We start from the raw sequence: 115,343 nt of genomic DNA on the forward strand, positions 1-115,343 counted from the left end.
GCGCTCTATAAAGCTGGCCCGATAATCATTCGCCCCAACCGTCAGTCCTGCGGCTTGCCCGAGCTGGCGGTCATCACGAAGGAGAGCATTCCGTGGCAGAAGCAAAGCGTTATGACAACTACATCGACGGCCAATGGGTAGCGGCCAAAAACTACCAGGCCAACATCAACCCGTCCGATCTGTCGGATGTTATCGGCGAATACGCACAGGCGGACGCCTCGCAAGTTGAAGCAGCTATCGCAGCCGCTCGCAAGGCATTCCCGACGTGGTCGACATCCGGTATCCAGGCGCGTGCCGACGCCTTGGAAAAAGTCGGATTGGAAATCCTGGCCCGTCGCGAAGAGCTGGGTAATCTGCTCGCTCGGGAAGAAGGCAAGACCCTGCCGGAAGCCATCGGTGAAGTGTCCCGTGCCGGCAACATCTTCAAGTATTTCGCGGGTGAATGCCTGCGCCAGGCGGGTGAAACCCTGCAGTCGGTCCGCCCGGGCGTCAGCGTTGAAGTCACTCGGGAACCGCTGGGCGTGATCGGTCTGATTACCCCCTGGAACTTCCCGATCGCCATTCCGGCGTGGAAGATTGCCCCGGCGCTGGCCTACGGCAACTGCGTGGTGATCAAACCGGCGGATCTGGTTCCCGGCTGCGCCTGGGCCATCGCCGAGATCATTTCACGTGCTGGCTTCCCGGCGGGTGTGTTCAACTTGGTGATGGGCAAGGGCCGCGAAGTGGGCGAAGCCATCGTTAACGACAAGCGCGTCGATGGCGTTAGCTTCACCGGTTCGGTGGGTGTTGGTCGTGGTATCGCGGCGACTTGCGTGGGACGTCAGGCCAAGGTTCAGCTGGAAATGGGTGGCAAGAACCCGCAGATCATTCTGGACGATGCCGATCTCAATACCGCCGTCGAACTGGCCGCGCAAAGTGCGTTCTATTCGACCGGCCAGCGTTGCACCGCTTCCAGCCGCATCATCGTGACCGAAGGCATCTACGATCGTTTCGTCGAAGCCATGATCGAGCGCATCAAGAAGATCAAGGTCGGTTCTGCTCTGGAGCAGGGCGTGGATGTCGGCCCGGTGGTTTCTCAGGCCCAGCTGGAACAGGACCTGAAATACATCGAAATCGGCAAGCAAGAGGGTGCACGCCTGGCCTGCGGTGGCGAGCGTGTCAGCTGCGGGACAGAAGGTTACTTCCTGGCGCCGACGTTGTTCGTCGACAGCACCGCCGACATGCGCATCAGCCGTGAAGAGATCTTCGGGCCAGTGGCCAACGTGGTGAAGGTCAAGGACTACGACGAAGCGCTGGCCATGGCCAACGACACCGAGTTCGGCCTGTCGGCGGGCATCTGCACTACCTCGCTGAAGTACGCCAACCATTTCAAGCGTCATTCTCAGGCGGGAATGGTGATGGTCAACCTGCCGACCGCCGGCGTGGATTACCACGTGCCATTCGGCGGGCGCAAAGGCTCGTCCTATGGCCCGCGCGAGCAGGGACGCTACGCCCAGGAGTTCTACACCACGGTGAAGACCACCTATATCGGCTGATCAGCCGTGCCGCTTGACACGGCGCACCCTGTCCGAGCCGCCTAGCGTCTCGGCGGGTCGCGCCCATGGCGAACAGATCGCTGTACCCGCAACGCGGACCATAAGAACAAAAGAGAGACGCATATGAACAATTCTGTGAATCATGGTGCTCCGGTCATCACCGAACTTCGGGTGGTTCCGGTCGCAGGTCAAGACAGCATGCTGCTCAACCTGAGCGGCGCCCATGGTCCGTATTTCACCCGCAACATCCTCATTCTCAAGGACAGCGCCGGCAATACAGGTGTCGGCGAGGTCCCCGGTGGCGAGGCGATCCGCAAAACGCTGGACGACGCTCGCGCCATTCTGATCGGCCAATCGGTTGGTAATTTCAACGGTTTGCTGAACCAGGCGCGCAAGGCCTTCGCCGACCGCGACGTCGCGGGCCGTGGCTTGCAGACCTTCGACCTGCGCATCGCCATTCACGCCATCACGGCTATCGAGTCGGCGCTGTTCGATCTGCTCGGCCAGCACCTCAACGTGCCGGTTGCCGCACTGCTCGGTGACGGGCAGCAGCGCGACGAAGTCGAGATGCTCGGTTATCTGTTCTTCATCGCCGATCGCAACAAGACCGATCTTGGCTACCGCGATGAAACCCATGCCAGCGATGCCTGGTTCCGCGTGCGCAACGAAGAAGCATTGACCCCCGAAACCGTTGTGCGCCAGGCCGAAGCGGCCTACGAGCGGTACGGTTTCAAGGATTTCAAACTCAAGGGCGGCGTGCTGCCGGGCCGCGAAGAGGTCAAGGCGATCCGTGCGCTGGCCGAGCGCTTCCCCGATGCTCGCATCACGCTGGACCCCAACGGAGCCTGGTCACTGGCCGAAGCCATCGATCTGTGCAAGGACCTGCACGGTGTGCTGGCCTATGCCGAAGACCCCTGTGGTGCTGAGAATGGCTATTCCGGCCGCGAAGTGATGGCCGAGTTCCGTCGTGCCACCGGGTTGCCGACCGCGACCAACATGATCGCCACCGATTGGCGCCAGATGGGCCACACCATTCAGCTGAATTCTGTCGATATCCCGCTGGCCGACCCACATTTCTGGACCATGAGCGGCTCGGTGCGCGTTGCGCAGATGTGCCACGACTGGGGGTTGACCTGGGGATCGCACTCCAACAACCACTTCGACATCTCGCTGGCCATGTTCACCCACGTGGCGGCTGCCGCACCGGGCAAGATCACTGCGATCGATACCCACTGGATCTGGCAGGACGGCCAGTACCTGACCCGCGAACCGCTACAGATCGTTGGCGGCAAGGTGGCCGTCCCGGCCAAGGCGGGCCTGGGTGTCGAGTTGGATGAAGATGCACTGCAAAAGGCTCATGAGCTGTACCTGGAAAAAGGTCTTGGCGCGCGGGACGATGCCGTTGCCATGCAGTACCTGATCCCGGAATGGACCTTCAACAACAAGAAGCCTTGTCTGGTGCGTTGAGACCGACGCGAGAACGCGCTAGAGCGAAGCAGACAGCCCAAGGGAAATAGCGCGGCTGCGGAGGCGAGTAGGGTGGGCTTCAGCCCACCGCTTGCGGTCTGAACATCTACCTTGGTGGGCTGAAGCCACCTTGCCGCGCTGCGCAACCAAACCAGAACAACAACCGGCCTGACCGGAGACCGAGATGAACGACACCGTGCAACTGATTCAGCACCAGGATTCGCCACGTTACATTCGCCTCAACGAGGCGGACAACGTGGCCGTAGTGGTCAACGATGGCGGTGTACCGTCCGGTGCCCGGTTCGAGGACGGCCTGGTGACGGTCGAAAATGTGCCCCAGAGCCATAAGGTCGCGCTGGTCGATATACCGGAAGGCGAGCCGGTACGCCGTTATGGCCAGATCATTGGCTACGCGCTCGAGCCACTGCGCCAGGGTTCCTGGGTCAAAGAAACCCAGTTGAAGATGCCCAGCGCACCGCCGCTCGACAGCCTGCCGCGCGCAAACGCCGTACCGGACAAACTCGATCCGCTGGAAGGCTACACCTTCGAGGGTTATCGCAACGCCGATGGCACGGTGGGCACGCGTAATATCCTCGGCATCAGCACCACCGTGCAGTGCGTAACCGGCGTGCTGGAACACGCGGTCAAGCGCATTCGCGATGAGCTGCTGCCCAAATACCCCAACGTCGATGATGTGGTGGCGCTGACCCACAGCTACGGCTGCGGCGTGGCCATCAATGCGCGCGACGCCTACATACCGATCCGCACCGTGCGCAACCTGGCGCGCAACCCGAACCTGGGTGGCGAGGCGCTGGTCATCAGCCTCGGCTGTGAAAAGCTCCAGGCCGAGCAGGTGATGCACGAGGGCGATCCTTCGGTGGATCTGCGTGACCCCTGGCTCTATCGCCTGCAGGAGTCGAATACCGGCTTCGGCGAAATGATTGAGCAGATCATGGCTCTGGCCGAGACGCGGCTGAAAAAGCTCGACCTGCGCCGCCGTGAGACGGTGCCAGCATCGGAACTGGTGCTGGGCATGCAGTGCGGCGGCAGCGATGCCTTCTCGGGCATCACCGCCAATCCGGCGCTGGGCTACGCCTCGGACTTGCTGGTTCGCGCCGGCGCGACGGTGATGTTCTCCGAGAACACCGAGGTGCGCGACGCGGTATACATGCTCACCGCCCGTGCCGAGTCGACTGAAGTCGCCGACGCGCTGATCGCCGAAATGGACTGGTACGACCAATACCTGGAGCGAGGCGCCGCCGACCGCAGCGCCAACACCACGCCGGGCAACAAGAAAGGTGGGCTCTCGAATATCGTCGAGAAGTCACTGGGCTCGATCGTCAAATCAGGCAGCGGCGCCATCAATGGCGTGGTCGGTCCGGGCGAGCGGGTTGATCGCAAGGGGCTGATCTTCTGCGCGACGCCGGCCAGCGATTTTGTCTGCGGTACGCTCCAGTTGGCAGCTGGTATGAACCTGCATGTGTTCACCACCGGCCGCGGCACGCCATACGGCCTGGCCATGGCGCCGGTAGTCAAGGTGGCGACCCGTACCGAGCTGGCCGAACGCTGGCCGGATCTGATCGACATCGACGCCGGGCGCATCGCCAGCGGCCGCGCCACTCTCGAAGAGCTCGGCTGGGAGCTGTTTCACTACTACCTGGATGTCGCCAGCGGTCGCAAGAAGACCTGGGCTGAACAACACCGGTTGCACAACGACATCGTGCTGTTCAATCCAGCGCCCATCACCTGACCACAGCGCAAAAGCGCATCCGCGTGATGCGCTGCATCGAGTGATCAACTGCGGAGATTGAGATGAGCAAGCTGCCGGAAGAATTTATCCGCGGCGTTGAAAGCGTCGTCGGTGCGCTCGGCATCATTGGTGATGCCGAGCGTATGCACAGCTATCTGAGCGACTGGCGCAACGCTTACCGTGGTGAAGCTGCCCTGATAGTTCGCCCGGCCAGCACCGAAGAGGTCGCCTCCATGGTACGGCTTTGCAACCAATACCAAGTTGCAGTGGTACCACAGGGCGGCAACACCGGCTTGTGCGGAGGCTCGATCCCGGACGCCAGCGGCACACAGGTTGTGCTGTCGCTAACGCGCATGAACCGTATCTGCGAAGTCGATGCAACGAACGAGACCATGACGGTCGAGGCAGGGGTAATACTGCAGAAGGTTCAAGAAGCCGCTGCCGACGCTGGGCGGCTATTCCCGCTGTCCCTCGGCGCGGAGGGCAGCTGCACGATTGGTGGCAACCTCGCCACCAATGCCGGCGGGACTGCCGTGCTGCGCTACGGCAACATGCGTGACCTCACGCTAGGACTGGAAGTGGTACTGCCTGACGGGCAGATCTGGAATGGCTTGCGCGGGCTGCGCAAGGACAACACAGGCTACGACCTCAAGCACCTGTTCATCGGATCTGAAGGCACCCTTGGCGTCATCACCGCAGCGGTACTGAAGCTGTATCCGGCCGTGCGCAGTGTGACCACCGCCTGGGTCGCGCTGCCTAGCGCCGACGCGGCGGTTCAATTGATCGGCATCATCCGAGGCCTCTGTGGAGATCGGCTGACGGGGTTCGAGCTGATGTCGCGGCAGAGTGTCGAGTTCGTGCTCAGTCACGTAGTCGGCTGCAGCGACCCCTTCGCCGAGTCTCACCCCTGGTATGTGCTGATCGAGCTGAGCGATACCCAACCTGACGCGCCCCTCAATGACCTTCTTGAGCTCGGGATAGGCGAAGCCCTGGAGCGCGGGCTGGTCAGCAACGCGGTCGTCGCCGGCAGCGAAGCGCAGGTCGCGGCGCTATGGGCACTGCGTGAAGGTATTTCCGAAGCCCAGAACCATGAAGGCCCCAGCCTCAAGCACGACATCAGCGTGCCGGTGAGCTGTATTCCAGCGTTCATCCAGTCGACCGACCAGCGCTTGCGCGAGCAGTTTCCCGGCGTGCGCATCGTTGCCTACGGGCATGTTGGCGATGGAAATCTGCACTACAACATCAGCAAGCCGGTCGGGTCTGACGATGCGAGCTTCAAGGCACAACAAGAGGCGATCATGCACGTCATCTACGACGCCACCGCCGGATTTCAGGGCAGCATCAGCGCGGAGCATGGATTGGGTCAGGCCAAGCGCGCCGCCGCGCGTTTGTACAAGGACCCACTGGAACTCGAACTGATGCGCACCATAAAGTTAACGCTTGATCCCAACAGCCTGATGAACCCGGGCAAGGTGCTCTGAGCACCTTCATCACCCAATTCATCCACCCATTCGAGGTAACCCGTGACCTGCATACTCCAGATCGGTCCGCTGACTGAACGTTTCAACCGTTGCCTGGCCGCGGAGCATGAGGTGCTGCGTTTCTGGGAGGAGGGTGGCGATGTGTTGGTTGCCCAGCATGCCCAACGCATCGATGTCGTGGTGACCTCAGGTAGGTTCGGCTGCACAGCAGCGCTGATCGAGCAATTACCTAACCTGCGGGCGATCATCAGTTTCGGCGTCGGCTATGACGCCATCGACGTGGCGGCCGCGCGGGCGCGGAACATTCCGGTGAGTAACACTCCGGCCGTGCTCAATGATTGCGTGGCGGATCTGGCTTTCGGCCTGGTTATCGACACCGCAAGACAGATGTCGCGCGCGGACCGTTTCGTACGCGCGGGCAGCTGGCCTTCGGGTGGTTTGCCGTTGGCGAAGCAGGTGAGCGGTAAGCGGCTCGGCATTGTCGGTCTCGGGCGTATCGGTGAAACGGTTGCCAAGCGCTCCATCGGCTTTGACATGCAGGTGCGCTACCACAATCGCCGGCCGGTAGAGGGCAGCGGTTATGGCTACGAATCGAACCTGGTCGAGCTGGCGAAGTGGAGCGATTTTCTCGTTCTGACCTGTCCTGGCGGTGAAGGCACCCGCCACCTGATCAATCGAAATGTGCTCGATGCGCTTGGCTCTAAAGGCATTTTGATCAACGTTTCGCGCGGCTCGGTGGTCGACGAGCCGGCGTTGATCGAGGCGCTTATGGAAGGGCGGCTGGGCGGCGCGGGTCTCGACGTGTACGCCCACGAGCCAGAGGTGCCGCAAGCGCTGATTGATCTGCCCAATGTGGTCCTGCTGCCGCACATCGGCAGCGCTACCGAGGAAACCCGGCTGGCCATGGAAGAATTGCTGTTGGCTAATCTGCGTGCGTTTCTCGAGCGCGGCGAAGTGTTGACGGCTGTCTGAGCACACGCACCCGTGCGCTTCAGATGAATAGGCGACCTCGGTCGCCGGAGGCCCTGGCCACAAGCCTCGGTCAAATAACTATAGAGTGGCACCCCCTGGGCGCCTAGCGCCGCGAGCCACAAGCCCGCAGGTGCTAGGCGCCGTTCAATTCAAAATCAGCGAGCGATACGGCTTTCATAGGAGACGGCGAATGCCTGACCTTCACCCCCTGACCGAGGTCGAACTTCAGCACGAATCGCTGCGACTGTCGGTTTGCCCAGCATTGGGCGGAGCAATTACCCGATTGAGCGTCGACGGCATCGATTTGCTACGACCTTGGGACGGCTCCGACAGCGTGCGACGTACCGGCTGCTTTGTCCTCGCGCCGTTTTCCAATCGCGTCGGCGATGGCGGGTTCATGCATGAGGGAACACGTTATCCGTTGCGCAACCTGTCTGTCGAACACCCGTTGCCGATTCATGGTGTCGCCTGGAAACGCGCCTGGAGCCTGACCGAGCAGACCTCGACCCGCCTTCGCCTGACGTTTATGCATCAGCCGGAGGGGGATGGCGTGCTTGACTGGCCGTTCGCCTTCGAGGTGGAACACGAGATCAAGCTCGACGATGCCGGCGTTGCACTCCAACTGCGGTTGCGCAACATCGACAGCCGCTCGATGCCCGCCGGGCTTGGCTGGCACCCGTATTTCCTGCGCCATGCGGCGTGCCGGCTGCAGTTCGAAGCGCAATGCGTCTGGCAGAACGACGCCCAGAACCTGCCTTCCAGGAAGGCGCCAATCCCTGCTGAATGGGATTTTTCAGCGGAAAAGTCGCTTCAGCAACCCGACCTGGATAACTGTTTCGTGGGACGCACCAAGCCCATAACCATCCGCTGGCCGAACGAAGGGGTTGAGCTGACCATGCACGCCAGCGAGTCACTCGATCATCTGGTCGTGTTCACGCCTCCGGCAGACATGGGATTTTTTGCCGTCGAGCCGGTTTCTCATGCCAACAATGCCCTTTGCATGGACGATCCGATCGCCAACGGAATGCGGGTTTTACGGCCTGCCGAAACAATGCAGGTCAGCTGCAAACTGCAGATTCGGCGTATCACTCGTACCGGCCAGTAGCGTCTCACTCAGGTGGCGATGACGTGCCGTCAAAGAGCGGAAAGGGGGGTGCGAGCGCCCCTTCAAGAGCGCCCGCGGGCAGTCACGCCGGGCTGATGTTTTGGTTGATGCGGAAGAGATTCGTCGGGTCGAATTTCCTTTTCAGATCCACCAATCGCTGGTAGCTCGTGCCATAAGCGAAGGCGGTGCGCTCAGCTTCATCACTGGTCAGGAAGTTCACGTAAGCGCCACCACTGGCGAAAGACTGCGTACGGTCAAAAAACTCCCGCGCCCAGGCAATACAACGAGCATCTTCATCAGGCGTTTCCCAGCGGACATGCACATTCATCACATAGTTGGCGTCACGACTCGAGTAAGCCATGGCGTCAGGGTTGGTTCGTCCTGTCTCGCCACCTATCGTAGCGACGAATATCTCGCATTGCGGTGAAGGCAGTGCACTGGCGTATTCGATGACTGTATCGATCAACCCATCATCGAGCGTCGAGAAATTGTGCGATTTCCAGTAGTTTCGGGAGCTCGGAGTCAATAGCGGATCGAAGACCTGCTGCCAGTCGACATAGGGCTGCACCCCGATGTGCTCGCCATAGGCAGAACCGAACTGCCTCAGTGCCTCGATATGTTTCATGCCCTCATCCGGGTCGCCTGCGTAACAGATCGCCAGCACAACGATTTCTTTCCCGTGGACCTCTTCGGCCAGGAACGGCAACGGCGGCGCCTTGCGGGCAACCATCCAGACGTTGAGCTCATCCGGCATCGTTTCGGTGAAACGAGCGAACTGGGTGATAACGGATTTCGCCTGTTCAAACGGAAAGACGATGAGGCCACACAACACGTCCGGCCCCACCGGGTGCAGCCGAAATTCGAAACGGGTGACGATGCCGAAATTCCCGCCGCCGCCGCGAAGCCCCCAGAACAGATCAGGGTTTTCCGAATCACTGGCGTGCAACTGACGTCCGTCGGCGACTATCACATCCGCCCCCAGCAGGCTGTCTACGGTCATGCCGTACTTTCTACTGAGCCAACCAAAGCCACCCCCAAGGGTCAGCCCGGCTCGACATAGCCTCGACGTAGTTCCGGATCGATGCTGATGTCCTTCATAAGCGAGAGGTCGATCATCAGGCCGCCGTCACAGACCGCATTCCCTGCAATATTGTGTCCGCCACCACGTATGGAGAAAGGCAGGTCATGTTGGCGAACGAAGTCCAAAGACCGAACCACGTCGTCAGCTGAACCGCAGCGAGCGATCAGCGAAGGCCGGCGATCGATCATGCCGTTCCAGATCTGGCGCACTTCGTTGTATTGAGGATCTTCGGGAAAAACGAGCGTGCCCGCAAAAGCCGAGTGAAATGCATCCGTCGCGGTGTGGGAAAGCTGATTCATAACGACCACCGTTGGGTATGCCGGAAGGCACGCACAAGGCCTGCCCGCGGCTGTGAAGGAGAGACTACGACCTGTCTGGCGATAGTCGATGCCTCACAGCACCCCACAACTCGGCATTCGTCAGCGGATATGCACAGTATAGAGGCTCATGTCAATAGGCTGAGACTGTTTCTGGTATTTCGGTGAATCTACTGCTCTCCGGGTGAGCGCAGATAAAAAAAGCCCGTCATGAAGACGGGCGAAAGTTTCCGCAACAGGAGCGAGGAGTGTTGCGTCCAGCGTGGTGGATGCCGCTTACAGAATGGAGATCGGGTAGTTGAAGATCAGGCGATTCTCATCGAACTCGTTACGGCTGAAGGAGCTGTCACGACGCATGCTGGAGTTACGCCACTTGATGTTGAGATTCTTGAACGTACCGTTCTGCACGGTGTAAGCCAGTTCGGATTCGCGCCCCCACTCCTTGCCTTCATCACCACTTGCGGTGGTGATGTTGTCACCGCTGATGTAACGGTTCATCAGGACCAGGCCAGGGATGCCGACACTTGCGAAGTTGTAGTCGTGGCGTAGCTGCCAGGACCGCTCGTCCGCTGCGTCGTAGGCGGAGTTGAAGCTGTCGTTGGCCAGGGAGCCGCCGCTGGTACCGTTGACGCGCATCCACTGATCGCCGCTGACTTTCTGCAGACCGACATAAAAGGTGTTGGCGCCGGCTTGCAGGCCAAACAGGCCGGAATAAGTCTTGTTGTCCAGGTCGCCAGCCAGCGCGCTGCCTTCATCCTTACCGGTGAAGTAGCCGAGGTTTGCAGTTAGAGCGAAATCCTCTCCGAGCGGCTGCACGTGCAATAGCTGGACGTAGCTCTGCTGGTAGATGTCCTCAAGACGAGCATGCCACAAGCCGACCTTGGTCTTCTCGGTGAACGAATATTCGCCGCCAGCGAAGTTAAAGCGATCCGAGCTTGCGCCACCGAAGAGCATGTCTTCCATGCTTGCGTCGTCACGAGTGCTGTTCTGACGCATCTGGCCGCCGTACAGCGTCAGGTTACTTATTTCCTTCGACGTGATCATGCCGCCTTGAAAGGTCTGCGGCAGCGAGCGGCCGTCATCGGCTCGCAGCACTGGCACCACGACCTGCCACTCACCGACACGCAGCTCGGTTTCCGACACCTTTGCCTTGGCGGCAACGGCGAGCCGACCAAAGTCATCCGCAGGGTGACGATCAGCACCTTTGCCGTGGGTCGGCAGCAGGCCGGTTCCATAGGTGCCGCTACCACCGTCGAGCTTGACTGCCAGACCGGCCAACACGTCGACACCAAAGCCTATCGGGCCTGGGGTGTAGCCCGACTGAACGTTGAGAATGAAGCTTTGCGTCCACTCCTCGGCCTTGTTCTGGCCGCCGTTATACGCCGGATCTACAAAGTTGCGGTTGATGTAGAAGTTGCGCGCATTCAGCGTGACTTTTGTGCCATCAACGAAACCATCCGCAGCGTGAGCGACGGCAGGGATGCCGAGCGCCAGCGACAGAGTGCCTGCGAAGACGGCGGCAGACAAAGAGTTGCGTGGGGTCATTGTTGTTGTGCTCCCTTTTTTAAGTAGTCCGCCCAGTGCGACCAGTGTTAAAGACGAGGCGGGATGAAGCGCGACCGCTATTTAAAGCGACGCTGTCGGCGCAAAAGACCTGATATCAGTTGTCGTACGACATGTCGAATTATGGCTACCGAACATCACTTGTCAATTCAATTTGTAAAGAATTGTGAGGGCTCAGACTTTCGTCTAACGCACTACCCGAGCGGGGATATAGGCCTTAAGAGGCACACAGTTAACGCTGGCCTATCAATGGGTAGAGATAGGATGACCTCGAGCTGACTTCTGCCTATTTTGCAGAGCCCCACCAAACAGGCAGCAGTCGTCTGATGTCTTGGCGGGCGAAGCGGTCATCGATCAAGTGGACAACGCCGATATCTTCTGTGGTGCGAATGACCCGGCCGGCGGCCTGCACAACCTTTTGCAGCCCAGGGTAGAGGTAAGTGTAGTCGTAGCCCGTGCCGAACAATTGATCCATTCGCGCTTTCATTTGCTCGTTGACGGGGTTGACCTGTGGCAGTCCCAACGTAGCGACAAAAGCGCCGATCAGGCGCCGACCTGGCAGGTCGATACCCTCGGAAAAAGCACCACCCAGTACGGCAAAGCCAATACCGCAGCTTTTGTCCGTGAAACGTGCAAGGAACGCATTGCGCGCCTCTTCATGCATGCTCCGTGTCTGCTCCCAAAAGGGCAGCTGCGGATGCTGCGCAGCGAGCAGGTTGGTCACTTGCTGCAAGTAGTCAAAGCTACTGAAGAACGCCAGGTAGTTACCGGGACGTTCTCGGAATTGCTCGACCAGCAGATCGACGATTGGCTGAAGTGAAGCGCAACGGTCGTGATAGCGGGTGGAGATGTGCCGGGCCAGCCGCACCTGCAACTGTTCGGCCTGAAACGGCGAATCCACATCGAGCCAAACGTGGTTGAGCGGCAGGCCGAGCGTGTCGGCGTAAAAACGCTGCGGGCTGAGGGTGGCCGAAAACAGCACGCATGAGCGCGCTTCGCGTAGACGCGGCTTCAGGAACGGCGCAGGCAGCACGTTGCGCAGGCAGAGCACAGAGGCACGTGTCTTGCTCCTTGTCGGTAGCAGCGCGCAGTCGAACAGCGAGTGATCTCCGAACAGCTCAGCGAGCCGGCAGAAATGCATCGCATCGAAGTACACCGACTGCAGGGCCGGGTCGACACCTGCGGGGTTTTCCGCGAGATGTTCGGTGATCGCGCTGACTGCCTGTTGCAGCGCACCAAGAAGCTTATCTGGCAATCCTGGCTGGACCTGATAGCTGAGAGTTTGCAAACGGTGCACATCACCCCAGCAGCGCAGCACACGCTTGACTGGCTTCTTAAGTGCTGTCGGAACTATCGTCCTTAAGCCTTTGAAATTCCGAATGTCCAACTCGGCGCTGTACATCGCTCTAGCGCGTTCCAGCAGGTTGTGGGCCTCGTCCACCAGCACGCCAACGCGCCATTGGTTGAGCAAGGTCAGGCTGTAGAGCAAGGCGCTCATGTCGAAGTAATAGTTGTAATCGCCCACCACCACGTCGGCCCAGCGAGCCAACTCCTGACTGAGGTAATAAGGGCAGACCTGATGCGCCAGCGCTACGTCTCGCAGGTTCGTCTGGTCGAGAAACGGTTGTTTTACGGCCTCGGCGCGCGCAGCGGAAAGGCGGTCATAAAAGCCACGAGCGAGCGGGCAGGACTCTCCGTGACAGGCCTTGTCCGGGTGTTCGCAGGCTTTGTCACGGGCAATCAGTTCCAGCGTGCGCAAGGGCACCGATCCCCGACTCAGCGTTTTCATTGCATCCAGCGCAAGTTGTCGGCCGGAGGTTTTCGCGGTGAGAAAGAACAGTTTGTCCATCTGCTGACCAGGGAACGCCTTCAACTGCGGGAAAAGCGTAGCGAGAGTTTTGCCGATACCAGTTGGCGCCTGCGCCATGAGATGGGTGCCGGTGCAGGCGGCTTTGTACACGGCTTCGGCAAGCTGCCGTTGGCCACTGCGAAACTCACCGTAGGGGAACGTCATGCTTCTGAGCGCCTGGTCACGCTCGGCTCGATGGACCAGTTCCTGTTCCGCCCAGGCTATGAAGCGTTGGCACTGCGTTTCGAAAAACACCTTCAGGTCATCAGCCTTGAACGGCTCGACCAGCAAGGTTTCTTTCTGGCTGACCACATCGAAGTAAACCAGCGCGACGTTCAGCGACTGCAACCCGCGCGTCTCACAGAGCAACCAGCCGTAAACCTTGGCCTGCGCCCAATGCATATAGCGGTGATTTGCAGGCTGACGCGCCAGATCACCACGGTAGGTTTTGATCTCCTCCAGCTGATTCTTTACCGGATCGTAGCCATCCGCGCGGCCTCGCACGCTGAGCGAGCGGTAGCTTCCTTCGAGGGTAACCTCTCGCTCATAGCCGTCTGCGCGTCGGGCCGTAACGGTCGTGTGCCCCGCGATTCCTTCCATTGCGGTAGGCGAGGGAGTAAAGCGCAAGTCCAGATCGCCCTGTTTAGCGGTGAACTCGCACAGTGCGCGAACGGCAACCCGGTAACTCAAAGCGAAGCCTCATCCCACTGCACGTAGCAGACGGCGATTGGCACCCGATGACGCAACGCAAAATCGATCCAGCGCTTCTGATTGTCCTGCAGCCGGTCGCCAGGGCCTTTCACTTCGATCAATCGATAGCGCTGCTCATCGGGGAAGAACTGGACGAGGTCCGGCAGGCCGCTGCGATGGTTGGGTACGTCCAGCAGGATGCGTTGGAAGAACGCACGCAGATGGTCGGCTGGAATACACTCGAGGGCCAGATCCAACAAGGTCCCATCGAACAACCCCCAGCTTACGAACTGAGATTGCAGACCGAATTTCTGACGATAAACATTACGTATGCAGTCGCGGTATTCATTTGTCCCGAGCTTGCTCAAGCAGTCGTCGAACAGCTCAGCGCGGCGGCTGTGAAAATCGGGGCGGGCGAGGTCTGCCGGCCCTAGATGAAAGGGATGAAAGAATGCGCCGGGCAGCGGCGCGAAAATCGCGTCCCAGCAGAGCAGCCCTAGCAGCGAATTGATTAAGGCATTTTCGACGTAGTACGCGGGCGCATCACTACGGGTCAGGTGCTCGCGCACCGCGTGTTCGACACTCATTGCATCCGGGCGCAGGAGCCTTAGGTCGATTCGCTCCGGCTGGGCAGTGACCCTGCTGCGTGGGGCCGTTTCACCTAGACTTCGCCGCAGACGTGGAAGGATGCGCTGTAACTGCTGGGCTTCATGCTCGCTCTCAGGCGCGGCGTCCGCTGTCAGGGCCAGTTGTAATGCCGCTTCCGGTTGACCATGCCGTTCCAACACCCGAATTGCCCGCTCACGCGCACCGGGATAGCCGTTGGCCGCGTGCAGTTTCAGCGCTAGAGACCAGCTGCCGTCGCGCTCGCATTGTCTGGCTAGACTCAGCAACAGCTTGCCACGGCGGTTTTCCAGCCACTCGTTAGCGTAACCGGACGCCGGCACATCAGGCAGCACCGTTTCGACCGCTTCGCCTGCCTCGAAGCGTTCCCGGCAGCGATGCAGATGCAGATAGGCATCGACATCGGCACGCGCATGAAACGCTCGGGACGCCGGGGAGAATGCAACCTGCTCGTAGCGAAAGATGCCGAGATCGGCCAGCACAAATTCGGACCAGTCCTGGTGGATGTTGCCAAAGAACATCAGCCGCAGCCGATCGCACAGATCGCCTATGGCCAGTCTAAATGCCGCATCCGCCAGCCCCTCACACCAGCTCGCGAAAGGCTTGGGTTCGGCGTGTTCAGCCTGCATGGCCTGGAACAGATCGGTCTTGCGCTGGCCGGTGGCAGAGCTGCCGAACACTGCTAGCAGTTCATCCTTTTTCAACAACCCGAACAACTGCGTGATATCCACCATCGGATTGGTTTCAAGCCAGCCGTGTTCGACAAGCGCAGTCGATGCCTCAATGGCGCAGCCAATCTCCGTGTAGCGCAGCTTACTCGCGCGAAACAGCAGCCCCTTGCGCATCACCATACGTACTAGCAGTGCTTGGGAGGCCTGCGGGATCAATTGGAACTGATCCAGAAACCCCCGTTCCTGATCATCCAGCAGATCGCCGTGTCGTTCACCGACCCAGGCAAGCACCTGACGAAAGTTGTCGAGGTAATAGAAGGGGTTTTCCAGGGCCTGGCGCATGAACGTCCGGTTCGGTCAAACGTGGGCGCTGCGGCCCGTAGGGCTGGTTATTTATACAGTTGGCGAGGCGTTTTGCAACGGCTGGACGATCAGTGGTGCGGATCGGAGGTTTTTAGCGAAACGGACGCAAGCGCTGCGCTTAACCCACCCATAGTTGAGATAGGTTAAGCGCGTGGACTATCAAACTGTGCGGGAGAAACGACCGCGCTGTTCGCCGCCCAGATAGGCATCGAATGCCATGGCGACGTTGCGCATCATCAGATGGCCCTGTGGGAGCAAAACCACGGCGCGCTCGGTAATCTCGACCAGGCCATCAGCGACATGCTCGTCCAGTTTGGCCAGCGAGTCGGCAAAATACTCCCGGAAGTCGATACCGTAGCGCTGTTCGATCTCCGCAAAGTCGATACGGCCGTGGCACATCAGCGAAATGATCACTTCGCGCCGTAGCCTGTCGTCCTCACTGAGTTTGTAGCCACGGTGAACCGGCAGCATGCCTTCGTTCAGGCGCGCGTAGTACTGCGACAGTTCTTTCACGTTCTGGCTGTAGCTGTTGCCGATTTTTCCGATGGACGAGATGCCGAGCCCGATCAGGTCGCAATCGGCGTGGGTCGAATAGCCCTGGAAGTTGCGCTGCAGCGTGCCGTTGGCACGGGCGAGGGTCAGTTCATCCTCCGGCAGGGAGAAGTGATCCATGCCGATATAAACGTAACCCGCATCGGTCAGCCGCCGGATGGTCAATTCCAGCAGTTCCAGCTTGCGCTCGGGTGGCGGCATGTCTTCGGGGCGGATCAGCTTCTGCGCGCGCACCAGATCCGGCAGGTGCGCATAGCTGTAGGCTGCGATGCGATCCGGGCGGATGTCGATGATCTTGTCCAATGTAACGCCGAAGCTATCGACGGTTTGCAGCGGCAGGCCGTAGATCAGGTCGACGCTGATCGACTTGAAGCGAGCGTCACGTGCAGCCTGGACCAGTTCTCGGGTCTGCTCTTCGGTCTGGATGCGGTTGACCGCTATCTGCACTTGCTCATCGAAGTCCTGCACGCCAAAGCTCAAGCGGTTGAAGCCCAGCTCGCGCAGCTGGTAAATCTGCGCCGGCGTGACGGTACGCGGGTCAACTTCCAATGAGAACTCGTGATCGTCGCTGTCGTCCATGTTGAACGCGTTGCGCAGCGTAGCCATCAAGTCAGCCAGCTGTTCACTGGTGAGGTAGGTCGGTGTACCACCGCCGAGATGCAGCTGAGTCAGCTTACGCGAGCGGTCGAACAACGCAGCCTGCATCTTGATCTCGCGCTTTAGGTAGTCCAGGTATTCAACGGCGCGATCGGTCTTGTGGGTGATGATCTTGTTGCACGCGCAGTAGTAACAAAGGCTTTTGCAGAACGGGATATGGATGTACACCGACAGCGGCTTGGGCGTCGGGGCCTCGTTGGTCTCCTGCGCGGCGCTGCGGTAGTCATCCATGGCGAAGGCCTGATGAAACTGCGGGGCAGTGGGGTAGGAGGTATAGCGAGGACCGGGACGGTCATACTTCTCGACCAGGGCGCGGTTAAAGCTCGGCGTTTGGTCCATGTGGGGTTTCACCTTGATTGCATGATTGTGAGTGGCCGGGTCGGGCGGTGCCGTCCGCAGCCTGCGACATCTTGGCGCGAATTATCGCGTTTCCTCGCGTGGCGTTGGCCTGTCCGCGATCAAGAACCGGTCAGGCCCGAGAGTGCGTGCGCCAAGCGGTCAACACAAGGATTGTAGGCCAAACTGCCGGGCAGCATGTACTCGGCAGCTTTCACCTTTGATTACAACCGGAACTGGCCAACCAGGCGATTCAGCTCGGCCGCCAACTGCACCAGCTCCTCACTGATCTGCGAGGTTTGAGACGCATCGGCCAGGGTGGTGTCAGCGATCGTACTGATAGTGGTGATGTTGCGGTTGATCTCTTCAGCAACGGCGCTCTGCTCCTCGGCCGCCGTGGCAATTTGAGTGTTCATGCTGTTTATGGCGTTCACTTCGCCCGCGATCACGGTGAGGCTCTGCGCGGTCTTGGCGACGCAATCCGAACCCGAGTGAGCGCGAACCTGCGCGCCCTCCATGGCCTGTACGGCGTTACGTACACCGTTTTGCAGTTGCTCGATGGTGCGCTGGATTTCTTCGGTGGATTTCTGCGTGCGCGAGGCGAGGGTGCGCACCTCGTCGGCGACCACAGCGAAGCCTCGGCCCTGTTCCCCGGCGCGAGCGGCCTCGATGGCGGCATTCAGTGCGAGAAGATTGGTCTGCTCGGCGATGCCATTGATGACGTTCAATACCATGCCAATGCTGACACTGTCCGTTTCGACCTGTTTGATCACCTGCGCGGCTTTTTCGATGTCCCGAATCAATACCTCGATACCATCCAGCGCCTCGGTTGCGAGGGAGACGCCAACGCGCGATTCCGCATCGGCACCGCTCGAAGCCGACGCAGTCTCGTTAGCATGACGAGCCACTTCCTGAACGGTCGCGCTCATTTCATTCATGGCCGAGGCGACCATGTCGGTTTCGCTGCGCTGCTCCATGACCGCCGTCTGGGTCTTTTCCGCGACGCTCGATACTCGATTCGATACCTCACCCAGTTGGTGGGTTACGGCGGCCACCGCTTCGAGGCTGTTGCGGAACTTGAAGATCATGCGGTTGAAGGCAGTGCCCATGGCCCCGACTTCGTCCTGAGCCTGTACTGCGACTGTGCGGCTGAGGTCTTCGTCCTCGGTCATCGCCTCCATGGTATGGCGCATGTCGTTGATGCGGCTGATGATGATCCGGCGAATGATGTAGCCCATGACAATTAGGCCCGCCAGCAGCAGTAGGGCCTGGATCACGGCTGAGGTCAGAATGTTGCGATGCACCTCGCCGTCCAGTGCAGACAGGTCGTAGCTGATACGAACCGCGCCCATCACCGTGTCCTGCGGGACCTGGTGGCAGGTCAGGCAATTGGTGCCGCGGTAATCCTGTTGCGCATGGATCGGATTGATCACCGTCAGCACGCGCCCGTTCAGACCTTCGCTTACTTCGATGGTGGCATCGCCGGCAAGCGCACGTTTGTCGAGCTCGTCCTTGGGTGCCTGATGATCGAACCCAGGCCCGAAGACCTTGGTCACCGGCTCGCCGCGAACGATACGTGCGTCGATTACCCCCGGCCGGGCAAGAATCTTGTTACGCAGCACTTCACGCTGGCTCATGGTGCCGGTCAGCATCATGGTGTTGATACTGTCAAAGTAGGAGTCAGCCGTATCCTTGGTCTGTTGCTCGACGACATGGAGTATCAGCTGTTTCTCCGAACCTGCCGAATAGGACAGCGAGGCTGCGAGGACCAGGGCAAATACCACCAACAGCGCCAGGTTGATTTTAGTTTGTACCGACATTTGCCGAGCTGGGGATGTAGTGTTCATCCTGTTCCTTAGGTATTGCTATTACACGAAAACGAAAGCGTCACCGGCGTATGTGACGACCCACAGCGGGCGGTCAGGCTTTGCCGCTTTACCGGTTCAGCTTATCGGCCGAACATCCTCGCGCTTTACAAGGTTATTTGCGCTGGCAGAATAAAGGCATAGTGCTATTAGCGAGGCCGGCGACATCCTAGTCGCTGTGCAACCGCACAGAGCCATGGCTCGCGATGAAAGGAAATCAATCTCCGGCTCCGTTGATTTGGATCAACGGATGACGGGCCAGAGCAGAGTGTCAGTTGCGACGCAATCTCTTCGCCAAGCGATCATTAGAGCACCCGTTAGTGCAAACGCGTTCAGCACCCGACTACGGCTTCGAGGCGTTTGCCGACCGCAACTGCAATCTTTTCCGTCTAGCCACTTGGCAATCTCTACGCGCAGGGCCACGCTATAAAGAGGTCATGTCAATGACCATCCGTCAGATTGCTTGCCTAGCCAAATTAGCCCAGCCGCGGTCGAACCCCGAATCGTTTCGGCGGTCGTAGCCTCTAGTCAGTCGCCGTTGGCGGGACGTGCAGGGTATGGCTGCTGACCGATCCAGGCGCAGTGCATCAGTTGGACTCATCTTCTCAAGGACTCACATGATCAAGAAATGCCTTTTTCCTGCGGCCGGATATGGCACGCGCTTCCTTCCTGCGACCAAGGCCATGCCCAAGGAAATGTTGCCGGTCGTGAACAAACCCCTGATTCAATATGGGGTTGAAGAGGCACTGGCTGCCGGGCTGAGCCAGATTGCGATTGTTACCGGACGCGGCAAGCGTTCCCTGGAAGACCACTTCGACATCAGCTACGAGCTCGAACATCAGATCCGCAACACTGACAAGGAAAAATACCTGGTCGGCATCCGCAAACTGATCGATGAATGCAGCTTCTCGTATACCCGCCAGGTCGAGATGAAGGGATTGGGTCATGCAATCCTCAGCGGCCGTCCACTGATCGGCGACGAACCCTTCGCCGTGGTTCTGGCGGACGATTTGTGCATCAACCTCAATGGCGACCCGGTTCTGGCGCAGATGGTCAAGCTGTATAACCAGTTCCGCTGCTCGATCGTTGCAATACAGGAAGTGCCGCCGGAAGAGACCAGCAAATATGGCGTGATCGCTGGCGAGATGATCCGCGACGATATCTTCCGTGTCAGCCACATGGTCGAGAAGCCCAAGCCGGAAGATGCGCCGTCGAATCTGGCGATTATCGGTCGTTACATCCTGACGCCGGATATCTTCAACCTCATCGAACAGACCGAGCCGGGCAAGGGCGGTGAGATCCAGATCACCGACGCGCTGATGCGCCAGGCTCAGGACGGTTGCGTCCTGGCGTACAAGTTCAAGGGCCAGCGTTTCGACTGCGGTAGCGCCGAGGGCTATATCGCGGCGACCAACTTCTGCTACGAGAACTTCTACCTGACTGGTAAAGCCTTCTAAGCACTACTGTGCTGAATAAAAAGCCACCTTCGGGTGGCTTTTGCGTTTCAGAGTGCGGGCATTTCTTCGGCGCCTGGCCCGAGGGGCTGACCGTAGCTGAACTCGACATAGTTGCCGGCCGGGTCGCGAACGCCACAGTAATAGCCAACCGGGTAGGGCTCGTCCCTGGGCTCCCAGATCAGGCAGCCCACTTGGCGCGCGCTGTCAGCAATTGCATCGACCTCGGCGCGGCTGGCCAGGGCAAAGCCAAAATGGCTGTAGTCGTTGTCGGCCAGTGCACGGTCTTGTCCGCCGGGCATGATCACGAAGATGAACTCACGTTCCCTTCCTGGTTCGGCCATCCACACAATGCGCGAACCTTTGCCTGCACGTTCGTGGAATACCTGCATTCCGCAGAATCGCTCGTAGAACCCGATGCAGGCATCGAGATCGGGCACGTGCAGGGCAAGATGGGTGAGGGTAGGGCGCATGCGATGCTCCTCCAATGAATCCGGCCAACGGCCTGGGTTATGCTGTGCGATCTACAAGGGAGACAACAGTTCATGGCTTACGACTTCGATCTATTCGTCATCGGCGCGGGTTCCGGTGGCGTCCGTGCCGCCCGTTTTGCTGCTGGCTATGGCGCCCGTGTGGCGGTAGCCGAAAGCCGTTACCTGGGCGGCACCTGCGTAAACGTCGGCTGCGTGCCGAAGAAGTTGCTGGTCTACGGCGCCCACTATGCCGAAGACATCCATGAAGCTAAGGGCTATGGCTGGACCATCGACGGAGCCAGGTTCGATTGGGCTTCGCTCATAGCCAACAAGGATCGCGAGATCCAGCGTCTCAATGGGATCTACAAAAACCTGCTGACCGACAGCGGCGTCACGCTGTTAGAGGCGCATGCGCGCCTGGTCGACGCCCACACCGTAGAGGTCGATGGCAAGCACTACAGCGCTGAATACATTCTGATCGCCACTGGTGGCTGGCCGTTCGTGCCAGATATTCCAGGCCGTGAGCACGCCATTACCTCTAACGAGGCGTTTTACCTTGATGCGCTGCCGCGTCGCGTTCTGGTGGTGGGCGGTGGCTATATCGCCGTCGAGTTTGCCTCGATCTTCCACGGTTGTGGTGCCGACACCAAGCTGCTCTATCGCGGAGAACTGTTCCTCCGTGGTTTCGATGGTTCGCTGCGCGATCATCTCAAGGACGAGTTGATCAAGAAGGGTCTCGATCTGCAGTTCAATGCCGACATCACTCGTATCGACAAACAGGCGGACGGAACGCTGCTTGCCACGCTGGAAGAAGGTCGCACGCTGGAAGCCGATTGCATCTTCTACGCCACGGGGCGTCGGCCGATGCTTGATGGGCTGGGGCTGGAAAACGTGGACGTGGCTTTGGACAAGCGAGGTTACATCGCCATCGACGACCAGTTCCGCACTACGACGCCATCGATCCTGGCCATCGGAGACGTGATTGGCCGGATCCAGCTGACGCCCGTCGCGCTCGCTGAAGGCATGGCCGTAGCCCGACAGCTGTTCAGGCCCGAGGAGTATCGGCCGGTCGACTACCAGAATATCGCTACCGCCGTGTTCAGCCTGCCCAACATGGCGACGGTTGGGTTGACCGAAGAACAAGCGCGCGAAAAAGGGCACAAGGTGGTGCTGTTCGAAAGTCGTTTCCGGCCGATGAAGCAGACCATGACTGACAGCCTCGAGCGAAGCCTGATGAAACTGGTCGTCGACGCGGAGACCGATAAGGTGCTGGGTTGCCACATGGCCGGACCAGAGGCGGGGGAGATCATTCAGGGTTTGGCGGTTGCGCTGAAGGCCGGCGCAACCAAGCGGATCTTCGATGATACGGCGGGTATTCACCCGACTGCAGCGGAAGAGTTCGTCACGATGCGCACGCCAACGGGAATCTGACCCACAATCTCACGTAGCTGAAGCAGAAACTTGCCAAGCCGGTGAAACGCTAAACAAACGCAGCTAAATGAAGGAAGAGGGGGGCAGTTGTTGCGACGCCTCAACTGCAGGCCTCAAAACAGCGTCTGGCCTACCTTGCACCAGCCGCTGTCTAGCGCTCGTGATCAGTGCTGCATGTGTTCGTGGCCACTTGGCTCCGGCGCCTGGTCCTGGATGGACACTTCGACGGTCACTTCACCCGCGTGCTCGAATTCGAGGGTCAGCGGGAAGCGCTCACCCGCCGCTAGCGGGGCGCTCAGTTCGAAGAGCATGACGTGATGGCCGCCCGGCTTGAACTCGACCTGGCCGCCGGCAGGCAGCTCGATCGAGTCAATCTGCTTCATGCGCATCATCTCGCCTTCGTGCACATGGGTATGCAGTTCGGCCTTCTTCGCGCGCGGTGTGCGCACGCCCAACAGCCGATCCGGTGAGTCGCCTGGGTTTTGTAACGTGAAATAGACTGCACCGGTAGGTGCGGTGGGCGGCATGGCACGCGACCACGCTTGAGTGGCCTCAAGTGGTGCACCCATCATTTGATGATGAGCATGGTTCTGATCGGCTGCGGTTGCCGACAGGCATGCCATGCCGAGTGCAAAGAGGGTTACCAGGCGAGGCAACATGGAGATCTCCGAGGTGTTTGAAAGTCAGAACATTAACATGCTGCGTTCCGCTGACGTTGAACTGCGTCCTGCCAGTCATCACGGCAGATACCAACCGCGCGAAACAGCAATTGACCGACAACGCGATATATAACGGAACCTGCAGCGCCACATCGTTTCTGTTTGAATGACGCACGAGACCTTTCCAATTGGAGATGCATCAGCACAATGGAACGCAGTCGCTGGAGTCACAGGTTGCTGTCTGGCGGAACGGAGCCTGATCCGCGCTTTACCCTGGCCAACGAACGGACCTTTCTGGCCTGGATACGAACCTCGCTGGCGGTACTGGCCGGCGGCGTTGCGGTCGAGGCCTTCGCCAGTGAAATTTTCCCGCTGGAAATACGCAAGGTTCTGTCGATTTCGCTGTTGCTACTGGCGATGTTCATCAGCTCGACGGCTTGCTTCCGCTGGCTGGCCATCGAGCGTGCGATGCGTCACCAGGGGCCGTTGCCGTTTCCACTGTTGATCCCGATCCTGTCCATCGGCGGCACACTGGTGACGCTGGTACTGATCGCCTTTGTCGCATTACGCAACTGATCGATCACTGATGCATATTTCCTTCCGCCGCCGTCTGGAGCCCAAACCAGCGCCGCCACCGCTGCATGAAGATCCCGGTCTGCAACCCGAACGTACATCGCTGGCCTGGGGGCGGACCCTGCTGACGATGATTACAGTAAGCGCATTGTTTCTGCGCTGGATGCCTTACCACGGCGCCTTCGTCGCGGTGTTGGTCGCGCTATCCTTAGCCACTGCACTGGGTATCTGGACGACTCAACAGCGACGCTACACGCGCAGTGCAAGTGGGGTGAAAAGCGGGCGAATCCAAGCTGATGCCCTGTCGGTTCTGTGGCTTGGCGCGTCGGTCTTCGTGCTTGGCGTACTTGGGCTCTACACCGTTATTTCCCTGCCAATCAGCAGCTAGGCAGTACTTATTTAGAGAGGCTTTGATGAGCACCGCCAATCAACAATTTGCCAGTGACAACTACTCCGGAATCTGCCCGGAAGCCTGGGAAGCAATGGCTCGCGCCAACCAGGGCCATGATCGGGCCTACGGTGACGATCAATGGACATCGCGCGCAGCCGACCACTTCCGCCAACTGTTCGAAAGCGACTGCGAAGTGTTCTTTGCCTTCAACGGTACGGCGGCCAATTCACTGGCCTTGTCATCGCTATGCCAGAGCTACCACAGCGTGATCTGCGGAGATATCGCGCACATTGAAACCGACGAATGCGGCGCACCGGAATTCTTCTCGAACGGCTCCAAACTGCTGGTGGCGCGAACCGAACAGGGCAAGCTGACGCCGGCAGCCATCCGCGAGATAGCCCTGAAACGCAAGGACATCCATTACCCCAAACCACGCGTCGTCAGCCTGACCCAGGCCACCGAAATCGGTACCGTCTACCAGCCGGATGAGCTCCGAGCCATCAGTGACACCTGTAAGGAGTTGGGGCTGCACCTACATATGGATGGTGCACGCTTTGCCAATGCCTGTGCATTTCTCGGACTGTCACCGGCCGAGCTAAGTTGGAAAACCGGCGTTGACGTGCTCTGTTTTGGTGGCACCAAAAATGGCATGGCAGTCGGCGAGGCCATCCTGTTTTTCAATCGCGATCTGGCCGAGGATTTCGAATACCGATGCAAGCAGGCTGGGCAGCTTGCATCGAAGATGCGTTTTCTGTCCGCACCCTGGGTAGGTTTGTTGGAAGCCGGCGCCTGGATGAAATACGCCAAACACGCGAACAGCTGCGCGCAGTTACTGGCCAGCCTGATCGGCGACGTGCCCGGTGTAGAACTGATGTTTCCGGTGCAGGCCAATGGCGTCTTCGTCAGCATCCCACCTTTGGCACTCGAAGCACTGAGAAGCCGCGGCTGGATGTTCTACACATTCATCGGTGTCGGCGGCGCGCGCTTCATGTGCTCATGGGACACCAGTGAAGAACGCGTCCGCCAACTGGCAGACGATATACGCAGTGTCGTCATGGACAACCTGTAGCTCCCAAATGAGAGCCGCACATGTCGTCCCAACGAGGAGACGTGTGCGGAGAAGGTGAAGCTGGATTGGAAGGCAATGTCATGACTCACATTACCTAATACTCTATTTAACATAATATACATTATGCGAAGCGCCTTATGTCACCACAGGTGGCCGGGGTTACCCACACCCGGATCGCGGTCTTATGCGTTGCGTGTTGTGTATTACTCGGGCTAGGTTCCACCCCTCGCGATGATTGAGACGCCGTGATGTATCCAACTCCGAAGATTCAAACTCGACTCGTCGCCGCTGCGGTGCTGGCGACGCTCAGCTGCGATGTCGTAGCTAGCGGCGGCATCGAGAAACTAGACAGGACTGTCGACGCCTCCGCGAAAGCCGTTATGGCTGAGCACGGGATACACGGCATGGCGGTCGCGATCACGGCTCAAGGTCAGCAGCGGTTCTTTGATTTTGGCGTGGCATCGAAGAAAACTGGCCAGCCTGTAACGCGCAACACGCTGTTTGAGGTGGGATCGATCAGCAAGACGTTTACCGTCACGCTGGCCGCTTATGCGCAGGCACAAGGCAAACTGTCGTTGAATGACAGCCCCAGCCGCTACCTGCCAGAGCTCGATTCCGACGAACTCGAACAAATCAGTCTGATCAATCTCGCTACACACACGGCTGGTGGCTTTCCTCTGCAGCTACCTGATCACATTCAAACCGAGCTGAAGCTGACGCAATTCTTCAACGACTGGCAGCCGCAACATGCTACCGGCACCTATCGTACGTACGCCAACCCCAGCATCGGGCTGCTTGGACGGGCTGCGGCAAAAACCCTGGGACTGCCTTTTGTCGATGCGCTGCAGTTCCATCTGCTGCCGAAACTTGGCATGACTGACACCTATATCGCAGTGCCGCCCGAGCAGATGACGCGCTACGCCCAGGGCTACAACAAGACCGGAGAGCCGGTTCGGCTGAACGCGGCGCTATTGGCGGACGAAGCCTATGGCGTGAAAACGACGAGCAAGGACCTGCTTCGCTTTGTTGACGCTCAGTTGGGCACCATCGCCACGGACGCCACGATCAAGAACGCCATGGCGGCGACGCAAACCGGCTACTACCGGGTGGGTGCCATGACTCAGGCTCTGGTCTGGGAGCAGTATCCGTACCCGGCGAAACTGGACGACCTGCTGGCTGGTAACGGCAGTCATATGGTCCTTGAGAGCCAGCCGGTTGAGTCATTAACCCCGCCCCAGGCACCACAGCAGTCTGCCTGGATCAACAAGACCGGGTCGACCAATGGCTTCGGCGCGTATGTGGCCTTCGTCCCGGCGAAGCAGATCGGCATCGTTATTCTGGCCAACCGGTACTACCCGACCGAAGAACGGGTGAAGCTCGCGTATCAGATCCTGCAACAGCTGGACTGACCGCGGCGGCTAAGGCTGTCCACCGAGCCGCCAGCGATGCAACCTGGCCGCCCAGGTTTGAGAGCGTTTGGCGGTATGCGCGCGGCGCCACGCTTCGGCAACGGCCAGACTGGCCTCAGCCAGCGTCGGGTTGATGTGTACGGTACGGCGCAGTTTGTTCAGCCCCAGTTTGTGCTTCATTGCCAAAACGAACACCGCGAGCGTTTCACTCGCACCATCCCCGACAAGCGTGACGCCAATGATGCGGTCGCGCCCGCGTTCGGTGAGCACCTTGAGAACACCGCTATCACCAGCGCTCATCTGCGCTGCCTCAAGCGAATCGAGGTTCAGCAAGGTCACCTCGTATTCCAGCTCAGCCAACTTCGCCTGGGCTTCAGTCAAGCCTACGCTGGCGATCTCGGGCGAGGTAAAAGCTACACGTGGGACCACTCGATCGCTGACCATGAAGCGGCGGAACCCGGAAAAAAGACCATTGGCTGCGGCGTACCACGCATGGTGTCTAGCGCTTTGGAACGAGCTGTCTGGACCTGTCACCGCGCCCACGGCGTAGATGTTCGGGTAGCGCGTGGCAAGGTACTCGTCCACTTCCAGGCCGCCGCCGTCATCGCGAGTATTCAGCTTCAGCTTCTCCAGCCCGAGATCATCCAGATGGGCCTGACGCCCCAGCACCAGCAGCACCTGATCGAATGGTAGGGAACGGTTTTGCTCACCAATCGAGAAAACCAGGCGACGCTCGTTCCCGGCCACTTCAAAACGCTGTGGTGAAACCTGTAACAGAACCTGAACCCCATCGGCACAAAGCGCGTCGGCAACAGCCTGGCGCGCCTCTGGTTCGGCTTCAGCCAACAACATGTCACCTTCGACGGCCAGCGTCACCCGAGAGCCGAGGCGCTGAAACGCCTGAGCCAGTTCACAGGCATCGGCTTCGCCACCCATCACCAACAGCCGCTCAGGTCGTTGCTGCAAATCCCAGACGCTTTCGCAGGTCAGTGGCTCGACTTTTTCAAGCCCGGGTATTGACGGGATGATGGGCTGGCTGCCTGTGGCGATGACAATGGCGCGGGCGCAGAGGGTGCGATCACCTACCTGAACCGACCAGGGTGAAATCAGTTGAGCTCTACCGCGGATTAGCTCGACGCCATTGGCTTTCCCGGACTCCGCCATGACCTGTTCCTGTGCCTCGTTCAGCGTATGGCGCACATGCTGCATGACCTCGGCAAAGTCGACCTCGGTGTGCACGCGAATGCCCAGCGCACTGCCCTGGCGCAGCGCGTGATTCATGTTCGCTGCGCGCATCAGCGCCCTCGCCGGAACGCTGCCACTGTGCAGCGCCGCGCCACCGAGTCGCTCGCTTTCGACCAACGCCACTCTTGCTTTCATCGAAGCCGCGATTCGCGCAGCCGCCAGGCCACCGCTGCCGCCACCGATAACCAACAGGTTGTGTTCAAAACTTTTCGGCTTTTGCCAGCCGCGGTAGACCTTGCGCGCTTTGTAGAGTGTCAACAGCTTGGTCGCGGCCAGCGGAAATATCGCTAGCAATGTCAGCGTTCCGATCAAACTCGGCGAGAGGATGTCGGAAATTTCCCGAATACGCGCCAGTTGGCGTCCGGCTCCCACGTAGATCGCGTGGCCCGGCAGCATGCCTGCCTGGGTCGTCCACCAGAAGGTCCAGATGCTTACGCGCGTCAGGCCGAGCGCAGGATTCAACAGGACGAAGGGAACCAGCGGGATCAACCGCAGCGAGAAGAGATAGAACGCGCCATCCCGTTCGAGCCCCCGATTGATACTGGTGATCTGTTTGGCGAATCGCCTCTGAATCCAGTCTCGCAGCAGAAACCGGCTGATGAGCATCGCGATCAACGCACCGATATTGCTGGCAATGGACACCATCAAGGTTCCGCCAACCAAGCCGAACAAGGCGCCGGCCAGCAGTGTCAGCACCACCGTTCCGGGGAATGACATGACCGTCAGTGCCACGTAAGCGGCAAAGAACACAGAGCCGGCCCACCAGGGATGCGCCTGGACCTGATCGCGCAGCGCCCCGCTCTTCGCCTGGATCATTTCCAGCGTCAGGTATTGCTCGAGGTCGAACCAGAAAAAACAGATCGTCGCGACCACAAAAAACAGCACGATTAGCCAGCGGGTGAGCTTCATGAATGCCGGTACTCCGCGGCGCAGCGCAAGCAGTCGCTTATGGCAGATGGACAGGTAAGCCAAGCCCCAGGCACAGATGGCCTCGGCTGGCAGGCGCAAGGAAAACGGCAAATCATCAGGAAAACTCTAGTTCGGGCTTTCGGTTGGAGCTGACCGAACCGAGGATGTTCCGGCGAGCCGACGATCAGCTTGAGCGAGTCATTTCATGCCCAGTTGCTCGCGCATCTCATCGGTGATTTGCTGCCCCGTCTCGTTGATACCTTCCCAGGGATCGTCATCGCCCTGCTCTTCCAATCGCGGAATGAGGTTGCGGATGCTCCAGATGTTGGCGCCCTTGAGATCAGCAAGTTCATCCCGGTGGATGGGCACCGAAACAGCAAGCCCCTCTCGCGCGCGCACCGAATAGGCCGCTACGGTGCTTGCACCCTGACTGTTGCGCAGGTAGTCGATAAAGATGCGGCCGACTCGATTCTTCGGCCCGCTGACCGCAGAAAAGTGCTGCGGCATCAATTTCGCCATGTATTGCGCAATGGCCTGGCTGAACGCTTTTACTTCTGTCCAGCTGTGTATCGGTTTCAGCGGCACCATGATGTGCAGACCCTTACCACCGCTGGTTTTCAGATAGGACTGCAGTCCGATTTCGTCGAGCAAGGTCTGGGTCAATTGCGTGGCTTCGACCATGCGTTTCCAGGGCAGCGCGGGGTCCGGGTCGAGATCAAGCACGAAGCGATCTGGATGATCGAGCACCGGCGCCACGGCATTCCAGGTGTGCAGTTCGATTGTGCCCATCTGCGCCGCACTGATCAGCGCTTCGGCGGTGTCGATAGTCATCAATGCTGCATGCTTGGGAAACAGCGCGGTGTCCAATTGGGTGATATGCGGGATGCTGAGCTTTTCAGTGTGCTTCTGAAAAAACAGCTCGCCGTCGATGCCTTCCGGCGCGCGGACCAGGGCAAGCGGCCGCTGTATCAGGTGCGGCAACGCCCAGGGCGCGACCTCGGCATAGAATCGGGCCAGCTCCATCTTGGTAGCACCGATTGACTTGTCGATGATGCGCTCAGGGTTCGAGATCTTGATCTTGCCACCTGAGGTGTTCGGCGCCGTGTTGCCTTGTTTGCGCTTCGCCGGGTTGGATGTCTCGGCCGTTTTCGCTGGCCGTTCGTGGGTGATGGCGTTGGCCGGTTTGTCCGAACGCAGGCCATGAAAAACCGAATGGCGCACCACGCCCTGGCGGGTTATCTCGGCATAAGCGACCTCGCACATCAACTCCGGCTTGAGCCAGTGCGCACCACGCACGTCGGCGGCTGGCGGTGCCTTGGCCAACGGGCTCTGGTCGACTTCCAGCGGCTTGAGCTTGGCGTACAGGCTTTCGAGCGTGGCCTGGTTGAAGCCCGTTCCCACCTTGCCGGCGTACAGCAGCTGACCTTGGTCGTCGTGTAGCCCCAGCAGCAGCGCGCCGAAGCCACTGCGTGCGCCTTTCGGGTCGGTGTAGCCGACGATGACGAATTCCTGCCGATTCTTGCATTTGATCTTGACCCAGCTGTTGCTGCGTCGGGATACGTAGGTACTGCCGGCACGTTTGCCGATCAGGCCTTCGAGCTTCATCTGGCAGGCGCTTTCGAGCATGCTTTCCGGCTGCTCAGTGAAATCGGCGGAGAAGCGCAACAGATCGCTTTCGTCCGCATCCAATACCTGATGCAGGGCAGCCCGGCGTTCCTCCAGTGGAACCTCGCGCAGGTCCATGCCATTCAGGTACGGCATGTCGAACAGGTAGTAGACGATGTTGCCACTGCGACCCGCTTCGAAAGCGTTCTGCAGGGCCTGGAAATCTGGCGTGCCGTCGTCATCCGGCACCACCACTTCGCCGTCCAGCCAGGCTGATTCCAGACCCAGTCCGGCGAGCGCTTCGGCCTGCTGCGGCATTTTCTGCGTCCAGTCATGACCGTTACGCGTAAACAGCTTCACCTTGCCCGATTCGATGCGCGCCATGATGCGGTAACCATCGAACTTGATTTCGTAACGCCAATCACCGTCAGGGACCGACTCAACCAGCGTCGCGAGTTGCGGCTTGAAGCTTTCCGGTAACGGCGCCTGCTTGGCGCCGGTCAGCGTCGTGTTCGGTTCGTCCTTGCGACTGCGCCTGCGGGCAGGGTTTTTGACGGCTTTGGTTGCCGCCTCCGGTTTGGCTTTACCACGCTTGCGGAGGATCAGCGTCCGATCGCTCAGCACGCTGTCTGGCAGCGCTTCGACGACGTCGTATTCGCTCTCCGGTCTGGCAGCGTCATCGTTGGATTTGATCAGAAACCACTGCTCTTTACCGCCATCCATGCGTGTGCGAACCAGATTCCAGGTGCCGCTCAGCTTCTCACCTTCGAGGCGGAACTTGAGTTTGCCCTTGCGATAGCCCTCTTGCGGATCACCTTCGGGAATCCACACACCGCGATCCCAGACAATCACGTCTCCCGCACCGTAGTGCCCTTTCGGGATGCTGCCCTCGAATGTTGCGTATTCGAGCGGATGGTCTTCCACATGCACGGCCAAGCGGCGGGATTTCGGATCGAGGGACGGGCCTTTCGGAACAGCCCAGCTTTTCAGGGTCCCATCGAGTTCCAGTCGGAAGTCATAGTGCAGCCGCGTCGCGTCGTGCTTCTGGATGCAGTACTGCAGTGCTTGAGTCTTTCTGCGCTTCCCAGTGCCGCTGTCGCCACCGGGCTCGGGAGTCGCGGTGAAGTCGCGCTTTCGGTTGTATTCATCCAGCGCCATGGCAGCGACCTCGTTATCGAGTGATCCGAGCTGCGAGCCTTCTGCCAAGCGGTGGCATAACGATGTTTACAACTCCGCAGGGCCTGCTAGCGTTTGTAGATGTTGAAAAACCACGGCCCCGCCGACTTGGCGCAAGCCAATTTCCACATGCGGACATCGATGGAGGAAGGATCATGGCTACTCGTCTACCTCTGCTCACCATAGAAACCATCCTTCGAGATTATCTCCACCCTTTCCGCTGTGACTGCCATGCTCAGGAAAACAGTCATCTCACCGTGCGACTCTATGAAGACACCGCTGACGGCGAAGAACTTACCGTGTTCGGCATCACCGACTACCAATGCCGGGATGCAGCCAATCTTGTCCGGCTGGCTCAGGAGCTGCGCTTTGAACTCTATGCAACGCGCAGCGGCATGCCGGTCGCTGCAGATGCCGCCAAGGTTGTCGCAGGCTAAGCAAACGGACTCGCTTCGACCGACAACCTGACGGCCACCTGGGTCAGCGCTTCGCTTCGGTGTGAGGTTCGGCTGCCCGGGTCAGATAGGCCTGGGTCAGCTCGGCCAGATGGCTGCGCATCCACTCGGCCATCGCGACTTCTTCAGCCAGGATGCGCGTGCAGACGTCAGCGGTTTCGACGTCGCCCACCGCCTTGGCTGCAGCAATCAGAATCTCGTATGAAGCGATTTCGAGATTCTCGAAGACGTAGCCCATCTGCGCGCCTTTCACGATTTCGTCGTTGACCATCATGCCGCCCATGGCTTGCCCCATCGCCATCATCTTGCCACCCAGGTCCTTGAAACCCGAGTAAGACTTGTCGTATCGATGCAAGCAGGACTCGATGAGCTTCGCCTGGCTCTGTGTTTCGGTAATGTGCTGCTCGATCCGCGCCTTCAGCTGCGGGTAGTGCTCGATGCGGCTGGCCTGCTTGTTCAGCATGGTTTCGGCCTGCGCTTCCATGGCGTGCGCGTCGCGCAGCCATTCGATCAGTCGTTCGATGCGGACGTCATTTCCCGTCTGTGCGCTTTGCATGTGTTATCTCCCACTGGTTTGGATAGCCATCAAGGCGTTATCACCGCCCTGTTGTTATGTGTGAGAGACGGCAAGCCAGCGGAGTTCCGCAGACCCGACTGGCTGCACTGCCATGAACTTTGCACAGGGTCGCCAGTCCCTCCTGCAACGGATTAGACGGAGCTGGCCTCATCGAATTTCTAGATCCCCTCCTCCAGTGGGAGAACTACATCACCGAGCCTGCATTGCGTACGTTGCTGGTCGCCGCTTTCGTCGTGGTTTTGCTCAGTGTGTTCAGCCGGGTACTGACGGCCGTGATGCTGCGGTTGGGTCGTGGGTTTCTGCTCACCAAAGCCGTTTCCGAGCAGCTGGAAAAGCCCATCCGCGTGTTGCTGCCGTTGCTCGGGCTGCAGGCTGTGCTGGCGGCGGCCAGCGATGAATTGGCGTTGATCAGCCTTGCTCGACGCATCACTGCGCTGGTCATGATCGCCTGCTTCACCTGGCTGGCCATGCGCCTGATACGCGGGCTGGAGCAGGCGGTGCAGCTGAGAAACCCCGTCGACGTCAGCGACAACTTGCGTGCGCGCCAGATCCAGACCCAATCGCGGGTGCTGTTTCGGACGCTGAGCTTCTTCATCCTGTTGATCGGTGCAGCCGGGATGCTCATGACTTTCCCAGGTGCGCGCCAATTCGGCGCCAGTCTGCTTGCATCGGCGGGTCTTGCGGGGCTGGCAGTCGGCTTCGCGGCGCGCCCGGTACTGGCCAACCTGATTGCCGGAATACAGATCGCAATCACCCAGCCGATTCGCCTGGATGACGTGGTGATCGTTGAAAACGAGTGGGGACGAATCGAGGAGATTACCGGCACCTACGTGGTGGTGCGGATCTGGGATGACCGGCGGCTGGTTGTACCGTTGCAATATTTCATCGAAAAGCCCTTCCAGAACTGGACACGGCGCAATTCCAGCATCATCGGCTCGATATTTCTTTGGGTCGATTATTCGCTGCCGTTGGAGCCCGTGCGTGAGGAACTGCGTCGGCTGTGCCAGGAGGTGCCGGAGCTGTGGGATGGTCGTGTGATCGTGCTGCAAGTCACCGATAGCAGCGAAAAGTCGATACAGGTCCGGGTACTGGTCAGCTCACCGGACTCATCGCGCAACTGGGACTTGCGCTGCCATTTGCGCGAAGCCTTGATCCACTTCATCCAGCGCGACTATCCCGGCTGCCTGCCGCAGCTGCGCGCAGACCTCAACGTGGGCCGAAAACCAAGCGTCGAGCACCCGGTTCCGGATCATGTCGAGCCCGAGCGCCAGCCGCCGGTGTGAACCAGCCGTCATGCTCCGGCTGCGCTGCAATGTCGGGCGCAGCCCAACGGCGGTCACCTGTCGGTGGGTAAAGGTCATGGGTGCCGTGTCATTCGTGCGTGCGCAATTTATCCAGCAACTGCTCGTATTTGCTCGGTAACTGCTCTAGCCCGTAGCGTGCCGCCTGCTTGCGGATTTCACCCCGGTCACCCACGAACTGCACCGTCTCGCTGACACTCACCTGGCGCTCGCCTTGCATCAGCGCATAGGCGAAACACTGCGTGCCGCCGGCATCCTCTTCACTGTCGTCGGCCACCCCGGTATTGGCAATGGCGATGTCGGCGACACTGGCGTTCAGCGCGCCGATGGCCATTTCAGTAGCGACCTCTTCGCTGGTGAGGCCAAAAGTTTCGATGGTTTCGAAACTGACGTGCAGCAGCCGGTTTTTCGCTTTCGGCGAATAGACGACGAACCCACTGTCGAGCGCTTTGCCGCAACCCGGGATGTCGCCCAACAGGGAGGCCATCAGGCCACAGGTACAGGATTCCGCGGTGGTCAGCATCATCTGTTTGTCACGAAGAAACCGCACGATTTCAGCAAGGTCTTGCATGGTATTGGCTCCGGCTTTGCGCTTGAAAAACAGCTCACTTCAGTCAGATTTCCGAGGTGATTCCAAGAGGCAAAGTTCCGACCCTCTGCATTCCGCTCGAAGGTGAGAACTAATTCACAGCAGTCGGGTCTTGTTTCAAGGTAGGGCCAACGCAGCTCTACGCCGCTCCTCGCGCGGCCTCAGTACAGAAAAATTCAGCTTTGTCGTGCTCATGGTTTGCAGCGCTTTGTGTAGTGCTGCATGGACGAAACGTGCTTGAAGCAGGCCTGGCAGAGAGCCGGCCGCTTGGGGAGAGGTAGATTATGAGTATCGCAGCTGCGGACACCCGGCCCGTCCGCTTGATCAACGCACAACGCCTGGCTCCGCCGACTGAACGTCCCGTTCTGCAGTTGCGCAGCACCCAGGACGACAAGAAAAAGATTCTTTTTGTGACGTCCGAATTGACCGGTCTGGTCAAGACGGGCGGTCTGGCCGATGTGTCTGCAGCCCTGCCCCGAGCCCTCGGCGATCGGCATGACGTGCGCGTGCTCATCCCCGGCTATACACAAGTGATGCAGTGCGGCGAGCCGATTCGGATTGTCGGCAGCGTTATCTCCCAGGCTGAACTGCCGCCGTGCAAGATCGGACGCCTGGACATGCCGGACGGTCTGATCATCTACGTGGTGGTCTGCCCGGAACTTTACGAGCGTGACGGCCTGCCCTATGGCGATGAGCATGGCCAGGACTGGCCGGATAATCCGCTGCGCTTTGCCCGCCTGTGCATGGCAGCGACCGATATCGCCGACGGCACGGCGGGCATTCGCTGGACACCCGACCTGGTCCATGCCCACGACTGGCCGACCGGGCTGACACCCGCCTACATGCACTGGCGCGGCCTCACTACGCCGAGCGTGTTCACCATTCACAACCTCGCATACCAGGGCAACATCGACATGAGCCTGCGCCGTTCGCTGGCCATTCCTCTGGAAGGCTGCGGTCCCGAGCGCATGGAGTTCTACGGCGCCTTGTCGCTGCTCAAGGCCGGCATCGCCTATGCGAATCAGGTCACGACTGTCAGCGCGACCTATGCCAAGGAAATCACCACGCCTGAGTTCGGTTGCGGCATGGAAGGTTTTCTCAGCATGAAGGCACGCCAGGGCCTGCTCACCGGCTTGCTCAATGGCATCGAAGAAAGCTGGGAGCCTCGCAGCTGCTCTCATCTGGTCAGCCCGTTCGGCCCGAATGACTGGTCGGGCAAGCAGGCTAACGCAGCGCATGTTCGCGAGCTGTTCGCGCTCGATGAAGGAAACGGCCCGCTGTTCTCCGTGGTTTCTCGCCTGGTGCATCAAAAAGGCATCGACCTGACCATCGCGGTGGCCGAAACCATCGTCGCAAACGGTGGCCAGTTGGCGATCCTGGGCCGTGGCGATCCACATATCGAAGACGAAGTGCGGCACCTTGTTGAGCGTTTCCCAGGCCGCGTCGGCGCGCATATCGGGTTCAACGAAACCGACGCCCGTCGCCTGTTTGCCGGCAGCGACTTTTTGCTTATGCCATCGCGCTATGAGCCGTGCGGCCTGAGTCAGATGTACGCCCAGCGCTTTGCATCATTGCCGATAGCCCACCGCACCGGCGGCCTGGCGGACAGCATTGATGACGGCGTCACCGGGTTCCTGTTCAGCGAAGCCACCGTCGATAGCTATCGAGGCGCCGTCGAACGCGCCCTGGCGGTGCATCAGAACGCCCAATTGCTCAATGCCATGCGCTGCCGTGCCATGAGCGGGGGATTTTTCTGGAGCCACGCGATCGAACCCTATGACCGGTTGTACCAACGCCTGCTGGGCGGACGACGCGAGGTCAGTGCCACTATCTAATGAGGTTGATCAATGCAGAATAGGCCCGCCCGCAACGGGCAATACGGACCGGTGTTACTGGATAAATCCCGTACCCGGTTCAGGCTCTGGGCACCAGACGCGCAAAGCGTCAGCCTGGTGGTAGTTGGCGGCGATACGCTGCCCATGCAGGAAGGCGCTGATGGCTGGTACAGCGTCGAGGCCGATGTCGGCGCCGGCACACAGTACAGTTTCCTGATCGACAATGAGCTCCAGGTGCCGGACCCTGCGTCCCGCGCGCAGTCGGTAGATGTGCACGACCCAAGCGTAGTCGTCGATCCTGCAGCCTATACGTGGCGCAACGCGGAGTGGCCGGGCCGCCCATGGCACGAAACCGTGCTCTACGAACTGCACGTTGGTAGCTATGGCGGCTATGCGCAGATCGAACAACGTCTTCAGGCACTGGCGGACCTTGGCGTGACTGCCATCGAGCTGATGCCGCTCGCCGAATTTCCGGGTGATCGTAACTGGGGCTACGACGGTGTTCTGCTCTACGCACCGGAAGCCTCTTATGGCACACCCGATCAGCTCAAGCACCTGATCGACACCGCTCATGGCCTGGGACTGATGGTGTTCATCGACGTGGTCTACAACCACTTCGGGCCGGACGGCAATTATCTGCACCGTTACGCCAAGCATTTCTTCCGCCACGACCAGCAGACGCCTTGGGGTGACGGCATCGATTTCCGCCGTCGCGAAGTGCGCGATTTCTTCATCGACAACGCGCTGATGTGGTTGATGGACTATCGCTTCGACGGGCTGCGCCTGGACGCTGTGCACGCCATTCCCGACCCGACATTCCTTGCTGAACTGGCTGAACGCGTGCACGCGGAAGTCGAACCAGGCCGCCATGTGCATCTGGTACTGGAGAACGAACACAACCTTGCCAGCCTGCTCAGCGATGACTTCACCGCCCAGTGGAACGATGACGGTCATAACGTGCTGCATACCCTGCTCACCGACGAGAGTCAGGGCTACTACGGTGACTACCATAAGGACTCGACCAACAAGCTGGTGCGCTTCCTGGGCGAAGGATTCATCTACCAGGGCCATGAGAATCGCCGAGGCGAGTCGCGTGGCGAGCCCAGCGGCCACCTGCCCCCCACTTCATTCGTCCTGTTTCTGCAGAACCACGACCAGACCGGCAACCGTGCCTTCGGCGACCGCCTGATCAACCTGGCGCCAGCGGATGCCTTGAAGGCGGCGACCACCGTGCTGCTGCTCTCCCCCATGGTGCCGCTGCTGTTCATGGGCGAGGAATGGGGCGCGCGGGAGCCCTTCCTGTTCTTTACCAGCCACCACGGCGAGCTGGCCGATGCCGTGCGCGAAGGGCGCCGTGGCGAGTTTGCGGAATTTGCCGAATTCGCCGACGAGCACACCCGCGAGCGCATTCCCGATCCAAACGCGGTCGAGACGTATGAGGCGTCCAAACCGGACTTCAGCAAGCGCGACGAGCCCGAGCACGCTGAATGGCTCGGCCTGTATCGCCATCTGCTCAAGCTTCGCCACGCCGAAATCGTGCCGCGCCTGGAAGGCTCGCGATTCCTCGGCGCTGAAGCTTTGGGCGAGGCCGCTGCGTTGGCCCGCTGGCAACTGGGTGACCGCAGCGAATTGCGTCTGGAACTCAACTTGAGCGGCAACGACCTTGCCGTGATGCCCCCTGCCTCGACTGCGCGTTTGCTGCACAGCAGCCGTGACGGCGATTCAGGCGGCACCGACACGTTACCTGCGCGCACCGCCAGGATGTATTTGCTCGAATCAGCAGGAGTGTCTTAATGAGCGATGAGCGACTGAACCGCCTGGCAAAGGCGGCTGGCCTGTCCATCGAATGGGTTGATGCGGACGGCAGGGACCAACGCGTCAAACCGGAAGTCCTGCGTGCCGTGCTCGGCGGGCTTGGGCTACCGGCCGACAGCGATGATCAGATTGAACGCAGCCTGGAAAAACTCGACGCTGGCGCAGGGGCGGCCAGCGTGCCACCGCTGCTTACGCTGGATCAGGGCGCACCGCTGGACCTCGGCCAGTACTTCGCGCCATCGGCTCCTTACCGACTGACCCTCGAAGACGGTAGCGAGCGGGACGGAAGTCTGGATAGCCAGTCACGTCTTGCCGCCATCGATACACCCGGCTATCACCGGCTAAGTATCGCCGACCAGCAGCTCACGCTCGCCGTTGCGCCAGTCGCCTGCCCAAGCGTCCAGGACGTCGCCGGCCCGGCTGCCTGGGGGGTCACGGTGCAGCTTTACGGATTGCGGCGCCCCGGTGATGGCGGGCTCGGCGATACCCAGGCGCTCGAAGCGGTTGCTCGCAACGCAGCGGCACATGGCGCCGACGCGCTGGGCATCAGCCCGGTACATGCGATGTTCACAGGCAACAGCCAGCAATACAGCCCGTACTCACCGTCGAGCCGGCTGTTCTACAACATTCTGCACAGTGCGCCCGGCACCATACTGGGTGAAAAGCCGCTGCGCATGGCAATCGAATCCTGCGGGCTTGCCGACGAACTGCAACGCCTCGAGGCGCTCGAGCTGATCGACTGGGACGCCGCCTCGCAAGCGCGCCAATGCCTGCTGCGCACGCTGTACGAGGATTTCGCCACGGGCGGTAACGCCCAGCAGGCGGACTTCGACAGTTTTCGCGAAGCTGGCGGTGAAGCACTGGAAAACCACTGCCGCTTCGAGGCCTTGCACGCAGCCCTTCTCAGCCCGGAAGGTTTTCCACAACACTGGCGCGAATGGCCCGAGCAGTACCGCACGCCCCAGAGCCCTGCCGTCGAACAGTTCGCGCAGGAAAACGCCGCCGAAGTGAGCTATTACGCGTTCTGCCAATGGTTGATCGCGCGTGGGCTTGAGCGGGCCCAGATTGCAGCCTGCAGCGCCGGGATGAAGATCGGCCTGATCAGCGACCTGGCTGTCGGTGCCGACGGGGGCGGCAGTCAGGCCTGGAGCCGTCAGGATGAAGTGCTGGCAGCGCTCAGCGTCGGTGCACCACCAGACATCATCAACCGTCAGGGCCAGAGCTGGGGAATCTCAGCGTTCTCTCCGTGGGGCTTGAAGGCGCACGGCTACCGCGCGTTCATCGAAATGGTGCGGGCCAACCTGGCGCATGCCGGCGGCATACGCATCGACCATGTGATGGGCTTGATGCGCCTGTGGGTGATGCCTGCCGGCGCCGGCCCCACCGAAGGCGCTTACCTCAACTACCCGTTCGATGACCTGCTGCGCCTGCTCACACTGGAGGCCTGGCGGCGAAACGCCGTGGTGCTGGGCGAAGACCTCGGCACCGTGCCCGAAGGGCTGCGCGACAAATTGGCGGCGCGCAAGCTGCTGGGCATACGCGTGCTGTTCTTCGAGCGCGACCACAACGGCACATTCAAGCCGCTCGATGAATGGCCCGACAGTGCAATCGCCACCTCCACCACCCATGACCTGCCGACCATCGAAGGTTGGTGGAAAGCCCACGACGTTGACTGGCGCATCCAGGTTGGCCAGAACCGGGAAGACGAACGCCCGGCACAGCTGGAGGAACGCGAGCGCGAGCGCGCCGGGCTGCTGCGACTGTTGCGCGAGTACGCGCCGGGTGTCGAAGGTGATCTCACCGACCCCGACGTATTGGCTGATGCCTGCGCGGTTTTCATCGGCCGTACGCCGGCACCACTGGTGTTGTTCCCGGTCGAGGACGCCCTGGGGCTGCTCGAACAACCGAACATGCCCGGCACCACCGACACCCATCCCAACTGGCGGCGCCGCTACCCCGGCGACAGCGCCACCCTGCTTGACGACCCCGCCTGTTCGCACCGCCTGGAGCTGCTCTCCAGCGCGCGCAAGCAGGTCATTGGAAGCAAACATCGATGAGAGACCTTAGCGCCATGTTGCGACTGCAGTTCCATCGTGACTTCACACTCGACGATGCCACTGCGCTGGTCGACTACTTCGCCGACCTCGGCATCAGCCACTTGTACGCGTCCCCCCTGCTGACGGCGCGCCCCGGCTCGATGCACGGTTACGACGTCATCGACCCGACCCATATCAACCCGGAGCTCGGCGGTGAGCCGGCGTTGCGGCGACTGGTCGATGCCCTGCGGGCCAAGGGCATGGGTCTGATACTGGACATCGTCTCCAACCACATGGCGGTTGGCGGCTCTGGAAATCCCTGGTGGCTCGACGTGCTTGAATGGGGGCGCCGCAGCCCCTATGCACAGTTTTTCGACATCCAGTGGAATTCGCCCGATCCACTGCTCGAAGGCCAGTTGTTGGTGCCTTTCCTGGGCAGTGATTATGGCGAAGCGCTGCAGGACGGCAAGATTCCGCTGCGCCTGGATATCGAGAACGGCGCCTTCTACGCCGAACACTACGAACACCGCTTCCCCATTTCGCCGCCCACGTACGGCGAGATCCTGCGACTGACCGATCAGCCCGAATTGCGTAGCCTGGCGCAGCATTTCGATGCGCTTAAAACCGAGCCGGCGCCCTACCAGACCGCACGTGAGTTGCGTGCAGACCTGGCCCGTCTGCTGGAGGACAGCAGCACTCGGCAGACGCTGGAAGCAGCACTACGTCACTACGACTCGACCACCGAAGAAGGCTTCAAGCGCCTGCACGGCCTGCTCGAACGGCAGAACTACCGCCTCGCCAGCTGGCGTACCGCAGGGGACGACATCAACTGGCGGCGCTTCTTCGACATCAACGAGCTGGGTGGCCTGCGGGTTGAGCGGCCCGTCGTGTTCGAGGAAACGCACGCGAAGATCTTCGAGCTGATCAGCGAAGGGCTGGTCGACGGCCTGCGCATCGATCACATCGACGGGCTAGCCAATCCGCGCGGTTACTGCCGTCGCCTGCGGCGCCGTGTCGATCGGCTCAATGCGGCACGACCGGAAGGTGCGGAGCAGGATCACGTACCAATTTACGTAGAAAAGATTCTCGCCGAGGGCGAGCGTCTGCATGACGACTGGGGCGTTGACGGCACCACTGGCTATGAATTCATGAACCAGGTGTCGTTGCTATTGCACGATCCATCCGGCAAGGACGTGCTGTGTTCGCTGTGGAGCGAGACCGCTGAGCGCCCTGCCGACTTTATGGACGAGGTTTGCCAGGCGCGGCAGTTGGTGCTCACCGGCCCGCTGGCCGGCGATTTCGAAACCGTTGCGCAGGCGCTGCTGCAGGTGGCGCGCCATGACGTGATGACCCGCGACATCACCCTCGGTGCGATTCGCCGTGGGCTGCTCGAACTGATCGTGCATTTTCCGGTGTACCGCACCTACATTGCTGCCCATGGCCGACGCGAAGCTGACGAGCCGTTCTTCCAGCAGGCGCTGGCCGGAGCGCGCACCACGCTTAGCGAAGCCGATTGGCCGCTGCTCGATCTTCTTGATCGTTGGCTGGGCGGCGAAGACCTTCGCTCGTTGCCACCGGGTCCTGCGCGGCGGATTCGCCGTTATGCCTGTACCCGTTTCCAGCAGCTGACTTCGCCCGCTGCCGCCAAGGCTGTGGAAGACACCGCCTGCTACCGCTCAGGTGCACTGCTTTCGCGCAATGATGTCGGCTTCGATCCGCAGACCTTCAGCGCGTCGGTCGAGGCCTTCCATGCGGAGTGCCTGGCGCGTGCCGAGCACTTCCCACGCAACCTGCTGACTACCGCGACCCACGATCACAAACGCGGCGAAGACACCCGCGCGCGGATGACGGTGATCAGCGAGCGCGCCGAATGGTTTGCCAGTAAGGTCAAACACTGGCGCCAGCTTGCCTACGGCCAGCGCCAGGAGTTGCCGGACGGACCCGCACCCTCGCCCGGCGATGAAATGTTGCTGTATCAGGTGCTGCTTGGCTGCTGGCCGCTGGACCTGAAGGCTGACGACAAGTCGGCCATGGAAACCTTCTGCGAGCGGATCATCCAATGGCAGGAAAAGGCCGTGCGCGAGGCCAAGTTGCGCAGCACCTGGACCGATCCGAACAGCGATTACGAAGGCGCCTGCCAGCATTACCTGCGCGCCCTGCTTCTGGGTGACGAATGCAAGACGCTGCGCGACGACATCGCCGCAGCCGCTGCCGAGCTGGCCCCTGCCGGCGCGCTGAACAGCCTTACCCAGACATTTCTGCGCATGACCACGCCGGGCGTGCCCGACCTGTATCAAGGTGCGGACTACTGGGATTTCAGCCTGGTCGACCCGGACAACCGCCGCCCCGTCGACTTTGACCGTCGTTGCGCCACATTCCGCCTGGACGCGCAGCCTGCCGAGCTCATGGAGAACTGGCAGGACGGTCGCATCAAGCAATGGCTGATCGCGAACACACTGAGGCTGCGTCGTGCTCACCCACGCCTGTTCACCGAAGGACGCTACGTTCCTTTGAAGGTCGAAGGCGAGCATGCCGAGAGCCTGATCGCCTTCGCCCGTGAGCTCGACGGCAACTGGCTGATCGTGATCGCCGCGCGCCTGGCCTATGGCTTGCTTGGCGACAGCCAGACACCCCAGATTCCGACTGAGCGCTGGGGCGACACCCAGGTTCGATTGCCCGATGCGCTGAGCGGTCAAGCAATGGAGCGACTTTTCGGCGGAATAACAGTCACACCCACACAAGAAGTTTTAAGCGTGCCCGAAGTTTTGCAGCACCTGCCCTTTGCGCTTTTACAGCTAACAACGAGTTCAACAGGAGAATCAGAACAATGACTAAACACGAGCAGCGCATCCGCGAGTTGGCCTACGACATCTGGGTTTCGGAAGGCCGCCCGCACGGGCAGGACGAACGTCATTGGGAGATGGCCCGCAAGCTGGCCGAAGCGGAAAACGATACCTCTGAATCAAAGCCTGCAGCCCGGACGCGTAAAGCAGTTACAAAACCAACGGATGCCACCCCTGCTGACAAACCCGCCAAGGTGACCAAGGCAGCCAAGCCTGCGAAGGAAGCCAAGGAGCCGAAAGACGTTAAGCCAGCCAAGCCAGCGGTCGCACCGGCCAAGGGGACTGCACGTCCCAAAGCCAAAGCAGGTACCGATGCAGCCGAGGGCACCCCGGAAGGCGTCAAGAAACCCCGCGCACCTCGCGCCAAGAAAGAAAGCTGAACGACACCGCGCCACAAGTCCAAACCAGTCCTCGAAGAGGGCTGGCGGGCTGTGGCGTCCCATCACCTTGAACAGCACCTACCAAGAGTTGCCATCGGAGATTTCATGCGTAGAAACAAACCTGCGGCGCCTCAAATTCTGGTGCCTTCGCGTATTCGCGAAGGACAGCCCTTCCCGCTTGGCGCCACCTGGGACGGATTAGGGGTTAACTTCGCGATCTTTTCCGCGAACGCCACCAAGGTTGAGCTGTGTCTGTTCGATGCCGATGGCGAAACCGAGCTCGAGCGCATCGAGCTGCCCGAATACACTGACGAAATCTGGCACGGTTACCTGCCCGATGCCCATCCAGGGCAGATCTATGGCTACCGCGTGCATGGCCCATATGCGCCGGATGCCGGACACCGCTTCAACCCGAATAAGCTGCTGATCGATCCCTATGCCAAGCAACTGGTCGGCGGGCTTAAGTGGTCCGAGGCACTGTTCGGCTACACCATCGGCCACGCCGACGCGGACCTGAGCTATGACGAGCGCGACAGTGCGCCCTTCGTGCCAAAGTCCAAGATCATCGACCCCGCTTTCACCTGGGGGCACGACCGCCCGGTACAGGTGCCCTGGGATCGCACGATCATCTACGAAACCCACGTGCGTGGGTTCACCATGCAGCACCCGGCAGTACCCGAGGACATGCGCGGCACCTTTGGCGGCTTCAAAACGCCGGAGGTGATCGATTACGTGCGCAAGCTCGGCGTGTCCTCCATCGAGTTTCTGCCGATCCACGGCTTCGTGCAGGATCAGCATCTGCTTGAAAAAGGGATGAGCAACTACTGGGGCTACAACAGCATCGCTTTCTTCGCGCCGCATCCGAAATATTTGGCGAGCGGGAAGATCAGCGAATTCAAGGAAATGGTCGCGCACCTGCACAACGCGGATCTCGAAGTCATCCTCGACGTGGTCTACAACCACACCGCCGAAGGCAACGAGCTGGGCCCAACGCTTTCCATGCGTGGCATCGATAACGCCTCCTACTACCGGCTGATGCCCGACGAGAAGCGTTACTACATCAACGATTCCGGAACCGGCAACACGTTGGACATGAGTCACCCCTGTGTCCTGCAAATGGTCACCGACTCCCTGCGCTACTGGGCCGAAGAAATGCACGTCGATGGCTTCCGCTTCGACCTGGCGACCATTCTCGGCCGCGAGCACGACGGGTATGACGAGCGCCACGGTTTCCTCGTCGCCTGCCGTCAGGACCCGGTGCTGGCCAAGACCAAACTCATCGCCGAACCCTGGGACTGTGGCCCCGGCGGTTATCAGGTCGGTGGCTTCCCGCCCGGTTGGGCCGAATGGAACGACCAGTATCGCGACACCGTGCGCGCGTTCTGGAAAGGCGATGGCGATCAGCTGCCGGACTTTGCGGCGCGCCTGACCGGTTCCGGCGACCTGTTCAATCAGCGTGGCCGCCGCCCGTTCAGCTCGGTGAACTTCATCACTGCACATGACGGCTTCACCCTGAATGACCTCGTGTCGTATAACGACAAGCACAACGAGGCCAATGACGAAGACAACCGCGACGGCAGCAACAACAACATCTCCTGGAACCATGGTGCGGAAGGCTCGACCGACGATCCGGAGATCAACGAACTGCGCTTCCGGCAGATGCGTAACTTCTTCGGCACCCTTTTGTTCTCACAGGGCACGCCGATGATCGTCGCCGGTGACGAGTTCGCACGCACCCAGAACGGCAACAACAATGCCTACTGCCAGGACAGCGAAATCGGCTGGGTCAACTGGGATATCTCCGAGGATGGCCGCGCGCTGCAGGCCTTCGTGCGCAAGCTGATCCGGTTGCGTCAGCGCTACCCGATGCTGCGTCGTGGACGCTTCCTCGTCGGCGCCTATAACGAAGAGCTGGGCGTCAAGGATGTGACCTGGCTGGCACCACACGGCGAGGAGATGACCATCGAGCACTGGGAAGACGGCAACAACCGGTGCATGGGCATGCTGCTCGATGGTCGGGCGCAGCCCACCGGTATCCGCAAGACCGGCTCGGACGCGACGCTGCTGATCATCGTCAATGCTCATCATGATGTGGTCAATTTCGCACTACCCGAGGTGCCTCAGGGCATCTATTGGAACCGCCTGATTGATACCAACAACCCCAACGCCCGATCCGAGCGTTTCGACTTCAACAACGAGTACGCCCTCACCGGCCGCTCGCTGTTGCTGTTCGAGCTGATCAAGGAAGAGGAATAGCGGGCAAGCAGGCACCGACCTGACAACAGTTGCGTTCAAAGCCCCGGTCTCCGGGGCTTTTTTGTTCCTGCAGGACAACAACCACCAGCACTCAACCGTTCGTTTGAACTCGACGTGCGGTATGGAACCCCACCAACCACCTCCAGTCCCAACCCACAGCGCGACGTTCATGAACCTACGGATTTGTTCCTGCCAGTCGCGGGCAGAGAGTGTCCCTTCCGTGACGGATCACCTCTTTATGCATCTCACTCGGCTGATCATTTCTTTCGTTCTGCTGACCTTCGGCTCCATCGTTGCCCTGCCCTTGCTCGCCAGTGGCACTATCAGCAATGCGACGCTGCCTGCTGCCAAACCGGGCACCGTAAAGCTGTTCGTCAACCGTGTCGGCTCGGGCAAAGCGATGGACGTACGCAACGATACCGACGTTCCGGTCGAAGTCGTGCTGCGCCTGACGCACATGGTCAACGTCACTGGTGTTGGCAAAGGCCTGGTCCGCAAGACAGTGCCAGCACGGACCCGTATGCGCGTCGCCACGTTGCGCAAGCGCCAACCCGGCTATCCATTGATGTACCAGCACTCGTTCAGCTACTCGCTGATCTATTCACCTGAGCCGGGCAAAAAGGGTTCCGTCGGCGGTTATGCCTATGCCCTCCCCTGGAAAGGCGGACCGTTCTCCATTTCGCAGGGCGCTGGCGGTGACTATAGCCACACCTCGCCCAAGGGCCGTTACGCGATCGATATCGCCATGCCGGAGGGCACACCCATCGTGGCGGCGCGTGCGGGAACGGTGTTGAAGGCGCGTGATGGGCAGCACGGGCGGATGCCCAACCCCGCTGGCAACTACGTGCGAATCCTGCACGACGACGGCACGCATAGCGCATACCTGCACCTGAGGCGCGGTTCAGTGAAGGTTAAAGCAGGGCAACAGGTAAAGGTCGGCAGTCTGCTTGGCCAGTCCGGCAATACCGGTCGTAGCACTGGGCCGCACCTGCATTTCGTCGTTCAGAAAGCTTATGGCGACTCGATGCTGTCGATTCCTTTCCGATTTTCACAACCGGTCAGTACGCTGCCGAACTTCGCCAGCAACAACTGACCGCGACAGCGGTTCAGCGCTGCCAGGCAAATTTGAACGTCTCGTCGGCTGACATGCGCTGCAGGTGGTCAGCCACAACGCCTTCCCGCGTCAGCTGTTCCTCGTCCGCGGTCTGCAAGGTCGCGGTCAGGCTGTTTTCTCCTGCCGTCAGCGAGCACTGAGTATCGCCCAAGGCGATACGGCCGTGCTGGTCATCGAAGTCCACCTCGAACTTATGGCTCCAATGTTTGCAAAGACGCCGGATCAGACGGCTCGGATCAGTGGTCTGGATCTGTACGGTGGAGCTGAGCATGAGAGACCTCTTTTCTGAATGGGCTAGTTAATCAATCAAACCGGTACGCCGACAGCGTCGTATGCATGACGCGATCGGTGAATACCTTGCGCCCCGCCCCGTCCGCCGCAGCACCGGCCGCCACCATCAGCGGCAGTAGGTGTTCTTCACCACGGGGCGGATGACAAAGCCGCGCCGAAGGCGCCTGCTCCCAACCCTGCAGCAGCACCTCACGATCCGGGGGCGGGGCGCTGACGGCGTCGGTCAACCATTGATCGAACTCATCCGAAATCGGCGCAAACCGCGGATCGCCATAGCCACGCATGTTGTGGAAACTCATGCCGCTCCCGACGATCAACACGCCTTCGTCACGCAGCGCGGCGATGGCGCGACCAATAGCGAGATGGGTCGCCGCGTCCAGATCGCGTTGCAGCGACAGCTGCACCACCGGCACGTCTGCCTCGGCAAACATCAGCTTTAGCGGGATGAAGGTGCCGTGGTCGTAGCCGCGCTGCCCGTCCTCGCCCGCCGCAATGCCAGCCTCACCAAGCAACTTGACCAGCCGTGCCGCCAGCGTCGGATCGCCTGGTGCCGGGTACTCCAAGGCGTAGGTGTGCGCGGGAAATCCGTTGTAGTCATAGATGAGGCCGGGGCGTGCGTTCGCGGTGACCATGACGCGGGGCTCCAGCCAATGCCCGGAGATCAACACAATCGCACGGGGACGCTGCGGCAAGGTTGCGCCGACCGATCGGAGAAAGGCAGCCATCGCATCCCAGGCATCGATCGGGTTCCATTCCATGAAAAAACAAGGGCCGGCACCGTGCGGCACGAACAGCGTTGGCATCCGAGTTTGTGGCGTGATGGTCGTGTGTTCATTCATGGCATCGTCATCTTGAGCAGGTGGATGCACAGTATGGATCAGCCAGGTTGACCTTATCGCTAACAGCTGAGACATGGCGGTGCGAATCGGCCGCCTCACCGACAGTTCGTTGCAGGCCCGCCGCCTGACAGATTGCCCGATGTGGGTGTACGCCTCGCCCGGTTACCTGCCCCGGCATGGCGTGCCAAGGCGGGTGAGCGATCTGTCGCAGGATAATTGCCTGGGTTATAGCCTGTCGGACCTGCTGGGCGGTCGGGAATGGCCCGGCCGGAGAGTTCCGCGTGCCCGTTCAGGGCAACCTGGTCGCCAATAACGGCGCGGCGCCGGTGGCAGCCGCCGTCGGTGACCAAGGGCTGAATAAACACCAAATACCGATGCTGAGCGGCCGCGGCGGCGGCGCAGCGGAAAAAAAGATGAACCGGGCAAGCCACCGTCAGTCCGAATGAAAGGAGCAGGTTGCACCAGCAGCGTGCCGCGTCGCCCCGCCTATAAAGGCCAGGCGCACCCAAGGATTTTTCAGTCCAGCTGTCCCAGCTCGGCTGATCTGCAGGATGTCACTCACCATTCATTCAGACCAATCGAAGCCCGGCCAGGCGCGATTGGACCGTTTATGGAGACGCCCATGAAAGCTGTTGTCTATCACGATGTCGGCGACATACGCCTCGAAGACGTACCCGACCCCAAGATCGAAGCCCCGACCGACGCCATTGTGCGCATCACTGCCTCAGCCATCTGCGGAACGGATCTGCACTTCGTGCGCGGCACCTTCAGCGGCATGAAGCCCGGCACCATTCTTGGCCACGAAGCAGTCGGCATTGTTGAAGAGCTCGGCGACGATGTGCGCAACCTGCAAATCGGCGATCGTGTGGTGGTTCCCTCGACCATCGCTTGCGGCAACTGCTCGTACTGCCGCTCCGGCTATTTTGCTCAGTGCGACGTGGCCAACCCCAACGGCAAGGAAGCGGGCACTTCGTTCTTCGGTGGCCCGGCCGCAACCGGTCCGTTCAACGGCCTGCAAGCCGAAAAGGCGCGCATTCCCTTCGCCAACATCGGCCTGGTGAAGCTGCCACCGGAAATCAGTGATGACCAGGCAATCCTGCTCTCGGACATTTTCCCAACCGGCTATTTCGGCGCGGAGATGGCCGAGATCAAAGCCGGCGACACGGTAGCGGTGTTCGGTTGCGGCCCGGTCGGCCAATTCGCCATTGCCAGCGCCAAATTGCTGGGTGCCGGGCGCGTCTTTGCCATCGATCAGTTTGATGACCGTTTGCGCATGGCCCAGCGCCAGGGTGCGGAGATCATCGACTTCAATCGCGAAGACCCGATCGAAACGCTTAAGAGGCTGACCGGCGGGATTGGCGTCGACCGCGTGATTGACGCCGTGGGCGTCGATGCGGAACACGGTTGCTGCGGTGGCAAACCTGCCGACGGTACGAACCTCGACCAGAACGCCAAGTGGCAGCCGGGCGACGGTCCGTCCCAGGTGCTGGAATGGGGTGTGGAGTGTCTGGCGAAGGCCGGCACCCTGTCGATTATCGGCGTGTATCCACCGGATGCCATGACCTTCCCTATCGGAAAGGCGATGAACAAGAACATCACCATGAACATGGGTAACTGTCACCACCGCAAGTACATCCCGCGGCTGATCGAGATGATCCAGGCGCGACGTATCGACCCGACGAAGATTCTCACGCAGGTCAAGCCGATGAGCGATGTCATCGCCGCATTCGAAGCGTTCGATCGGCGCGAGGGCGGTTGGATCAAGGTCGAGCTGAAGCCTCAGCGCGAGGGTTCGGAGGTTTCCGGCTCGAAGGAAGCACTGGTCGACGAGGCCATTGCCGACACCTTCCCTGCCAGCGACCCAACCAGCATGCAAAGCCCCCGCTAGGCCACCGGAGCAAGCGATGGCAGCCATCCATATAGGCATTTCCGGCTGGCGCTACACACCCTGGCGAGGCGACTTCTACCCCAAGGGACTCGTCCAGAAGAACGAGCTGAAGTTCGCCTCGCGCGCCGTGAGCAGCATCGAGATCAACGGCTCGTTCTACTCGCTGCAGAAGCCAGAACTCTACGCCGGCTGGTATGACGAGACGCCCGCGGGCTTCGTTTTCAGCGTCAAGGCGCCTCGCTACATCACCCATGTGCTGCGCCTGCGGGATGTAGAGAAACCCATTGCGAACTTTCTCGCCTCCGGTGTTCTTGCGCTCAAGGACAAGCTCGGACCGATGCTTTGGCAGTTCCCACCTTCGTTCAAGTTCGAACCAGAGCGTTTCGAAACTTTCCTCGCCCTGCTGCCGCATGACACCGAAGCCGCGCTGGAAATGGCCAAGGGCTGCGAAGCGCGCATGGAGGGACGCAGTTATCTGCAGATTGATCGCAAACGTCGCCTTCGGCATGCGGTCGAAATACGTAACGAGAGCTTTGTCGACCCGGCGTTCGTAGCGCTGCTGCGCAAGTACAAGGTCGCGCTGGTCGTGGCCGATACGGCGGGCAAGTGGCCCTATCGAGAAGACCTCACCAGCGATTTCGTCTACATCCGCCTTCATGGTGCCGAACAGCTCTACACCAGCGGTTACACCGATGAGGCGCTGAATAATTGGGCCCAGCGCATCACCCTTTGGAACAACGGCAGCCAGCCTGACGACGCGCATCTGATCAGCGACACCAAACCACCGGTGCGCAAGCAACGCGCCGTCTACCGCTATTTCGATAACGATGTAAAGGTCCGGGCGCCGTACGATGCGCGACAGTTGTTGCGCCGGCTCGGACTGGATAAAGACCTGGAAACCACTCCAGGCCAGTTGGAAGGAGCATTGGCGTGAATCTGGACAAGACCCACCCCCTCGACAGCAGCGACCTCGATGCGCACATGTCGACTGCGGTCAACACGGTCCGCCTGCTGACCGTGAACACCCACAAGGGCTTCACCGCCCTTAACCGGCGGTTCATCTTGCCGGAGTTGCGTGAGGCGGTCAGAGCCGTATCGGCCGATGTCGTGTTCCTGCAGGAAGTACTCGGCACGCATGAAAAACACGCATTGCGCTTTCACGACTGGCCCAATATGTCGCAGTACGAGTTCCTGGCCGACAGCATCTGGACCGATTTCGCCTATGGTCGCAACGCCGTCTACCCGGACGGTGATCACGGCAACGCGCTGCTGTCGAAATTCCCTATCACGCGCTACGAGAACCTCGACATCTCCATTGCGGGGCCGGAAAGGCGCGGCCTGTTGCATAGCGTGCTGCAGGTGCCTGGGCATGACGAGTTTCATGCCATTTGCGTTCATCTCGGTTTGCGTGAAGCCCATCGTCAGCAGCAACTGCGCCTCCTCTGTGACCTCCTCGACTCGCTGCCAGCAGATGCCCCCGTCGTCGTCGCCGGGGACTTCAATGACTGGCGCCTGAAGGGCGCTCAGGTGCTGGATCGCTGCGCTGGCATGCATGAGGTGTTCGCGGTAGCACAGGGCAAGGTCGCCAAAACCTTCCCCGCACGCTGGCCCGTGCTGCGCCTGGATCGCATCTATGTGCGAAATGCCACGAGCCACAAAGCGCGAATACTGGGCAACAAACCCTGGACGCACTTGTCCGATCATCTGCCCTTGGCGGTGGAGATACACCTATGAATTTTCACTGGAGAGACGGGAATCGTCTTCAGTTGCTGGAGAACGGCGAGGAATTCTTCCCCGCTGTGTTCGAGGCCATTGCGGCCGCGGAAAAGGAAGTCCTGCTGGAAACCTTCATCTTCTTCAAGGATAAGGTCGGGCAGGAGCTGCAACAGATACTGATTGCGGCGGCGGAGCGCGGCGTCAGCGTGAACGTTACCGTGGACGGCTATGGCTCGGCTGACCTGGACGGTGACTTTGCTGCGGCGATGGCCCGCGCAGGCGTACGCATCCATGTGTTCGATCCCGGCAAGCGGCTGTTGGGCAAGCGCGTCAATGTATTCAGGCGCATGCACCGCAAGATTGTCGTCGTGGATGGCCAGCTTGCGTTCATCGGAGGCATCAATTTTTCTGCAGATCACCTAGGCGATTTTGGCCCTGCGGCGAAGCAGGACTACGCGCTGCGGGTCGAAGGTCCAGTGGTGCATGACATCCACCACTTCGCACTGAGCGCTATCGGTCCTGCCCAAACGAACCGGCGATGGTGGCACCGGCGAATGCGAACGCAGAGCAACGGCTTTGTCGGGGTCAGCCGGGGCGAAGCGCGTGCGCTGTTCGTTACCCGCGACAACAACGACCATCGCAACGACATTGAGCAGCATTATCTGCAGGCGATCCGCGATGCCCGTTCACGCCTGCTAATCGCCAATGCCTATTTCTTCCCCGGTTACCGCGTGCTGCGGGAAATCCGCAACGCCGCGCGGCGTGGCGTCAGGGTCCGGTTGATTCTGCAGGGCGAACCGGACATGCCGATCGCCAAGTTCGGCGCACGCATGCTCTACAACTATCTGATGAGCGACGGTGTCGAGATCCATGAATACTGCCGCCGGCCGCTGCATGGCAAGGTCGCCCTGGCCGATTACGAATGGTCCACTGTGGGCTCAAGCAACCTCGACCCCCTGAGCCTGTCGCTCAATCTCGAGGCGAACCTGATCATTCGTGATCACAATTTCAATCGCCAATTGCACGAGAACCTGGACCGGCTGCTGCAACAGGACTGCCGGCGCATTCCGTTGGAACGCATCATCCGCGGCTACTGGTGGCGGGCGCCGCTGGCCTTCATCATCTTCCACTTTCTGCGCCACTTCCCTCAGTGGGTGGGACTGTTGCCGGCTCATAAACCCAAGTTGCAGCTGCTCGATCCGCAGCCACTTGAACCCAGCCCTGCCCCCTTGCAGCGAGATCATCAATGACCGAGCGACACCACCAGCCACAGAGCGGGTGGCGCCGCCGTTGGCCGCTGATCAAGAAGATCCTGACCTACTGCTTCTTCATCCTCGTCGCCGGGCTCTTGATCAGTTTGGCGCGCAACGTCGACTGGCGTGAGGTCTACCAGACGCTGCGCAACTACAGTGCCAGAACCCTGTGGCTCGCCGGCGCAGCCACCGCGGTGAGCTATGCGGTGTATTGCTGTTTTGACGTACTCGGCAAACGCTATGCACAGCACGATATGCCGATCCGACAGATCGTCCCGGTGACCTTCGTCTGTTATGCCTTCAACCTCAACCTGAGCGCCTGGGTTGGAGGTATCGCGCTGCGCTATCGACTCTATTCCCGCTTTGGTCTGCGCACCTCGCAGATCACCCGCGTATTCACCATGAGCGTACTGACCAACTGGCTCGGCTACCTGTGGCTGGCCGGGTTGATCTTCGCGCTGGGCTGGATTACGCCGCCCGATGACTGGAAAATCGGTCATACCGCACTGCGTGTGCTGGGTGCCGGGCTGCTGCTGGCCTCGGCGATCTATCTATGGGCGTGCGGCTTCTCCAAACGGCGTCACTGGACGATCCGCACGCACGAGCTCTATCTGCCGAGCCTGCGCCTGGCCGTGGTCCAGATGCTGCTTGGAGCATGCAACTGGGCGCTGATGGCGCTGGTGGTCTACTTCATGTTGTCGCAGCAGGTGGCCTATCCCGTTGTGCTGGGCATTTTGATGATCAGCAGCGTGGCCGGCGTGATTGCCCATATCCCGGCTGGCCTGGGCGTGATCGAGGCGGTGTTCGTCGCGATGCTGGGCGGCGGCGAGCTCAGCCAGGCCAGCATCGTGGCCGGGCTGATCGGCTACCGGGTGGTTTACTTCCTTATCCCGCTCGTGTTCGCCACGATGATCTACGTGGTACTGGAAATACGGGCGAAGAAGCTGCGCTCCCGTGACCAGGCGCGCTCAGATGAAGACCCGCATGAAGAGCACCCTCCCACCGCAGCGTGAGATCGGTCGGCGGCCTGGTTGAACTTGCTATAGCAACAGACAATAAAAAGCCGGAGCGCTCATTGCTCCGGCTTTTTTGCGGCTGGCGTCTGGGGTCAGGCGCCGCTCGGCGGCATCAGCCAGACCTGGGCCGAAGAATAATCACACCCAGTGGCGGTAGTGTCAGTGCCAGTGAAACATCCTGCCCGTGCGCCGCGATCTGCTCGGTCAAGATGCCGCCGCCATTGCCCACGTTGGAGCCACCATAGCACTCGGCATCGCTGTTGAAGATTTCCTCCCAGCGACTGTCAACCGGCACACCAATGCGATAACTCTCACGGACTACCGGCGTGTAGTTGCCGACGATCAACAGCGGGTCGCCGCTTGAGCCCCTGCGCAACCAAGCGAATACGCTGTTGGCACGGTCATCGCCAATCAGCCACTGAAAGCCCGCCGGCTCGGAATCCAACTCGTACAACGCAGGTTCATGGCTGTAGAGGTGGTTGAGATCGCGCACGAGATTCTGAACGCCACGGTGATCGGCCTCTTCTAGCAGATGCCAATCGAGCTCGCGGTCATGGTTCCACTCGCGCCACTGGCCAAACTCGGAGCCCATGAACAGCAGCTTTTTGCCGGGATGCGTCCACATGAAGGCGAGATAGGCTCGGAGATTGGCGAACTTCTGCCAACGGTCCCCGGGCATCTTGTCGATCAACGAGCCTTTGCCGTGCACCACTTCGTCATGGGAAATCGGCAGCACGAAGTGCTCCGAATAGGCGTAGACCATGCCGAAGGTGAACTTGTCATGGTGATATTGGCGGTTGATCGGGTCTTCCTGGATGTATTGAAGCGTGTCGTGCATCCAGCCCATGTTCCATTTGTAGGCAAAGCCCAACCCGTTCTCGGACGTCGGTTTGCTCACGCCTGGGAAAGCGGTGGACTCTTCCGCGATGACCAGCGCACCGGGCGTTTCGGTGGCTACAACATCGTTCAGGTGACGCAGAAAGTCGATCGCTTCGAGGTTCTCCCTGCCGCCGTGCCGGTTGGGAATCCACTCGCCTTCCTTGCGTGAATAGTCTCGGTAGAGCATCGAAGCGACCGCATCCACGCGCAGTGCATCGACATGGAATTCACGCAACCAGTGCAAGGCGGATGCGAGCATGAAGCCATGCACCTCGGTACGACCAAGGTTGTAGATGTAGGTATCCCAATCCTGATGGAACCCCTCGAATGGGTGCGCGTATTCGTATAGCGCGGTGCCGTCGAACTCGCCCAAACCGTGGGCATCGGTGGGGAAATGCGCCGGAACCCAGTCGAGAATCACGCCGATGCCCGCAGCGTGACAGGCATCGACGAACGCGGCGAAGTCATGGGCGTTGCCGTAGCGGGCACTGGGCGCGAATTGCGACAGCAGTTGATAGCCCCAGGAACCGCCGAACGGGTGCTCCATGATCGGCATCAGCTCAATATGGGTGAAGCCCAGGTCTTTGATATACGGGATCAACCGCTCGGCCAGCTCATGCCAGTTGTACAGGCGGCCGTCATCGCCACCGTCGCGGCGCCAGGAGCCTGCGTGCAGCTCGTAAATGGTCATCGGTGCTTTCACCGATTGTTGAGCTGCACGCTGCTGCAGCCAGTCCTCATCCTTCCACTCGTATTCGAGCGGGTGCGAGATGACCGATGCGGTGCCCGGCGGGAGTTCAGTGGCCAGCGCAATCGGGTCGGCCTTCAGCGGCAGAATCCCGTTGGGTCCAAGGATCTCGTACTTGTACTTATCGCCCGGTTGCAAACGCGGGATGAAGATCTCCCAGACGCCTGACGGAAAGCGCAGGCGCATGGGGTGCCGACGCCCGTCCCAGCCGTTGAAACTGCCGACGACCGATACGCGGCGCGCATTAGGCGCCCACACTGCGAAGCGGACACCCTGAACGCCCTCGACCTCCATGGGCTGAGCGCCAAATACACGGCCGATCTGCCGATGGTTGCCCTCGGAAAACAGGTACATGTCCATTTCGCCGAGTTGGGGACCAAAGCTGAACGGATCTTCAGTGAGCTGCTCGCCGCTCGCCCAGCGAATTTTCAACAAATACGGCTGTTGGTTGGTCAGCCGGGTAAAGAAGAAGCCTGGCACCTGGCCCTGCTCCATCGCGGCCAATACACGCCCGCCGCTACGCTCGAGCACCTCGACACCCAGCGCGTTGGGTAGGTAGGCGCGCACCACCAGACCATCGCCGTCTGGATGCGGGCCAAGGATCGAAAACGGATTGCCATGCTCGGCGCGCACCAGCGCATCGACGTCGGCATCGGTTGGCAGCAGGTTTTCACCGGGCATTGTCACGGCCGGACGGTCAATCATTGGGAACCTCCATCGGAAATCTGTTGTGCCAGCGTCGCCAGCCCCTGAAGCGGGACGGACAGCCAGGCCGGGCGGTTCTCAGCCTCATAGGCCACTTCATATGCTGTTTTCTCCAGACTGAACAGTGCCAGGGCCGCATCGGCTCCAGCGGTGTCCTTCCAGGCGTGAGGCAACTCGGCCGTCGCCTCACGATAAGCCTCCAAAAAGACCGCACGTGCACTTTGCTGATAGGTATCGGAAATGTTGCGGCGCGCCTGATCAGCCGCTTCCGAACTGTCGCTGGACTGCGCGTTGCGCAGGGTCATGGCCGTTGCGTATTCAAAGGAACGCAGCACACCGGCTACGTCCTTGAATGGGCTCAGTTTGCTGCGCCGTTCCTCGAGCGAGCGCGCTGGTTCGCCCTCGAAGTCGATGAAATAGGCATCACCTTGCGCGACAAGTACCTGCCCAAGGTGCAGGTCACCATGGACACGGGTCCGCAGACCGCCAAGGGTGCGGTTGGCCAGCCGTTTGACCTCGGCTAGCAGCTCCTTTCGTTGACCAAGCAACTGATCGACCAGCGCGGTTGCCTTGCGATCCAGATCGCCACGGCGAGCCTGCAGCAGATCAAGCGCATGCTCGACCTGTCCGGATATCAGCTGCGTCCATTCCTTGGCGTCCGATGCATTGGTCGGCTCGGCAGCAAAGGCCTGGTTGTCGGTCGGTACTGCCAAGGTCATGTGCATTTCGCCGAGACGCTGCCCGAGCAGGCGATTGAAGGCTTCCAACTCCTCCAGCGCGCTGAACTGGTTTTCATGCAGCGAGACACCATCTGAAATCTCGTCGCGTACGGCCCGGTCCAGCGTGTTCAACGTCCATTCCCAGGCATCGCCTTGGTTGTCGAGGAAGCGCTGCACCACCATGAGGGCGTACTGCTCGCCCTTCTTGTCGAAGCGGCTTACCTGCCCCAACATCGCCGAGATATGGGTGAAGCCTTGCTCGGTCAGGAAGCTGCCCATCTCCAGTTCCGGGTGCATCCCCGCCGAGACGCGGCGCAGGACCTTGATCATCATGCTGCTGTCGATGATTGCCGAGCTGTTGGACTGTTCGGCGGTGAGGTATCGCACCTCCGCATCTGCAGACAATTCGATCTCTGCCAGCTGCGCCATCGGCTGGAAACGAATCTCGCCATCGCCACAAGGCAGCACCTGCTGCTCACGCAGCCCCTGGATAACCCCCAGGACAAATTGCTTCAGCGCGAACGCGTCGGTCAGCAGGCCCACCTGCGGGCCGCGACGAACCCGCGCCATGGCCAGTTGCTGTGGAAGCGCGATGTCGAAATCGCCTTCATCGAGGAAGCCCAGCGGCATCTGGTAAAGATCGGTACGCCCGCCTGCCTCGACTGCAATCTCACTGAGCAATACCGGGCGTTGTGGATCGCCAAACGGCACGCTGTAGCAGAATTTGATCGAGCTGATCGCTGCATCCTTGCTGGCAAACCAGCGCCGCTTCGGCAGATACGCCGGCAGCGACTCGGTTTCCAGAATCCGTTTGTTGGCTACGGTAAGCGTATCCAGGCGCTTAAGCACCAGCGTTTGAAAGTCAGGCATGGTTTCCACCGGTGCTTGGTGCCAGCTGGGCATCTGGTGAGTGGTTGCGAGCTGAAACCAGTAGAAGCCGTAAGGTGGCAACGTCAGCAGATACGGAAGTTGGCCAATCGGCGGGAAGGCGCTGCCGCCAACCATTTCCACCGGAACCATCCCGGCGTAGTGAGACAACTCCAGCTCGGCAGCCTGTGCCGACCGCGACACGTTGGCGACGCAGAAGATCACTTCCGTCTCGCCCGTTGCCGTTGTGAACTCGCGGATGTACGCGAGAATCCGGCGATTGCTGGGTGCAAGCATCTTCAGCGTGCCGCGGCCGAATGCCTTGAATTGCTTGCGGATCGAAAGCAACCGCCGCGTCCAGTTGAGCAGCGAATGCGGGTCGCGCTGCTGAGCCTCGACGTTGATCGCCTGGTAGCCATACAGCGGGTCCATGAGCGGCGGCAGCACCAGGCTGGGCGGGTCGGCGCGGGAGAAGCCGCCGTTGCGGTCCGGCGACCACTGCATCGGCGTGCGAACGCCGTCGCGATCGCCGAGGAAAATGTTGTCCCCCATGCCGATTTCGTCGCCGTAATAAATCACCGGCGTGCCCGGCATCGACAGCAGCAAGCTATTGAGCAGCTCGATTCTGCGGCGGTCCCGCTCCAGCAACGGCGCCAGGCGACGGCGGATGCCAAGGTTGATTCGTGCGCGCTTGTCCGACGCGTAGTAATTCCAGAGGTAGTCGCGTTCCTTGTCGGTCACCATTTCGAGGGTCAGCTCGTCATGGTTGCGCAGGAAAATCGCCCACTGGCAGTTTTCCGGGATGTCTGGCGTTTGACGGAGGATGTCCGTAATTGGAAAGCGATCCTCCTGGGCGAGCGCCATGTACATGCGCGGCATCAGCGGGAAATGGAACGCCATGTGACATTCGTCGCCAAGCCCGCCACCCTCACCGCCGAAGTACAGCTGCGTGTCTTCCGGCCACTGGTTGGCTTCGGCCAGCAGCATGCGGTCGGGGTAGTTGGCGTCAATTTCGGCACGAACCTTTTTCAGTACTTCATGAGTTTCCGGCAGGTTCTCGTTGTTGGTCCCGTCGCGCTCGACCAGGTAGGGAATCGCATCCAGACGCAGACCGTCGATTCCCAGGTCCAGCCAGTAGCGCATCACGCTGAGAACCGCCTTCATCACCTGCGGATTGTCGAAATTGAGGTCCGGCTGGTGTGAGTAGAAACGGTGCCAGAAGTACTGCTGGGCGACCGGGTCCCAGGTCCAGTTCGACGCCTCGGTATCGAGGAAGATGATCCGTGTACCGTCGTACTTTTTGTCCGTGTCTGACCAGACGTAGAAGTCCCGCGCAGCGGAACCCTTCTTCGCCTTGCGCGCTCGCTGGAACCACGGATGTTGGTCGGAGGTGTGGTTGATGACCAGCTCGGTGATTACACGCAGGCCACGTTTGTGCGCTTCGGCAATGAAGCGCCTGGCGTCAGCCATGGTGCCGTAGTCGGGGTGCACGCCGCGGTACTCGGCGATGTCATAGCCGTCATCACGACGCGGCGACGGGTAGAACGGCAGCAGCCAGACGGTATTCACCCCCAGGTCGGCGATGTAGTCGAGCTTGTCGATCAACCCCTGAAAATCGCCTACACCGTCGTTGTTGGAGTCGAAAAAGGATTTCAGGTGGACCTGATAGACCACCGCATCCTTGTACCAAAGAGGATCCTTGATAAAGGCAGCAGGTTTGCGTGCTCTCGCCATGGTCTCGTTCCCTTTATCTGCCTCGCGGCTGGCCCATATCAGGAGCCAGCCGAGGCGCAAAAGTAGGTCAGTCCGGCTATAAACAACATCATCTAGCGCTTACAACTAACTGATACGTATCGTTTTTATGTCTTTCTTAACAAATCACTTTAAATCTGGATCCATGGCATCCGAGCTGATGCGCCAAATGCCAAACGGCAAGTGCCACGGCTCGATGCGCATCCACTGAGTTTTGCCGTACCAGGTCCAGCGATGCCCGTTCATAAGGTCTTCGCCGCGGGTCTCTGCATCGTCTGGCAGGCCCAGCTCCCAGAGCGGGAGCTCGAAATGCGCTTCCTGAGCGTTGTGCGGATCGAGGCTGATCGCGACGAGAATGAAGTTCTTGAGATCCGGTGTACGCTTGCCGAAGAAGAAGATGTTGTCGTTGTGGGCCGTGTACGCCTTGAAACCGAGATGCGTCTGCAAGGCCGGGTTCTGTCGACGGATGCGGTTGAGCTGAGCGATCTCCGCAACGATGTTGCCCGGTGCGTGATAATCCCGAACCCGAATCTGATACTTCTCTGAATCCAGATACTCCTCCTTGCCCGGAATCGCGGCGGACTCGCACAGTTCAAACCCCGAGTACATACCCCACAACCCGGACCCCATGGTCGCCAGCGCCGCACGGATCAGAAACCCCGCGCGCCCGGAGTCATGCAGGAAAAACGGATTGATGTCCGGTGTATTGACAAAGAAGTTCGGACGGTAGCAGTCGCGTAGCGGATGCTCGTTCAGCTCGTTGAAGTACTCGCTGAGCTCCGCCTTGTTGTTGCGCCAGGTGAAGTACGTGTAGCTCTGGTTGAAGCCGACCTTGCCCAGACGCGCCATCATCGCCGGCTTGGTAAAGGCCTCGGAGAGGAACATCACGTCCGGGTCGCGCTCGCGGATATCGGCAATCATCCATTCCCAGAACGGCAGCGGCTTGGTGTGGGGGTTGTCGACGCGGAAGATCTTCACGCCCTGCTCGACCCAGTGCCAGATCACGTCGCGCAGCGCGACCCACAGATCGGGCATGGCGTCCTCGGCATAGAAATCGACGTTGACGATGTCCTGGTACTTCTTCGGCGGGTTTTCCGCATAGCGGATGGTCCCGTCCGGTCGCCAGGAGAACCAGCCCGGATGCTCCTGCAGCCAGGGGTGATCCTGTGAACACTGAATGGCGAAGTCGAGAGCGATCTCCAGGCCGTGCTCACGGGCAGCGGCGACCAGGGCGCGGAAGTCGTCGAGCGTGCCAAGCTCAGGATGGACCGCATCGTGCCCGCCGGCTTCGCTACCGATTGCATAGGGGCTGCCTGGATCATCGGGGCCGGCATGCAGCGTGTTGTTCGGTCCCTTGCGGTGCTGTCGTCCGATGGGATGAATCGGCGTGAAATAAAGGACGTCGAAGCCCATGTCGCGGATCGACGGCAAACGCTTGTGCACGTCGTGAAAGGTGCCGTGACGGTTCGGATCATCGGTTTCAGAGCGCGGGAACAACTCGTACCAGCTGGCAAACAGTGCAAGCGGGCGCTCAACCTCGACAGGAAACACCTCGCTCCGGCTGCAATGCTCACGCGGGTCGGCGTCAGCCATCGCCGCGGCCGTTTCACTGGCCAGCATCACCGAGACGCGCTCATCGTCCAGATGCGCCATGCTCAGGCGGTGCAGCAGATCATCGATGATGGCCTTGGTTTCGCCGTGCGCGCGTTGGCTGGCGCGCTCGAGCAGCAGTCGTCCTTCTTCCAGCTCAAGCTGCACCGGAACGCCTGCGGTGTGCTTCTTGGAAAGCTCGTAACGGTAGGTCTCGTAGATATCCCACCAGGCTTCGATCATGAACTCATGCGACGCGACTTGCGTCGGTGTGAACTGCCCTTCCCAGCTGTCGTTACCGATCAGCTTGAGCCGAGCGCGGCGCCAAGTGGTTTCATCCTTGGTCCGCCAGCAGATGGTCGCAGCGAGCTGGTCGTGCCCATCGGCGAAGATCTTGCTCGTGACGTTGATCGGGTGGCCGATGGTCGCCTTTGCAGCAAATCGCCCCCCTTCCAACACGGGTTGGGTCGATTCAATAGCAATGCGCGGCATCCGCAAGGCCTGCTCAAGTCGGGGGTGAATCACCGGATGGGGCTTTGCATCGGTCATCGAACGGGGCTCCTGAGCGAAATGGTAGCGAAACGGCAAAACGGCCCACTCGGGATTGGCTCCGGGCGGGGCTGGCTATACCGGCGGAAAACCCGTTGCGGGCTTTCTAGCGCTCTGTTTCTTTCCGAACCAACGGAGGCCTTAAAAGTTCAGCAGAAACGACCGCTGCCTTTGTCGCAGAGCGCATGGAACCGAGCGTTACACGGAGCGAAACCATGTGCGGCCCATTCGCGGTTGAGACCGCTCCCACGGGGGCGGGGTGGTTTTCAGCAGGTCATCGTCGTCAGGTTCGGGTGGCATTTTTCGTTGGGTAGACCCGTAAGCTGCTGGGGTTGGGCTTTTTGTTGGGTCGGTGTGCGGCTGCGGGGTTGGGCTTTTGTTGGATTGGTGTGCAGCTGCGGGGTTGGGCTTTTCGTGGGAGCGGCCTTGGCTGCGAAGCTGTGTGCGGCCCATTCGCGGTCGAGACCGCTCCCACGGGGACGGAGTGGGCTTTCAGGTCGGTGTATCGTCGTCAGATCCGCGTGGAATTTTCCGTTGGGTCGACCCGCAAGCTGCTGGGGTTGGGCTTTTTGTTGGGTCGGTGTGCGGCTGCAGGTCAGGCCCCGAAGCTCGCGGCAGGGCTAATCATCGCCCGCTATCAGCAAGGGGTTGTAGCCGCTACGGCCGTATTCACCCTGTTCGGCCAGCAGCATATCGAGCGCAAGGCTGGCAATGTCGTCTGCCACCGGGTCAGCGCGCCCGTGCTCTTCACGCAGCATGACTTTGAGATAGCTGTGACACTCACTGCACGACTCCGCCTGAACCGGCATCGCCGGCTTGCCTTGTTCATCATCCAACGTCAGGTACAGCAGCTTGGCGCCGCTGTCACACACGCTGCATTTGAGTCGCTCCAGATGCCATTCGGTGGCGCACAGCGAGCAATGCAGATAACGCACACCCGCACGGTGGCGTTCGTTGTGAATGACGCTGGCGACCGGTGGTGAACCGCAGCACGGGCACAGCCCTTTCGCTTCGCCGACGGGTTTGTCAGGCGGCCGTGGCAGGGCCATCGCCAGTCTCATCCAGCTGATCTGCAGGGCAGCGGCAACCAGTGGCAATAACGGTCGGCTTGTTTCATCGCCAGGACGCGCCTCAAGAACGTCGTCTGCCAACGCATCGAGCTGCTCTCGCGATGATTCCCGCAGGCTCTTGAGCAAAGGTCGTTGAATCTCGCCTACGTGAAGCTCCATCGCATCAAGCATCGACAGAAGGTCTTGATGCCAGGGCACGTCACGTTTCAAAGCCTGGAAACCGAGTGGCGGCAGGCCATGTTTCAACGCTTGATCGAAGGCATCCTCAGCTGGATGCCAGCCTGGCTCACGCTCGTTGAGCACCTGATGCTGGGCTTGCACCAACCGCGCCATGAAGGCGAGAAACTCATCCAGCGGCGGCACCTGCTGGACCAGCTCACGCAGCCGTGTCCCCCGTTTACTGAACACCTTGGCATTCGGCAACACCACATTCGGCGCCTCCATGATTCCCGAGGGCGCACTTCCAAAAGAGTGGTTCACTGCAGCTCCTTAAGTTCGTTTCGACGGTACGTCACGGTTGGGCGACAGATCGCTCGGATCGTCATGACCACCCTTGCGGCGCACCTCGTCATACCAGAGACCGTGGTGATGCCGCGCCCAGGCATGGCTCACACGACCCTGGGTCATCGCACGTACCGAGCCCTTCACCCAGATCGCCGAGTAAATGTGGATCACCAGCGTGATGATCGCGATGAAGGCCGTGTAGGCATGAATGGTCACGGCCCAGCGCAGCGCCCAGATCGGCATGCCGTCAGCAATCCATGGCCGCCAGAGCACAATGCCGGTCACCAACAGCACCGGCACGGTGGCGAGAAAGATCCAATACACCAGCTTCTGCCCGGCGTTGTTCTTGCCCACCGGCGGCAACCGCTCGTCGCGGTTGGCCAGCACGTCGCGGATCTGCTTCATCCACTGCACGTCATGGCGACGAATCAGGTTGTCGCCAAAAAAGCGCACCGCCTGGATGACAAAGAACAGCGACATGAACACACCGATGTACGGGTGCACGATGCGCGTCGGCTCCGGCCCGCCGAACAGCGCGGTGAGGCCGAAGAAGAACGGGTAGAACAACGCCAACCCGCTCAGCACGAGCAGCACGAAGCTGATCGCGATGAGCCAGTGATTGACCCGGGTCCACCAGCCGTAACGCAGGATGCCGTGCTTGACGTTGGAATGGCTCATAGCCGGTCCTCCCCGCGACGATTCAGTTCCCGGTCATCGGCGGCCAGCGCTGGATCGGGATCATCCTCCGGTTCTTCCTTGGGCCCTTTCATCACGTAATGGAAAAAGCCTGCCAAGACCGACATGCCCAGCGCCACCGACATGATTGGCTTGGTCACCCCCTTCCACAGCTCGACCGTTGGCGCGATGTGCGGGTCACGCGGGAGGCCGCTGTAGATCTCGGGTTTGTCGTTGTGCTGCAGCACGTAGACCACGTGTGTGCCGCCAACGCCGGGCGGATCGTAGATCCCGGCGTTCTCGTAACCACGCCCCTGCAGATCCGCAACCCGGTGAGCACCGTAGTCGAGCATGTCCTCCTTGGTGCCGAACATGATGGCCGAGGTTGGGCAGCTCTTGACGCAAGCAGGCTCCAGCCCGTTGTAGACCCGGTCGGAGCACAGGGTGCATTTGTAGGCCTTATTGTCCTTTTTCGAGATGCGCGGAATGTCGAATGGGCACCCCGCTATGCAATAGCCGCAGCCAATGCAGTGCTCGGAGTTGAAATCGACGATGCCGTTGGCGTACTGCACGATGGCGCCAGGCGACGGGCATGCCTTGAGGCAGCCCGGCTCGGCGCAGTGCATGCAGTTGTCCTTGCGAATCAGCCACTCGAGGTTGCCCTGCTCGTCCTCGTATTCAGAGAAGCGCATGACCTCGAAAGACTCGGCGGTCAGATCCTGGGGATTGTTGTAAGTCCCATCGCATTCGCCCACTTCGTCGCGTAGGTCGTTCCACTCCGAACAGGCCACCTGACAGGCCTTGCAGCCAATGCAGACTGACACGTCGATCAGTTTGGTGACCTTCTCCACGCCGCCATGGCGTACCTGAGGTGAAGGCGTGGTCGTCGCCGAGCGGGCGATTATGTTCTGCAGATTGATCTGGTCGCCTCGCATCAGACGAGCCCTCCGACTTTTTCCACGTTCACCAGAAACGACTTGAACTCCGGCGTCTGGGTATTACCGTCGCCCACGAACGGCGTCAGGGTATTGGTCAGGTGCGCCTTCTTGGCCACACCCTTGAAACCCCAGTGAATCGGAATGCCGATCTGATGCACGGTGCGGCCGTCGATCTCCAGCGGCACCAGCCGTTTGGTAACCACCGCCACGGCCGTGATATAGCCGCGCTTGGAACTGACCTTGACCCGATCGCCGGCCGCAATGCCCAGCTCGCCAGCAAGCACTTCACTGATCTCGATGAACTTCTCCGGCTGGGCGATGGCGTTGAGCCGCGCATGGGTGGTCCAGTAGTGGAAATGCTCGGTCAGTCGATAGGTCGTCGCTGCATAGGGGAACTCGGTGTTCGAACCGAACGAGTCGCGGTCCTGCTCGAACACTCGGGCGATGGGGTTATGCAGCGCCAAAGGATTGTTCGGGCTCAAAGGGTTGCGGTCGATCGGCGTCTCCATGGGTTCGTAATGTTCGGGAAACGGTCCTTCGTTCAACCACTCGCAGGCGAAGAAATGGCCACGGCCAGTCTGGGTGACGATGAAGGGACCCACCCCTTGTGAGGGCGGTGACGTCACCGGGAAGTCGGGGACATCCGCGCCTGTCCAGCGCTCGCCGTTCCACCAGATGAACGCCTTGTTCGGCGCCCAGGGCGTACCGTCGGGGCGCGCCGAAGCGCGGTTGTAGAGCAGCCGCCGATTCATCGGCCAGGCCCAGGCCCAGCCCAGGGTATTGCCCGTGTTGTAGGGGTCCGAGTTGTCGCGGCGGGCCATCATGTTGCCCTGTTCGGTCCAGGCGCCGGAGTAGATCCAGCAACCGCAGGCGGTCGAGCCGTCAGCCCGCAGTTCACTGAAGTCCTGCAGCTGCTCGCCTTTGCGCCGGATGACCTTGCCGCTGTCATCGGTGATATCCGCCAACGCCCTGCCGTTGTATTCCATGGCCAGTTCAGAGGCCTTGGGGAACGCCGGCACCTTGTAGTTCCAGCTCAGATTCAGAATCGGGTCCGGGAAGGCACCGCCCTCCTCCTGATACATGTGCTTCAGTCGCAACATGACCTCACCCAGAATCTCGGTATCGGTCATGGCTTCGCCTGGGCCAGGCACGGCGCGCTCGTGCCATTGCAGCCAGCGCGCACTGTTGGTGATGGAGCCGTCGTCTTCCGCGAAGCAGGTGGTCGGCAGGCGGAAAACCTCGGTGGCGATCTGCGACGGGTCGACATCGTGATATTCGCCGAAGTTTTTCCAGAACTCGCCGGTTTCCACGGTGAGCGGATCCATGATCACCAGGAATTTCAGCTTGGAGAGGCCATCCATGACCTTGGCTTTGTTCGGGAAGGCCGCCAGGATGTTGAAGCCCTGACAGAATGCGCCGGTCATCTTGCCAAGCGTCATGTCGTTGATGGCATACAGCACGTCATAGATCGGCTCGGAGAGCTTGGGCAGCCAGTCGTAGCACCAGTTGTTCTCTTGGGTGGCCACGTCGCCATACCAGTCCTTCATCAGGCTGACGAAGAAGCGCTCGTAGAATTTCCAGTAGGAGACCTCGTCTTCGAGCAGCGGCAGCTTGACGCGGCTCTTCAGATAGTCGTCGTAGCTTTGCAGGTTTACCGACGGCAGATTCATGTAGCCCGGCAGCAGGTTCGACAGCAATCCGATGTCTGTAAGCCCCTGAATGTTGGAATGCCCGCGCAGCGCGTTCACCCCGCCGCCCGGCATGCCCATGTTGCCCAGCAGCAACTGCACCATGGCGCCGCAACGGATGATCTGCGAGCCGATGGTGTGCTGTGTCCAGCCCAGCGCGTAGAGGATCGTCATGGTCTTGTCCGGCGCCGAAGTGGTGGCCATCAAGTCCCAGAGTTCCAGCACCTTTTCCTTGGGCATGCCGCAGATGTTTTCCACCTGATCGACGTTGTAGCGGCTGTAATGCTGACGCATCAGCTGCAGGACACAGCGTGGATGCTGCAGCGTTGGGTCGGTACGCGCGAAGCCGTTTTCGTCCAGCTCGAAATTCCAGGTTTCCCGGTCGTAGGTTCGATCAGCCGGGTTATAACCGGTGAACAACCCTTCTTCGAAACCGAATCCCTCGGCGACGATCAGGCTCGCATCGGTGTACTCGCGCACGTACTCATGGGCATAGCGCTCGGTTTCGATCAGGTAGTTGATGAAACCACCGAGGAACACGATATCCGTCCCGGTACGGAGCCAGGCGTGGTAGTCGGCCACCGCCGTGGTGCGGTTAAAGCGCGGATCGATCGAGATCAGAATCGCATTGCTGCGCTGCTTGGCGTGCATGACCCAGCGGAAGCCCACCGGGTGCGCCTCAGCCGAATTGCCGCCCATCGACAGAATGACATTGGCGTTGGCAATGTCGGTCCAGTGGTTCGTCATGGCACCGCGACCAAATGTTGGGGCAAGACCTGCCACCGTTGGTCCGTGTCAGACGCGCGCCTGGTTGTCGAGTTTGAGGATGCCGAGTGCTCGGGTGATCTTCTGCGTGAGATAGGCCGTCTCGTTGGTGCAGGCCGAAGCGGCCACCATCGACGTGGTCATCCAGCGGTTAACCAGCCGTCCCTGCCCGTCATGCGTCTCGAAATTGCGGTCGCGGTCGTCTTTCATGTGCCGCGAGATACGTGCGAATGCCTCATCCCAGCTGATGCGCTTCCACTCGTTGGTGTAAGGCTCACGGACTTCAGGGTACTTGACCCTCGATTCGCTTTTGATGAAGTCAAGAACGCCTGCACCCCGCGGGCAAAGCGAACCACGGCTGACCGGGTGATCCGGATCACCTTCAACGTGGTAGATCTCGTCGATCACATTGATCGCGCCATCACCACGGGAGTAGAGCAACATGCCGCAGCCTACCGAGCAGTAGGTGCAGATATTGCGGGTCATTTTTGCGCCGGTCAGCTTGAAGTGACGAATCGACGCGACGGCTTCATCAGGCGCAAATCCCATCATCGCCATGCTCGATGCGCCCACACCAGCCGCACCAAACTTCAGGAACTGTCGCCGGGATACTCGCACGGTCATCGGTATCTCCCTGTTACTTGTTATGTCTGCTCATCGGTGAGTCGACTGGCACCGCTGCGCCAAGGTTCAAGTCCGGTGATAGACGGCTTCTGAGCTTCTTTGCTGCATCAGCTTCAAGCGTAGCCGGTAAATCCCTATTTAAAAGATGGATATAAAAAACTAGGCGTCGCAGCGGACGGCTTTTAGCAGTGCCGCGGAAAGCCCCTGCCGCGTCGAGCCGTATTCAGCCCAGGGGTCAGACTTGGCGCTCTCGAGCCTCTGTTGCAGGGTGTGAATCGTCCATTGGTTTGCTCCGTCGATCTTTTCCAATTCATCGAGGCTGATCGGCACAGAGACCGGCAGGCCGGGCCGCGCGCGAACCGAATACGCCGCCACAGTACTGGCGCCGCGCTGGTTGCGCAGGTAATCGACGAATATTTTGCCGACGCGATTTTTTGGCCCCATCTTCGCCACGATCTGATCGGGTGACTGCGCGGCCAGGCGCTCCGTGACGCTGCGAGCGAAGCTGTTGACGCATTCCCAGTCGTGACGGCGGCTGATCGGCACCACCACATGCATGCCGCGCCCGCCGCTGGTCTTCAAGAATGCCTTGAGTCCCAGTTCAGACAGCAGATCCAGCGTCAGCCGGGTCGCGTCGATCATGCTCGACCAGGGCAGTTCGGGGTCAGGGTCCAGATCGAAAACGATGCGGTCCGGGCGGTCGATCCGGTCGCTGCGGGCATTCCAGGTGTGGAACTCGACGGTGCCCATCTGCGCCGCTTCGACCACCGCGGTGATGCTGTCGGCCTGGATCAGGCGGGCGTGTTCGGGATCGAGTGATTTGTCCAGCACGCGCATGTGCGGCATCTTCAGCCGCCCGCAGTGGCGCTGAAAAAAACTGTCGCCATCGACCCCATCCGGCGCCCTGACGATAGAAAGCGGCCGTTGGGTCAGATGCGGCATCAGCCAGTCGCCGACCGCCAGGTAGTACTGGGCCAGCTGTAGTTTGGTCGCTCCACTGCGCTGGTCGATGACACGCTGCGGGTTGCTGATGCCGATGCCGCCCACGTCGGGGCGGCTCTTGCTCGTTTTTTCAGCCATGCGCGCTCCTGTATGAGTCAGCTGGCTTTCTTGTTGCTGGATCTGCTTGCGGCGGGCTTGCTGGTCGTGCTCTTGCGAGCCGTCGAGGTTTTGCTGGTTGAGGTCTTACTGGCTGCGGACTTGGCAGGCGCCTTGGATTTGCTCGCCGCGGCTTTGCTCGTAGTTCGTTTGGCGGGAGCTTTGGCCTTTTCGCTGTCATCTTCATCGTCGACGTCTTCAGGTGGCGCAGTTTTCTTCGCTGACGACTTGCCGGCCAGGCTGCGCTTGAGCAGTTCGGTCAGGTCGATGACATCGGCGCTGCGCCGATCCACTGCTTCGTCCGGTCCACCGACCGCCTCGATCTTGCCTTCGCGGGCCTTGGTCTCTACCAGATCCATGATCTGGTCCTGGAAAGTGTCCTTGTACTGGTCGGGATTCCACTCTTCGCTCATGTCCTCGACCAAGCGCTTGGCCATGTCGAGTTCCTTGGGATTGAGGTCTGCGTTAAGCGCTTCGTCCTTCATCTCCAGGTATTCCACGCCACGCACCTCATCGGCCCAGCGCAGGGTGTTCATCACCAGCGCCTTGCCCAGCGGCATCACCACCGCCAGATGCTGCTTGTTGCGCAGCACCACGTTGGCGATGCCGACTTTGCCGGTCTGGATGAGGGTTTCGCGCAGCAGCGCATAGACTTTTTCACCCCGGCGATCCGGGGTGAGGTAGTACGGCGTCGCGATGTACAGGAAGGAAATGTCCTTGGCATCGACAAAGGCGACGATATCCACCGTCTGCGTGGCTTCCGGATGCGCCGCCTTGATCTCGTCGTCGCTGATGACGACGTAATTGCCCTTTTCGTACTCGACGCCCTTGACGATGTTCTCGCTGTCGATGTCTTCGCCCGTGGTCTTGTTGATGCGCTTGTAGCCCACCCGGTCCATGCTGCGTTTGTCCAACCAGTCAAAATCAATGCCCGATCGCGTGGTAGCAGGCACCAGCGCGACGGGGATGTGAACCAGACCGAAACTGACGGCGCCTTTCCAAATCGTACGAGGCATTGCCTTCCCTCCTGTCGACAGTGGTTCGGTCAGCCGTTGACCACGGTGCCACCGTTCACGTGCATTACCTGGCCGCTGACATAAGACGAGTCGCTGCTGGCCAGATACACGTATGCCGGCGCCACTTCATCGGGCTGACCGGGACGCTCCATGGGTACATTGACGCCGAATTTCTCGACCTTGTCCGCATCGAAGGTCGACGGAATCAACGGCGTCCAGATCGGGCCGGGAGCGACTCCGTTCACGCGGATGCCGCGGTCGGCGACGTTCATTGATAGCGAACGGGTGAACGCCGTGATGGCGCCTTTGGTGGCCGAGTAGTCGAGCAACTGCGGGCTGCCCTTGTAGGCGGTGACCGAGGTGGTATTGATGATCGAGGCGCCTTGTTTCAGATGCGGCAGCGCGGCCTTCGTCATCTGGAACATGCCGAAGATGTTGGTGCGGAAGGTTTTTTCCCACTGTTCTTCGCTGATATCTTCGAGCTTTTCCTGCGGATGCTGCTCGGCGGCGTTGTTGACCAGAATGTCGAGCTTGCCGAACGCGCTCAGCGTCTCGTCGATCACCTTGCGGCACACATCGCGGTCTGCCACGTCGCCAGCGAAGGTCAGGCACTTGCGGCCCTGTTGTTCGACTGCTCGCTTGGTTTCCTCGGCGTCCTGGTGCTGATCCAGATAGAGAATCGCCACATCGGCGCCTTCACGCGCAAACAGCACCGCTACCGAGCGGCCGATGCCGCTGTCACCGCCAGTGATGATTGCGACCTTCCCCTCTAGCTTGCCAGCCGCTTTGTAGTCCTCGCCACGGTACTCGGGCCTTGGGGTCATCTCACTTTCTTTACCCGGTTCAGCCTGTTGCTGCGGGGGGAGTGTCTGGTTTTCGTCGGACATGCCAAATCCTCCGTCAAGGGATCAATACCTGTATTCGGAGGACTTGGCGCTGGCGGGAAAAGTTTCTGTGAAGCGATGAGAGGCCCCTGCGCAGAGGCCCTGAAGAATCAGTCAACGCGAAGTACGACCCGACCGCGCGGGACGCCACTCTCGACGTAGTCATGGGCTGCCACGACCTCGTCGAAGCCGAATACCTTGTCAACCTGCGGCGTAATCAGACGGTCGGCCGTGAGCTGGTTGATGTGCAACAAGGCATTCTGGACCGCCTCACGGTTCTGCTCGATGCCCAGCTCGGGCTGGCCGGTGAAATCACAAAGGCAATGCAGGAAGAACTTGAAGTTCTTCTTGAACGCCGCGCAGGCAGGAAATGCCGTCTCGTTGCCACCGTTGAGCCCGTAAAGAATCAGCTTGCCGCGCGGGGCAATCACATCCCCGAGCAGCTTCATCTGCGAGCCGCCGCAACCGTCGAGCACGACTTCGACGCCTGCCCCGCCCGTGATCTTTTGCAGCCGCCCGACCAGATCTTCTTCTTCGGTAACGATGACCGTCTCGGCGCCCAACTTACGCAGGAAATCACGATCCTCAGCCGTCTCGCAGGTTGCGATCACCCGCCCGCCGAGTGCTTTGGCCAGCTGCACGGCAGAAGGCCCTGTGCAATGTCGCGCCTGGGTAACCAGCACGTATTGTCCGGGCTCCAGCTGAGCCAGTTCGACCAGCGCAAAGTAGGAGACCAGTGCCGGTGTGTAATGGACGCTGGCCTCGGCGGCGCTAAGACTATCGGGATGGTGGACCAGAGAACCCTGAGGCAGCAGAACCCGCTCGCCGTAGAGCGGGTACTGATTGAGGTCATGTGCCGGAAAACTGGCCACACGATCACCGATCGCGAAGCCATCCACGTTCTCGCCCACTGCAATCACTTCGCCAGCGATCTCGCTGCCGAGCCCGGCCGGGAGCTTCGCGTGACGCGGCGCAAGGTCCTGCCGCCAGAGCACGTCATTCCAGCTGACGCCGATCGCACTGACGTCGATCAGCACCTCGCCAGGACCTGGCTGAGGTACCTCTCGCTGTTCGTAACGCAGCACATTCGCGGCGCCGAACTGGTGGAAACGGATGATGCGGGACATGACAAAGACCCCTCGGTTACTACTGTATATGTGACTTTATCCGCACCATCGGCACAACTCCAGCAGCGATCCCTGCATTCCGCTCGATAGTCGCCATGCATGCCAATGATGATGTGCTGAATGTAAGGCTGCTCCCATCGCTGCAGGTTTGTGTCATTGCAAAGCGGGAATAGACATGCCGACGTCACTCCGATCTGTCTAGAATGCAGACGCAACCCTCATTTGGTCAGTTGCCTCTGGTGTCTGACCACAGCTTGAAGTGAAAGGCATGAATCGCAACGACCTTCGCCGCGTGGACCTGAACCTGCTCATCGTTTTCGAAACGCTGATGCATGAGCGCAGCGTGACCCGTGCCGCGGAGAAACTCTTTCTCGGCCAGCCGGCGATCAGCGCAGCACTGGCGCGCCTGCGCACGCTATTCGACGACCCGTTGTTCGTCCGTACAGGTCGCAGCATGGAGCCGACCGCACGCGCTCAGGAAATCGCTGGTCTGCTGTCGCCCGCTCTGGATTCGATCTCCACCGCTGTCAGCCGCGCCTCCACGTTCGATCCCGCCACCAGCGAGCTGGTGTTTCGCATCGGCCTGACCGATGAGGTCGAGTTCGCCCTGCTGCCGCAGTTGCTCCGGCGTGTCCGCGCCGAGGCGCCCGGCGTGGTACTGGTGGTTCGGCGGGCCAACTATCTGCTGATGCCCGGACTGCTTGCCTCTGGCGAAATCTCGGTCGGTGTTTGCTACACCCAGGAGCTCCCGGCCAACGCCAAGCGCAAGGTATTGCGCCGGCCGAAACCGATGTTGCTGCGCGCAGACAGCATCCCCGGCCGTTTGACGATGGAAGACTACTGCTCGCGCCCACATGCCATGGTTTCCTTTGCTGGCGACCTGAACGGTTATATCGATGACGAACTGGCATTGCACGGCTGCAAGCGCAAGGTCGTGCTGGCGGTACCGCAGTTCAACGGCCTGGCCAGTCTGTTGGCCGGAACCGACCTGGTCGCGACGATGCCCGACTATGCCGCGGCGGCGCTCGCTGCTAACGGTGGCGTACGTGCCGAGCCGCTGCCGTTCGAGACCAGCCAGGACTTCGAGTTGTCCATGGCCTGGCGCGGCGCTCAGGACAATGATCCAGCGGAGCGCTGGCTGCGCTCGCGCATTCAGATGTTCGTAGGCGATCCAGACAGTCTCTGAACCACCGTTTTTCTCTTAAGCAAAGCGCTTGCCGTGGTGGGCTGAAGCCCACCCTACCTGAGCCCTGCTTTCGACCCGCAGCTGGTGGGCTGAAGCCAGCCTAATATCAGCCCCTGCACATCCCCGTCGTAGGGTGGGCTCCAGCCCACCAGCCCGGCCGAAACCACCTCAGTCGATTGGGCACCAATGCCCCTGCAATCCCATACTCAACATCGATGAAACACCCTGCAACATCAGCGCGAATGATATTTACATTCGCCCCGTTCGATTTCTACCGGGACGTCCATCGCCCCCACACTCCCGCCATCGACAAAAACCCGAGTTGCGGAGTCAAGCATGGATCGTTCACTCAAAGCCTTGCGTTACCCATTGGTTGCGGTTGCTGCCGCCCTTGTAGGCGCATGCGGTAAAGCACCTGAAGCCACCGAAGCGGCCATGCCGGCACCCGCCGTCAGCGTCGCCGAGGTCATCGAACAGCAGGTGACCGAATGGGACGAACTTACCGGCCGCCTGGAAGCGCCTGAGTCGGTCGATATTCGTCCACGCGTGTCGGGCTTCATCGACAAGGTCGCGTTCGAAGAAGGCTCGCTGGTGAAGAAAGGCGATCTGCTGTTCCAGATCGACCCGCGCCCGTTCGAAGCCCAGGTCAAACGCTTGCAGGCTGAGCTACAACAAGCCCGCGCCACTGAGCGCCGGACCGCAAGCGAGGCCGAGCGCGGTGAGCGCCTGCGTGCCAACAATGCCATTTCCGCCGAACTGGCTGATGCGCGAACCAGCGCCGCCAGCGAAGCGAAGTCCGCCGTCGCTGCGATCCAGGCTCAGCTCGACGCGGCGAAGCTGGATCTTGGTTTCACCCGCGTCACGGCCCCCATCGATGGCCGCGTTGGCCGTGCGCTGATCACTGCGGGCAACCTGGTCAATGCTGGCGACGCCTTGCTGACGACGCTGGTCTCGACCGACAAGGTCTATGCCTACTTCGAGGCGGACGAACGCACCTACCTGAAGTACCGCGAACTCGCCCGTGACGGTGAGCGTGGCGAGGAGACCCCGGTGTACCTCGGGCTCTCCAGCGAGGAAGGACACCCTCATCTGGGGCACATGGACTTCATCGACAACCAGGTCGACCCGCGCACCGGCACCATTCGCGGGCGTGCGGTGTTCGACAACCGCGACGGCAGCTTCACGCCCGGTCTGTATGCCCGTTTGAAGCTGGTCGGCAGCGCCAGCTACGACGCCGTTCTGATCAAGGATGTCGCGGTCGGAACCGATCTGGGCAAGAAGTTTGTTCTGGTCGTCGGGGATGATGACACCGTCAATTACCGCTCCATCGAGCTCGGTCCGAAGCTCGAGGGTCTGCGCATCGTGCGTGGCGGGCTGAAGGAAGGTGAAACCATCGTGGTCAACGGCCTGCAGCGCGTTCGTCCGGGCAACGCCGTGCAGCCACAGAATGTGCCAATGGCCGACGCTGACACCCTCGCCGCGCTGAAAGAACAGAACCGTGCAATCTCCGCCGCGATGAATCCGCAGGTAGTCGAGCGCACCCTGGCGCGCGGGCCAAGCAGTTGACGATAGACACGATCCGCTGACCGGCGCCGAGGCGCCAACTCAAAACAAAATTGATTCCGCCAGGGTGCGTCATGCGCACCCTCTCCCCCGGAGTGCGTCATGAATTTCTCCCAGTTCTTCATCCAGCGGCCGATCTTCGCCGCGGTGCTGTCGCTGATCATCCTGATCGGTGGCGCCATATCGCTGTTCCAGCTACCGATCAGCGAATATCCCGAGGTGGTGCCGCCGACGGTCGTGGTCCGCGCCAGCTTCCCGGGCGCCAACCCCAAAGTGATCGGCGAAACCGTCGCGTCCCCGCTGGAACAGGCCATCACCGGCGTCGAGGGCATGCTCTACATGTCCTCCCAGGCGACCGCCGATGGCAAGCTGACCCTGACCATTACGTTTGCGCTGGGAACCGACCTGGACAACGCCCAGGTGCAGGTGCAGAACCGCGTCACGCGCACCCAGCCGACGTTGCCGACCGAAGTGCAGCGCCTCGGCGTTACGGTGGACAAGGCCTCGCCGGACCTGACGATGGTGGTGCACCTGACATCTCCGGACGAACGCTACGACATGCTTTATCTGTCCAACTATGCGGCGCTCAACGTCAAGGACGAGCTGGCACGGCTGGACGGGATTGGTGATGTGCAGCTGTTCGGCATGGGCGATTACTCGCTTCGCGTCTGGCTCGATCCAAACAAGGTGGCCTCACGCAACCTCACCGCAACCGACGTGGTTAACGCGATCCGCGAGCAGAACCGTCAGGTTGCAGCGGGTTCGCTGGGTGCACCACCCGCACCGGGCGCGACGGACTTCCAGTTATCGATCAATACCCAAGGCCGACTGGTTAGCGAGGAGGAGTTCGAGAACATCATCATCCGCGCCGGCGAAGACGGCTCGATCACCCGCCTGCGGGACATCGCGCGTATCGAACTGGGTTCCAGCCAGTACGCGCTGCGCTCCTTGCTCAACAACCAACCGGCCGTCGCCATTCCCGTCTTTCAGCGCCCTGGCTCGAACGCGATTGAAATCTCCGACTCGGTGCGGGCGCGCATGGCCGAGCTGAAGAAGGATTTCCCAGAAGGCGTGGACTACGAAATCGTCTACGACCCGACCATCTTCGTGCGCGGCTCCATCGAGGCAGTGGTGCATACCCTGCTCGAGGCCATCGTGCTTGTGGTGCTGGTGGTCATCCTGTTCCTGCAGACCTGGCGCGCCTCGATCATCCCGCTGGCCGCCGTGCCGGTGTCGCTGATCGGCACATTCGCGGTGATGCACATGCTGGGCTTCTCGCTCAACGCCCTGTCGCTGTTTGGCCTGGTGTTGGCGATTGGCATCGTGGTGGATGACGCCATCGTCGTGGTGGAGAACGTCGAGCGGAATATTGGCCTCGGCAAGTCCCCGGTCGAAGCCACCAAGCAGGCGATGAAGGAAGTGACCGGGCCGATCATCGCGACGGCACTGGTGCTGTGCGCTGTGTTCATCCCGACCGCGTTCATTTCCGGCCTTACCGGGCAGTTCTACCAGCAGTTCGCGTTGACCATTGCTATTTCGACGGTCATTTCCGCCTTCAACTCCCTGACCCTGTCCCCAGCCTTGGCGGCCGCGTTGCTGCGCAGCCATGACGCGCCTAAAGACGGCTTCTCGCGTCTGTTGGACAAGCTGTTTGGGGGCTGGCTGTTTGCACCGTTCAACCGCGTGTTCGAGCGTGCCAGTCACGGCTACGTCGGTGCGGTTAAACGCATCCTGCGGGGCAGCGGCATCGCTCTGGTGGTGTATCTCGGGCTAGTAGGGCTGGGCTATATGGGCTTCGCCAGCACACCGACCGGCTTCGTGCCGCCGCAGGACAAGCAGTATCTGGTGGCCTTCGCGCAACTGCCAGATGCGGCCACGCTGGATCGCACCGAGGATGTCATCAAGCGCATGTCGCAAATCGCAGCCGAGCATCCCGGTGTCGAGAACACCGTGGCCTTTCCGGGCCTGTCGATCAATGGCTTCACCAACAGCCCGAACAGCGGCATCGTCTTCACCCCACTCAAGCCCTTCGATGAGCGCAGTGATCCCTCACTGTCCGCCAACGCCATCGCTGCTGATCTGAACGGCCAGTTCGCGCAAATCCAGGACGCCTTCATCGCGATCTTCCCGCCACCGCCGGTACAAGGTCTGGGCACCATTGGTGGCTTCCGCGTGCAGGTTCAGGACCGCGGCAACCTCGGGTATGAGGAGCTCTACAAACAGGTGCAGAACGTCATCGCCAAGAGCGCAGACTATCCAGAGCTGGCAGGGCTGTTCACCAGTTATCAGGTGAATGTGCCGCAGATCGATGCCGACATCGACCGGGAAAAAGCCAAGACCCACGGCGTGGCTATCGATCAGATCTTCGACACCATGCAGGTCTACCTCGGCTCGCTGTATGCCAACGACTTCAACCGCTTTGGCCGCACCTACCAGGTCAACGTCCAGGCCGAGCAGAAGTTTCGCCTGACGCCCGACCAGATCGGCCAGCTGAAGGTGCGCAACAACCGTGGCGAGATGGTGCCGCTGTCGACCTTCGTCAAGGTCAGTGACAGTTCCGGCCCGGATCGCGTGATGCACTACAACGGCTTCCTGACCGCTGAAATCAACGGCGCGGCCGCCCCCGGCTACAGCTCTGGGCAAGCCGAAGCGGCCATGGAACGGCTGCTGCAAGCCGAGCTGCCGAACGGCATGAGCTTCGAATGGACCGAGCTGACCTATCAGCAGATCCTGGCTGGGAACACCGCGATGTTCGTCTTCCCGCTCTGCGTGCTGCTGGCTTTCCTGGTATTGGCGGCGCAGTACGAAAGCTGGAGCCTGCCGCTGGCGGTGATTCTAATCGTCCCAATGACGCTGCTCTCGGCCATCACCGGGGTGATCCTCTCTGGCGGCGACAACAACGTGTTTACCCAGATCGGCCTGATCGTGCTGGTTGGCCTGGCGTGCAAGAACGCGATCCTTATCGTCGAGTTCGCCAAGGACAAACAGGAAGAAGGCATGGACCGTCTATCCGCTGTACTCGAGGCCTGCCGCCTGCGGCTGCGCCCGATCCTAATGACCAGCTTCGCCTTCATCATGGGTGTGGTGCCGTTGGTGCTCTCCTCCGGCGCGGGTGCCGAGATGCGTCACGCCATGGGCGTTGCGGTGTTCAGCGGGATGCTCGGGGTGACCTTCTTCGGCCTGCTGCTGACGCCAGTGTTCTACCTGGTCATACGCGCCTACGTTGAACGGCGCGCAGAGAAGAAAGCGGTACTGACGGAGGCGCACGCATGAAGGCTGTCATTTCCACTCCGTTACTGCTTGCGGCTGTGCTCGCCTTGAGCGCCTGCGCCGTGGGGCCGGATTACCGCGCGCCGGAGGTTGCGCCCGCACAGATTGAGCGCGCTGCGGCGGCTGGCTTCGATCAGTCACGATTCCAGGCTGCCTGGTGGCGCCAGTTCGATGATCCGACGCTCGATGCACTGGTGGGTGAAGCGTTGGCCGAAAACCGCGAGCTACGCATTGCATTTGCCCGGTTACGCGCCGCACGTGCCATTCGCGACGACGACGCCAATGACCGTTTCCCTACGGTGACAGCGGGCGCCACTGCAGAGTACGGCGAAGCGCAGCAACCCGGCTTCAGCGAGGAGCGCAGTAACATCGAGCGCTACGATCTGGGGCTCGACATGGCTTGGGAACTGGACCTGTTCGGCCGGGTGCAACGGCGCATCGAAGCCAGCGAGGCGCAGAGCGAGGCCGCGGAAGCCGAGCTGTACCAGTTACAGGTCAGCCTGATCGCCGAACTGGTCGATGCCTACGGCCAGCTGCGCGGCGCGCAGTTGCGTGAACACATCGCCCGGGAAAACCTTGAGAATCAGCGCAACTCGCATCTTCTAACCGAGCAGCTGCGCGACGCTGGCGTCGGTAGCGAACTTGACGTGCTGCGCGCCGATGCGCGGCTGGCCGCAACCGAGGCCAGCTTGCCGCAACTCCAGGCGCAGCAGACCCGAGCGACCAATCGCATCGCAACCTTGCTTGGTCAGCGCGCCGACAAGCTGAGTGTTGACCTCTCGGCGCGCGAGCTACCGGCCATTGCCAAGGCGCTGCCGATTGGCGACCCGACCGAACTGTTACGTCGCCGGCCAGACATTCTTGCGGCGGAACGGCAACTGGCAGCGGCGACCGCCAACGTGGGCGTAGCGACGGCTGATCTGTTTCCGCGGGTAAGCCTGAGTGGCTTCCTGGGCTTCATCGCCGGGCGCGGCTCGCAGATCGGTTCGAGTGCGGCCCAGGCTTGGGGCGTCGCACCGAGCATCACTTGGGCAGCGTTCGACATGGGCAGTGTTCGCGCCAGATTGCGCGGTGCAAAAGCGGACGCCGAAGGAGCGCTGGCCAGCTACGAGCAGCAGGTCCTGCTGGCGTTGGAGGAATCGGAGAACGCCTTCAGCGACTATGCCCGCGCGCAGGAGCGGCTGCTCGCCCTGTTGCGTCAGTCCGGCGCCAGCCGTGCGGCAGCAGAGCAAGCTGCGATCCGTTACCGCGAAGGCACGGTGGACTTTCTGGTGCTGCTGGATGCCGAACGTGAGCGTCTGGCGGCGGAGGATGCGCAGGCGCAAGCCGAAGTCGCGGTCTATCGTGGCGTCGTGGGTGTTTACAAAGCACTTGGCGGCGGTTGGCAGCTGTCCAGTCGTTGATCTGCAATAGCTCTGCGCCGCCGCCTTGCTTCGCAGAGCAGTTACCCTAAATGCCAAAGTGTGACCTGTTGCAACTCCCGCTCCCTCAATTATGAATTCTGTGAGAAAGCCCTTTTTACGGTGCGCCTTATTTGGCATAACGCTTCGTTGAAGCTCAAATAACATTCGGTTTCCGGATGTGATGCCAACCCACCAAAAATAAAGAGCCTTTTCATGATCAAGCCGATCATCACCCTCGCCGGCCTCGTGCTGGCGTTGACCGCAACCGCGGTCGAAGCTGAGCCGATCGTCATCAAGTTCTCGCACGTCGTCGCTGAAGACACCCCGAAAGGTAAGGGTGCCCTGCTGTTCAAGAAACTGGTTGAAGAGCGTCTGCCTGGCCAGGTGACCGTCGAGGTTTATCCCAACTCGACACTGTTCGGCGATGCTAACGAACTCGAGGCATTGGCCAACGACGAGGTGCAGCTGCTGGCGCCGTCGTTAGCGAAGTTCGAGAAGTACACCAAGCAGGTGCAGGTGTTCGACCTGCCTTTCCTGTTCGACGATCTGGAGGCCGTCAACCGGTTCCAGAAACGGGCCAAGGGCCGCCAACTGCTGCGCTCGATGGAAAAGGAAAACATCACCGGCCTGGCTTACTGGCACAACGGTATGAAGCAGTTATCGGCGACAAAGGCGCTACTGCTGCCGAGCGATGCAAGGGGGCTGGCGTTCCGTATCCAACCCTCAGCCGTTCTGGAATCGCAATTCACCCAGGTAGAGGCGCCGACCAAGAAGATCCCCTTTTCCGAGGTCTACGCCTCGCTGCAGAACGGCACCGTTCAAGGTGCGGAGAACCCCTGGTCGAACATCTACAGCAAGAAGATGCACACCGTGCAGCCCTACATCACTGAATCCAACCATGGCGTACTCGACTACATGCTGGTGAGCAATACGCGATTCTGGTTCGGCATACCGCATCGGGTCCGTACCGAGCTGGAAGGCATCATCGACGAGGTCACCTTCGAGGTGAATCGCGCGGCGGAGGAAGCCAACCAGGCCGACCGTGAGCGTATCCGCAAAGCTGGAACGTCCGAGATCATCGAGCTGACGCCAGAACAACGCGAAGCCTGGCGCGAAGCCATGCGACCGGTCTGGAAGGAATTCGAACCGGTGATCGGCGCCGATATCATCAAGGCGGCGCAAACGGTCAATCGCAAGCAGCGTCAGTAAGAGCTGATACCGACCAAATAAACCGCGGCCCATACCTAACATGCGCCGCGGTTTTCTTGCACTCGGAACCGTAAGCCACGCAAGCCATGATGATTGCATTGCTCATGATCGTGCTGAGCCTGCCGCCAGTGCTGCTGACAAATCGGCGCATTATGCTCGCATGGCCAACTCGTTACGTGCTTGCCGCGCTGCCAGCCGCTTATACGTTGACCGGCTGGCAGCTTGGCAGGCTTGCTATGACTCGATTCAACTGCCTGGGCGGGGTGAAAAATCTTCACGATTGCAGCATGGGGGACAGACATAACGGTACTGGTCGGGCACGGCCTGTTCCTGATGATTCCTGGAATCTTCGTTGCCGCACCGCTCTCCACGTTCTTGTTACTAGACACCCTGTGCAGACATGCCAGTACACGTCATGCATAGCGGCGTGGGAAATCAAATAGCAAAGCGCTACTCACGGCTCGGTCTGCATCACCGGTTCGGTCTGCAGTGTCTGTTCTTCCCATCCACCGCCTAACGCTGCGATCAATTGAACACTGGCGGTGAGCTGATCGCCCAGCAGCGTCAGATAGGTACGCTCGTTGTTCAGCGCACTGGTTTGCACGGTGGCAACGCTGAGGAAGTCGACGGTACCGGCGCGGTACTGGTTCTGAACCAGGCGCAGCGATTCCTGTGCCGCTTCCAGGGCTTGCCGCTGGACCACCGCCTCGGCCGCGAGAACGCGCAGTTGTACCAAGTTGTCTTCAACCTCACGGAAGCTGTCGAGCACCGTCTGGCGGTAATTGGCCACTGTCAGATCATAGTTAGCCTCGGCTGCTTCGAGGTCAGCACGACGGCCACCAAAATCGAGCAGCGTGACCGCCAGCTGTGGGCCGAGCGACCAGAAGCGGTTGGGCAAGCTGATCAGGTTGCTCAAACTGCTGTTGCGGTAGCCACCGCTCGCGCTCAGCGTCAGGTCCGGATACCAGGCCGCTTCGGCTACACCAATCTGTGCATTGGCAGCGATCACCTGACGCTCAGCCGACGCTATATCCGGGCGACGCTCAAGCAATTGCGAAGGCAGCGCCAGCGGCACCGCTGGCAGCTCCGGAATCTCGTCGAGTTCGGCAACGTTCAGCTCCGCTGGCGGCACTCCGATCAGTACTGCGATCGCATGTTCCATCTGCGCTCGCTGCCACTGCAGGTCAATGGCCTGAGCCTCAGTGCTCCGCAACTGCGTCAATGCCTGGGTTACATCGGACTTCGGCACGATCCCCGCGCGGTACTGGTTTTCCGTCAGTCGCAATGAACGGGCGAAGGCTTCGACCGTCTGGTTCAGCAATCGCTGTTGTTCGTCCATCACGCGCAACTGCAAATAGGTCTGGACCAATTCGGATTGCAGGCTCAAGCGAACCGCTGCCAGATCTGCCGCGCTCGCCTGCATGCTGGCGCGATTGGCTTCCAGGTTGCGCCGCAGACGGCCCCACACATCCAGCTCCCAGGAAGCATCGAGGCCAACACTGTAGCTCTCGCTGATACCACTGGCGCTGCCGCCTTGTACTGCGCTGGTCGAACCGTTCTGCGCAGCGCGCGTCGCGCCGGCACTGCCACCCACCGTCGGAAACAATTGCGAGCGTGCTCCCCGAACCAGCGCCCGCGCCTGGCGATACTGTGCTTCTGCCGCCGCCAGATTCTGGTTCGACAGGTTCAGCCGACAAACCAAAGCATCCAACTTCGCATCTCCGTATAGCCGCCACCAACTACCGCGCTCCAGCACATCTGCCGGATTGGCGACCTTCCAACCTTCGGCCTGCTTGAATTCTGCAGCCATGGGCAACTCGGGCCGCTGATAGTCCGGGCCCAAGGTGCAGGCGGCTACGGAGAGCACCAGAACCACAAGGGCCAGCGGGCGGAAGGTGTGTTTCAGGGACAACGGACTCATAACGGATTTTCCAGGGCGGCGTCGGTGCGAACACCGCGCCAGCGATTGAAACGATGACGCGCGCGGTCCAGGTACAGATAGACCACCGGCGTGGTGTAGAGCGTGAGAATCTGACTGAGGATCAGGCCGCCGATAATGGTCAAGCCCAACGGTTTGCGCATCTCGGCACCCTCGGCACCGCCCATCAGCAACGGTAACGCGCCAAGGATGGCGGCCATGGTGGTCATCAGAATCGGGCGGAAGCGCAACAGGCAGGCCCGGCGGATCGACTCAGCCGGCGACAGGCCGTCGTTACGTTCGAACTGCAGCGCGAGATCGATCATCAGAATCGCGTTCTTCTTCACCACACCGATCAGCAGGAACAGACCCAGCAGGGAAATCAGGCTGAATTCCTCACGTGTCAGGATGATCACCAGAAGAGCCCCAACACCGGCCGAAGGCAACGTCGACAAGATTGTCAGCGGATGAATGTAACTTTCGTAGAGGACCCCAAGCACGATGTACACCAGCAGCAAGGCACCGAGGATCATCAGCGGCTGGCCTTCCTGGGTGGATTTGAAGATGTCTCCGGTACCACCCAGCCGCCCCTGCACTTCGCTGGGCATGCCAATGGCGGCGACCGCCCGTTCGATGGCCCGGGTCGCCTGATCGAGGCTGACATCGGGCGCCAGGTCGAAATCGATGTTTTCAGCGGCGAACTGTCCATCATGGCTGACCCGGTCCTCCTCCAGGCTTCGCTCGTAGCGGGCAAAGGCGGCCAACGGCACGCGACGGCCATCGCTGGTAATTATCTGGATCTGCTCCAACACTTCGGGATGTTGGGCGTAGCTCGGGTCGATCTCCATCACTACCTGATACTGATTGAGCGACTCGTAGATGGTGGAGATCTGCCGCTGGCTGAAGGCGTTATTGAGCAAGGTCGTTACCGTGCTCATGTCGATACCGAGTCGCTTGGCCGCGTCGCGATCGATCTTGAGGCTTATCTGTTGTGCGCCCTCGCCTTCGTTGGCATCGATACTGGTGAGCTCCGGCAAGGCCATCAGCGCTCGGGTCACCTGCGGTACCCAGGTACGCAGGTCGGCCAGGTCGCTGGCCAGCAGGTTGTAGGAGTAGGCCGAGCTGCTCTGCCGGCCGCCACCGAACTGCAAATCCTGATCGGCCATGAGGAACATGCGCCCGCCGGGGACCTTCGGCTGGTTCTTGCGAATACGCTCGATCACCTTCTGCGCGGAAATCTTGCGCTCATCTAACGGCTTTAGCCGGACGATCATAAAGGCATTGTTGATGCCGCCGCTGCCGCCGATGAAGCCCGCCACACTTTCTACTGCCGGATCGGCCAGCACCGCCTTGCGATAGGTTTCCATCTTTGGCTGCATGACCTGGAACGACAGCCCATCGTCACCGCGAATGAAACCGGTCAGTTGGCCGGTGTCCTGTTGCGGGAGGAAAGTTTTCGGCACCTCGATATAGAGAAAAACGTTGAGCCCGATCGTCGCCAGCAGCGTGAATAACGTGATGCGATGATGGCGCAGCGCCCACCCCAAGGACCGGTCGTAATGGCGCAACAGCCATTGATGGGCGTCGTGACTCCAGCGATGCAGGCGGCCATCGTGCTCGGGCTGGTGAGGCTTGAGCCAGCGCGCGCACAGCATCGGCGTCAAGGTCAGCGACACCAGCAGCGAGACAAGGATGGCAGCCGCCAGGGTGATGGAAAACTCCCGGAACAGCCGTTCGACGATACCGCCCATGAATAGGATCGAGACGAACACCACGACCAGCGACAGGTTCATCGACAGCAGGGTAAAGCCGACCTCGCGGGTGCCGATGTAAGCTGCGCGCATCGGCGGTACGCCGTCATCGATGTGCCGCGCAATGTTCTCCAACACCACGATGGCGTCGTCCACCACCAGCCCCGCAGCCAGGATCAAGGCCATCAGCGACAGGACGTTGAGTGAGAAGCCGAACAGATACATCACGGCAAAGGTGCCAACCAGAGATACCGGCACCGCCAGCGCCGGGATCAAAGCGGTCCGCAATTTGCCAAGGAACAGAAACACCAGAACGATGACCAGGCCCACCGCAATTAGCAAGGTCCGTTCGGCCTCGTGCAGCGTTGCGCGAATGACGGGCGAGCGGTCCATCGCCACCGCCATATTGACGCTGCCGGGCATAATCGCCTGGAGAGCAGGCAGCTCGTTGCGAATGCCCTCGATGGTTTCGATGATGTTGGCGCCCGCCTGGCGGTTTATGATCAGCAACACGGCACGTTCGTTATTGAAAAAACCATCGTTGTAGCGATCCTCGACGCCGTCCCGCACCTTGGCGACGTCGCTCAGACGCAGCGCCGCGCCATCCTGATAGCGAATGATCAGCGGCAGGTAATCCGCAGCTTCGTGCAGTTGATCGTTGGCTTGCACTTGCCAGTGGCGATGATCGTCTTCGACCATACCTTTGGGGCGGCGTACGTTGGCCGAGGCGATGGTTTGGCGCACCTCATCGAGCGAAACACCGTATTGCTCGAGTTGTTGCGGCTGCAGTTCCACGCGCACGGCGGGCAACGAGCTTCCACCGACCTGCACCTCGCCGACGCCGGGCACCTGCGATAGCTTCTGTGCCAGGACCGTCGAGCCGATGTCGTAAAGCTGCCCCTTGTCCAATACCTCGGAAGTCAGGGACAGCACCATGATTGGCGCCTGGGCCGGATTGATCTTGCGGTAGGTCGGCATGCTTCGCATACCGCTGGGCAACAGATTGCGCGATGCGTTGATGGCCGCCTGCACGTCTCGGGCGGCACCGTTGATGTCGCGGTCGAGATCAAATTGGATGATGATCCGCGTCGAACCCTGGCTGCTACGGCTGCTCATCTGGCTGACGCCGGCAATGCTGCCCAATGAGCGTTCCAGTGGCGTCGCCACGCTGGACGCCATGATCTCCGGGCTCGCGCCTGGCAGGCTGGCCTGCACCGTGATGACCGGAAAATCCATGTTCGGCAGCGGCGACACCGGCAACAGACCGAAGCTGACTCCTCCCAACAGCAGGATCGCCAGGCTCAGCAGCATGGTCGCGACCGGGCGCGCGATAAATGGCGCAGAGAGGTTCATGGCTTCAAAGCCGCTGGAAGCTGAAGGCTGAAGGTTGGACTTGCCAGCGGTGCCAAGCACTTTTGCTGCCCCGCACCGACAACGCTGCGATCAAAGGTCGGATGGGTACAACCTAACGAGTCCCGCTGATAGGTAGCACCCATCCGACGAACGGCCGTGGTCATGCGCTCGCCTCTTGACCTGTCGTGCCCTTACGGGCAAAGCGATTGCCGAGACGATCGAAAAACAGATAGATCACCGGCGTGGTAAACAGCGTCAGCAGCTGGCTGAGCAGCAGGCCACCGACCAACACCAGGCCCAGCGGTTGGCGCAGTTCGGCACCCGAGCCGGACGCCAGCATCAGGGGTACCGCGCCGAACAGCGCAGCCAGGGTGGTCATCAAAATCGGGCGGAAGCGCAACAGCGCGGCCCGATAGATCGCATCACGCGGGCTCATACCCTGGTGACGTTCGGCCTCGAGGGCGAAGTCGATCATCATGATCGCGTTCTTCTTGACGATGCCGATCAGCAGGATGATGCCGATGATGGCGATCAATCCCAGATCGTTGCCGGTCAGCAGCAGCGCGAGCAAGGCGCCGACGGCAGCCGATGGCAGCGTCGAGAGAATGGTGATTGGATGGATATAGCTCTCATAGAGCACACCGAGCACGATGTACATGGTCACTACCGCCGCCAGGATAAGCAGCAAGGTGCTCGACAGCGACGCGCGGAATGCCTCGGCGGCGCCCTGGAAACGACTCTGGATTCCGGCCGGCAACCCGATCTCGGCCTCGACCCCTTCGATGACTTCCACCGCTTCTCCGAGCGACACACCGTCGGCCAGATTGAATGACAGCGTCACGGCCGGAAACTGACCGATGTGGTTGATCAACAGCGGCGCGCTGCGCTGCTCAAGCGTCGCCAAGCTCGACAGTCTTACCGGTGTGCCGCCCTCGCTCTGCACAAACAGCTGTTCCAGCGCCTTCGCCCCAAGATGCCCCCCGGCCTCCGCCTCGATCACCACACGGTACTGGCTGGCCTGAGTGAAGATGGTCGAGATCTGGCGTTGACCGAACGCGTCATACAGCGCATCGGTGATAGCCGATATCTCGATCCCCAGCCGCGCCGCAGCATCACGGTCGATATCCAGGAAAATCTGCAGGCCATCGCTTTGCAGATCGCTGGCGACATCGGTCAACTCTGGGCGTTCGCGCAGCGCCGCGACCAGACGCGGCGTCCATTCCTGCAGCAGTGCGCCGTCCGGGGATTCGAGGCTGAACTGGAACTGCGTACGGCTGACCCGATCCTCGATGGAGAGATCCTGCACCGGCTGCATGTACAGGTCGATGCCTGGCAGTTTCGCCAATTCCGGACGCAGCCGGTCGATGACCTGGCTTGCGGTGACATCACGCTCAGCGTGAGGTTTGAGATTGATCAGCATGCGACCGCTGTTGAGGGTCACGTTGTCGCCATCGACCCCGATATAGGACGACAGGCTGGCCACTGCCGGGTCGGCCAGGATCACGCGGGACAGAGACTGCTGACGCTCGCTCATCGCACGGAAGGAAATTGATTGCGGCGCTTCACTGATGCCCTGAATCACCCCAGTGTCCTGTACCGGGAAGAAGCCTTTCGGTACGGCGAGGTACAGCACGACCGTCAATCCCAGTGTCACCACGGCAACCAGAAGGGTCAGCGTCTGGTGACCCAGCACCCACGTCAGCCAACGCGCGTAGCCGCCGATCAATCGCTCGACCCAGTCCGGCTTGGATTTTTCCGCTGCCGCAGGCTTGAGCAGCTTGGCGCACATCATAGGTGTCAACGTCAGGGACACCACCAGCGAGATCATGATGGCGACAGCGAGTGTAATGGCGAACTCGCGGAACAGACGCCCCACCACGTCCTGCATGAACAGCAGAGGAATGAGGACAGCGATCAGCGATAGCGTCAAAGAGATCAGTGTGAACCCGATTTGCTTAGCGCCCTTGAGAGCGGCCTGCAGGGGCGTTTCGCCCTCCTCCACGTGGCGGGCGATGTTTTCGAGCATGACGATGGCATCGTCGACAACGAAGCCGGTCGCAATGGTCAGTGCCATCAAGGTCAGGTTGTTCAGCGAGAACCCGGCGAGATGCATCACGGCAAAGGTACCAATCAGCGACAGCGGCACCGCGATGGAAGGGATAATTGTCGCCGAGAGTCGTTTAAGAAAAACGAAGGTGACCATCACAACGAGAACGGTGGCCATCAGCAGCTCATGCTGCACATCGGTGATAGCGGCGCGGATGGTCTGGGTACGGTCGGTGAGCACCACCACGTCTAGACCGGCTGGCATACTCGCGGTGACCTCGGGAAGCAGCGCCTGAATGCGCTCGACCACCTCGATCACATTGGCGCCTGGCTGACGCTGGATATTCAGCAGCACGGCCTGGCTTTCATTGGCCCAGGCGGCAAGACGTTCGTTCTCAGCGCCATCGGCAATGTCGGCAACATCCTTCAAACGCAACGTTGCACTGTCCTCGTACGCCAGTATGAGTTCGGCGTATTCCTCCGGGGTCTTCAACTGATCGTTGGCATCGAGCATCGAGACGCGCGTCGGACCGTCGAAATTGCCCTTGGGCTGGTTGACGTTGGAGCTGGTTACCAGTGTGCGGACATCGGCCAGTGACAATCCGTAGGACGCCAACGCCTCTGGATTGACGCGGATGCGCACGGCTGGGCGTTGGCCGCCGGCGATACTGACCATGCCTACGCCGCTGATCTGCGCAAGTTTTTGCGCCATGCGCGTATCGACCAGATCATGAAGCTCGGGCAGTGCGAGACTTTCCGAGGTAATCGCCAGGGTCATCACCGGTGTGTCCGCCGGGTTGACCTTGTTGTATACGGGCGGCGCCGGTAGGTCGTTTGGCAGCAGATTGCTTCCAGCGTTGATGGCCGCCTGGACTTCCTGCTCAGCTACGTCCAGCTCGACTTCGAGCGAGAAACGTAAGGTGATCACCGAAGCGCCACCGGAGCTGGTCGAGGACATCTGGGTCAGGCCGGGCATCTGACCGAACTGCCGCTCCAGCGGCGCGGTCACTGCACTGGTCATCACCTCAGGGCTGGCGCCGGGGTACAGCGTCATCACCCGAATGGTCGGGTAATCCACCTGAGGCAGCGCCGAAACCGGCAGCATGCGGTAGGCAATGAGACCGGCCAGCAGAATCGCGATCATCGTCAGGGTGGTTGCCACCGGCCGAAGAATGAACAGCCGCGACATATTCATCGCGCTGGACGCTCCTTGGCGCTCTGGGTATCGACTTTCGGATTCGCGGCCGCTTCTTCGGCGAGCGTCTGGCGATCCACCACTTCGACTTCGCTGCCGTCACGCAGGCGATCGGTGCCTTCCATGACGATCCGCTCCCCGATGCTTAGCCCTTTGTTGATGACGGTCTTTTCGCCATTGCTAGGGCCGACCTCAAGCACCCGCAACTCGACCTTCGAGTCTTCGCCAACGACATAGGCGTAGTTGCCACGCGAGCCGAACTGCAGTGCTGCAGAAGGAATCAGCACCGCATCATCGAGGGTTTCCACGCGCAGGCGAACGTTAACGAATTGATTGGGTATTAGCAGCTCCGCCTCGTTGTCGAAGCGGGCCTTCATTTTTAACGTGCCAGTGGTCGTGTCGATCAGGTTGTCGAGGCTTTCCAGCACCCCTTCGCCGAACAGCACCCGCTCGCCGCGATCCCAGGCTTGTACCGAGAGTTCGTCACCGCGACGAAAGCGGGCGATGACCGGCGGCAACTCCCCTTCAGGCAAGGTAAAGCTGATTGCCATGGGTTGAGTCTGGGTGATGACGACCAAGGGTGTGGTGTCGTTGGCTGCGACCAGATTGCCTTGGTCAAGCTGGCGCAGGCCGACGCGTCCGTCAATTGGCGCTCGGATCTGTGTGAATTGCAGGTTCAGCTTGGCCTCATTGACCGCCGCCTGGTTGGCCGCCAGTGTGCCTTGATACTGGTTGACCAGCGCCTGCTGGGTGTCCAGGGTCTGCTTGGCAATGCTGTCGTCGGCGAACAGACCTTGGTAGCGCTTTAGGTCCAGCTGGGCATTCTGCAGCAGCGCGCGGTTCTGCTGCAGGGTGCCTTCTGCCTGCTGCAACGCCACCTCGTAGGGGCGCGGATCGATGACCGCCAGCAGATCGCCGGCCGTGACCCGCTGGCCTTCTTCGAAGCGTACCTCGACCAGCTCACCAGCCACGCGACTGCGCACATTCACGGTGTTTAGCGGCGTGACGGTGCCGAGCGCCTTGGCAAAGACCTCGAACGTCCCTTGCTCGACCGATGCGACTCGCACCGGCGTTGGGCCGCCAAACGCGCCGAAAGCCGGCCGCCCACCCTCTCGCTGGGACGGCGTCTCGGCCTCGGTTGGCCATAGCCACCAAAGCAATAGCGCAATCACAACAACGACGCCGCCGATGATCAACCAGCGCCGAACGGAGCCGGCGGAAGAAGTGTTTGCCTCGGACATGAACTGGGTTCGCCTGAAAATGAGCGTGAACCATAAGCAGTCGCGCTCCGCTCGCAAAGGGGATTTACGGCATTTTTACGTATCCGCCTTTGTCACAACGCGAACTGATGGCAAAACGCTCCATCCCGGCGCAGGAACCATGCTTGAGCTATCCAGTCTATGTAGCGTTCGCTGGGATGCTGCCAGACGTGGCTCAGCGGAATAACCCCGTGCTCGATGAGTTATGCCGTATTTTTCCAGGCCGTCCGATAATGGCCTGCACAGGATCAAGGAATGAACGCATCACTGGTCATCCTGGCGTTAACTGTTGCCAGCTTTCTACTCGGTTTCCTACGCGACCTGTTCATCGCCAACGCCTTCGGCCTGAGCTGGGAAGCGGACCTTATCTTCGTCGCGCTGATCCTGCCGATGTTCTTCGAGAACTTCCTCGGCCTCGCCTTGCGCGACGCCATGATTCCGTACCTGCAAAAATTGCGTGGCAAGTCGGAAGCACTTTTCGAAACGGTGAGCCGCTGGCTTTACTGGCGGGTCATGCTCGCAGGCACAGCGGTCAGCGCCATTGCAATCGTCGGCAGCTACTGGTTCCTCAACCTGCTTGCGCCGGGCTGGACCGATGCGCAGATCGATGCCGGTCAGGTCGTGTTTTGCTTTGGCGCGGCGCTAGTGGCGGTACAGGCCGTGCTCTATTGCCAGGGTGCGCTGCTCAACATGGATGAAGTGTTCATCCTGCCGATGACCCGCACCGTGCTGCTCAACGCAGGGGCCATCATCGGCATCTTGCTGTTTCAGCCCACCGGGATGGTGATTTTCATCGGCATGCTGCTCCCCCAACTGGCGCTGATTGTGGTTCAACACCGGCGCATCGCGTATCTGAGAGGCGAGGCTCATCGCGCCGATTCCGACGAACAGGGTGGCGGTTTCGGGCTGGCGTTCGCCCCGGTGCTGCTCGCAGCGGGGGCGCAACAGGGCTGTATTCTGGCCGAGCGGATCTTCGCGTCCTATCTGGACGAAGGCAGTATCACCATGCTGTCGTTTGCGTTCCGCATCGTCACCATTCCGCTCACGCTGTACGCGTTGTCAGTACTGTCTGTATTGTTTCCCCGCTTCGTATCGAGCTGGACGCAGGACGATCTCAGTGGCCACGCCACGATGGTTCGCAAGGGCCTGTTGGCGACTCTGTTTTTCCTCGTTCCGGCCACAGTGGTGCTCTGTTCGTTTCCTCAAACCGTGGTCTCCGTTTTGCTGGAGCGCGGCCAGTTCGGCGCAACGCAAAGCGACGCAACGGCATCGCTGGTAGTTCTGTATGCCTTGGGGCTTCCGGCGATGGGTCTGGCCCTGCTGTGGGGACGAGTCCTTCTTGCTCAGCAGCAGGCACGCCTGTTTTTGGTCATCACACTGATCAGTTCGGCAATGACGGTTAGCCTCGACGCGTTGCTGTATCGAACCTACGGTGCAGAGGGCCTGGCATTCGCGTTCTCGAGCGGCGCCGCCTTGCAAGCGCTGTTCATGGGCCTGTACGTCTATCGCGCCTCCCCTGCAGGCCTGGCACCTGCCGTTCTTCTACGCTGGGTTGCCACGGCCGTGGCAGTGGCTACTGCGCTGCATTGGCTACCCGCACCGCATGGCTTGCTCCAGCTGTGCCTGTACATAGCGCTAGTACTCTGCGCCTTCGCTGTGGGCGTAGTACTGCTCGGCGAGCGGGATCTGTTCAAGCCGGCCTATTGGTCCATGAAAAAGGCCTGACCGTTCCTGCTGCGCCAGGTATTCCGGCATGAAAAGACGGCCATCGCTTTGTCTGCAGATACAACATGTGCTACTTTTGTTTCCACAGACTCGAGACAAGCAGGTTAGCCATGGCAGCAATTCTTCAGGCACAGGCATTTACGAAAGACCAGTGCGCAACCGGTCTAAGGGCTGCGGTGAGCATTCTGGAGAAATGGCAGGCAACCACCGACCAGGCCTGCACTATTCTTCGGATTTCACGTAGCACCCATAATCGAGCCAAGTCGGGTGACGCCAGTTGGTCGGTCAATCTCGACCCGGACCAGATGCAACGCATTAGCTTCGTTCTGAACATTCATGCCGCACTTCGGCTGGTTTTCGACAATCCGGAGAACGTGTACGGATTCGCTGCGATGGCCAACCATAACGAATTCTTCAATGGGCGCTCGCCGCTGGAAATCATGGCTCAAGGTGACATGGTTTCCTTGTATGAATCATTCCGTCGTATCGACAGCCTACGAGGCGCTCAGTGGTAAATCCGAACCAGCTTCCGGAGCTGGCTGATGCTCAACAACAGGCCTATCGACTGGTAAACTCGAAGTTTCCGCCTATCGCCTTGTTCGATGACGTCGCCGATGCCGACGAGTTCGAAACGCTCTATCAGCTACAAGCCCTGACCAATCCACGACTGCGCAACGAGACTGGACATCTGGAGTTGATTTCGCGCACTGAGATCCCCTTCGGAATACCAGGCTGCTCATACGCCACCGCTCCGTTTACGCACATTAACCCTGCGGGGTCGCGTTTCAGCGATGGCAGTTTTGGCGTGCTTTATCTGGCCAGCACGATGGATACCGCGCTTGCCGAAGTCAGCTATCACCAGGACCGCTACTGGTCCAGGGTGATTGGACTGAACTATGAGCGTTTTGTCTTCCGAGGCTTGTCGTGCCGCTTCAGTGAAGCCGGGATGCTCGATGCAATACCCATCCCGATGACGGATCCACTCTACGACCCTGACGACTACTCGAGCGGCCGTCGTCTCGGGCGACTGCTGAGAGAAGGCCGAAAGCCGGGTTTGCGTTATCACTCTGTACGCAAGGCAGGCCAACATTGCTGGGCGCTGATGACGCCAAAGCCTGTGACTTCGATCATCCAAGGCGCACGTTATGAGATGGTCTGGAACGGTTGCATCTCGAGTGTCAGCTCGATCGGCGCAATTTGAACACCATCGTCTGCCAGCAGCGACTTTGCAGACCGAGCGGCACGTCCTCTCCCTGAACGCATGCCAGCAAGGTACAACGCAGCCCCCATGCAGCAGAACGCGCTTCGGGCTGGTCCGATCCATAACGGGCGGCCCAGTCTCGCCGATTCGCCAGGGGGACAGATATGCAACACCTTGATCTGCAGGTGATCGATCAGGCGCTTCAATGGGTAGCGGACGGACATGACGTATGGTTTTGCACCGTATTATCGACCTATGGATCGGCGCCGCGCGCGCCCGGCGCGCTCCTCGTTGCCCGAGCCGATGGTGCATATGCAGGCTCGTTGTCAGGCGGGTGCGTCGAGGAGGAGTTTCTCGCCAGCCTGGCGCAAGGCGAGCTGCAAGCGCCGGTGCAAATCGTGCGCTACGGCGAAACCGATGACGACCGGCGTCGCCTACGGCTGCCGTGCGGCGGCATCCTGCAGGTGCTGGTAGAGCACCACGCACCGAGCGCAACATGGCGCGGCCATCTGCTTATGCTGCAGGCAACCCTACAAGGCCAGAAGCGCTTGCTGCGGCGGGTAGACCTGACGACCGGCACCGCCGAACTGCTGGCCGACCAAGGCGGTGAGCAGACCTGCCTCAGGGATGAACAGGTGGATATTCGCATCGGCCCCGCGCTTCGGCTGCTGCTTGCGGGCGTATCGCCAGTTGCACGGGCGTGCGCTGGATTCGCCCGAGCGCTGGGTTGTGAAGTTATAGCTTGTGATCCGCGCGAAGAAATGCAGGGCATGCTGATCGACGGCATCGAAGTGCAACCAATATTACCCTCCGTGTTTATTGCGTCCGGCGCGTGCCACGAGGCCACCGCCGTGGTCGCGCTGACACATGATCCGCGCATCGATGACCTCGCGCTGATGGAAGCGGTACGAACCCCGGCGTTCTATATCGGCGCCATGGGTTCGCGACAGACATCAGCCAAGCGGGCCGAGCGACTGCATCGCGTCGGCGGGCTTACCGATGAGCAAATCAAGCGCATCCATATGCCTATCGGACTGAACCTCGGCAGCAAGACACCGGCTGAAATAGCCCTGTCGGTGATGGCTGACGTGCTGCGGGTATATCGCGGCAAAGCGCGGGACGTCCTTTAAACGACGAGATCACGCCCAATCCAGCACCTCTCACTGCGTCAAAGAGCACCGGTCACCCAATTCCTACAGACGGCTTTTCTACGATTGAATTCCTGTCATAAACATCAGGACCATCCAGCGAAGCCGTGGAAGCCCCGCCGCGCTTGGCCTGCACGCAGTTATCCACCAAAGCTGTGGATAAAACTGTGAATACATTAGGGATGACTCGCTCAAACGCCCGGCTGGCGGGGCTTGCCACAGATCGCCGAGTTTTTATCCATTACTAAAAAACGATTTAAATTCAATAGCTTAAAATAAGCAATCCTAACAACCTAAACGGTTCGGAGTTCGATAGCAAAGCTCGCACCAGCATGTGCATAACAATTCTTGTCAATATTTTTTTTAGACAGAATCGCACTTGTAGGTACGGACCCGATTCACTCCTGACTTAGTGCGAGCATGTGCTGCTGGCTGCTACTCGACCGCAACGCTTACAGCCATAGCAAGCTGAGCCACTTTCGCTGTCGCGGTCTGCGCATACTGCAACGCTGAACAACACGTCAGCGGTTCATAGACCTGGAAAAAGCTATCGCTGGGCTGGAAGGTCAATCTTGGGTGGCTCGCCCCTGGAAATGCTCCGTCAGTCAGACGGATGCTCGCTCTTTCGCCTGCGACGTTCCGTCAAAACTCCAGAGCCAGCTGGCGGCTGCCAAGCGTCTGGCCAGCTCGCGTGCAGAATTGACCGTCTATGCAGATATTCGGAGTACCGCAGACGAAAGGTTGTTCGGCCTATAGCAACGCAACGGATGCTAGCTCGGCATAGCACGCAATGGCTCGCGCGGATACACAGAGAAGCGCCGCTGTTGTCAGTTTCCAGATACGCGAAAGCCCCGATTAACGGGGCTTTCAGCGTTTTAGATGGTGCGGACGGAGAGACTCGAACTCTCACACCTTGCGGCGCCAGAACCTAAATCTGGTGTGTCTACCAATTTCACCACGTCCGCAAACTTCTAAACGAAAACGCCAGGCAGTGCCTGGCGTTCCGGAATATGGGGTGGACGATGGGGTTCGAACCCACGACCGCAGGAGCCACAATCCTGTGCTCTACCAACTGAGCTACGCCCACCATATTGCTTTGCTTGTTCCAACCGGAATGGCGCACCCGGCAGGACTCGAACCTGCGACCATCCGCTTAGAAGGCGGATGCTCTATCCAACTGAGCTACGGGCGCTTTATATCTGCATTCGATTGAGCGCAGACTTCAAGCTCCGGCCAGTGAAGGATAGACCTTCAAAAGCCGTCTTACCCAGCAGCAAGCTGTGCTCGACAAGCGGGGCGAATCTTAATGGCCTGGCTTTACCTCGTCAACAGCTAAACCGAAAAAAATTCAGTCTGGTAAAGGGGTTACGGGAATCCCCCACCGTGTCGCCTTTGCCGAACGGTGCCGCCGTGCGAGAATGCGCGTCCTTTTTCAGTCCTTCTCGATGGTTAATCACGCGTCATGACCGCAAAACTGATCGACGGTAAACAGATCGCTTCCAATGTCCGCCAGCAAATCGCCGGCCGAGTTGCCGAGCGATCCAAGCAAGGTTTACGAGTGCCTGGCCTGGCAGTGATCCTCGTAGGCATGGACCCAGCTTCTCAGGTCTATGTGGCGCACAAGCGCAAGGATTGCGAGGAAGTGGGGTTCAAGTCCACCGCGCATGATCTGCCCGCTTCGACCAGCCAGGATGAATTGCTGGGATTGATCGATCAGCTTAATGATGACCCTTCGATCGACGGCATTCTTGTGCAACTCCCGTTGCCTAAGCATCTGGACGCATCGCAACTGCTCGAACACATCCGCCCTGACAAGGACGTGGATGGCTTCCACCCCTACAACATCGGTCGGCTCGCCCAACGGATGCCGTTGCTGCGCCCATGCACACCTAAAGGCATCATGGCCCTACTGGACAGCACCGGGGTCGATCTGCATGGCCTCAACGCGGTGGTGGTAGGTGCGTCCAACATCGTCGGCAGGCCCATGGCGCTCGAGCTATTGCTGGCAGGCTGCACGACTACCGTCACTCACCGATTCACCCACGACTTGGCTGATCACGTCAAACGCGCCGACCTGATCGTGGTCGCGACGGGGATCACCGGTTTGGTCAAAGGAGAGTGGATCAAGGAAGGCGCCATCGTCATCGATGTGGGCATCAATCGCCAAGCCGACGGCAAGCTGGTCGGTGATGTTGAGTTCGATGTGGCGGTGCAACGCGCCAGTTGGATTACCCCCGTACCGGGTGGTGTAGGTCCAATGACACGCGCCTGTCTGCTGGAAAACACATTGCATGCAGCTGAGCACCTCCATGGTTGAGGCGCGCAGCGCCTGAAGCGGAGGCAACGGACACATTAAAACGGCACCCGCGGGTGCCGTTTTGTTTTACTCAGCGCAGTCCGACTACCGCGCCTGCTCCCAGGATTTGATCAGTTCGCTATAGCTGACTGTCTGGCCCTGTGGCTTTTCATTTTCCAGTTTGGGCTTCGGCGCACCGGGCTGGCTCAGCCAGTATTCCGGGTCACGCGGCTCGTTCAGCTTTGGCCCACATTTTGGTTGCACATTGGCTCTCTCGAGCCGAGCCATCATCGTGTCCTGTGCTTCGGCGAGCCCGTCCAGCGCCTCCTGAGGTGTTTTGTCACCACTGGCCGCTTCGGCGATGTACTGCCACCAGAGCTGCGCCAGACGTGGATAGTCCGGCACATTGGTTCCGGTCGGCGTCCACTGCACCCGCGCCGGGCTGCGATAGAACTCCACCAGACCGCCCAGTTTTGGCGCTACCTCGGTCATGGCATCTGAGTTGATGTCTGACTCACGGATCGGCGTCAGCCCCACCAGCGTCTTTTTCAACGACACGGTTTTCGCCACGGTGAATTGCGCGTAAAGCCAGGCAGCCAGACGGCGCTTTTCAGGAGTCGAGTTGAGGAAGGTCCAGGAACCCGCATCCTGATAGCCCAGTTTCATGCCCTCCTCCCAATATGGCCCTTTTGGCGACGGCGCCATCCGCCACTTCGGCGTGCCGTCCTCATTGACGACCGGCAGGCCCGGCTTGGTCATGTCGGCAGTAAAGGCGGTGTACCAGAAGATCTGCTGTGCAATGTTGCCCTGAGCGGGAACCGGGCCTGACTCGGAGAACGTCATGCCCTGCGCCTCACGGGGTGCATATTCGCGCATCCAATCGACGTACTTCTGCGTGGCGTACACCGCGGCAGGACCATTGGTGGCGCCACCGCGGGCGACGCTTGAACCTACCGGATGGCAGTCCTCGACGCGGATGCCCCACTCGTCAACCGGCAAACCGTTTGGCAGCCCCTTGTCTCCCGCGCCGGCCATGGAAAACCAGGCATCGGTGAAACGCCAGCCGAGCGAAGGGTCCTTCTTGCCATAGTCCATGTGGCCGTAGACGCGTTGGCCATCTATTTCTTTCACGTGCTTGCTGAAGAATTCAGCGATGTCTTCATAGGCGGACCAGTTCACCGGCACGCCAAGCTCGTAGCCGTAACGCTCTTTGAATTGCTGTTTCAGCTCTGGCCGTTCAAACCAGTCGGCACGAAACCAGTAGAGGTTCGCGAACTGCTGCACAGGCAGCTGATAGATCTTGCCGTCAGGCCCCGTGGTGAAGGAGATCCCAATGAAGTCATCCAGATCGAGTGTCGGCAGCGTGTAATCCTTGGCTTCGCCTTCGATCATGTCGCTGATCGCAACCGCTTTTCCATAACGAAAATGCGTGCCGATCAGATCCGAGTCATTGATGTAGCCGTCATAAATGTTCTTGCCGGATTGCATCTGCGTTTGCAGCTTCTCGACGACATCGCCTTCCTGCATCAGGTCATGCCGCAGCTTGATGCCAGTGATCTCACTGAACGCCCGAGCGAGCGTCTTCGATTCATACTCGTGGGTGGTGATGGTTTCGGATGCGACGTTGATCTCCATCCCGCGGAACGGCTCAGCAGCCTTGATAAACCAGCGCAACTCCTCCATCTGCTGCTCCGGTGACAGCGTTGAGGGATTGAATTCCGACTCGATCCATTTCTTTGCGGCGTCTTCGTAGGCATCAGCCCATGCCGTTCCTGCCAAGCCGGACAACGTCAGCAAGGCTGTGAGCGCCATGCCATGTCGGGTGTTGTTTTTATTCTCGAACATACACACCTCCTTTGGGTTTTTCGTAAGGATCAGCCCTCAGGCTCAACCCCAGCGCATCACTGCAAACAACCAGACGAGAGATAGCGCGGTCGCTATCCAGATGCTCCAGTCGGTCAGGCCTATCAGCAGGAGATGCCAATAGGCGCTGCCCAGAAGTCCAATGAACAATCGATCGCCCCGAGTGGTGACGATAGGTAAAAAGCCTTTTCGAGGCGCACAGGGACGTCTTAGCTCCCATGCGCTCATAAGTGCCAGCATCACGCCAATCACCGCAAAAAAAGCCGCCGTGGGGGTCGTCCAGGCCATCCAGTTCATGAGCGTTCCTCTATACCCGGCCCAGGGCGAAGCCCTTGGCAACGTGATTGCGGACGAACCAGATCACCAGCATGCCCGGAAGAATAGTCAGCACGCCGGCAGCTGCCAGGACGCCCCAGTCAATGCCGGAAGCGGACACGGTGCGCGTCATTACTGAAACGATGGGTTTTGCATCCACCGACGTCAGCGTGCGTGCCAGCAGGAGCTCGACCCAGGAAAACATGAAGCAGAAGAAGGCTGTCACGCCGATGCCCGAACCGATCAGCGGGATGAAAATCTTCACGAAGAACTTGGGAAAACTGTAGCCGTCGATGTACGCCGTCTCGTCGATTTCCTTGGGTACGCCGGACATGAAGCCTTCCAGAATCCATACCGCGAGCGGCACGTTGAACAGGCAATGCGCCAATGCCACCGCAATGTGCGTGTCGAAAAGTCCGATCGACGAATACAGCTGAAAAAACGGCAGCAGAAAGACTGCTGGCGGCGCCATCCGATTGGTCAGCAGCCAGAAAAACAGGTGCTTGTCGCCGAGGAAGCGAAAGCGGGAAAAGGCATAAGCCGCAGGCAGTGCCACCGTCAGCGAGATGATCGTGTTCAGGCATACGTAATACAGCGAGTTGATGTAGCCGCTGTACCAACTGCGATCGGTAAAGATCACCTTGTAATTGTCAAACGTGAGGTCCCGAGGCCATAGCGTCAGCCCTCCAAGAATTTCAGTGTTGCTCTTGAACGACATATTGACCAGCCAGTAGATCGGCACCATCAGAAAGGCGATGTAGAGGATCAGTACGACTCGCTTGCGCAGGTTCATTAGCAGGCCCTCTTCATTTCTGGTCGCCATGGGTCATGGCCGTGTAGAACAGCCATGACACCAGCAAAATGATCAGGAAGTAGATCAACGAGAACGCCGCCGCCGGGCCCAGATCGAACTGGCCTACCGCCATTTTCGTCAGCGTCTGGCTAAGGAAGGTGGTGGCATTGCCCGGCCCGCCGCCGGTGAGTACGAACGGCTCGGTGTAGATCATGAAGCTGTCCATGAAGCGCAACATCACGGCGATCAGAAGGACGCTCTTGAGCTTGGGCAGCTGGATGTAGCGGAACACCGCCCAGCTCGAAGCCCTGTCGATTCGGGCGGCCTGGTAATAGGCATCGGGAATGGCGCGCAGGCCCGAGTAACAGAGCAATGCGACCAGGGACGTCCAATGCCAGACGTCCATCACCAGCACCGTTACCCAGGCGTCCCGAGTGTTGGAGGCGTAGTTGTAGTCAACGCCAAGCTCTCGCAAGCTCCAGCCCAGCAGGCCGATGTCGGCGCGCCCGAAAATCTGCCAGATCGTTCCGACTACATTCCACGGAATCAATAAGGGAATCGCCATCACGATCAGGCACAACGAGGCCCAGCGCCCTCGGGTCGGCATCGTTAGCGCGACCGCGATCCCGAGCGGGATCTCAATCAGCAACACACAACCCGAAAAGATGAACTGCCGCAGAAGAGAGTCGTGCAGGCGGGGATCGTGAAGGATTTGCCGATACCAGTCAGCGCCCACGAAGAAGCGTGTCGAGGAATCGAAAATGTCCTGCACTGAGTAGTTCACCACGGTCATCATCGGCAGGATGGCGCTGAACGCGACCAGCAGGAACACGGGCAGTACGAGCCACCAGGCGCGATTGTTCTGAACTTTAGTCATGGCCGGTCCTCCACCAGCCGATCATCGGCGTACAGCATCAGCCACTGAGCCGGGAACGTGACCCACGCCTGCTCCCTTGGCACGGCCTGATCCTCCGGCAGGCGCGCCTTCAGCAGGTGGCCTTGCAAGCGTAGCGTCAGGATCTTGAACGTCCCGAGGTCCTCCACCCGCACCACCTCGGCCTGCATTCCGCCGGCCGTGGCTTCGTTGGTTACCTGGACGAACTCTGGACGGATACCGATTTGCAAGCGGCTCGCTGTCAGCTCGGGCAACCGAGCCGCCTGCGCGCCTGAAAGCGGAAGATGCAGATCACCAAAGCCGACGCCCTCCTCCTCGGCGCGTACCTCGATGAGGTTCATTCCCGGGCTGCCGACGAAGAAACCGACAAAGGTGTGCTGTGGTCGCTCGAACAGCTCGCGAGGCGTACCAAACTGGACGATCTGCCCACCATGCATCACGGCGATCTTATCGGCGAAGGTCGAGGCCTCCAGCTGATCGTGGGTGACGTAGATCATCGTGATATTGAATTGTTCGTGGATCTGCTTGAGCTTGCGCCGCAACTTCCACTTCAAGTGCGGATCGATGACCGTGAGCGGCTCGTCAAAAAGGATGGCCGAGACGTCATCCCTTACCAGCCCGCGCCCCATGGAGACCTTCTGCTTCTCATCCGCGGTCAGATTGCGGGCTTTGCGCTTGAGCAGCGGGTGCAGGTCGAGCACCTCGGCAATCTCGTGCACCTTGCTGGTGACTCGCGCTTCCGGCACGCCCTGGTTGCGCAAGGGAAAGGCCAAATTGTCGAAGACGGTCATGGTGTCGTACACGACCGGGAACTGGAAAACCTGCGCAATGTTGCGCTGCTCGGGCGTCAGCCGATTCACCTCGCGCGTATCGAACAGCACCTGACCTTCGGATGGGCTCAGCAAGCCTGAGATGATGTTGAGCAAGGTCGACTTACCGCAGCCGGACGGACCAAGCAGCGCATAAGCACCGCCCTGCTCCCACACATGATCCATCTCACGGATGGCATAGTCTGCCGCCCCACGTGGTTGCGCGCTGTAACTATGGGCCAGGTTCTGCAAGCGAATCTCTGCCATGACGCTCTCCTCAGACGCGTCGAGCCGGTGCCTGGGCCAACTGCCCGGTGGCATCGAACACAAACAGTTTGTGAGTCGGTACGTACACCCGTATCGGCGAATCCACGGCGTAGTCGTGCAGGCCCTGCAGGTGCAGCACCAGACTGAAGTGGTCGTTGCGCACGTGGAGGAAGGTTTCGGAGCCACTGATTTCCGCGAGTTCAACGATCCCAGACACCTCAAGATCGTCGTCATTGGATGGCACAAGGCCGATGTGGCTCGGACGAATGCCGAATTGATACTCGCCTTCGCTCAGAGTCCGCAGATCCGCATTCAGCGGGAAATGCAGACTGTCCTGAAAGCTGACCTCGTCAGGGCCAATCCTGCCCGGTAGCAGATTGATCGGCGGTTCAGAGAACAGCTCGGCACTGAGCATCTGGCTAGGCTGGTGGTACACCTCCGACGTCGGCCCGCTTTGTATCACTCGACCTTCATGCAGCACCGTGGCGGTTCCACCCAATGCAAGCGCCTCGTTGGGCTCAGTGGTCGCGTAGACGGCGATGCTGCGACGCGTCTTGAACAGCTCGCGCATTTCCTGCCGGAGCTCTTCACGCAGTTTGTAGTCGAGGTTGACCAGCGGCTCGTCGAACAGAACTAGATCTGCGTCTTTGACCAGCGCTCGCGCCATCGCAGTGCGCTGCTGCTGGCCGCCCGATAGCTCCAATGGATGCCGCTGGAGGAACCCTTCGATGTGCAGCATCTCGGCGGTTTCTCGGACCTTGCGCTCAATATCCGTCTTGCCCACGCCAGCCTGCCGCAGCGGCGAGGCAATATTTTCAAAGACCGTCAGCGTTGGGTAGTTGATGAACTGCTGATAGACCATTGACACGTTGCGCTTGCGCACCGGTACGCCGGTGACATCCGCGCCATTCATGAGAATTCGCCCGTTGGTCGGCCTGTCGAGGCCCGCCATGAGCCGCATCAGCGACGTCTTGCCGGACAGGGTCCGGCCGATCAGCACGTTGAATGAGCCTGGTTCGAAACTCAGGCTCGCATCAGCGATATGCAGTTGGCCGTCTACGGTCTTGATGACGTGCTCTAGCGTGAGGGACATGCTGCACCCTTCTGATTGTTGTGAAGGAAGCAGAGCGAGATCCGTGCCAGCAGATGGTCAGCGCTCTAGCACGCGGCCCACCGACGGACGAGCTGTTGCCAACTGTTCAAAATGAACAATTCTGAACATTGACAGTGAACAGAAATGAACAAGACTGTTCATGGCTCCGAGCAGGCAAAACCACAAAAACAAGAAGCGCAGCGAGAGAGAGGCAACATGGCCGATCCAGCCCAGTCCATGTCACATCAGTCCTTGGTCGAAGACTCATGGAACCGTTGCGAACGCTACGGGCTGAATCCGCTGACCATTCCCAGCTTCGGCCAGCCGACAGAACAGGACGTCATCAACCTGCTCGAGCGCCAGCACAGCCTGGTGCAGACCACACAGCGCGAGGTACTTCCGTACTACGAGAACATCCTTTCGAATTCCAGCTGCCTGATACTGCTGGCGGACAGTCGCGGTCAGCTACTCGAGTCCTGGGGTGATCGTCGCTTCGTCGAGCCCGGACAGCAGCGTGGTTTCAAACCAGGCGCCAGCTGGATGGAACGCGACACTGGTACCAATGCAATTGGCACCGCGCTGGCCAGTGGACAGGCCGTGCATATCCAGCGCGACGAACACTTTCTCAAGGCTAATCGTTATCTATCCGGCGCGGCATCGCCCATCTTTGACGCGCAACGCCAGTTGATTGCGGTCCTCGACGTCTCCAGCGACAGCTACCTGCCGCCTTCGCATACGCTCGGCATGGTCAAGATGATGAGTCAGTCTGTCGAAAACCGACTGATCCTCAACCTGTTCCGGGATGACTATTTTCAGCTGAGCTTCAACACCAGCCAGGACAACCTCGACAGCCAGTGGGCCGGATTGCTGATTTTCGATGAGTCCGGAATTATTGTCTCGGCCAACCGGCGAGCCGACACCCTGCTTGGCGAAACGCTTACGCGCACGCGTATCGACAGGTTGTTCGACATCCCGTTATTGCAGCTGATTAATCAGCCGGAAGAGCAGCCTCTGGCCCTGAAAGCGATGGGCCGCCATCGCTTTCAGGGCATCGTGCGGCGCCCCCACACCCCGCGCATTCAACCACGCGACTTTCGCACGACGTTCCGATCTGAGAAACCCATCGATCTGGCTGCGATCGATCAGGGCGATCCGCTGGTCCGCAAGGCTATCCGACAGGCCCAGCTGATGCTGGAAAAAGACGTCCCGATTCTTGTGCACGGCGAAACAGGCGTTGGTAAGGAGGTGCTGGTCAAGGCACTGCATGCGGCCAGTTCGCGGGCGAAGGCGCCGCTGATTGCGGTAAATTGCGCAGCAATTCCCCATGAGTTGATCGAGTCCGAACTGTTCGGCTATGAAAAAGGCGCCTTCACGGGCGCACATCAGAAAGGCAGCCTCGGTCTGATTCGCAAGTCGGACGGGGGTGTGTTGTTCCTCGATGAGATCGGCGACATGCCGCTGAGCCTACAAGCGCGTCTATTGCGCGTGCTGCAGGACCGCAGCGTTCAGCCGCTCGGGGGTGGAGAGCCTTTCCCGGTCGACTTCCGGCTGATATGCGCAACAAACCGCTCGCTGCGCCAAGAGGTAGAGACTGGGCGCTTCCGTCGAGATCTGTACTACCGAGTGAGCGCTCTCAATGTCGAGCTTCCGCCGTTGCGACTGCGCCGTGACAAAGCAATGTTGTTCAAGCGGGTATGGGAGCAATACCGCGAGCCCCATCAGTGGGCTGGGCTCAGTTGCGAGGTACAGGCGGTATTCGAGCGTCACCCATGGCCCGGCAACCTGCGGCAATTGAGCAACGTCATACAGGTTGCCCTGGCATTGGCAGACGACCAGCCGATAAGACTAGAACATCTACCGAATGACTTCCTGGCGGAGCTGGAGCAACCGCCTTCTTTGCATCCAACAATCGCACCGCACCTGCCGGAGGAAAGACCCTGCATGCAGGGCGACAACAGCCTCGAATCGCTATATCAGACATATAACGGCAATGTCTCACTGCTTGCACGTCAGTTGGGTATTAGTCGCAACACGCTCTATAAGCGGCTTCGAGAACAGGGCCTGTACCCCGCCTAGCGACTCAGCGACATTGCGACTGACATGCGCGATGCCCGCCGGGTAACTCAACCCTGAGTTGTACACGTCGCTTACTGTGTTTCATGATCGCTCAGCGCATCATCCAGTATCCCAATAGACGTGACGTGCGTCGTAGCACTTACGAAGGCCGGAGCCTATGCTCCGCCATGCAATAACAATAATGGCTTTATGCCTCCAAACGAATTCGAGCATGCATTAATGAGCGGTCGAACAACTGAAATGGAAGTCGGAACGAACGCTAGCGCACCACAACGCCGAGACGAGACACAGCAGAAGCTGCGCATGAAACGTCTAGGGATGGCCTCCGTTTCTTATATGGTCACGCTAAGCCTTGTAGCGTCGTTCTATTATCAGAGCCTGATCCCGCTGAGCCTGGTGTTCGTTTTCCTATCACTCTCAATACTGTTGAACGCCAGCTTCTTCCTCGTGTTTCATCTGAACCTGAACCTCAGATACAAAGATCCAAGCCTGACGCTCGCTCAAATAGTCGCTTCGCTCGTACCGCCTCTTATCGTCATGTATTACCTCGACGCCGGCCAGGCGAGAGCCATTCTGCTGTTGATCGCTGTGGTGCCAGCGCTATACGGGATACTGGCGCTCAATACGCGGCAGTTTATTTACGCCGTGGTAATCATGGTCGGCTCCTACCTGATCGTGCTCGCCTGCCTATGGTCCAACAGACCTGAAGCCTTGGCCGGGACGCTGGAATACGTTCAGCTCTTTACGCTAATTGTCGTACTCACGCAGGTGGCGCTGATTGGCGGCTATATCAATAGCTTGAGGAAAAGGATCCGGGACCGGAACCTCGCATTGAACACCGCGATGGAAGAATTGAACGAGGCGCTAGCCGTCATTCGGGACATGGCTAACCGTGATGACTTGACCGGACTGTTCAATCGTCGCCACTTATTCGACGTGCTCACAAAAGAGGTTAATCGCTATCAGCGCGTCCCAGGCCCCTTCAGCGTGTGCATGATGGACGTTGACCATTTCAAACTGGTCAATGACATCCATGGTCACCAGGCTGGCGACCATGTATTGCGCGAAGTCGCGGCTAACGTTCAGAAGCAAATACGCAGCATTGACTGCATTGGACGCTGGGGTGGCGAAGAGTTTCTGTTAGTTCTGCCGCAGACGTCGATAGCCGGAGCGGTGATCAAGGCCGAGCGCATACGTAGCAGCATTGAGGCCCTGCGCTTCCCTCAGATAGGCGAAGACTTCCGCGTAACCGTCTCGCTAGGCGTTGCGGAATATCATGGGGATACCGGTATAGAACAAACGATGGCGCTCGCCGATGCGGCGCTATATCAAGCCAAGTCCGCCGGACGAAACCGTGTGGTGTCCATCGACCCGACTGAAACGGCCGGAGCGGCTAGCATGACGGCATCGTAGCGCCCCGTTACTAAAAGCCTGACGCGAACCAACGTCAGCGAGCCCGTTGGCTTTCCGTTACTCGGCCAAGCGCCAAGTCGTTCCGCCCTTGCCATCTTCAAGCACAACGCCCATTGCCGTGAGCTGATCGCGAATCCGGTCGGATTCCGCCCAGTTCTTCTCGGCCCTGGCTTGTAGGCGCGCAGAGATGAGCGCATCGACCTCGCCCGGATTCACACTGCCCCTTGCGCCACCTTGCAGAAACTCATTCGGTTCCAACTGCAACACGCCAAGGGCTTCGGCCATCTTGACCAGTTGCTTCGCTAACGCAGCCGCCCCTTGCAGGTCGCTCTCGCGCAGCCGATTGATCTCACGCGCCATGTCGAATAGCACGGCACAGGCTTCTGGCGAATTGAAGTCATCATCCATTGCCGCGCCGAAGCGCTCGACGAAAGCCTCGCCACCCGCCGCGGCCACCTCGGGTAGCCCCCTAAGCGCGGTATAGAATCGATCAAGCGCGCCCTTGGCTTCTTTAAGACTGTCTTCCGAATAGTTGATCGGGCTGCGGTAATGACTCGAGACGAGTAAATAGCGCACCACTTCCGGGTGATATTTCTCTAGCACTTCGCGAATGGTGAAAAAGTTGCCCAACGACTTGGACATCTTTTCACCGTCGACGCGAACCGCACCGGCGTGCATCCAGGCATTGGCGTACTGCTTGCCCGTTGCCGCTTCGCTCTGAGCGATCTCATTTTCGTGATGAGGAAAAACCAGATCCGGCCCGCCACCGTGAATGTCAAACGTCTCGCCCAAGCAGCAGGTAGACATGACCGAGCACTCGATATGCCAACCTGGACGACCCGCGCCCCAGGGCGACTCCCAACTCGGCTCACCTGGCTTGGCCGCTTTCCAGAGCACGAAGTCCAGCGGATCTTCCTTGGCTTCGTCGACCTCAATGCGGGCGCCGATCTTAAGGTCCTCGATCTTGCGCCGTGAGAGCTTGCCGTAACCGACGAACTTCCCGACACGGTAGTAAACGTCGCCGTTGCCCGGTGCGTAGGCAAAGCCCTTGTCGATCAAGGTCTGGATCATGGCGTGCATGCCAGCGATGTGGTCGGTAGCGCGCGGTTCAAGGTCAGGACGCTGCACACTCAGACGGGTTTCGTCCTCATGCATCGCAGCGATCATGCGATTGGTGAGCGCGTCGAAGCTTTCGCCATTTTCCTGCGCGCGCCGGATGATCTTGTCGTCGATATCGGTGATGTTGCGCACATACGTTAGGTCGTAACCACGCTGACGCAGCCAGCGCGACACCACGTCGAACGCCACCATAACCCGTGCATGCCCAATGTGGCAGAAGTCATAGACCGTCATGCCGCACACGTACATGCGCACCTTATTGCCAATCAGCGGCTTGAGCGGTTCCTTGGTTTTGGTCAGCGTGTTGTAGATCGCCAGCGCCATTACTGGCCTCCCCAGGAATCACGCAGGGTCACGGTACGGTTGAACACCGGCGCGCCCGGTTGGCTGTCCTTGAGGTCTACCGCGAAATAGCCCTCGCGTTCGAACTGGAAACGCGCTTCGGCTTCGGCCGAGGCCAGCGACGGCTCTGCACGGCAGCCTTTGAGCACGAGCAGCGACTCGGGATTGATGTTGTCCAGGAAGCTACCGCCGTCTTCGTCTTTTTCCGGGTTGGCAGAGCGGAACAGGCGATCGTACAGGCGCACTTCACATTCCACGCTCTCGGCAGCCGGCACCCAGTGAATGACGCCCTTGACCTTGCGGCCTTCCGGGTTCTTGCCCAGCGTGTTCTCGTCGTAGGAGCAGCGCAGCTCAACAATGTTGCCTTGCTCGTCCTTGACCGCTTCATCCGCACGGATGACGTAGCTGCCACGTAGACGCACTTCCCCACCCGGAATCAGACGCTTGAACCCGGCCGGAGGTACTTCTTCGAAATCGGTGGCATCGATGTAAATCTCCCGCGAGAACGGCAGCTGGCGCACGCCCATGTCCTGCTTCGGATGGCGAGGCAGTTCGAGCGTCTCGGCCTTGTCTTCGGGGTAGTTGGTAATGACCACTTTCAACGGCTTTAGAACGCACATGGCACGCGGCGCGTTGGCGTCCAGGTCTTCGCGAATGGCAAATTCCAGCATGCCGATGTCGACGACGCCGCCTGCACGATTCACACCGATCATGTCGCAGAAGGTCCGAATCGACCCTGGCGTATACCCGCGACGACGATAGCCACTGAGCGTCGACATGCGCGGGTCATCCCAGCCGCTGACGTGCTTTTCGTCCACTAGTTGCTTGAGCTTGCGCTTGCTGGTGATGGTGTAGTTCAGGTTGAGACGCGCGAATTCATACTGACGCGGCCGCGCCGGAACTGGCAGATTTTCCAGGAACCACTCATACAGCGGCCGATGGTCTTCGAACTCCAGGGTGCAGATCGAATGGGTGATGCCCTCGATGGCGTCCGACTGGCCATGGGTGAAGTCATAGCTCGGGTAGATGCACCAGTTGTTGCCCGTCTGGTGATGATGCGCATGGCGGATGCGATAGAGGATCGGGTCGCGCAGGTTCATGTTCGGCGAGGCCATATCGATCTTGGCGCGCAGCGCCTTGGCGCCGTCCGGGAATTCGCCGGCCTTCATGCGTGCGAACAGATCCAGGTTCTCTTCCACGGAACGGTCGCGGAACGGGCTGTTCTTGCCTGGCTCGGTCAGACTGCCACGGTATTCCCGGGCTTGTTCGGGCGTCAGATCGCAGACGTAGGCGTTGCCCGCCTTGATCAGCGCGACCGCCCAATCGTGCAGCTGGCCGAAATAGTTCGACGCGTAGCGCTCCTCACCAGCCCACTGAAAACCGAGCCACTGCACGTCGCTCTTGATCGCATCGATGTATTCCTGGTCTTCCTTCGCCGGATTGGTGTCGTCGAAGCGAAGATTGCACTCGCCGCCAAATTCCTTGGCCAGGCCGAAATTCAGGCAGATCGATTTGGCATGACCGATGTGCAGGTAGCCATTGGGCTCAGGCGGAAAGCGCGTAACGATCTTGGCGTGCTTACCCGAATCCAGGTCGGCCTGGACGATCGGGCGGAGAAAATTGGTGGCTGCGGTAGTCTCAGGCTTGCTCATGGTGTCCTTAACGATCTGCGAGTGTGCGGCTCAGCGAGGTTTACAAAAAAGTGGTCAGGCAATGCGCAACGACCAACGGGAGTAACAGCCGAAGGCTGGTCCGAAGGATGAGCGCAGCGAATCAACCAGTCGAAAAGCGCAATGTACGAGTCGTACACGAGCATTTTGCGGATGATTTCAACGCAGCATGGCCGAGCGCTTAATTTGTAAACGCTCTCTCAGGGTAGGCCGGCCAAATCAAAGCGCCTATCATAGCGGACCCGTCAACCCCCTGACAGAGCAAAGCGCCTTGCCATATGGCGCCTTTCAGTTGCGACGCTCGCTCTCGTTATCAGCGCGCCACTTTCCTCTCTTCATTTAAGGAAGATTTCAATGATCAAGCTTCATACCAATCACGGCGTCATCACCGTCAAGCTCTTTGAAGACAAAGCCCCCGAGACGACAGCCAACTTCAAGGAATATGTGAAGAGCGGCCACTACGACGGCACCATCTTTCACCGCGTGATCAGCAACTTCATGATCCAGGGCGGCGGCTTCGAAACCGGCATGAAGCAAAAAGCCACCCGCGCCCAGATCAAGAACGAAGCGAACAACGGCCTTTCCAACAAGACTGGCACGCTGGCAATGGCACGCACCATGGAGCCGCATTCAGCGTCCGCTCAGTTCTTCATCAACGTCAAAGACAACGACTTCCTCGACCACACAGCGCCGACCGTTCAGGGATGGGGCTACGCGGTGTTCGGCGAAGTGGTTGAAGGCATGGACGTTGTTGAGAAGATCAAGGGCGTACCCACCACCATGAAATCGGGCCACCAGGACGTTCCGGTAGAAGACGTGGTGATCGAGAAAGCTGAGATCGTCGAGTAAACGCATTGATTCTGCTGATCTCCGACCTCCACCTTGAAGAAAAGCGCCCGGACATAACCCGGGCGTTTCTTCGTTTTCTCGAGACTCGTGCAATCGAAGCCGAGGCGCTTTATATCCTCGGTGATTTTTTCGAGGTCTGGGTCGGCGATGACGGCATGACGCCCTTCCAGCATGAGATCGCCCACGCGTTGCATGCTCTGAGTCAGACGGGGACGCTAATCTATCTGATGCACGGCAACCGCGACTTCATGATTGGCAAGGCGTTTTGCCGCGAGGCCGGATGCACCCTGCTCGCCGATCCGCATGTGACCCAGCTCGGTAGGGAGCGAGTGCTGCTGATGCATGGCGATAGCCTGTGCACACGGGACGAAGGCTACATGCGGCTGCGCCGCTGGCTGCGCAACCCGGTCAGCCTCTTTATCCTACATAGCCTTTCGCTCGCCAAGCGTCAGAAGTTAGCGCAGAAGCTGCGTTCGAGCAGTAAGGAAGAGACACGCATGAAAGCCAGCGACATTGTCGACGTAACACCCGACGAAGTCCTAGCAATCATGCAGCGCTATAAGGTTCGTTTGTTAATCCATGGCCATACCCACCGACCCGCAACCCATTCGATGCAAATCGACGGTGAGCCCGCCACGCGCATCGTGCTGGGTGACTGGGATCGCCAAGGCTGGGCGTTGCAGGTCGACGAGTCAGGCTTTCACCAGGCCCCGTTCGACCTGAACTGACCCGTCAGGCGGCGCCCGGTACGCCGCTGTGAAAGCGAAATTCGCTGTCAGGGCTTTCGATCAGTTCGCGCTCACGTTCGCGCACGCGAACGATAGTCGCATCGATATCCGCAGCCTCTCCGTAGAGATAAGCCAGCTTCAGATAGTCCTGAAAATGCCTCGCTTCGGATTTCAGCAGCCCGTGGTAAAAGCGCCCAAGCTCTTCGTCCAGATGCGGCACCAGCATGGCGAAACGCTCGCAGGACCGAGCTTCGATAAATGCGCCAATTACCAGCGTATCGGTTAGCCGGTAGGGTTCGTGGTTACGCACCAACTCTCGCAAACCTGCCGCATAACGGGATGAGCCAATATTGCGAAGACCAATCCCGCGCTTGCGGATGATCGAGAGTACCTGCTCGAAATGACGCAATTCCTCTCTGGCCAGTCGCGACATCTTGTTCTGCAAATCGGGCTTATCGACATAGCGAAACATCAGTTGGAAGGCCGCACCTGCGGCCTTCTTTTCGCAGTTGCCGTGATCGACCAGCATCACGCCCTGGTTCCGCAACGCAACGTCGACCCACGCCGGAGGCGTCACACAGCCAAGGAATTCGTTCAGTTCAGGAAGCATGGGATCTTGGTATTCATGAAGGAAATGAGAGCGGCGAAAGGCACGAAGTCGCTCGCCCGCCGCGCATTATACGAACCCGGCGAGCAACGGCTAGCACTGGTTGATATGGATCAGTAGTTGCCGTGAAACCTCGTCTATAGTGAAACCGTCCGATCACCCAAACGGAGCCGATCATGCAGGCCATACGCTGTATTCTCGTGGTAATTGACCCGAAAATTTCTGAAAACCTGGCACTCAAAAGAGCCCGATTGATCTCCAGAGTCAGCCAGTCCCGGCTGCACTTGCTGATCTGCGACGCCAAACAGGATCACAGCGGCTACCTCGAGCGCTTGCGTCAAGAACTCGAAAACCAGGGCCACGTCGTCACCGCTAAGCAGGCCTGGCACGAAAGCCTGCACCAGACCATCATCAGCGTTCAGCAAGCCGAAGGCTGCGGCCTGGTGATCAAACAGCACGTTGCCGACAATCCTCTTAAGCGCGCCCTGCTGACTCCAGATGACTGGAAGCTGCTTCGCTACTGTCCCTGCCCGGTGTTAATGGTTAAAACCGAAGCGCCCTGGACGGGCGGCAACATTCTGGCCGCGGTAGACGTTGGAAATGCGGACATCGAACATCGGACACTTCATTCCAGCATAATCAACTATGGTTACCAAATTGCCTCGCTTGCCGAGGGCACGTTGCACGTAATCAGCGCTCATCCGTCGGCGATGCTGTCCTCCGCTGATCCTGCGTTTCAACTCAAGGAAACGATCGAGGCCCGTTACCGCAACGCCTGCCGCCAATTCCAGACCGAGTTCGACATTTCCGATGCTCAGTTACACGTCGAGGAAGGCCCCGCAGACGCCCTGATTCCTCGCGTCTGCCACCAGCTTCAGGCTGTCGTAACGGTCATCGGCACTGTTGCCCGCACCGGATTCTCTGGAGCCTTGATGGGCAACACTGCGGAAGTGGTGCTCGATACGCTGGAAAGCGATGTACTGGTACTCAAGCCAGAGGACATCATCGACCACCTCGAAGAGCTCGTCGCGCGCCGCTAGGATCATCACGACCATCTCTCGGCTGTGTTGAATCCTAGCGAACCATGCCCTGAAGAAACTGAGGGGCGGTATAACGCTGGTAATGGGCTTCAGAAAGGAGAAAGAACTCCCGGTCAATGGCATCGCGAAGCTCAGGCAAGGACCAATCGCGAAACTCCGGCAGCAGCACGACGCCATAGGCTTCGAGCTGCTGAATCACCCGCGCGCCGCGCGCGATCAGTTGATAAGCCCAACAGTAAACCGACTGGTCCGCAACGAAGCGAATCTGCCGATTTTCCAGCTGACGGCGCAGCAGCGCCGCATCGAAAACCTCCAGCTTTGCCGCCATCACCTGCGCAAGCAAAACCTCCAGGCGCTTCCAGACCGAGCGTTTGACGTCTTCGCTATAGCCATTCCAGTTCACTACTTCATGATGAAACCGTTTGCATCCACGGCAGACGAGATCACCATAAACGGTGGAGCAAAGGCCTACGCAAGGGGTTTTGATTCGCTGATTGGGCATGGGCGCGATGGATCGATGGACAGCGCCGCATCTTAGACTTTTGTCCAAGTTCGGTCACTGACCAATCCGTACCAGGCGTTCGAAAAAGAGCCATACAGCCCACGGATTACGGGCCTCGGCCGAAAGCGCCAAATCCTCCTAATCAGCCGCGCCACTGCCGCAGCCGGGCGTTTCACTTAACTTTGCGAACCCGTTCCAGTAGAATCGGCCCGCCGTTTTAGGCGCCACAATCCGCAAGAAGCTGTTTTCAAAGCGTCACGAGCACAGTTGACCGGCTACCCACCGGGTGCGCAGATCCCTCTAACCTGCGCCCCGGTTTTCAAACCGGCGTAAAACTTTGAAAACAGCTTCCGGATGCGCGTCCCGAGACACCCAAGGGACCAATGATGAGGGTATATAACTGTGCTTGAAGCCTATCGCAAACACGTAGAAGAGCGTGCCGCCCAGGGCGTCGTGCCCCAGCCGCTGAACGCCGAGCAGACCGCAGGCCTGGTCGAACTTCTGAAAAACCCGCCAGCCGGCGAAGAACAGTTTCTTCTCGATCTGATCACCAACCGTGTTCCGGCGGGCGTCGATGAAGCTGCCTACGTCAAGGCCGGTTTCCTGGCAGCCATCGCCAAGGGTGAAGCCACCTCTCCGCTGATCAGCAAGCAACACGCTGTAGAGCTACTGGGCACCATGCAGGGCGGCTACAACATTGTCACGCTGGTTGACCTTCTGGACGACCCGGAGCTCTCTGACACCACCGCAAAAGAGCTAAAGCACACCTTGCTGATGTTCGATGCGTTTCACGACGTCGCGGAAAAAGCCAAGGCTGGCAATGCCAACGCCAAATCTGTGCTGCAGTCCTGGGCCGACGGCGAGTGGTTCAAGAATCGCGCACCGGTAGCTGAGAAAGTCACTCTGACGGTATTCAAGGTCACTGGCGAAACCAACACCGACGATCTGTCCCCTGCGCCTGACGCCTGGTCGCGCCCGGATATCCCACTGCATGCTCTGGCGATGCTGAAAATGGCGCGCGACGGCATCAACCCGGACGTTCCTGGCTCGGTTGGCCCGCTCAAGCAGATGCAAGAGCTGACGACCAAAGGCTTCCCAATCGCCTACGTGGGTGACGTAGTCGGTACCGGCTCCTCGCGTAAATCCGCTACAAACTCGGTGCTGTGGTTCTTTGGTGATGACATCCCCAACGTACCGAACAAGCGTGCCGGCGGTTTCTGTTTCGGCACCAAGATCGCTCCGATCTTCTACAACACCATGGAAGACGCCGGCGCCCTGCCGATCGAGTTCGACTGCTCCGACCTGGCCATGGGTGACGTGATCGACGTCTACCCCTACAAGGGCGAAGTCCGCCGCCACGGCAGCGATGAGCTGGTCACCACCTTCCAGCTGAAAACCGACGTCCTGCTCGACGAAGTGCGCGCCGGCGGTCGTATCCCGCTGATCATCGGTCGCGGCCTGACTGAAAAAGCACGCGCCGAGCTGGGCATGGGCCCGTCTGATCTGTTCAAGAAGCCGGAAGCTCCGGCAGAGAGCAACAAGGGCTTTACTCTTGCGCAGAAGATGGTCGGTCGCGCCTGCGGTCTACCGGAAGGCAAAGGCGTCCGTCCGGGCACCTACTGTGAGCCGAAGATGACCACTGTCGGTTCCCAGGACACCACCGGCCCGATGACGCGCGACGAGCTGAAGGACCTGGCTTGCCTGGGCTTCTCGGCTGACCTGGTGATGCAGTCCTTCTGCCACACTGCGGCCTATCCGAAGCCGATCGACGTCACCACCCACCACACGCTGCCGGACTTCATCATGACCCGCGGCGGTGTTTCCCTGCGCCCTGGTGACGGCATCATCCACAGCTGGCTGAACCGCATGCTTCTGCCGGACACTGTTGGTACCGGCGGTGACTCGCACACTCGCTTCCCGATGGGCATCTCCTTCCCGGCCGGTTCCGGCCTGGTCGCCTTCGCTGCTGCTACCGGCGTCATGCCGCTGGATATGCCGGAATCGGTATTGGTTCGCTTCAAGGGCAAGATGAAGCCTGGCATCACGCTACGCGATCTGGTTCATGCGATCCCTTACTACGCCATCCAGAAAGGCCTGCTGACCGTCGAGAAAAAAGGCAAGAAGAACATCTTCTCTGGTCGCATTCTCGAGATCGAAGGCCTGAACGACCTGACCGTCGAGCAAGCATTCGAGCTATCGGACGCCTCGGCAGAGCGCTCTGCTGCTGGCTGTACCATCAAGCTACCGGAAGCGGCTATCGCCGAGTACCTGCAGTCGAACATCACTCTGCTGCGCTGGATGATCAGCGAAGGCTATGGCGATGCTCGTACCCTGGAGCGCCGCGCTCAGGCCATGGAAGCCTGGTTGGCTCAGCCGGAACTGCTGGCTGCCGATGCGGACGCCGAATACGCCGAGATCATCGAGATCGACCTGTCGGAAGTCACCGAGCCTGTACTTTGTGCGCCGAATGACCCGGACGATGCTCGCCTGCTCTCGACCGTTCAGGGCGAGAAGATCGACGAAGTGTTTATCGGTTCGTGCATGACCAACATTGGTCACTTCCGCGCCGCCGGTAAGCTGCTGGACAAGGTCGACGGCGCCCTGCCGACTCGTCTGTGGCTGTCGCCGCCGACCAAAATGGACCAGCATCAGCTGACTGAGGAAGGCTACTACGGTATTTACGGTCGCGCCGGTGCGCGTCTGGAGATGCCGGGTTGCTCGCTGTGCATGGGCAACCAGGCACGCGTAGAAACCGGCTCGACGGT

At 60.0% G+C, this 115,343-nt stretch carries 83 protein-coding genes, 3 tRNA genes and 1 pseudogene (2 of these 87 cut by a window edge); 44 read left to right on the top strand and 43 right to left on the bottom strand.

All coding sequences use genetic code 11. The annotated features are described in order from the left end of the window. The 7 genes from kdgD to BUE09_RS06535 all read left to right on the top strand — a co-directional run. Positions 1-11 carry the 3' portion of a 5-dehydro-4-deoxyglucarate dehydratase gene (gene kdgD / locus BUE09_RS06505; protein ID WP_073299877.1) on the top strand. 904 nt of this gene lie to the left of the window's left edge, so only the last 11 of its 915 coding nucleotides appear in the window; its start codon lies off the left edge, out of view; its stop codon occupies positions 9-11. A gap of 81 nt (positions 12-92) precedes the next feature. Further along, entirely contained in the window at positions 93-1,535 is a 1,443-nt protein-coding gene (locus tag BUE09_RS06510) for an aldehyde dehydrogenase family protein (RefSeq protein ID WP_073299878.1), read from the top strand. Between the two features lie 123 nt (positions 1,536-1,658). Further along, positions 1,659-3,002 carry a glucarate dehydratase gene (gene gudD / locus BUE09_RS06515; protein ID WP_073299879.1) on the top strand — a complete coding sequence of 448 codons (1,344 nt, stop codon included), beginning with the start codon at positions 1,659-1,661 and terminating at the stop codon, positions 3,000-3,002. A 196-nt stretch (positions 3,003-3,198) separates the two neighbouring features. Then, positions 3,199-4,752, top strand: coding sequence for a galactarate dehydratase (garD, locus tag BUE09_RS06520; RefSeq protein ID WP_073300305.1), 1,554 nt, complete (start codon positions 3,199-3,201; stop codon positions 4,750-4,752). A gap of 62 nt (positions 4,753-4,814) precedes the next feature. Then, positions 4,815-6,233: an FAD-binding oxidoreductase gene (locus BUE09_RS06525; protein ID WP_073299880.1), complete on the top strand. Its 1,419-nt coding sequence runs from the start codon at positions 4,815-4,817 to the stop codon at positions 6,231-6,233. A gap of 42 nt (positions 6,234-6,275) precedes the next feature. After that, positions 6,276-7,205 (top strand): 2-hydroxyacid dehydrogenase, encoded by a 930-nt coding sequence (locus BUE09_RS06530; protein ID WP_073299881.1) that lies wholly within the window; start codon positions 6,276-6,278, stop codon positions 7,203-7,205. Between the two features lie 190 nt (positions 7,206-7,395). Continuing rightward, positions 7,396-8,310, top strand: a complete 915-nt coding sequence (locus BUE09_RS06535) for an aldose 1-epimerase (protein ID WP_073299882.1) — start codon at positions 7,396-7,398, stop codon at positions 8,308-8,310. A gap of 82 nt (positions 8,311-8,392) precedes the next feature. Here the strand turns inward: BUE09_RS06535 and BUE09_RS06540 are convergent, their stop codons facing one another. From BUE09_RS06540 to BUE09_RS06565, 7 genes are all read right to left on the bottom strand, one after another. Next, positions 8,393-9,310 (bottom strand): FAD-binding oxidoreductase, encoded by a 918-nt coding sequence (locus tag BUE09_RS06540; RefSeq protein WP_197675225.1) that lies wholly within the window; start codon positions 9,308-9,310, stop codon positions 8,393-8,395. 41 nt (positions 9,311-9,351) lie between these two features. After that, positions 9,352-9,690 (bottom strand): FAD-binding oxidoreductase, encoded by a 339-nt coding sequence (locus BUE09_RS20465; protein WP_197675224.1) that lies wholly within the window; start codon positions 9,688-9,690, stop codon positions 9,352-9,354. A 294-nt stretch (positions 9,691-9,984) separates the two neighbouring features. Next, positions 9,985-11,253: an OprD family porin gene (locus BUE09_RS06545; RefSeq protein ID WP_073299883.1), complete on the bottom strand. Its 1,269-nt coding sequence runs from the start codon at positions 11,251-11,253 to the stop codon at positions 9,985-9,987. Between the two features lie 304 nt (positions 11,254-11,557). Beyond that, entirely contained in the window at positions 11,558-13,810 is a 2,253-nt protein-coding gene (locus tag BUE09_RS06550) for an ATP-dependent DNA helicase (protein WP_073299884.1), read from the bottom strand. Continuing rightward, complete coding sequence (locus BUE09_RS06555; protein WP_073299885.1) at positions 13,807-15,447, bottom strand: VRR-NUC domain-containing protein; 1,641 nt, start codon at positions 15,445-15,447, stop codon at positions 13,807-13,809. The genes BUE09_RS06550 and BUE09_RS06555 overlap by 4 nt, the downstream gene beginning before the upstream one ends. A 180-nt stretch (positions 15,448-15,627) precedes the next feature. Then, complete coding sequence (gene hemN / locus BUE09_RS06560; RefSeq protein ID WP_073299886.1) at positions 15,628-17,016, bottom strand: oxygen-independent coproporphyrinogen III oxidase; 1,389 nt, start codon at positions 17,014-17,016, stop codon at positions 15,628-15,630. A 221-nt stretch (positions 17,017-17,237) separates the two neighbouring features. Then, on the bottom strand, positions 17,238-18,860 hold the full coding sequence (locus BUE09_RS06565; RefSeq protein WP_073299887.1) for a methyl-accepting chemotaxis protein: 1,623 nt from the start codon (positions 18,858-18,860) through the stop codon (positions 17,238-17,240). A 635-nt stretch (positions 18,861-19,495) separates the two neighbouring features. Between BUE09_RS06565 and galU the strand changes: the two genes are divergently transcribed. Next, the gene (gene galU, locus BUE09_RS06570) at positions 19,496-20,335 is read left to right on the top strand and encodes a UTP--glucose-1-phosphate uridylyltransferase GalU (RefSeq protein ID WP_073299888.1); all 840 of its coding nucleotides are present in this window, start codon (positions 19,496-19,498) and stop codon (positions 20,333-20,335) included. A gap of 47 nt (positions 20,336-20,382) precedes the next feature. On the opposite strand, the gene BUE09_RS06575 is transcribed toward galU, so the two are convergent. After that, complete coding sequence (locus BUE09_RS06575) at positions 20,383-20,805, bottom strand: VOC family protein (RefSeq protein WP_073299889.1); 423 nt, start codon at positions 20,803-20,805, stop codon at positions 20,383-20,385. 72 nt (positions 20,806-20,877) lie between these two features. Between BUE09_RS06575 and gorA the strand changes: the two genes are divergently transcribed. Next, positions 20,878-22,236 carry a glutathione-disulfide reductase gene (gene gorA / locus BUE09_RS06580; protein ID WP_073299890.1) on the top strand — a complete coding sequence of 453 codons (1,359 nt, stop codon included), beginning with the start codon at positions 20,878-20,880 and terminating at the stop codon, positions 22,234-22,236. Between the two features lie 164 nt (positions 22,237-22,400). On the opposite strand, the gene BUE09_RS06585 is transcribed toward gorA, so the two are convergent. Further along, on the bottom strand, positions 22,401-22,895 hold the full coding sequence (locus BUE09_RS06585; RefSeq protein WP_073299891.1) for a copper chaperone PCu(A)C: 495 nt from the start codon (positions 22,893-22,895) through the stop codon (positions 22,401-22,403). A 207-nt stretch (positions 22,896-23,102) separates the two neighbouring features. On the opposite strand from BUE09_RS06585, the gene BUE09_RS06590 reads away from it, so the two are divergent. From BUE09_RS06590 to ampC, 4 genes are all read left to right on the top strand, one after another. Further along, positions 23,103-23,471 carry a YidH family protein gene (locus tag BUE09_RS06590; protein WP_073299892.1) on the top strand — a complete coding sequence of 123 codons (369 nt, stop codon included), beginning with the start codon at positions 23,103-23,105 and terminating at the stop codon, positions 23,469-23,471. A 10-nt stretch (positions 23,472-23,481) separates the two neighbouring features. Next, on the top strand, positions 23,482-23,856 hold the full coding sequence (locus BUE09_RS06595; RefSeq protein WP_073299893.1) for a DUF202 domain-containing protein: 375 nt from the start codon (positions 23,482-23,484) through the stop codon (positions 23,854-23,856). Between the two features lie 25 nt (positions 23,857-23,881). Continuing rightward, positions 23,882-24,928, top strand: a complete 1,047-nt coding sequence (locus BUE09_RS06600) for a threonine aldolase family protein (protein ID WP_073299894.1) — start codon at positions 23,882-23,884, stop codon at positions 24,926-24,928. A gap of 248 nt (positions 24,929-25,176) precedes the next feature. Then, positions 25,177-26,337 (top strand): class C beta-lactamase, encoded by a 1,161-nt coding sequence (gene ampC / locus BUE09_RS06605; protein ID WP_073299895.1) that lies wholly within the window; start codon positions 25,177-25,179, stop codon positions 26,335-26,337. 9 nt (positions 26,338-26,346) lie between these two features. On the opposite strand, the gene BUE09_RS06610 is transcribed toward ampC, so the two are convergent. Further along, positions 26,347-28,491, bottom strand: coding sequence for an FAD-dependent oxidoreductase (locus BUE09_RS06610; RefSeq protein WP_073300307.1), 2,145 nt, complete (start codon positions 28,489-28,491; stop codon positions 26,347-26,349). Positions 28,492-28,689: 198 nt separating this feature from the next. Continuing rightward, entirely contained in the window at positions 28,690-31,254 is a 2,565-nt protein-coding gene (gene ligD / locus BUE09_RS06615; RefSeq protein WP_073299896.1) for a DNA ligase D, read from the bottom strand. Positions 31,255-31,427: 173 nt separating this feature from the next. Between ligD (BUE09_RS06615) and BUE09_RS06620 the strand changes: the two genes are divergently transcribed. Then, complete coding sequence (locus BUE09_RS06620; protein WP_073299897.1) at positions 31,428-31,709, top strand: DUF1652 domain-containing protein; 282 nt, start codon at positions 31,428-31,430, stop codon at positions 31,707-31,709. A 43-nt stretch (positions 31,710-31,752) separates the two neighbouring features. Here the strand turns inward: BUE09_RS06620 and BUE09_RS06625 are convergent, their stop codons facing one another. After that, complete coding sequence (locus BUE09_RS06625; RefSeq protein ID WP_073299898.1) at positions 31,753-32,283, bottom strand: ferritin-like domain-containing protein; 531 nt, start codon at positions 32,281-32,283, stop codon at positions 31,753-31,755. A gap of 224 nt (positions 32,284-32,507) precedes the next feature. On the opposite strand from BUE09_RS06625, the gene BUE09_RS06630 reads away from it, so the two are divergent. Beyond that, a complete protein-coding gene (locus BUE09_RS06630; protein ID WP_083380734.1) occupies positions 32,508-33,587 on the top strand; it encodes a mechanosensitive ion channel domain-containing protein in 1,080 nt (359 codons plus the stop codon). An 88-nt stretch (positions 33,588-33,675) separates the two neighbouring features. On the opposite strand, the gene BUE09_RS06635 is transcribed toward BUE09_RS06630, so the two are convergent. Then, positions 33,676-34,176 carry a CinA family protein gene (locus BUE09_RS06635; protein ID WP_073299899.1) on the bottom strand — a complete coding sequence of 167 codons (501 nt, stop codon included), beginning with the start codon at positions 34,174-34,176 and terminating at the stop codon, positions 33,676-33,678. Positions 34,177-34,478: 302 nt separating this feature from the next. Between BUE09_RS06635 and glgA the strand changes: the two genes are divergently transcribed. The 7 genes from glgA to BUE09_RS06670 all read left to right on the top strand — a co-directional run bounded on the left by glgA (position 34,479) and on the right by BUE09_RS06670 (position 46,452). Beyond that, entirely contained in the window at positions 34,479-36,029 is a 1,551-nt protein-coding gene (gene glgA / locus BUE09_RS06640; RefSeq protein WP_073299900.1) for a glycogen synthase GlgA, read from the top strand. A gap of 12 nt (positions 36,030-36,041) precedes the next feature. Continuing rightward, positions 36,042-37,823: a malto-oligosyltrehalose trehalohydrolase gene (gene treZ / locus BUE09_RS06645; protein ID WP_073299901.1), complete on the top strand. Its 1,782-nt coding sequence runs from the start codon at positions 36,042-36,044 to the stop codon at positions 37,821-37,823. After that, entirely contained in the window at positions 37,823-39,901 is a 2,079-nt protein-coding gene (gene malQ / locus BUE09_RS06650) for a 4-alpha-glucanotransferase (protein WP_073299902.1), read from the top strand. Before treZ ends, malQ begins: the two co-directional genes overlap by 1 nt. Further along, a complete protein-coding gene (locus BUE09_RS06655; protein WP_073299903.1) occupies positions 39,898-42,711 on the top strand; it encodes a malto-oligosyltrehalose synthase in 2,814 nt (937 codons plus the stop codon). Before malQ ends, BUE09_RS06655 begins: the two co-directional genes overlap by 4 nt. Next, positions 42,708-43,103, top strand: a complete 396-nt coding sequence (locus BUE09_RS06660; protein WP_073299904.1) for a DUF2934 domain-containing protein — start codon at positions 42,708-42,710, stop codon at positions 43,101-43,103. Before BUE09_RS06655 ends, BUE09_RS06660 begins: the two co-directional genes overlap by 4 nt. A 105-nt stretch (positions 43,104-43,208) precedes the next feature. Beyond that, positions 43,209-45,359: a glycogen debranching protein GlgX gene (glgX, locus tag BUE09_RS06665; RefSeq protein WP_073299905.1), complete on the top strand. Its 2,151-nt coding sequence runs from the start codon at positions 43,209-43,211 to the stop codon at positions 45,357-45,359. Between the two features lie 238 nt (positions 45,360-45,597). Beyond that, positions 45,598-46,452 (top strand): M23 family metallopeptidase, encoded by an 855-nt coding sequence (locus BUE09_RS06670; RefSeq protein WP_073299906.1) that lies wholly within the window; start codon positions 45,598-45,600, stop codon positions 46,450-46,452. Between the two features lie 13 nt (positions 46,453-46,465). On the opposite strand, the gene BUE09_RS06675 is transcribed toward BUE09_RS06670, so the two are convergent. Both BUE09_RS06675 and BUE09_RS06680 read right to left on the bottom strand, forming a co-directional pair. Further along, positions 46,466-46,744: a DUF2218 domain-containing protein gene (locus tag BUE09_RS06675; protein ID WP_073299907.1), complete on the bottom strand. Its 279-nt coding sequence runs from the start codon at positions 46,742-46,744 to the stop codon at positions 46,466-46,468. Between the two features lie 31 nt (positions 46,745-46,775). After that, a complete protein-coding gene (locus BUE09_RS06680; protein WP_073299908.1) occupies positions 46,776-47,603 on the bottom strand; it encodes a DODA-type extradiol aromatic ring-opening family dioxygenase in 828 nt (275 codons plus the stop codon). Between the two features lie 70 nt (positions 47,604-47,673). Between BUE09_RS06680 and BUE09_RS20010 the strand changes: the two are divergent. The 6 genes and pseudogenes from BUE09_RS20010 to BUE09_RS06710 form a co-directional block, all read left to right on the top strand. After that, positions 47,674-47,959, top strand: a pseudogene (locus BUE09_RS20010) (LysR substrate-binding domain-containing protein); the annotation flags it as partial. Positions 47,960-48,225: 266 nt separating this feature from the next. Further along, a complete protein-coding gene (locus BUE09_RS06690; RefSeq protein ID WP_073299910.1) occupies positions 48,226-49,491 on the top strand; it encodes a zinc-dependent alcohol dehydrogenase in 1,266 nt (421 codons plus the stop codon). 16 nt (positions 49,492-49,507) lie between these two features. Then, positions 49,508-50,425 carry a DUF72 domain-containing protein gene (locus tag BUE09_RS06695; RefSeq protein WP_073299911.1) on the top strand — a complete coding sequence of 306 codons (918 nt, stop codon included), beginning with the start codon at positions 49,508-49,510 and terminating at the stop codon, positions 50,423-50,425. Next, positions 50,422-51,225 carry an endonuclease/exonuclease/phosphatase family protein gene (locus BUE09_RS06700; RefSeq protein WP_073299912.1) on the top strand — a complete coding sequence of 268 codons (804 nt, stop codon included), beginning with the start codon at positions 50,422-50,424 and terminating at the stop codon, positions 51,223-51,225. Before BUE09_RS06695 ends, BUE09_RS06700 begins: the two co-directional genes overlap by 4 nt. After that, a complete protein-coding gene (clsB, locus tag BUE09_RS06705; RefSeq protein ID WP_073299913.1) occupies positions 51,222-52,457 on the top strand; it encodes a cardiolipin synthase ClsB in 1,236 nt (411 codons plus the stop codon). Before BUE09_RS06700 ends, clsB begins: the two co-directional genes overlap by 4 nt. Next, positions 52,454-53,473, top strand: a complete 1,020-nt coding sequence (locus BUE09_RS06710; protein WP_073299914.1) for a lysylphosphatidylglycerol synthase domain-containing protein — start codon at positions 52,454-52,456, stop codon at positions 53,471-53,473. The genes clsB and BUE09_RS06710 overlap by 4 nt, the downstream gene beginning before the upstream one ends. Before the next feature lie 115 nt (positions 53,474-53,588). Here the strand turns inward: BUE09_RS06710 and glgB are convergent, their stop codons facing one another. From glgB to BUE09_RS06770, 11 genes are all read right to left on the bottom strand, one after another. Beyond that, positions 53,589-55,808: a 1,4-alpha-glucan branching protein GlgB gene (glgB, locus tag BUE09_RS06715; RefSeq protein WP_073299915.1), complete on the bottom strand. Its 2,220-nt coding sequence runs from the start codon at positions 55,806-55,808 to the stop codon at positions 53,589-53,591. Then, positions 55,805-59,128, bottom strand: coding sequence for a maltose alpha-D-glucosyltransferase (gene treS, locus BUE09_RS06720; protein WP_073299916.1), 3,324 nt, complete (start codon positions 59,126-59,128; stop codon positions 55,805-55,807). The genes glgB and treS overlap by 4 nt, the downstream gene beginning before the upstream one ends. A 144-nt stretch (positions 59,129-59,272) precedes the next feature. Then, on the bottom strand, positions 59,273-61,285 hold the full coding sequence (locus tag BUE09_RS06725; protein WP_073299917.1) for an alpha-1,4-glucan--maltose-1-phosphate maltosyltransferase: 2,013 nt from the start codon (positions 61,283-61,285) through the stop codon (positions 59,273-59,275). 620 nt (positions 61,286-61,905) lie between these two features. Then, positions 61,906-62,799, bottom strand: coding sequence for a formate dehydrogenase accessory protein FdhE (gene fdhE, locus BUE09_RS06730; protein ID WP_073299918.1), 894 nt, complete (start codon positions 62,797-62,799; stop codon positions 61,906-61,908). 45 nt (positions 62,800-62,844) lie between these two features. Next, entirely contained in the window at positions 62,845-63,537 is a 693-nt protein-coding gene (locus tag BUE09_RS06735) for a formate dehydrogenase subunit gamma (protein WP_073299919.1), read from the bottom strand. After that, on the bottom strand, positions 63,534-64,469 hold the full coding sequence (gene fdxH / locus BUE09_RS06740) for a formate dehydrogenase subunit beta (protein WP_073299920.1): 936 nt from the start codon (positions 64,467-64,469) through the stop codon (positions 63,534-63,536). Before fdxH ends, BUE09_RS06735 begins: the two co-directional genes overlap by 4 nt. After that, positions 64,469-67,543 carry a formate dehydrogenase-N subunit alpha gene (fdnG, locus tag BUE09_RS06745; RefSeq protein WP_143164643.1) on the bottom strand — a complete coding sequence of 1,025 codons (3,075 nt, stop codon included), beginning with the start codon at positions 67,541-67,543 and terminating at the stop codon, positions 64,469-64,471. The genes fdxH and fdnG overlap by 1 nt, the downstream gene beginning before the upstream one ends. Before the next feature lie 165 nt (positions 67,544-67,708). After that, positions 67,709-68,629 carry a non-homologous end-joining DNA ligase gene (gene ligD, locus BUE09_RS06755; protein ID WP_073299923.1) on the bottom strand — a complete coding sequence of 307 codons (921 nt, stop codon included), beginning with the start codon at positions 68,627-68,629 and terminating at the stop codon, positions 67,709-67,711. A gap of 17 nt (positions 68,630-68,646) precedes the next feature. Next, positions 68,647-69,663 carry a non-homologous end joining protein Ku gene (gene ku / locus BUE09_RS06760; RefSeq protein WP_073299924.1) on the bottom strand — a complete coding sequence of 339 codons (1,017 nt, stop codon included), beginning with the start codon at positions 69,661-69,663 and terminating at the stop codon, positions 68,647-68,649. 29 nt (positions 69,664-69,692) lie between these two features. After that, positions 69,693-70,550 carry an SDR family oxidoreductase gene (locus tag BUE09_RS06765; RefSeq protein ID WP_073299925.1) on the bottom strand — a complete coding sequence of 286 codons (858 nt, stop codon included), beginning with the start codon at positions 70,548-70,550 and terminating at the stop codon, positions 69,693-69,695. A gap of 107 nt (positions 70,551-70,657) precedes the next feature. Beyond that, a complete protein-coding gene (locus tag BUE09_RS06770; protein ID WP_073299926.1) occupies positions 70,658-71,674 on the bottom strand; it encodes a zinc-dependent alcohol dehydrogenase family protein in 1,017 nt (338 codons plus the stop codon). Between the two features lie 268 nt (positions 71,675-71,942). Here BUE09_RS06770 and BUE09_RS06775 point away from each other — a divergent pair, with 268 nt between their 5' ends. The 5 genes from BUE09_RS06775 (at position 71,943) to BUE09_RS06795 (ending at position 80,305) form a co-directional block, all read left to right on the top strand. Further along, positions 71,943-72,860: a LysR family transcriptional regulator gene (locus BUE09_RS06775; protein ID WP_073299927.1), complete on the top strand. Its 918-nt coding sequence runs from the start codon at positions 71,943-71,945 to the stop codon at positions 72,858-72,860. Between the two features lie 336 nt (positions 72,861-73,196). Continuing rightward, the gene (gene mexE, locus BUE09_RS06780) at positions 73,197-74,426 is read left to right on the top strand and encodes a multidrug efflux RND transporter periplasmic adaptor subunit MexE (protein ID WP_073299928.1); all 1,230 of its coding nucleotides are present in this window, start codon (positions 73,197-73,199) and stop codon (positions 74,424-74,426) included. A gap of 99 nt (positions 74,427-74,525) precedes the next feature. Continuing rightward, a complete protein-coding gene (locus tag BUE09_RS06785; protein ID WP_073299929.1) occupies positions 74,526-77,696 on the top strand; it encodes an efflux RND transporter permease subunit in 3,171 nt (1,056 codons plus the stop codon). Beyond that, positions 77,693-79,096: an efflux transporter outer membrane subunit gene (locus BUE09_RS06790; protein ID WP_073299930.1), complete on the top strand. Its 1,404-nt coding sequence runs from the start codon at positions 77,693-77,695 to the stop codon at positions 79,094-79,096. Before BUE09_RS06785 ends, BUE09_RS06790 begins: the two co-directional genes overlap by 4 nt. Before the next feature lie 216 nt (positions 79,097-79,312). Further along, positions 79,313-80,305, top strand: a complete 993-nt coding sequence (locus BUE09_RS06795; RefSeq protein WP_073300310.1) for a TRAP transporter substrate-binding protein — start codon at positions 79,313-79,315, stop codon at positions 80,303-80,305. Between the two features lie 454 nt (positions 80,306-80,759). Here the strand turns inward: BUE09_RS06795 and BUE09_RS06800 are convergent, their stop codons facing one another. From BUE09_RS06800 to BUE09_RS06815, 4 genes are all read right to left on the bottom strand, one after another. Next, positions 80,760-82,226 carry an efflux transporter outer membrane subunit gene (locus BUE09_RS06800; protein WP_073299931.1) on the bottom strand — a complete coding sequence of 489 codons (1,467 nt, stop codon included), beginning with the start codon at positions 82,224-82,226 and terminating at the stop codon, positions 80,760-80,762. Next, the gene (locus BUE09_RS06805; protein WP_073300312.1) at positions 82,223-85,327 is read right to left on the bottom strand and encodes an efflux RND transporter permease subunit; all 3,105 of its coding nucleotides are present in this window, start codon (positions 85,325-85,327) and stop codon (positions 82,223-82,225) included. Before BUE09_RS06805 ends, BUE09_RS06800 begins: the two co-directional genes overlap by 4 nt. A 160-nt stretch (positions 85,328-85,487) precedes the next feature. Further along, positions 85,488-88,568 carry an MdtB/MuxB family multidrug efflux RND transporter permease subunit gene (locus BUE09_RS06810; RefSeq protein ID WP_073299932.1) on the bottom strand — a complete coding sequence of 1,027 codons (3,081 nt, stop codon included), beginning with the start codon at positions 88,566-88,568 and terminating at the stop codon, positions 85,488-85,490. Next, on the bottom strand, positions 88,565-89,809 hold the full coding sequence (locus BUE09_RS06815; protein WP_073299933.1) for an MdtA/MuxA family multidrug efflux RND transporter periplasmic adaptor subunit: 1,245 nt from the start codon (positions 89,807-89,809) through the stop codon (positions 88,565-88,567). The genes BUE09_RS06810 and BUE09_RS06815 overlap by 4 nt, the downstream gene beginning before the upstream one ends. A gap of 273 nt (positions 89,810-90,082) precedes the next feature. On the opposite strand from BUE09_RS06815, the gene murJ reads away from it, so the two are divergent. The 4 genes from murJ to BUE09_RS06835 all read left to right on the top strand — a co-directional run bounded on the left by murJ (position 90,083) and on the right by BUE09_RS06835 (position 93,883). After that, positions 90,083-91,552: a murein biosynthesis integral membrane protein MurJ gene (murJ, locus tag BUE09_RS06820; RefSeq protein WP_073299934.1), complete on the top strand. Its 1,470-nt coding sequence runs from the start codon at positions 90,083-90,085 to the stop codon at positions 91,550-91,552. Positions 91,553-91,662: 110 nt separating this feature from the next. After that, the gene (locus BUE09_RS06825) at positions 91,663-92,067 is read left to right on the top strand and encodes a hypothetical protein (RefSeq protein ID WP_073299935.1); all 405 of its coding nucleotides are present in this window, start codon (positions 91,663-91,665) and stop codon (positions 92,065-92,067) included. Then, on the top strand, positions 92,061-92,753 hold the full coding sequence (locus BUE09_RS06830; RefSeq protein WP_073299936.1) for an RES family NAD+ phosphorylase: 693 nt from the start codon (positions 92,061-92,063) through the stop codon (positions 92,751-92,753). The genes BUE09_RS06825 and BUE09_RS06830 overlap by 7 nt, the downstream gene beginning before the upstream one ends. 164 nt (positions 92,754-92,917) lie before the next feature. Next, positions 92,918-93,883: an XdhC family protein gene (locus BUE09_RS06835; RefSeq protein ID WP_073299937.1), complete on the top strand. Its 966-nt coding sequence runs from the start codon at positions 92,918-92,920 to the stop codon at positions 93,881-93,883. Between the two features lie 898 nt (positions 93,884-94,781). Here BUE09_RS06835 and BUE09_RS06840 read toward each other — a convergent pair. The 3 genes from BUE09_RS06840 to BUE09_RS06850 all read right to left on the bottom strand — a co-directional run bounded on the left by BUE09_RS06840 (position 94,782) and on the right by BUE09_RS06850 (position 95,093). Beyond that, a tRNA-Leu gene (locus BUE09_RS06840) sits at positions 94,782-94,866 on the bottom strand. A 46-nt stretch (positions 94,867-94,912) separates the two neighbouring features. Continuing rightward, a tRNA-His gene (locus tag BUE09_RS06845) sits at positions 94,913-94,988 on the bottom strand. A 28-nt stretch (positions 94,989-95,016) separates the two neighbouring features. Continuing rightward, positions 95,017-95,093, bottom strand: a tRNA-Arg gene (locus tag BUE09_RS06850). 270 nt (positions 95,094-95,363) lie between these two features. Between BUE09_RS06850 and folD the strand changes: the two genes are divergently transcribed. Beyond that, on the top strand, positions 95,364-96,218 hold the full coding sequence (folD, locus tag BUE09_RS06855; RefSeq protein WP_073299938.1) for a bifunctional methylenetetrahydrofolate dehydrogenase/methenyltetrahydrofolate cyclohydrolase FolD: 855 nt from the start codon (positions 95,364-95,366) through the stop codon (positions 96,216-96,218). An 84-nt stretch (positions 96,219-96,302) separates the two neighbouring features. Here the strand turns inward: folD and BUE09_RS06860 are convergent, their stop codons facing one another. From BUE09_RS06860 to BUE09_RS06885, 6 genes are read right to left on the bottom strand one after another with little or no spacing between them, the layout of a single operon-like run. Next, positions 96,303-98,042: an ABC transporter substrate-binding protein gene (locus BUE09_RS06860; protein WP_073299939.1), complete on the bottom strand. Its 1,740-nt coding sequence runs from the start codon at positions 98,040-98,042 to the stop codon at positions 96,303-96,305. Positions 98,043-98,084: 42 nt separating this feature from the next. Beyond that, complete coding sequence (locus tag BUE09_RS06865; protein WP_073299940.1) at positions 98,085-98,357, bottom strand: DUF2160 domain-containing protein; 273 nt, start codon at positions 98,355-98,357, stop codon at positions 98,085-98,087. A 10-nt stretch (positions 98,358-98,367) separates the two neighbouring features. Beyond that, complete coding sequence (locus tag BUE09_RS06870) at positions 98,368-99,168, bottom strand: carbohydrate ABC transporter permease (RefSeq protein WP_073299941.1); 801 nt, start codon at positions 99,166-99,168, stop codon at positions 98,368-98,370. A gap of 13 nt (positions 99,169-99,181) precedes the next feature. Beyond that, positions 99,182-100,045: a carbohydrate ABC transporter permease gene (locus BUE09_RS06875; protein WP_073299942.1), complete on the bottom strand. Its 864-nt coding sequence runs from the start codon at positions 100,043-100,045 to the stop codon at positions 99,182-99,184. Beyond that, positions 100,042-101,139, bottom strand: coding sequence for an ABC transporter ATP-binding protein (locus BUE09_RS06880; RefSeq protein ID WP_073299943.1), 1,098 nt, complete (start codon positions 101,137-101,139; stop codon positions 100,042-100,044). The genes BUE09_RS06875 and BUE09_RS06880 overlap by 4 nt, the downstream gene beginning before the upstream one ends. 10 nt (positions 101,140-101,149) lie before the next feature. Further along, positions 101,150-102,232 (bottom strand): ABC transporter ATP-binding protein, encoded by a 1,083-nt coding sequence (locus tag BUE09_RS06885; protein ID WP_073299944.1) that lies wholly within the window; start codon positions 102,230-102,232, stop codon positions 101,150-101,152. Positions 102,233-102,448: 216 nt separating this feature from the next. Here BUE09_RS06885 and BUE09_RS06890 point away from each other — a divergent pair, with 216 nt between their 5' ends. Together BUE09_RS06890 and BUE09_RS06895 are read left to right on the top strand one after the other, a co-directional pair. Continuing rightward, positions 102,449-104,308, top strand: coding sequence for a sigma-54-dependent Fis family transcriptional regulator (locus tag BUE09_RS06890; RefSeq protein ID WP_073300314.1), 1,860 nt, complete (start codon positions 102,449-102,451; stop codon positions 104,306-104,308). A gap of 303 nt (positions 104,309-104,611) precedes the next feature. Then, positions 104,612-105,721: a GGDEF domain-containing protein gene (locus BUE09_RS06895; RefSeq protein ID WP_159438397.1), complete on the top strand. Its 1,110-nt coding sequence runs from the start codon at positions 104,612-104,614 to the stop codon at positions 105,719-105,721. 57 nt (positions 105,722-105,778) lie between these two features. Here BUE09_RS06895 and cysS read toward each other — a convergent pair whose 3' ends face one another. Then, positions 105,779-107,164: a cysteine--tRNA ligase gene (gene cysS / locus BUE09_RS06900; protein WP_073299946.1), complete on the bottom strand. Its 1,386-nt coding sequence runs from the start codon at positions 107,162-107,164 to the stop codon at positions 105,779-105,781. Continuing rightward, positions 107,164-108,834, bottom strand: a complete 1,671-nt coding sequence (locus BUE09_RS06905; RefSeq protein WP_073299947.1) for a glutamine--tRNA ligase/YqeY domain fusion protein — start codon at positions 108,832-108,834, stop codon at positions 107,164-107,166. Before BUE09_RS06905 ends, cysS begins: the two co-directional genes overlap by 1 nt. Before the next feature lie 372 nt (positions 108,835-109,206). Here BUE09_RS06905 and BUE09_RS06910 point away from each other — a divergent pair, with 372 nt between their 5' ends. Both BUE09_RS06910 and lpxH read left to right on the top strand, forming a co-directional pair. Then, positions 109,207-109,701 (top strand): peptidylprolyl isomerase, encoded by a 495-nt coding sequence (locus BUE09_RS06910; protein ID WP_073299948.1) that lies wholly within the window; start codon positions 109,207-109,209, stop codon positions 109,699-109,701. Between the two features lie 5 nt (positions 109,702-109,706). Continuing rightward, positions 109,707-110,429 (top strand): UDP-2,3-diacylglucosamine diphosphatase, encoded by a 723-nt coding sequence (lpxH, locus tag BUE09_RS06915; protein WP_073299949.1) that lies wholly within the window; start codon positions 109,707-109,709, stop codon positions 110,427-110,429. Positions 110,430-110,433: 4 nt separating this feature from the next. Here lpxH and BUE09_RS06920 read toward each other — a convergent pair whose 3' ends face one another. After that, on the bottom strand, positions 110,434-111,039 hold the full coding sequence (locus BUE09_RS06920) for a MiaE family protein (RefSeq protein ID WP_073299950.1): 606 nt from the start codon (positions 111,037-111,039) through the stop codon (positions 110,434-110,436). Positions 111,040-111,212: 173 nt separating this feature from the next. Between BUE09_RS06920 and BUE09_RS06925 the strand changes: the two genes are divergently transcribed. Next, positions 111,213-112,076 carry a universal stress protein gene (locus BUE09_RS06925; protein ID WP_073299951.1) on the top strand — a complete coding sequence of 288 codons (864 nt, stop codon included), beginning with the start codon at positions 111,213-111,215 and terminating at the stop codon, positions 112,074-112,076. 34 nt (positions 112,077-112,110) lie between these two features. Here BUE09_RS06925 and BUE09_RS06930 read toward each other — a convergent pair whose 3' ends face one another. Continuing rightward, complete coding sequence (locus tag BUE09_RS06930) at positions 112,111-112,578, bottom strand: DUF1289 domain-containing protein (RefSeq protein ID WP_073299952.1); 468 nt, start codon at positions 112,576-112,578, stop codon at positions 112,111-112,113. A 402-nt stretch (positions 112,579-112,980) separates the two neighbouring features. On the opposite strand from BUE09_RS06930, the gene acnB reads away from it, so the two are divergent. Further along, positions 112,981-115,343, top strand: the 5' portion of a protein-coding gene (gene acnB, locus BUE09_RS06935; RefSeq protein WP_073299953.1) for a bifunctional aconitate hydratase 2/2-methylisocitrate dehydratase. It continues 247 nt past the right edge of the window; 2,363 of the gene's 2,610 nt are visible here — the first part of the coding sequence; its start codon is at positions 112,981-112,983; the stop codon falls past the right edge of the window.

It is taken from the genome of Stutzerimonas xanthomarina DSM 18231, from assembly GCF_900129835.1.
GTDB lineage: Bacteria > Pseudomonadota > Gammaproteobacteria > Pseudomonadales > Pseudomonadaceae > Stutzerimonas > Stutzerimonas xanthomarina.

Bases quoted from the DNA above. Each gene is read 5' to 3' on its own strand.
- BUE09_RS06595 (WP_073299893.1), top strand. From the start codon at position 23,482: ATGCATATTTCCTTCCGCCGCCGTCTGGAGCCCAAACCAGCGCCGCCA.
- BUE09_RS06880 (WP_073299943.1), bottom strand. From the start codon at position 101,139: ATGGCAGAGATTCGCTTGCAGAACCTGGCCCATAGTTACAGCGCGCAA.
- treS (WP_073299916.1), bottom strand. From the start codon at position 59,128: ATGGCGAGAGCACGCAAACCTGCTGCCTTTATCAAGGATCCTCTTTGG.
- BUE09_RS06620 (WP_073299897.1), top strand. From the start codon at position 31,428: ATGGCTACTCGTCTACCTCTGCTCACCATAGAAACCATCCTTCGAGAT.
- BUE09_RS06610 (WP_073300307.1), bottom strand. From the start codon at position 28,491: ATGAAGCTCACCCGCTGGCTAATCGTGCTGTTTTTTGTGGTCGCGACG.
- BUE09_RS06545 (WP_073299883.1), bottom strand. From the start codon at position 11,253: ATGACCCCACGCAACTCTTTGTCTGCCGCCGTCTTCGCAGGCACTCTG.
- BUE09_RS06555 (WP_073299885.1), bottom strand. From the start codon at position 15,447: ATGCGCCAGGCCCTGGAAAACCCCTTCTATTACCTCGACAACTTTCGT.
- BUE09_RS06710 (WP_073299914.1), top strand. From the start codon at position 52,454: ATGACCGAGCGACACCACCAGCCACAGAGCGGGTGGCGCCGCCGTTGG.
- BUE09_RS06725 (WP_073299917.1), bottom strand. From the start codon at position 61,285: ATGACCGATGCAAAGCCCCATCCGGTGATTCACCCCCGACTTGAGCAG.
- BUE09_RS06925 (WP_073299951.1), top strand. From the start codon at position 111,213: ATGCAGGCCATACGCTGTATTCTCGTGGTAATTGACCCGAAAATTTCT.
- BUE09_RS06690 (WP_073299910.1), top strand. From the start codon at position 48,226: ATGAAAGCTGTTGTCTATCACGATGTCGGCGACATACGCCTCGAAGAC.
- mexE (WP_073299928.1), top strand. From the start codon at position 73,197: ATGGATCGTTCACTCAAAGCCTTGCGTTACCCATTGGTTGCGGTTGCT.
- treZ (WP_073299901.1), top strand. From the start codon at position 36,042: ATGCAGAATAGGCCCGCCCGCAACGGGCAATACGGACCGGTGTTACTG.
- BUE09_RS06875 (WP_073299942.1), bottom strand. From the start codon at position 100,045: ATGACTAAAGTTCAGAACAATCGCGCCTGGTGGCTCGTACTGCCCGTG.
- BUE09_RS06565 (WP_073299887.1), bottom strand. From the start codon at position 18,860: ATGAACACTACATCCCCAGCTCGGCAAATGTCGGTACAAACTAAAATC.
- BUE09_RS06825 (WP_073299935.1), top strand. From the start codon at position 91,663: ATGGCAGCAATTCTTCAGGCACAGGCATTTACGAAAGACCAGTGCGCA.
- BUE09_RS06625 (WP_073299898.1), bottom strand. From the start codon at position 32,283: ATGCAAAGCGCACAGACGGGAAATGACGTCCGCATCGAACGACTGATC.
- BUE09_RS06835 (WP_073299937.1), top strand. From the start codon at position 92,918: ATGCAACACCTTGATCTGCAGGTGATCGATCAGGCGCTTCAATGGGTA.
- folD (WP_073299938.1), top strand. From the start codon at position 95,364: ATGACCGCAAAACTGATCGACGGTAAACAGATCGCTTCCAATGTCCGC.
- glgA (WP_073299900.1), top strand. From the start codon at position 34,479: ATGAGTATCGCAGCTGCGGACACCCGGCCCGTCCGCTTGATCAACGCA.
- ligD (WP_073299923.1), bottom strand. From the start codon at position 68,629: ATGGCTGAAAAAACGAGCAAGAGCCGCCCCGACGTGGGCGGCATCGGC.
- BUE09_RS06910 (WP_073299948.1), top strand. From the start codon at position 109,207: ATGATCAAGCTTCATACCAATCACGGCGTCATCACCGTCAAGCTCTTT.
- BUE09_RS06585 (WP_073299891.1), bottom strand. From the start codon at position 22,895: ATGTTGCCTCGCCTGGTAACCCTCTTTGCACTCGGCATGGCATGCCTG.
- BUE09_RS06540 (WP_197675225.1), bottom strand. From the start codon at position 9,310: ATGACCGTAGACAGCCTGCTGGGGGCGGATGTGATAGTCGCCGACGGA.
- ku (WP_073299924.1), bottom strand. From the start codon at position 69,663: ATGCCTCGTACGATTTGGAAAGGCGCCGTCAGTTTCGGTCTGGTTCAC.
- galU (WP_073299888.1), top strand. From the start codon at position 19,496: ATGATCAAGAAATGCCTTTTTCCTGCGGCCGGATATGGCACGCGCTTC.
- hemN (WP_073299886.1), bottom strand. From the start codon at position 17,016: ATGGACCAAACGCCGAGCTTTAACCGCGCCCTGGTCGAGAAGTATGAC.
- BUE09_RS06800 (WP_073299931.1), bottom strand. From the start codon at position 82,226: ATGAGTCCGTTGTCCCTGAAACACACCTTCCGCCCGCTGGCCCTTGTG.
- malQ (WP_073299902.1), top strand. From the start codon at position 37,823: ATGAGCGATGAGCGACTGAACCGCCTGGCAAAGGCGGCTGGCCTGTCC.
- glgB (WP_073299915.1), bottom strand. From the start codon at position 55,808: ATGATTGACCGTCCGGCCGTGACAATGCCCGGTGAAAACCTGCTGCCA.
- BUE09_RS06865 (WP_073299940.1), bottom strand. From the start codon at position 98,357: ATGAACTGGATGGCCTGGACGACCCCCACGGCGGCTTTTTTTGCGGTG.
- BUE09_RS06870 (WP_073299941.1), bottom strand. From the start codon at position 99,168: ATGAACCTGCGCAAGCGAGTCGTACTGATCCTCTACATCGCCTTTCTG.
- BUE09_RS06525 (WP_073299880.1), top strand. From the start codon at position 4,815: ATGAGCAAGCTGCCGGAAGAATTTATCCGCGGCGTTGAAAGCGTCGTC.
- gudD (WP_073299879.1), top strand. From the start codon at position 1,659: ATGAACAATTCTGTGAATCATGGTGCTCCGGTCATCACCGAACTTCGG.
- BUE09_RS06790 (WP_073299930.1), top strand. From the start codon at position 77,693: ATGAAGGCTGTCATTTCCACTCCGTTACTGCTTGCGGCTGTGCTCGCC.
- BUE09_RS06815 (WP_073299933.1), bottom strand. From the start codon at position 89,809: ATGTCCGAGGCAAACACTTCTTCCGCCGGCTCCGTTCGGCGCTGGTTG.
- BUE09_RS06600 (WP_073299894.1), top strand. From the start codon at position 23,882: ATGAGCACCGCCAATCAACAATTTGCCAGTGACAACTACTCCGGAATC.
- BUE09_RS06660 (WP_073299904.1), top strand. From the start codon at position 42,708: ATGACTAAACACGAGCAGCGCATCCGCGAGTTGGCCTACGACATCTGG.
- BUE09_RS06775 (WP_073299927.1), top strand. From the start codon at position 71,943: ATGAATCGCAACGACCTTCGCCGCGTGGACCTGAACCTGCTCATCGTT.
- BUE09_RS06575 (WP_073299889.1), bottom strand. From the start codon at position 20,805: ATGCGCCCTACCCTCACCCATCTTGCCCTGCACGTGCCCGATCTCGAT.
- BUE09_RS06810 (WP_073299932.1), bottom strand. From the start codon at position 88,568: ATGAATATGTCGCGGCTGTTCATTCTTCGGCCGGTGGCAACCACCCTG.
- BUE09_RS06735 (WP_073299919.1), bottom strand. From the start codon at position 63,537: ATGAGCCATTCCAACGTCAAGCACGGCATCCTGCGTTACGGCTGGTGG.
- BUE09_RS06670 (WP_073299906.1), top strand. From the start codon at position 45,598: ATGCATCTCACTCGGCTGATCATTTCTTTCGTTCTGCTGACCTTCGGC.
- fdxH (WP_073299920.1), bottom strand. From the start codon at position 64,469: ATGCGAGGCGACCAGATCAATCTGCAGAACATAATCGCCCGCTCGGCG.
- BUE09_RS06770 (WP_073299926.1), bottom strand. From the start codon at position 71,674: ATGTCCCGCATCATCCGTTTCCACCAGTTCGGCGCCGCGAATGTGCTG.
- ampC (WP_073299895.1), top strand. From the start codon at position 25,177: ATGTATCCAACTCCGAAGATTCAAACTCGACTCGTCGCCGCTGCGGTG.
- BUE09_RS06860 (WP_073299939.1), bottom strand. From the start codon at position 98,042: ATGTTCGAGAATAAAAACAACACCCGACATGGCATGGCGCTCACAGCC.
- BUE09_RS06680 (WP_073299908.1), bottom strand. From the start codon at position 47,603: ATGAATGAACACACGACCATCACGCCACAAACTCGGATGCCAACGCTG.
- clsB (WP_073299913.1), top strand. From the start codon at position 51,222: ATGAATTTTCACTGGAGAGACGGGAATCGTCTTCAGTTGCTGGAGAAC.
- BUE09_RS06590 (WP_073299892.1), top strand. From the start codon at position 23,103: ATGGAACGCAGTCGCTGGAGTCACAGGTTGCTGTCTGGCGGAACGGAG.
- BUE09_RS06805 (WP_073300312.1), bottom strand. From the start codon at position 85,327: ATGAACCTCTCTGCGCCATTTATCGCGCGCCCGGTCGCGACCATGCTG.
- BUE09_RS06655 (WP_073299903.1), top strand. From the start codon at position 39,898: ATGAGAGACCTTAGCGCCATGTTGCGACTGCAGTTCCATCGTGACTTC.
- glgX (WP_073299905.1), top strand. From the start codon at position 43,209: ATGCGTAGAAACAAACCTGCGGCGCCTCAAATTCTGGTGCCTTCGCGT.
- BUE09_RS06890 (WP_073300314.1), top strand. From the start codon at position 102,449: ATGGCCGATCCAGCCCAGTCCATGTCACATCAGTCCTTGGTCGAAGAC.
- BUE09_RS06675 (WP_073299907.1), bottom strand. From the start codon at position 46,744: ATGCTCAGCTCCACCGTACAGATCCAGACCACTGATCCGAGCCGTCTG.
- BUE09_RS06635 (WP_073299899.1), bottom strand. From the start codon at position 34,176: ATGCAAGACCTTGCTGAAATCGTGCGGTTTCTTCGTGACAAACAGATG.
- BUE09_RS06535 (WP_073299882.1), top strand. From the start codon at position 7,396: ATGCCTGACCTTCACCCCCTGACCGAGGTCGAACTTCAGCACGAATCG.
- BUE09_RS06885 (WP_073299944.1), bottom strand. From the start codon at position 102,232: ATGTCCCTCACGCTAGAGCACGTCATCAAGACCGTAGACGGCCAACTG.
- BUE09_RS06785 (WP_073299929.1), top strand. From the start codon at position 74,526: ATGAATTTCTCCCAGTTCTTCATCCAGCGGCCGATCTTCGCCGCGGTG.
- BUE09_RS06905 (WP_073299947.1), bottom strand. From the start codon at position 108,834: ATGAGCAAGCCTGAGACTACCGCAGCCACCAATTTTCTCCGCCCGATC.
- BUE09_RS06930 (WP_073299952.1), bottom strand. From the start codon at position 112,578: ATGCCCAATCAGCGAATCAAAACCCCTTGCGTAGGCCTTTGCTCCACC.
- murJ (WP_073299934.1), top strand. From the start codon at position 90,083: ATGAACGCATCACTGGTCATCCTGGCGTTAACTGTTGCCAGCTTTCTA.
- BUE09_RS20465 (WP_197675224.1), bottom strand. From the start codon at position 9,690: ATGAATCAGCTTTCCCACACCGCGACGGATGCATTTCACTCGGCTTTT.
- BUE09_RS06895 (WP_159438397.1), top strand. From the start codon at position 104,612: ATGAAACGTCTAGGGATGGCCTCCGTTTCTTATATGGTCACGCTAAGC.
- gorA (WP_073299890.1), top strand. From the start codon at position 20,878: ATGGCTTACGACTTCGATCTATTCGTCATCGGCGCGGGTTCCGGTGGC.
- BUE09_RS06695 (WP_073299911.1), top strand. From the start codon at position 49,508: ATGGCAGCCATCCATATAGGCATTTCCGGCTGGCGCTACACACCCTGG.
- BUE09_RS06765 (WP_073299925.1), bottom strand. From the start codon at position 70,550: ATGTCCGACGAAAACCAGACACTCCCCCCGCAGCAACAGGCTGAACCG.
- cysS (WP_073299946.1), bottom strand. From the start codon at position 107,164: ATGGCGCTGGCGATCTACAACACGCTGACCAAAACCAAGGAACCGCTC.
- BUE09_RS06920 (WP_073299950.1), bottom strand. From the start codon at position 111,039: ATGCTTCCTGAACTGAACGAATTCCTTGGCTGTGTGACGCCTCCGGCG.
- ligD (WP_073299896.1), bottom strand. From the start codon at position 31,254: ATGGCGCTGGATGAATACAACCGAAAGCGCGACTTCACCGCGACTCCC.
- fdhE (WP_073299918.1), bottom strand. From the start codon at position 62,799: ATGGAGGCGCCGAATGTGGTGTTGCCGAATGCCAAGGTGTTCAGTAAA.